The sequence below is a fragment of the Pseudomonas sp. LBUM1645 genome (genome assembly GCF_059716185.1).
Window position 1 is genome coordinate 2938413 of record NZ_CP166811.1, and the last position, 113562, is coordinate 3051974.

General features: G+C 58.5%; 105 protein-coding genes and 3 pseudogenes (2 of these 108 running past the window's edge). 41 read left to right on the forward strand and 67 right to left on the reverse strand.

Annotated features, from left to right (window positions below):
* From ACA079_RS13230 to ACA079_RS13250, 5 genes are all read left to right on the forward strand, one after another.
* Positions 1–857 carry the 3' portion of an NAD(P)/FAD-dependent oxidoreductase gene (locus ACA079_RS13230; protein ID WP_497703837.1) on the forward strand. 427 nt of this gene lie to the left of the window's left edge, so only the last 857 of its 1284 coding nucleotides appear in the window; its start codon lies beyond the left edge, outside the window; its stop codon occupies positions 855–857.
* Between the two features lie 432 nt (positions 858–1289).
* On the forward strand, positions 1290–1838 hold the full coding sequence (locus ACA079_RS13235) for a cupin domain-containing protein (protein ID WP_007895886.1): 549 nt from the start codon (positions 1290–1292) through the stop codon (positions 1836–1838).
* Between the two features lie 135 nt (positions 1839–1973).
* Positions 1974–2348 (forward strand): DUF2513 domain-containing protein, encoded by a 375-nt coding sequence (locus ACA079_RS13240; protein ID WP_497703838.1) that lies wholly within the window; start codon positions 1974–1976, stop codon positions 2346–2348.
* Positions 2349–2956: 608 nt separating this feature from the next.
* Positions 2957–3772: a Hachiman antiphage defense system protein HamA gene (locus tag ACA079_RS13245; RefSeq protein WP_497703839.1), complete on the forward strand. Its 816-nt coding sequence runs from the start codon at positions 2957–2959 to the stop codon at positions 3770–3772.
* Positions 3762–6875, forward strand: coding sequence for a DEAD/DEAH box helicase (locus ACA079_RS13250; RefSeq protein ID WP_497703840.1), 3114 nt, complete (start codon positions 3762–3764; stop codon positions 6873–6875). Before ACA079_RS13245 ends, ACA079_RS13250 begins: the two co-directional genes overlap by 11 nt.
* Before the next feature lie 89 nt (positions 6876–6964).
* On the opposite strand, the gene ACA079_RS13255 is transcribed toward ACA079_RS13250, so the two are convergent.
* The 10 genes from ACA079_RS13255 to ACA079_RS13300 form a co-directional block, all read right to left on the reverse strand.
* Positions 6965–7543, reverse strand: coding sequence for a hypothetical protein (locus ACA079_RS13255; RefSeq protein WP_497703841.1), 579 nt, complete (start codon positions 7541–7543; stop codon positions 6965–6967).
* A gap of 322 nt (positions 7544–7865) precedes the next feature.
* A complete protein-coding gene (locus ACA079_RS13260; RefSeq protein ID WP_497703842.1) occupies positions 7866–8195 on the reverse strand; it encodes a fructose-bisphosphate aldolase in 330 nt (109 codons plus the stop codon).
* Positions 8196–8875: 680 nt separating this feature from the next.
* Entirely contained in the window at positions 8876–9094 is a 219-nt protein-coding gene (locus ACA079_RS13265) for a PLD nuclease N-terminal domain-containing protein (RefSeq protein WP_497703843.1), read from the reverse strand.
* A gap of 204 nt (positions 9095–9298) precedes the next feature.
* Positions 9299–9721: an RNA-binding protein gene (locus tag ACA079_RS13270; protein WP_497703844.1), complete on the reverse strand. Its 423-nt coding sequence runs from the start codon at positions 9719–9721 to the stop codon at positions 9299–9301.
* Between the two features lie 153 nt (positions 9722–9874).
* The gene (locus ACA079_RS13275) at positions 9875–11290 is read right to left on the reverse strand and encodes a purine-cytosine permease family protein (protein ID WP_497703845.1); all 1416 of its coding nucleotides are present in this window, start codon (positions 11288–11290) and stop codon (positions 9875–9877) included.
* Between the two features lie 454 nt (positions 11291–11744).
* Complete coding sequence (gene argE / locus ACA079_RS13280; protein WP_497703846.1) at positions 11745–12896, reverse strand: acetylornithine deacetylase; 1152 nt, start codon at positions 12894–12896, stop codon at positions 11745–11747.
* Positions 12893–13570 (reverse strand): DUF1028 domain-containing protein, encoded by a 678-nt coding sequence (locus ACA079_RS13285; RefSeq protein ID WP_415756679.1) that lies wholly within the window; start codon positions 13568–13570, stop codon positions 12893–12895. The genes argE and ACA079_RS13285 overlap by 4 nt, the downstream gene beginning before the upstream one ends.
* Positions 13571–13718: 148 nt before the next feature.
* The gene (locus ACA079_RS13290) at positions 13719–14135 is read right to left on the reverse strand and encodes a RidA family protein (RefSeq protein WP_008027166.1); all 417 of its coding nucleotides are present in this window, start codon (positions 14133–14135) and stop codon (positions 13719–13721) included.
* A 24-nt stretch (positions 14136–14159) separates the two neighbouring features.
* Complete coding sequence (locus tag ACA079_RS13295) at positions 14160–15470, reverse strand: flavin-containing monooxygenase (protein ID WP_497703847.1); 1311 nt, start codon at positions 15468–15470, stop codon at positions 14160–14162.
* A gap of 160 nt (positions 15471–15630) precedes the next feature.
* Positions 15631–16905 (reverse strand): peptidase MATCAP family protein, encoded by a 1275-nt coding sequence (locus ACA079_RS13300; protein WP_497703848.1) that lies wholly within the window; start codon positions 16903–16905, stop codon positions 15631–15633.
* Between the two features lie 195 nt (positions 16906–17100).
* Between ACA079_RS13300 and ACA079_RS13305 the strand changes: the two genes are divergently transcribed.
* The 4 genes from ACA079_RS13305 to ACA079_RS13320 all read left to right on the forward strand — a co-directional run bounded on the left by ACA079_RS13305 (position 17101) and on the right by ACA079_RS13320 (position 22155).
* Positions 17101–18663 carry an MltF family protein gene (locus ACA079_RS13305; RefSeq protein ID WP_497703849.1) on the forward strand — a complete coding sequence of 521 codons (1563 nt, stop codon included), beginning with the start codon at positions 17101–17103 and terminating at the stop codon, positions 18661–18663.
* 146 nt (positions 18664–18809) lie between these two features.
* Complete coding sequence (locus tag ACA079_RS13310) at positions 18810–19472, forward strand: hypothetical protein (RefSeq protein WP_497703850.1); 663 nt, start codon at positions 18810–18812, stop codon at positions 19470–19472.
* A gap of 42 nt (positions 19473–19514) precedes the next feature.
* On the forward strand, positions 19515–20336 hold the full coding sequence (gene ppk2, locus ACA079_RS13315; protein ID WP_497703851.1) for a polyphosphate kinase 2: 822 nt from the start codon (positions 19515–19517) through the stop codon (positions 20334–20336).
* 49 nt (positions 20337–20385) lie between these two features.
* Positions 20386–22155 (forward strand): SulP family inorganic anion transporter, encoded by a 1770-nt coding sequence (locus ACA079_RS13320; RefSeq protein WP_497703852.1) that lies wholly within the window; start codon positions 20386–20388, stop codon positions 22153–22155.
* 16 nt (positions 22156–22171) lie between these two features.
* Here the strand turns inward: ACA079_RS13320 and ACA079_RS13325 are convergent, their stop codons facing one another.
* The 3 genes from ACA079_RS13325 to ACA079_RS13335 all read right to left on the reverse strand — a co-directional run bounded on the left by ACA079_RS13325 (position 22172) and on the right by ACA079_RS13335 (position 23716).
* A complete protein-coding gene (locus ACA079_RS13325; RefSeq protein WP_497703853.1) occupies positions 22172–22540 on the reverse strand; it encodes a DUF5064 family protein in 369 nt (122 codons plus the stop codon).
* A gap of 194 nt (positions 22541–22734) precedes the next feature.
* Positions 22735–23100, reverse strand: coding sequence for an avidin-fold protein (locus tag ACA079_RS13330; RefSeq protein WP_497703854.1), 366 nt, complete (start codon positions 23098–23100; stop codon positions 22735–22737).
* A gap of 73 nt (positions 23101–23173) precedes the next feature.
* The gene (locus ACA079_RS13335; RefSeq protein WP_497703855.1) at positions 23174–23716 is read right to left on the reverse strand and encodes a DinB family protein; all 543 of its coding nucleotides are present in this window, start codon (positions 23714–23716) and stop codon (positions 23174–23176) included.
* Positions 23717–23866: 150 nt separating this feature from the next.
* Here ACA079_RS13335 and ACA079_RS13340 point away from each other — a divergent pair, with 150 nt between their 5' ends.
* Entirely contained in the window at positions 23867–24346 is a 480-nt protein-coding gene (locus ACA079_RS13340) for a VOC family protein (protein WP_497703856.1), read from the forward strand.
* Positions 24347–24459: 113 nt separating this feature from the next.
* Here the strand turns inward: ACA079_RS13340 and ACA079_RS13345 are convergent, their stop codons facing one another.
* The 9 genes from ACA079_RS13345 to ACA079_RS13385 are packed head-to-tail and all read right to left on the reverse strand — an operon-like array spanning position 24460 to position 34978.
* Positions 24460–26001: an acyl-CoA carboxylase subunit beta gene (locus ACA079_RS13345; RefSeq protein WP_497703857.1), complete on the reverse strand. Its 1542-nt coding sequence runs from the start codon at positions 25999–26001 to the stop codon at positions 24460–24462.
* Entirely contained in the window at positions 25998–27059 is a 1062-nt protein-coding gene (locus ACA079_RS13350) for an alcohol dehydrogenase catalytic domain-containing protein (protein WP_497703858.1), read from the reverse strand. The genes ACA079_RS13345 and ACA079_RS13350 overlap by 4 nt, the downstream gene beginning before the upstream one ends.
* A gap of 2 nt (positions 27060–27061) precedes the next feature.
* Complete coding sequence (locus ACA079_RS13355) at positions 27062–28246, reverse strand: thiolase C-terminal domain-containing protein (protein WP_497703859.1); 1185 nt, start codon at positions 28244–28246, stop codon at positions 27062–27064.
* Positions 28243–29772, reverse strand: a complete 1530-nt coding sequence (locus tag ACA079_RS13360; RefSeq protein WP_497703860.1) for an AMP-binding protein — start codon at positions 29770–29772, stop codon at positions 28243–28245. Before ACA079_RS13360 ends, ACA079_RS13355 begins: the two co-directional genes overlap by 4 nt.
* 8 nt (positions 29773–29780) lie before the next feature.
* Positions 29781–30197 (reverse strand): Zn-ribbon domain-containing OB-fold protein, encoded by a 417-nt coding sequence (locus ACA079_RS13365; protein ID WP_497703861.1) that lies wholly within the window; start codon positions 30195–30197, stop codon positions 29781–29783.
* 7 nt (positions 30198–30204) lie between these two features.
* Positions 30205–31704 (reverse strand): hypothetical protein, encoded by a 1500-nt coding sequence (locus ACA079_RS13370; protein ID WP_497703862.1) that lies wholly within the window; start codon positions 31702–31704, stop codon positions 30205–30207.
* Between the two features lie 3 nt (positions 31705–31707).
* Positions 31708–33105 (reverse strand): acetyl-CoA carboxylase biotin carboxylase subunit family protein, encoded by a 1398-nt coding sequence (locus ACA079_RS13375; RefSeq protein ID WP_497703863.1) that lies wholly within the window; start codon positions 33103–33105, stop codon positions 31708–31710.
* Positions 33102–34511 carry an acetyl-CoA carboxylase biotin carboxylase subunit gene (gene accC, locus ACA079_RS13380; protein WP_497703864.1) on the reverse strand — a complete coding sequence of 470 codons (1410 nt, stop codon included), beginning with the start codon at positions 34509–34511 and terminating at the stop codon, positions 33102–33104. Before accC ends, ACA079_RS13375 begins: the two co-directional genes overlap by 4 nt.
* The gene (locus ACA079_RS13385; protein WP_497703865.1) at positions 34511–34978 is read right to left on the reverse strand and encodes an acetyl-CoA carboxylase biotin carboxyl carrier protein; all 468 of its coding nucleotides are present in this window, start codon (positions 34976–34978) and stop codon (positions 34511–34513) included. Before ACA079_RS13385 ends, accC begins: the two co-directional genes overlap by 1 nt.
* Before the next feature lie 198 nt (positions 34979–35176).
* Here ACA079_RS13385 and ACA079_RS13390 point away from each other — a divergent pair, with 198 nt between their 5' ends.
* The 11 genes from ACA079_RS13390 (at position 35177) to ACA079_RS13440 (ending at position 49495) form a co-directional block, all read left to right on the forward strand.
* Complete coding sequence (locus tag ACA079_RS13390) at positions 35177–35401, forward strand: acyl-CoA carboxylase biotin carboxyl carrier protein subunit (RefSeq protein WP_403096799.1); 225 nt, start codon at positions 35177–35179, stop codon at positions 35399–35401.
* A 5-nt stretch (positions 35402–35406) separates the two neighbouring features.
* The gene (locus tag ACA079_RS13395) at positions 35407–36117 is read left to right on the forward strand and encodes a GntR family transcriptional regulator (RefSeq protein ID WP_497703866.1); all 711 of its coding nucleotides are present in this window, start codon (positions 35407–35409) and stop codon (positions 36115–36117) included.
* A 65-nt stretch (positions 36118–36182) separates the two neighbouring features.
* Positions 36183–37742 (forward strand): class I adenylate-forming enzyme family protein, encoded by a 1560-nt coding sequence (locus ACA079_RS13400; RefSeq protein WP_497703867.1) that lies wholly within the window; start codon positions 36183–36185, stop codon positions 37740–37742.
* The gene (locus ACA079_RS13405) at positions 37739–39319 is read left to right on the forward strand and encodes an acyl-CoA carboxylase subunit beta (protein ID WP_497703868.1); all 1581 of its coding nucleotides are present in this window, start codon (positions 37739–37741) and stop codon (positions 39317–39319) included. Before ACA079_RS13400 ends, ACA079_RS13405 begins: the two co-directional genes overlap by 4 nt.
* Before the next feature lie 61 nt (positions 39320–39380).
* Positions 39381–40655 (forward strand): spinster family MFS transporter, encoded by a 1275-nt coding sequence (locus tag ACA079_RS13410; RefSeq protein ID WP_497703869.1) that lies wholly within the window; start codon positions 39381–39383, stop codon positions 40653–40655.
* 3 nt (positions 40656–40658) lie between these two features.
* On the forward strand, positions 40659–41666 hold the full coding sequence (locus ACA079_RS13415) for a YeiH family protein (RefSeq protein WP_497703870.1): 1008 nt from the start codon (positions 40659–40661) through the stop codon (positions 41664–41666).
* A gap of 187 nt (positions 41667–41853) precedes the next feature.
* Positions 41854–43680, forward strand: a complete 1827-nt coding sequence (locus ACA079_RS13420) for a DUF1302 domain-containing protein (RefSeq protein ID WP_497703871.1) — start codon at positions 41854–41856, stop codon at positions 43678–43680.
* Positions 43681–43717: 37 nt separating this feature from the next.
* Positions 43718–45076, forward strand: a complete 1359-nt coding sequence (locus ACA079_RS13425) for a DUF1329 domain-containing protein (protein ID WP_497703872.1) — start codon at positions 43718–43720, stop codon at positions 45074–45076.
* 69 nt (positions 45077–45145) lie between these two features.
* Complete coding sequence (locus ACA079_RS13430; RefSeq protein ID WP_497703873.1) at positions 45146–46219, forward strand: WD40/YVTN/BNR-like repeat-containing protein; 1074 nt, start codon at positions 45146–45148, stop codon at positions 46217–46219.
* Between the two features lie 31 nt (positions 46220–46250).
* Positions 46251–48797, forward strand: coding sequence for an efflux RND transporter permease subunit (locus ACA079_RS13435; RefSeq protein WP_497703874.1), 2547 nt, complete (start codon positions 46251–46253; stop codon positions 48795–48797).
* 224 nt (positions 48798–49021) lie between these two features.
* Positions 49022–49495, forward strand: a complete 474-nt coding sequence (locus ACA079_RS13440) for a GNAT family N-acetyltransferase (RefSeq protein WP_497703875.1) — start codon at positions 49022–49024, stop codon at positions 49493–49495.
* A 4-nt stretch (positions 49496–49499) separates the two neighbouring features.
* Here ACA079_RS13440 and ACA079_RS13445 read toward each other — a convergent pair whose 3' ends face one another.
* Positions 49500–49925 carry a hypothetical protein gene (locus ACA079_RS13445; protein WP_497703876.1) on the reverse strand — a complete coding sequence of 142 codons (426 nt, stop codon included), beginning with the start codon at positions 49923–49925 and terminating at the stop codon, positions 49500–49502.
* Between the two features lie 199 nt (positions 49926–50124).
* On the opposite strand from ACA079_RS13445, the gene ACA079_RS13450 reads away from it, so the two are divergent.
* The 3 genes from ACA079_RS13450 to ACA079_RS13460 are packed head-to-tail and all read left to right on the forward strand — an operon-like array spanning position 50125 to position 51661.
* Entirely contained in the window at positions 50125–50496 is a 372-nt protein-coding gene (locus tag ACA079_RS13450) for a PH domain-containing protein (protein WP_046049313.1), read from the forward strand.
* Positions 50497–50532: 36 nt separating this feature from the next.
* Entirely contained in the window at positions 50533–51198 is a 666-nt protein-coding gene (locus ACA079_RS13455; RefSeq protein WP_497703877.1) for a DUF2268 domain-containing putative Zn-dependent protease, read from the forward strand.
* A gap of 40 nt (positions 51199–51238) precedes the next feature.
* Positions 51239–51661, forward strand: a complete 423-nt coding sequence (locus ACA079_RS13460; RefSeq protein ID WP_497703878.1) for an HD domain-containing protein — start codon at positions 51239–51241, stop codon at positions 51659–51661.
* 293 nt (positions 51662–51954) lie between these two features.
* Here the strand turns inward: ACA079_RS13460 and ACA079_RS13465 are convergent, their stop codons facing one another.
* The 3 genes from ACA079_RS13465 to ACA079_RS13475 form a co-directional block, all read right to left on the reverse strand.
* Complete coding sequence (locus ACA079_RS13465) at positions 51955–53631, reverse strand: MFS transporter (protein ID WP_497703879.1); 1677 nt, start codon at positions 53629–53631, stop codon at positions 51955–51957.
* Positions 53632–53876: 245 nt separating this feature from the next.
* Positions 53877–56060: an ornithine decarboxylase SpeF gene (gene speF, locus ACA079_RS13470; protein WP_497703880.1), complete on the reverse strand. Its 2184-nt coding sequence runs from the start codon at positions 56058–56060 to the stop codon at positions 53877–53879.
* Between the two features lie 137 nt (positions 56061–56197).
* Entirely contained in the window at positions 56198–57085 is an 888-nt protein-coding gene (locus tag ACA079_RS13475) for a serine hydrolase domain-containing protein (RefSeq protein WP_497703881.1), read from the reverse strand.
* Between the two features lie 297 nt (positions 57086–57382).
* On the opposite strand from ACA079_RS13475, the gene ACA079_RS13480 reads away from it, so the two are divergent.
* Entirely contained in the window at positions 57383–58171 is a 789-nt protein-coding gene (locus ACA079_RS13480; RefSeq protein ID WP_497703882.1) for a DeoR/GlpR family DNA-binding transcription regulator, read from the forward strand.
* 10 nt (positions 58172–58181) lie between these two features.
* Here the strand turns inward: ACA079_RS13480 and ACA079_RS13485 are convergent.
* Positions 58182–58280 (reverse strand): annotated as a pseudogene (locus ACA079_RS13485) (MoaD/ThiS family protein); the annotation flags it as partial.
* Between the two features lie 2 nt (positions 58281–58282).
* On the opposite strand from ACA079_RS13485, the pseudogene ACA079_RS13490 reads away from it, so the two are divergent.
* Positions 58283–58501, forward strand: a pseudogene (locus ACA079_RS13490) (molybdopterin molybdenumtransferase MoeA); the annotation flags it as partial.
* 182 nt (positions 58502–58683) lie between these two features.
* Here the strand turns inward: ACA079_RS13490 and ACA079_RS13495 are convergent.
* Both ACA079_RS13495 and moaA read right to left on the reverse strand, forming a co-directional pair.
* Entirely contained in the window at positions 58684–59583 is a 900-nt protein-coding gene (locus tag ACA079_RS13495; RefSeq protein ID WP_497703883.1) for a bestrophin family protein, read from the reverse strand.
* Between the two features lie 5 nt (positions 59584–59588).
* Positions 59589–60587 (reverse strand): GTP 3',8-cyclase MoaA, encoded by a 999-nt coding sequence (gene moaA / locus ACA079_RS13500; protein WP_497703884.1) that lies wholly within the window; start codon positions 60585–60587, stop codon positions 59589–59591.
* Positions 60588–60978: 391 nt separating this feature from the next.
* Here moaA and ACA079_RS13505 point away from each other — a divergent pair.
* A pseudogene (locus tag ACA079_RS13505) lies at positions 60979–61206 on the forward strand (cytochrome ubiquinol oxidase subunit I); the annotation flags it as partial.
* A gap of 32 nt (positions 61207–61238) precedes the next feature.
* Positions 61239–61394, forward strand: a complete 156-nt coding sequence (locus ACA079_RS13510) for a DUF2474 domain-containing protein (RefSeq protein ID WP_497703885.1) — start codon at positions 61239–61241, stop codon at positions 61392–61394.
* A gap of 71 nt (positions 61395–61465) precedes the next feature.
* Here ACA079_RS13510 and ACA079_RS13515 read toward each other — a convergent pair whose 3' ends face one another.
* On the reverse strand, positions 61466–62317 hold the full coding sequence (locus ACA079_RS13515) for a CAP domain-containing protein (RefSeq protein WP_497703886.1): 852 nt from the start codon (positions 62315–62317) through the stop codon (positions 61466–61468).
* A gap of 175 nt (positions 62318–62492) precedes the next feature.
* On the opposite strand from ACA079_RS13515, the gene ACA079_RS13520 reads away from it, so the two are divergent.
* Positions 62493–63113, forward strand: coding sequence for a cell wall hydrolase (locus ACA079_RS13520; protein WP_497703887.1), 621 nt, complete (start codon positions 62493–62495; stop codon positions 63111–63113).
* Positions 63114–63245: 132 nt separating this feature from the next.
* On the opposite strand, the gene ahr is transcribed toward ACA079_RS13520, so the two are convergent.
* From ahr to ACA079_RS13550, 6 genes are all read right to left on the reverse strand, one after another.
* Positions 63246–64277, reverse strand: a complete 1032-nt coding sequence (gene ahr, locus ACA079_RS13525) for an NADPH-dependent aldehyde reductase Ahr (protein WP_497703888.1) — start codon at positions 64275–64277, stop codon at positions 63246–63248.
* Positions 64278–64425: 148 nt separating this feature from the next.
* Entirely contained in the window at positions 64426–66084 is a 1659-nt protein-coding gene (locus ACA079_RS13530; RefSeq protein WP_497703889.1) for an arylsulfatase, read from the reverse strand.
* 283 nt (positions 66085–66367) lie between these two features.
* Positions 66368–67792: a GGDEF domain-containing protein gene (locus ACA079_RS13535; RefSeq protein ID WP_497703890.1), complete on the reverse strand. Its 1425-nt coding sequence runs from the start codon at positions 67790–67792 to the stop codon at positions 66368–66370.
* 194 nt (positions 67793–67986) lie between these two features.
* Positions 67987–68277 carry a hypothetical protein gene (locus ACA079_RS13540; RefSeq protein ID WP_497703891.1) on the reverse strand — a complete coding sequence of 97 codons (291 nt, stop codon included), beginning with the start codon at positions 68275–68277 and terminating at the stop codon, positions 67987–67989.
* Between the two features lie 205 nt (positions 68278–68482).
* Positions 68483–69364, reverse strand: coding sequence for a phage antirepressor N-terminal domain-containing protein (locus ACA079_RS13545; protein ID WP_497703892.1), 882 nt, complete (start codon positions 69362–69364; stop codon positions 68483–68485).
* A gap of 186 nt (positions 69365–69550) precedes the next feature.
* Positions 69551–70036 carry an adenosine-specific kinase gene (locus ACA079_RS13550; protein ID WP_497703893.1) on the reverse strand — a complete coding sequence of 162 codons (486 nt, stop codon included), beginning with the start codon at positions 70034–70036 and terminating at the stop codon, positions 69551–69553.
* Between the two features lie 174 nt (positions 70037–70210).
* On the opposite strand from ACA079_RS13550, the gene ACA079_RS13555 reads away from it, so the two are divergent.
* Entirely contained in the window at positions 70211–70411 is a 201-nt protein-coding gene (locus ACA079_RS13555) for a YbdD/YjiX family protein (RefSeq protein WP_497703894.1), read from the forward strand.
* Here the strand turns inward: ACA079_RS13555 and ACA079_RS13560 are convergent.
* Positions 70408–73896 carry a hypothetical protein gene (locus ACA079_RS13560; RefSeq protein WP_497703895.1) on the reverse strand — a complete coding sequence of 1163 codons (3489 nt, stop codon included), beginning with the start codon at positions 73894–73896 and terminating at the stop codon, positions 70408–70410. The genes ACA079_RS13555 and ACA079_RS13560 overlap by 4 nt on opposite strands.
* Before the next feature lie 126 nt (positions 73897–74022).
* Here ACA079_RS13560 and ACA079_RS13565 point away from each other — a divergent pair, with 126 nt between their 5' ends.
* Both ACA079_RS13565 and ACA079_RS13570 read left to right on the forward strand, forming a co-directional pair.
* The gene (locus tag ACA079_RS13565) at positions 74023–74955 is read left to right on the forward strand and encodes a GlxA family transcriptional regulator (protein WP_497703896.1); all 933 of its coding nucleotides are present in this window, start codon (positions 74023–74025) and stop codon (positions 74953–74955) included.
* A 104-nt stretch (positions 74956–75059) separates the two neighbouring features.
* Positions 75060–76034, forward strand: a complete 975-nt coding sequence (locus ACA079_RS13570; RefSeq protein ID WP_497703897.1) for a nitrilase-related carbon-nitrogen hydrolase — start codon at positions 75060–75062, stop codon at positions 76032–76034.
* Positions 76035–76141: 107 nt separating this feature from the next.
* On the opposite strand, the gene ACA079_RS13575 is transcribed toward ACA079_RS13570, so the two are convergent.
* The 4 genes from ACA079_RS13575 to ACA079_RS13590 are packed head-to-tail and all read right to left on the reverse strand — an operon-like array spanning position 76142 to position 78328.
* Positions 76142–76840, reverse strand: a complete 699-nt coding sequence (locus ACA079_RS13575; protein WP_497703898.1) for a dienelactone hydrolase family protein — start codon at positions 76838–76840, stop codon at positions 76142–76144.
* A 37-nt stretch (positions 76841–76877) separates the two neighbouring features.
* Complete coding sequence (locus tag ACA079_RS13580) at positions 76878–77501, reverse strand: glutathione S-transferase family protein (protein ID WP_497703899.1); 624 nt, start codon at positions 77499–77501, stop codon at positions 76878–76880.
* 50 nt (positions 77502–77551) lie between these two features.
* A complete protein-coding gene (locus ACA079_RS13585) occupies positions 77552–78067 on the reverse strand; it encodes an HvfX family Cu-binding RiPP maturation protein (protein ID WP_497703900.1) in 516 nt (171 codons plus the stop codon).
* A gap of 57 nt (positions 78068–78124) precedes the next feature.
* Positions 78125–78328: an HvfA family oxazolone/thioamide-modified RiPP metallophore gene (locus tag ACA079_RS13590; RefSeq protein ID WP_059405530.1), complete on the reverse strand. Its 204-nt coding sequence runs from the start codon at positions 78326–78328 to the stop codon at positions 78125–78127.
* Between the two features lie 367 nt (positions 78329–78695).
* On the opposite strand from ACA079_RS13590, the gene glsB reads away from it, so the two are divergent.
* Positions 78696–79604 carry a glutaminase B gene (glsB, locus tag ACA079_RS13595; protein ID WP_497703901.1) on the forward strand — a complete coding sequence of 303 codons (909 nt, stop codon included), beginning with the start codon at positions 78696–78698 and terminating at the stop codon, positions 79602–79604.
* On the opposite strand, the gene ACA079_RS13600 is transcribed toward glsB, so the two are convergent.
* Positions 79605–80396 carry an N-acetylmuramidase domain-containing protein gene (locus ACA079_RS13600; protein ID WP_497703902.1) on the reverse strand — a complete coding sequence of 264 codons (792 nt, stop codon included), beginning with the start codon at positions 80394–80396 and terminating at the stop codon, positions 79605–79607.
* Positions 80397–80562: 166 nt separating this feature from the next.
* Between ACA079_RS13600 and ACA079_RS13605 the strand changes: the two genes are divergently transcribed.
* Together ACA079_RS13605 and ACA079_RS13610 are read left to right on the forward strand one after the other, a co-directional pair.
* Positions 80563–82065, forward strand: a complete 1503-nt coding sequence (locus ACA079_RS13605; protein WP_497703903.1) for an aldehyde dehydrogenase family protein — start codon at positions 80563–80565, stop codon at positions 82063–82065.
* 167 nt (positions 82066–82232) lie between these two features.
* Complete coding sequence (locus tag ACA079_RS13610) at positions 82233–82562, forward strand: BON domain-containing protein (protein ID WP_415768685.1); 330 nt, start codon at positions 82233–82235, stop codon at positions 82560–82562.
* Between the two features lie 73 nt (positions 82563–82635).
* On the opposite strand, the gene ACA079_RS13615 is transcribed toward ACA079_RS13610, so the two are convergent.
* Both ACA079_RS13615 and cynS read right to left on the reverse strand, forming a co-directional pair.
* Positions 82636–83298 carry a carbonic anhydrase gene (locus tag ACA079_RS13615; protein ID WP_497703904.1) on the reverse strand — a complete coding sequence of 221 codons (663 nt, stop codon included), beginning with the start codon at positions 83296–83298 and terminating at the stop codon, positions 82636–82638.
* Positions 83299–83468: 170 nt separating this feature from the next.
* The gene (cynS, locus tag ACA079_RS13620) at positions 83469–83936 is read right to left on the reverse strand and encodes a cyanase (RefSeq protein ID WP_497703905.1); all 468 of its coding nucleotides are present in this window, start codon (positions 83934–83936) and stop codon (positions 83469–83471) included.
* 124 nt (positions 83937–84060) lie between these two features.
* Here cynS and cynR point away from each other — a divergent pair, with 124 nt between their 5' ends.
* The gene (gene cynR / locus ACA079_RS13625) at positions 84061–84966 is read left to right on the forward strand and encodes a transcriptional regulator CynR (RefSeq protein WP_497703906.1); all 906 of its coding nucleotides are present in this window, start codon (positions 84061–84063) and stop codon (positions 84964–84966) included.
* Here the strand turns inward: cynR and ACA079_RS13630 are convergent.
* The 6 genes from ACA079_RS13630 to ACA079_RS13655 all read right to left on the reverse strand — a co-directional run bounded on the left by ACA079_RS13630 (position 84952) and on the right by ACA079_RS13655 (position 91763).
* Positions 84952–85254, reverse strand: coding sequence for a hypothetical protein (locus tag ACA079_RS13630; RefSeq protein WP_497703907.1), 303 nt, complete (start codon positions 85252–85254; stop codon positions 84952–84954). The two genes, cynR and ACA079_RS13630, sit on opposite strands and share 15 nt — an antisense overlap.
* 124 nt (positions 85255–85378) lie before the next feature.
* A complete protein-coding gene (locus ACA079_RS13635) occupies positions 85379–85708 on the reverse strand; it encodes a hypothetical protein (RefSeq protein WP_415756642.1) in 330 nt (109 codons plus the stop codon).
* A gap of 520 nt (positions 85709–86228) precedes the next feature.
* On the reverse strand, positions 86229–86732 hold the full coding sequence (locus ACA079_RS13640) for a GNAT family N-acetyltransferase (protein WP_497703908.1): 504 nt from the start codon (positions 86730–86732) through the stop codon (positions 86229–86231).
* Between the two features lie 23 nt (positions 86733–86755).
* Positions 86756–87385, reverse strand: coding sequence for a glutathione S-transferase family protein (locus tag ACA079_RS13645; protein WP_497703909.1), 630 nt, complete (start codon positions 87383–87385; stop codon positions 86756–86758).
* Positions 87386–87463: 78 nt separating this feature from the next.
* The gene (locus tag ACA079_RS13650) at positions 87464–89413 is read right to left on the reverse strand and encodes a DNA topoisomerase III (RefSeq protein ID WP_497703910.1); all 1950 of its coding nucleotides are present in this window, start codon (positions 89411–89413) and stop codon (positions 87464–87466) included.
* A gap of 118 nt (positions 89414–89531) precedes the next feature.
* Entirely contained in the window at positions 89532–91763 is a 2232-nt protein-coding gene (locus ACA079_RS13655) for a C1 family peptidase (protein WP_497703911.1), read from the reverse strand.
* A 266-nt stretch (positions 91764–92029) separates the two neighbouring features.
* On the opposite strand from ACA079_RS13655, the gene ACA079_RS13660 reads away from it, so the two are divergent.
* Entirely contained in the window at positions 92030–92398 is a 369-nt protein-coding gene (locus tag ACA079_RS13660; protein WP_497703912.1) for a DUF427 domain-containing protein, read from the forward strand.
* A gap of 68 nt (positions 92399–92466) precedes the next feature.
* Here ACA079_RS13660 and lldD read toward each other — a convergent pair whose 3' ends face one another.
* The 3 genes from lldD to ACA079_RS13675 form a co-directional block, all read right to left on the reverse strand.
* Positions 92467–93609: an FMN-dependent L-lactate dehydrogenase LldD gene (gene lldD, locus ACA079_RS13665; protein ID WP_056741692.1), complete on the reverse strand. Its 1143-nt coding sequence runs from the start codon at positions 93607–93609 to the stop codon at positions 92467–92469.
* A 102-nt stretch (positions 93610–93711) separates the two neighbouring features.
* Positions 93712–95334, reverse strand: coding sequence for an MFS transporter (locus ACA079_RS13670; protein ID WP_497703913.1), 1623 nt, complete (start codon positions 95332–95334; stop codon positions 93712–93714).
* A gap of 154 nt (positions 95335–95488) precedes the next feature.
* A complete protein-coding gene (locus ACA079_RS13675; RefSeq protein WP_497703914.1) occupies positions 95489–97138 on the reverse strand; it encodes a GMC family oxidoreductase in 1650 nt (549 codons plus the stop codon).
* Positions 97139–97259: 121 nt separating this feature from the next.
* Between ACA079_RS13675 and ACA079_RS13680 the strand changes: the two genes are divergently transcribed.
* The gene (locus ACA079_RS13680) at positions 97260–98144 is read left to right on the forward strand and encodes a LysR family transcriptional regulator (protein WP_497703915.1); all 885 of its coding nucleotides are present in this window, start codon (positions 97260–97262) and stop codon (positions 98142–98144) included.
* A gap of 123 nt (positions 98145–98267) precedes the next feature.
* Here the strand turns inward: ACA079_RS13680 and ACA079_RS13685 are convergent, their stop codons facing one another.
* Complete coding sequence (locus ACA079_RS13685) at positions 98268–98672, reverse strand: carbohydrate-binding module family 20 domain-containing protein (RefSeq protein WP_497703916.1); 405 nt, start codon at positions 98670–98672, stop codon at positions 98268–98270.
* Between the two features lie 227 nt (positions 98673–98899).
* On the opposite strand from ACA079_RS13685, the gene ACA079_RS13690 reads away from it, so the two are divergent.
* On the forward strand, positions 98900–99115 hold the full coding sequence (locus ACA079_RS13690; protein ID WP_497703917.1) for a DUF4287 domain-containing protein: 216 nt from the start codon (positions 98900–98902) through the stop codon (positions 99113–99115).
* Between the two features lies 1 nt (position 99116).
* Here the strand turns inward: ACA079_RS13690 and ACA079_RS13695 are convergent, their stop codons facing one another.
* The 9 genes from ACA079_RS13695 to ACA079_RS13735 form a co-directional block, all read right to left on the reverse strand.
* Positions 99117–100535 (reverse strand): ATP-binding protein, encoded by a 1419-nt coding sequence (locus ACA079_RS13695; protein ID WP_497703918.1) that lies wholly within the window; start codon positions 100533–100535, stop codon positions 99117–99119.
* Positions 100532–101194, reverse strand: a complete 663-nt coding sequence (locus tag ACA079_RS13700; RefSeq protein WP_497703919.1) for a response regulator — start codon at positions 101192–101194, stop codon at positions 100532–100534. The genes ACA079_RS13695 and ACA079_RS13700 overlap by 4 nt, the downstream gene beginning before the upstream one ends.
* 11 nt (positions 101195–101205) lie before the next feature.
* Positions 101206–101850: a tetratricopeptide repeat protein gene (locus tag ACA079_RS13705; RefSeq protein WP_497703920.1), complete on the reverse strand. Its 645-nt coding sequence runs from the start codon at positions 101848–101850 to the stop codon at positions 101206–101208.
* On the reverse strand, positions 101847–102656 hold the full coding sequence (locus ACA079_RS13710) for an SDR family oxidoreductase (protein WP_497703921.1): 810 nt from the start codon (positions 102654–102656) through the stop codon (positions 101847–101849). Before ACA079_RS13710 ends, ACA079_RS13705 begins: the two co-directional genes overlap by 4 nt.
* Complete coding sequence (locus ACA079_RS13715; RefSeq protein ID WP_497703922.1) at positions 102643–103317, reverse strand: iron-containing redox enzyme family protein; 675 nt, start codon at positions 103315–103317, stop codon at positions 102643–102645. The genes ACA079_RS13710 and ACA079_RS13715 overlap by 14 nt, the downstream gene beginning before the upstream one ends.
* On the reverse strand, positions 103314–104795 hold the full coding sequence (locus ACA079_RS13720) for an AMP-binding protein (RefSeq protein ID WP_497703923.1): 1482 nt from the start codon (positions 104793–104795) through the stop codon (positions 103314–103316). Before ACA079_RS13720 ends, ACA079_RS13715 begins: the two co-directional genes overlap by 4 nt.
* Positions 104785–105462, reverse strand: a complete 678-nt coding sequence (locus ACA079_RS13725; protein ID WP_497703924.1) for a thermostable hemolysin — start codon at positions 105460–105462, stop codon at positions 104785–104787. The genes ACA079_RS13720 and ACA079_RS13725 overlap by 11 nt, the downstream gene beginning before the upstream one ends.
* Positions 105463–105572: 110 nt before the next feature.
* Positions 105573–106682 carry a DNA alkylation repair protein gene (locus ACA079_RS13730; RefSeq protein WP_497703925.1) on the reverse strand — a complete coding sequence of 370 codons (1110 nt, stop codon included), beginning with the start codon at positions 106680–106682 and terminating at the stop codon, positions 105573–105575.
* 61 nt (positions 106683–106743) lie between these two features.
* Complete coding sequence (locus ACA079_RS13735) at positions 106744–108552, reverse strand: monovalent cation:proton antiporter-2 (CPA2) family protein (RefSeq protein WP_497703926.1); 1809 nt, start codon at positions 108550–108552, stop codon at positions 106744–106746.
* A 158-nt stretch (positions 108553–108710) separates the two neighbouring features.
* Between ACA079_RS13735 and ACA079_RS13740 the strand changes: the two genes are divergently transcribed.
* Positions 108711–109616, forward strand: a complete 906-nt coding sequence (locus tag ACA079_RS13740; protein WP_497703927.1) for a LysR family transcriptional regulator — start codon at positions 108711–108713, stop codon at positions 109614–109616.
* On the opposite strand, the gene ACA079_RS13745 is transcribed toward ACA079_RS13740, so the two are convergent.
* Both ACA079_RS13745 and ACA079_RS13750 read right to left on the reverse strand, forming a co-directional pair.
* Complete coding sequence (locus ACA079_RS13745; protein WP_497703928.1) at positions 109606–110382, reverse strand: substrate-binding domain-containing protein; 777 nt, start codon at positions 110380–110382, stop codon at positions 109606–109608. The genes ACA079_RS13740 and ACA079_RS13745 overlap by 11 nt on opposite strands.
* A gap of 21 nt (positions 110383–110403) precedes the next feature.
* On the reverse strand, positions 110404–111708 hold the full coding sequence (locus ACA079_RS13750) for an MFS transporter (RefSeq protein ID WP_497703929.1): 1305 nt from the start codon (positions 111706–111708) through the stop codon (positions 110404–110406).
* A 212-nt stretch (positions 111709–111920) separates the two neighbouring features.
* Between ACA079_RS13750 and ACA079_RS13755 the strand changes: the two genes are divergently transcribed.
* Positions 111921–112229 carry an RcnB family protein gene (locus ACA079_RS13755; protein ID WP_497703930.1) on the forward strand — a complete coding sequence of 103 codons (309 nt, stop codon included), beginning with the start codon at positions 111921–111923 and terminating at the stop codon, positions 112227–112229.
* Positions 112230–112241: 12 nt separating this feature from the next.
* Here ACA079_RS13755 and ACA079_RS13760 read toward each other — a convergent pair whose 3' ends face one another.
* Both ACA079_RS13760 and ACA079_RS13765 read right to left on the reverse strand, forming a co-directional pair.
* The gene (locus tag ACA079_RS13760) at positions 112242–113315 is read right to left on the reverse strand and encodes a diguanylate cyclase domain-containing protein (protein WP_497703931.1); all 1074 of its coding nucleotides are present in this window, start codon (positions 113313–113315) and stop codon (positions 112242–112244) included.
* Between the two features lie 103 nt (positions 113316–113418).
* Positions 113419–113562: the end of a protealysin inhibitor emfourin gene (locus ACA079_RS13765; RefSeq protein WP_497703932.1), read on the reverse strand. 180 nt of this gene lie beyond the right edge of the window; only the last 144 of its 324 coding nucleotides appear in the window; the start codon falls outside the window, past its right edge — the gene reads right to left on this strand; the stop codon is at positions 113419–113421.

The window sequence follows — 113562 nt, forward strand, 5'->3', positions numbered from 1 at the left end:
GCAGCTGGGAACGCTACGGCAACAAAAACCTGAAAATGCTCGACGCGGCGGACATCAAGCGCGAAGTGGGTTGCGACAACTACGTCGGCGGCCTGCTCGACATGCAGGGCGGCCACATCCACCCGCTGAACCTGGCCCTCGGCGAAGCCTCGGCCATCATCGGCCTGGGCGGCAAAATCTACGAACAATCGGCTGCAGTGGAAATCACCTACGGCGAACCGATCACCGTACGCACCGCCAAAGGCGTGGTCCGCGCCAAATACCTGCTGATCGCCGGCAACGCCTACCTGCCGCAAGACCTCGACAACCGCGTCACGCGCAAAAGCATGCCCTGCGGTTCGCAAATCGTCGTCACCGAACCGTTGTCCGAAAAGGTTGCGCGCAGCCTGATCAAAAACAACTACTGCGTCGAAGACTGCAACTACCTGCTCGACTACTACCGCCTCACCGCCGACAACCGCTTGCTGTACGGCGGCGGCGTGGTCTACGGCGCCCGCGAACCGGACGACATCGAGCAACTGATCAAGCCGAAAATCCTCAAGACCTTCCCGCAACTGAAGGACGTGAAGATCGACTACCGCTGGACCGGCAACTTCCTGCTGACCATGTCACGCATGCCGCAATTCGGCCGCATCGAAAAAAACGCCTACTACATGCAAGGCTACAGCGGCCACGGCGTCACCTGCTCGCACCTGGCCGGCAAACTGATCTCGGAAATGATCCGCGGCGACGCCGAACGCTTCGACGCCTTCGCTTCGCTCCCGCACATGCCCATGATCGGCGGCCGCACCTTCCAGGCCCCACTCACCGCCATGGGCGCCGCGTACTACGCACTGCGCGACCGATTCGGCATCTAACCCCACCACAACCCCTGTAGGAGCCGAGCTTGCTCGCGATGACGGCGGCACAGTCAACATTGAAGTTGCCTGACACACCGCCATCGCGAGCAAGCTCACTCCCACAGAGATCCATGGCATACACAAATTTTGTATACAACCAAGACACAAACTGTGGGAGCGAGCTTGCTCGCGATGAGGCCATTCCAGTCACCATCAATTCCACCTGACACCCAGTAACCGCACCCACACTTTTCACGACCAAACCACCCGACTTCAGGCCAAAACAGCCTTTTTACCCAGCCATTTATCGAACCTGCTGAGCAACACCACCAAACGTGATTTAATACCCGCCTTTCAAATTTCCGGGACAGGGAAGCGGTGTTTTTCGCGGCCAAAAGTCGCCCGCCATCCACCCCCATAACCCTTAAGTATTCTTCGCATAAGGCTGTCATGGACACGGGCTCACGACTCAAATTAGTACGCGAAAGCTACAAACTGTCCCAGCGCGAGCTGGCCCGGCGTAGCGGCGTCACCAATGCCACCATCTCCCTGATCGAACAAAATCGCGTCAGTCCCTCCGTCAGCTCCCTCAAAAAACTGCTCGAAGGCATTCCTATGTCCTTGGCGGACTTCTTCACCTTTGATCAGCCACCGCGCGAGCATCAATACGTGTTCCGCGCCAATGAACAGCCGGATCTCGGGCGTCATGGGCTGCGGTTGCTGCTGATTGGCGCTTCGGTGCCGAGTCGGCAGATGCGGCTGTTGCGCGAGCAATACGCGCCTGGGGCGAGTTCGGGGGAAGAGCCGATTGTGCATTCGGAAGGGGAGGAGTGTGGGCTTGTCACTCGTGGCACGGTTGAACTGACTGTGGATGGGCAGATTAGTGTGCTGAATGCTGGGGATGGGTATTACTTTCCGACGACGTTGCCGCATCGGTTTCGGAATATTGGGGCGGATGAAGCGGAGATTATTAGTGCGAATACGCCGGCTAACTTCTGAGGGAAGAAGTCTGCTTTTTGGCCGAACCAGCTTTTACGTGCGCGCGTTGGTTTCGATCGCTAAGGTCTCACCGCAATATTTTTGGAGCCAAGGGCAATTCAGCTATCGGGCTTGCCAATAATGCAAGGTGTTCTGATGAAGCTAGACAAAGACTTGGTGCGCGAGATCCTGTTGGCTGTGGAGTCGTATGATCAGCCGCAGGGATGGATGGAACTGACGCTGGAAGGTCGATCACCTCACGAGGTTTCTTACCACGTGATGCTCCTGGACGAGGCAGGCTTCCTTGCCGGAATTAGCCTGGGCGGGATCAATCACTTTGAATGGCAGCCGAAGCGTCTGACTTATCAAGGTCATGAGTTTCTCGATACGGTACGGGATGTAGAAGTTTGGCGAAGGACTAAGGAAGGGGCTGAAAAGGTTGGTGGCGCGGGCCTTGGCGTACTGCTCGAGTTAGGAAAAGCCTACGGCAAACAACTACTCAAGGAACGTTTGGGGATTGAACTAACCTAACTAAACTAAGAAAAAACTAAGAAAAGGTGACAGATCTATTTAATAAGTAGATCTGCCACCTTTTTATTTGGTAACCAAAGGCACTGACTGCTCGTCTTCATCAAAACGGTTATGGAAATAATTAATAATATTAATGTATATGATTCGTCAATGATATGGCCGGGTTTCGTCAAATTTATATATAATTAAAAATTAAAAATTAAAAATTAAAAATTAAAAATTAAAAATTAAAAAGTCGGATTATCCAAAAACTAATATCTCTCCATGACCTATACACAACACATTAACATGATGTGTTCCTCCATAACCGTCACTGGCAATCTGTGAGGTTATGCGCTCGAAGAGCTAGACGTAATAATCCAAGGTCCCGCCAGAAATTACGCTCGGCCCCTCGTCCCTATCGACGAGCTTTTCGCCTAAAAATAAAGCTGTCCCCTTTGTACGCCTGTCGCTGAACCGTGAAATAGGCAAAACCTTGTCATGGCACCTAGCTATCTCTTATGAATTAGGGATATTGTTAGCAAAAGCACGAGTCCAATCATTTTAGTATTTGGTAGGACGCATTCAATGTGCGGGAGAAAATAAATCGATGGAAAAAGGACGCCAGTATGCCGTGGTCTGATGAACATCTAAAGTGGCTTGTTCATACAAATAAAAAAATTACAACCTCCTGCGGGAAAAAAGTTGATGTATATCAGTTTAACTATAACTTGATGGATGAGCCCACGATGTCAGCGTGGGCTCGACACTTTCGTAATCACTATTGTAGTGATGATGCAATAGATATAATTAAATCGCCGGAGCTTAGTCGGTCGGATTATCTACTAACTCTTAAGTTTCCTAGTGGCAAAAAAAAACCAGGGCCGAGTATTCGGGCTGGTGACTTCGCTGAAATACTTGTTGCCGACTATCTGCACTTTCTCAGAGAGTTCTACATACCTAGGACACGGTATGATAGAAAAATAATAGCCGATGAATCATCAAAGGGGTCCGATGTTGTTGGTTTTAAACAAAAGGCTGGCGTACATGAACGTAATGATGAGCTAATTATTTTTGAAGTGAAGGCTAAGGCAAGTAAAAGTAAGCCAGTCAACCTTTTGCAGGTGGCTATAGATCACTCTATTAAAGATGAAGCCCGGATAGCTGACTCTCTCAATGCAATTAAACAACGGTTAATTGACAGGCGGGATTACGATGGGGCATCTATTATCACCCGATTTCAGCTGGGTATCGATAGACCCTATAAGAGGATATATGGCGCTGGGGCGGTAATAACCACCGCGTCGTATGATCCTGCGCTTATTTCTCTCTCAGACTCTAGCGCGCATCCTGGTAAGAATGAGCTTGAATTACTTGTGATATCCGGGCCAAATCTGATGGAACTTGTGCACGCACTATATAAGAAGGCCGCTTATGAAGCTTGAAAGTAAGTCTAATACACTTTTAGCTATAACAAAATCTAAGGCTAAACTGTATGAGTTTGGAGTGGAGGAGCAGTATCATATTGAGCTTCCCATAAGCCCAAGTAACTTGCTTATCACCACAATAGGGATTGTTGGGGAGTTGTGTGCGGCAGAGGCAAGGCAGGGGGGCGTAGGACCTGATGTAGAGGAGCTAAAAGCACAATTGATTATGGTTGGTCAGTATTTTGATGCTTTAAATCAGTCTAGGACCGCAAGTGAAATTCAGAACTATTTGTTGCTGCTAGGATCTACAGCCTATTATCTCGGAGGCATGCCAGGTAGCTCGCATGTTTTGTCAAAAAGTTTGGGGTATAACATTGTTAATGTTTCCCCCAGCTATATAGAAGGCGTGCTTATATGGCTTCTGAAAGCTGACATAAAGCACAATTGGTTTAGACACGTTGACGCATATCTAGCGGGAGAGCTAGAAATATTTGTACGTAGGTACGTATCTTTTTTTGAACGAACAGGGAGCCTAGAAGACTTCAAGCATGCATGTAAAAAATTGAGAGCAGTTGTTTATCAATCCGGTAGCGATAGAGAACTACTTTTAGTTGATGCCACGATTGCGGTGGCCCTTAATAAAATAAAAAATTCCTGTTTGATTTGTTTGGTAGCATACACTGGGCTTTCTCTAGATGTATGGGCGAAGGCTCTTGAAAAAGAAGGTTTTATCAAAGAGTTTTGGCCCGCTCAGCACTTAATTGGTGAGTCTGGGGTTTTGAGAGGCGTTTCAGCCGTAATTCAAATGCCCACAAGTGCAGGTAAAACGAAGTCGACCGAGCTTGTTATTAGAAGTGCGTTTGTTTCAGGTAGAGCAGATACCGCTTTCATTATTGCACCTTTCAGAGCTCTTTGTAGAGAGATAAGCTCAAATTTCAAAGTTGCGTTTGAAGGTGAGGGTGTTTCTGTTAATGAGTTACAAGATACAACAGAGCTGAATAGTGAGGAGCAGGAGTTTCTCCAATTTTTGTTGGGTGTAAATAATGCTAAGCCTGTAAAGAACATTGTAATTACGACCCCCGAAAAGCTCGTTTACACTCTACGTCACGAGCCATCACTCGCAAAAAAAATTGGATTGTTAGTCTTCGACGAAGGGCATCAGTTTGATGCAGGTAAACGAGGAGTGACATATGAGCTACTGCTTACCCATCTTAAAAAAACTGTTGGCGAAAACACACAAAAAGTTTTGATATCAGCAGTAATGGCGAATGCCGAAACGATAGGTGATTGGTTAAACGGAGGGGAGGGAATACATATTCAGGGTAGTAATTGCCTGCCGACTCTTAAAAGTGTTGCCTTTGTAAGCTGGGTTAATAAGTTGGGTCAGCTGCATTACTTGAATCCTGATAATAAGGGTGATAGTGGTTATTACGTGCCAAGAATGATTGCGGAACTGCCTCTGAAGAACTCTCCAAAAGAAACGAAGATTAGAGTGTTTCCGGAACGTACAAAAATATCCAGTGTTTCTTCATTTCTAGGTTTAAAACTTTGCCATCAAGGGCCTGTTGCGTTATTTTGCGGGACACGGAAAGCAGTAAATGCTATCTGCAAAACATTAATTGAGGCTCATAAACGTGAACTCGAGCTGCCTTTTCCTAATGTTAGTAGCGATGAAGTTGAACTTGGAAAAATAGCGTTTCTCTCCTCGCTTCATTTTGGAAAGGACGCAATTTTTTCGCGCGCAATTAAACTTGGTATTCTGCCGCATAGCTCTAACGTTCCCAATGGAATTCGCGTTTCTGTAGAGTGGGCAATGGAGAAAGGTAGAGCTTGTTTTGTTGTCTGCACCTCAACGTTAGCGCAAGGCGTCAACCTTCCAATTAAGTATCTTGTGGTCTCTAGTCTCAATCAAGGTGTTCAAGATATAACTACAAGGGACTTTCAGAATTTGATCGGACGAGCCGGCCGTTCAGGGCATCACACGGAAGGCAGTATTATCTTCGCGGATTCAAAAATTTATGATAAGAGGTTGAACTTTAAGGAAAGCTGGCGATGGAATAGGGCTATACATCTTCTGAGCTTTACTAATGCTGAAAGCTGCTTGAGTAGTTTAAAGGGATTGGTTTGTAAATTTGACTTTGAATATGCCTCGATTGAAGATACGTTTCAGTTTGTTGAGGCTCCTGTAGAACAACGTGAAGCTTGGATTGCTTGGTCGAAAAAGAATGACATTGGCATTGTATCGTTACTGGATGAGATGGGTAGAAAGCTAGACCTGATAAACTCTATTGAAAGTTTTTTCTTGTCTTACTTGAAAGACAATCCAGATATAGCAGATAAAAAAATGTTAGTTTTACTCATAGAAGATACTCTCGCTTTTCATCTCGCCAGTGACGACGAAAAGGTCTTACTGGTTGAAGCTTTTCGAGTAATATCTGATCGGGTTTTTAGCGTTCCTAAAGAGAAGCACTCGTACTATGGTAAGACATTATTAGGTGTTGGGCAGCTGGTTGTAATTGAGCGATGGATCGATGATAGTTTGTTTGATCTTGAACTTTGCACGTCAAGCCATGATGTTCTGAATGCTTGTTGGCCACTCATTGTTAATCTTTGTGATAAAAAACTTTTTAATAGTTTGACTTCACAAGACCTTCTTCCGTTATTCGCACGGCTCTGGATTGAGGGGAAAAGCTTTTCAGATATTTTCAAAGAAATGAAAAAAGCCGGGCTTAAATACCAAGCTCCAATTCGTAAGATGAATCTAACAATGGATCATGTTGTCGAATTTACAACCGGCATTCTAGCGTATGATGTAATGCTATTTGTGGGCGCAATTGCGGATATCCTCGAGGGACGCCGATTAGGTGAGGGTGCAATTATCTATACTAGAACACTACAGAATCAGCTTAAGCTTGGGCTTACTTCAGAACTTGAAATGTGGTTGCATAGAAAAGGTTATGTTGATAGGGAAGTCTGCAAAAACCTAGCGTTGGTTCTTCAAAAAAAACAAAAATATGAAGCAGTATTTGAGCCGAATATTTTAGATGATAATTTTGATCTTGTTCAGCAATTATTAGGTCAATACCCAACATATTTTTTGGATGCATATCAGCCTAGATGATGCTGTGACGTTGTAAAATGGCCGTTACCCAATCGTAGCGGCCCTTCGGGGCTGATGTCAGCAGCGATTATGCCAGTTAGTTGCCTTCCTCATGAGAAGCTAGCAACAAGTTTCTCTGCAATATTGCGAGGGCAGTTTGGTGCTATATTTAACAAGTCCTCTACAGTTGCGTCACTAAAATGCCCGCAGCGTTCACGAATCTGCTTCGCTTTAAATGTTAAATTTCCTCCGAGCCTAGAGTACAATTGATTCGCTATTTGATATTTTTTAATGTTGGCTTTAATGCCAGAATTACCAAGTGTGCGCGCTACTAGAAGCGAAAAATTAACGGCTATTCCTTCCTCTAGCCAGTTGGCCCCTTTTCCATGAGGTGGGGCGAGCCGAGGATCTAATAGATGCACGGTTTCGTGCGCTAGTTCATATATGGTTGTAGGCCAGTATCCTGCAGCGTTAAGGCTAAGTTCAGCGAAGCCGCCATCAAGGCTAAAGGTGTTGCGGACATATGGTCCATCCTCAACGAACTTAGGCTGATACAGTTTTTTTTGGGGGTTTCTATCGCCAAAAAATCTTTGTGCACACAAATCCAATTTCAACTGCAATTCCCACAGTTTCTCAGGTGACGCGTCCGGTCTTGAGTTGGGAGGCTCAAAAGTAAACCCTACAGTCATTTTATAGTTCCTTAGCCAACATAAGTGCGGGATTCGGCAGCCTAACCAATAAGGTTTCTATATCGCAACAATTTTATGTGTTTTGTTTGATTAATTGTGTTTTTTGCATGCCCTAAAGACTAAACGGTGTGAGTAGGAACTTGGCATTGCACGGCTTTCTCTATTCACTGAACGCTCCCAATCTCTTATCCCAGGGTGACAGAAAAGATATGAGTCAATTTATTTTTAAAAAAATCTATCTGGTGTCGTAAAGCGAAGTTATTGATAAATTCATTATGTAAACGACGTGCATATTTTTAACAAATGCAGAAAAAGGACATCACTACAGAAAACCCGCAGCAAAGCGGGTTTCAAATATTGAAATTTGGTTAGGCGTATCAAACCCACGCTGCTCAATCACCCGAAACACATCGCTCACATCCTGGATCAGGATCCGGGCGATGTTGGTAACGGTGTTGATGTCGTTTTCGGCGTAGTCGGGGAGGCTGGTGCAGGCCATGAGGTTGAGGTACTTGAGGACGGCGCTAAGGCGTTCGCTGACGCAGTTGTGGAGTTCGCGGAGTGGGGCGTCGCTGTCGATGAGGAGGACGGGGTAGTCGGTGGCGAATTGGGACATGGGGGTGAAGCGGCGAGGCGGATTGTTCATTGTCATTGGATAAGATTCTTTATGAAGGGAATGAACTGCCACCTTTTTGCTGCGAAACAAAATGGGTGGCAACTGTGCGCGGGTTCGCAGACCAGGAAAGAATCAAACCCGGCAGACTCGAAAGTCTCCCACGCACAGCCGCCATAAACTGCGACGCAGGCGAAGCTCGCCTGGGTGTCTTATGACGGTGCCGGCTGATTCTATTCTGTAGGGCTGCGAAACCCAATCGCTAACTGCGGTCAGCGACGCGTCGAATATAGGCGTCGATTTTCGTGGCTGCAAACGGGTGTGTAGGACGTAAATTCTGGTTTTGTGGTTAATGGCGGAGCTTGTATTCGGCTGAGAAACAATCGGGAATCAGAAGTTGTTTAGTGTCAGGTGGACCGTGCGTGGCGGGTTTGCGGCTGCTGCGCAGCCGAACGCAGGCTTCGCCAGCTGCTACAGGGGTTGGGTGTTGTTTAACTGATCGGCAGGGTTTGGGTCGGCTTCGCCGCCCAGCGGGAGCAAGCTCCCTCGCCACAAAGGGTGGTTTCCTACAAGATTTTCGGATCGGAAGATCAGAAGATTTTGGCTTTCGCTGGCTTCCACGCTGATCGAATGCCTGGAAACAACAAAGCCCCGAATCTTCGGGGCTTTGTTGTTTGAGTTCGCTCAGTTCTCGAATCCTTACCGCAAACCCTCCGACGTCATTGCCTGGCTTGCGGTGAATGCGGGTTGTGGTCGGTGTGTTTCGGCCCCGCCAATGCCCACGCTACCACCCCAATCAGCGGCACAAACACAATCACCACCATCCACACCAGTTTGTTGCTCGATTTGCCTTCGGCTTTACGCACCCTGTTAATCGCCCACAACTCGACCAGCAAAAGAACTGCCGCGAGTACGATCCAGATTGTTTCGATTTGCATTAGTCACCCTCCAGATAGTCTTTTCGTTAGGTGGGTGGGTGTGGGCAGGGTTCATTAAATTTCGAGGAGGCGTGTGAGGGGCAGGACGGCATCCACGCCGATTGGGGAATGGCTACATAATTTGGTGAGCCAGCCAGAAACGACAAAGCCCCGAATCAACGGAGCTTTGTCCTTAAAAAATGTCGTCGTTTACGGTCGCTCGACTCATGGCTCCTGAAACGAAGCGTCAGAGTTTTTGTTGGCCGCTGCGAGGGCTGTCGTCATGTGAGGTACGGCATAGGCCTTGTACCAATGATTCATCCCTTCAATGGCTTTCTTGGCGGGGGCAGTGTCGTAGGCTCCGACCAACTCTGCGCTCGCCTGAGCCATGGCAACAAGAATCCGGGCGAGTTCGGGGACGTAGGGAAGATCGCTTCCAGCTTCATGGCGCTCACGAATAATCTGGTAGCGAATGTTTTCTGGCAGTGTCCAGGCACTGATTAGAAATTCCTGAACAGAGTAATCGACGCCGTTTATTTCCACCGTGGCGGAGCGGTGTTCCTCACTAAAACCTGCCGCTTCGATCTGCTCACAGCTGTCGATGACCGTGTTCATCATTTCTCGAATTTGCTGCCAGTCAGTTTTCATGCGAATTCCTTTTCAGTTTGGTCTTCAGGATCTATCGAGCGAGCGAAGCATACATCTGCGTCTCGATCTTTTCCTGCCAACCGCATGAAGGACGGTCCACGATTTCTCCGTAAAACGGTTCTTGAAATCGTGGTCCGCCCCGGTGTTTCACGCTTACATGCTGCTAGCGAGTTTCCCACTCGACAACCGACGCTTGTAGGCGCTGTCGCGGTTGGCCAGCCAGAAATACAACGGTGAAGTCACCAACAACCCCACCAGCCAGGACAAGTCAGCCCCATTGATGTGCTCCGAAATCGGCCCGACATACAGCGGCGTATTCATAAACGGAATCTGTACCACGATCCCGATCGCATACGCCAACAACGCCTGCGGGTTGTACCGTCCGTAAATCCCGCCATCGACCTTGAAGATCGAGCCGATGTCGTACTGACCTTTGTGAATGGCGTAGAAGTCGATCAGGTTGATCGCGGTCCACGGCACCAGTACCACGAGCAGAACCAGCACCATGTCGACGAAGTGGCCGATGAAGTTGGCGGAGGCGCCGACGGCGGCGAAGCAGCAGGCGGCGAGGACGATGATTGAGAGGACGGCGCGGCTTTTGGCGGTGGGGATCCAGCGGTAGGCGAAGGTTTGGATCAGGGTGATCAGCGACAGTACGGCGCCGTAGAGGTTGAGGGCGTTGTGGCTGATGACGCTGAGCAGGAACAGCACGAGCATCAGTGGGCCGATGGAGCCGGTGGCGAGTTTGACGGCGTCCATGGTGTCCATGCCGACGGGCGTGGCGAGGACGGCGACGGCGCCGAAGATGAACGAGAGGCTGGAGCCGAGGACGGTGCCAAGGTAAGTGGTCCAGAACGTTGCGGCCACGGGCACGTTGGCCGGCAGGTAGCGCGAGTAGTCGGAGACGTAGGGCGCGAAGGCGATTTGCCAGAGTGCGGCGAGCGAGACGGTGGCGAGCCAGCCGGAGATGTTGAAGCTGCCGCGGGTGAGGAAGTCGGCGGTCTGCACGTGGGTGAAGATGTAGCCGAAGCCCAGCACGATGCCGGCGCCGAGCACCCAGGTACCGATGCGGTTGAGCACGTGAATGAAGCGGTAGCCGATGATGCCGATGATGCCCGAACCGAGAGCGCCGATGACGATGCCGATCGGCACGGGCACGCTGTCGACCACGCCGTGCAGGGATTTGCCGGCGAGGACGATGTTGGAGGCGAAGAAGCCGATGTACATGATGCCGGCGATCAGCACCACCAGCAGTGCGCCGAGCGAGCCGAACTGGGCGCGGCTCTGGATCATCTGCGGAATGCCCATCTGCGGGCCTTGCGCTGAGTGCAGCGCCATCAGCACGCCGCCGACCAGGTGGCCAACGAGGATGGCGACGATGCCCCACACCAGGTTGAGGTGGAACATTTGCACACCGAGGGCGCCGGTGACGATGGGCAACGGCGCGATGTTGCCGCCGAACCAGAGGGTGAACAGGTCGCGGGTTTTGCCGTGGCGATCTTCGGGCGGCACGTAGCCGATGGTGTGTTTTTCGATGAGCGGGGCGGAGGTTGTTGCTGCGGTAACCATGACGGACTCCAAGGCAATTTGAGTACGTGGACGTACTTCGGTGAGCGCCACGCGGGGGCGACGCTTTTCTTGTTGGAGTTGATAATGTGCGGTGGGGAGTGAGAGATAAATTAGTAAGTTTGTGGGTATAGACGCTAAAAAATGTATGTCTGTGGCGTTTGGGAATTCCCCAGCCGAGCGCTGTTTTGTGGCGAGCGAGCTTGCTCGCGCTGGGCTGCGTAGCGGCCCTAAAATTCTGCGGGTTGACTGGCCATTTTTGTGAGTGCTGCGCACTCAAGCGGGAGCAAGCTCCCTCGCCACAGAGTTATCTGCGAATGCGGCATTGTGGGAGCGAGCTTGCTCCGGGCGGCGATCCGACGATGAGGGCCTGACAGTCAAAATTGATTTGGCTGACAGACCGCTATCGCGAGCAAGCTCGCTCCCACAGGGGATTTTGGGGTGTTCAAAATCTTTGTTATTCGCTGATTGATAGCAGCATCCGATGGAGCATGGCGTCGCAACCGTTCAATTGCGCCAGGCTGACGAATTCGTCGGGTTTATGGCCTTGATCCATGCTGCCGGGGCCGCAGACGACGGTGGGAATGCCTGCTGCGTCGAATAGGCCGCCCTCGGTTCCGAACGCTACGGTGCCAAATTCTCGAGAGTCTGAGAACGCAGCAATCAACTCAGCCGCTTCGCTGTGCGCATCAGTCGCCAAACCGGGATACGCCGACAACTCACTAAAACGGATTTCGCTCTGATCGCTCACCGCACGCATGCGCGGCAATACTTGTTGCTCGGCGTAGGCCTTCAGCTCCTGCGCAACCTCACTTGGATCATGCGAGGGCAGGGCGCGGATTTCAAAGTCGAAGCGGCAATCCGCCGGGACGATGTTCAACGCCTTGCCGCCAGAAATCACACCGGTTTGCACCGTACTGAACGGCGGGTCGAAACGCGCGTCGTGATGTTCCGGCGCCTTGAGCCGGTTGCCAATCCGCCCCAGTTCACCGATCAGTTCGGCGGCGTATTCAATCGCATTGACCCCAAGCGGCGCGTACGCCGAATGGCATGCTTCACCGTGAATATCGCAGCGCATTGCCAGTTTGCCCTTATGGCCGAGTACGGGTTTGAGCTCGGTCGGTTCGCCAATGATGCAGAGCATCGGTTTGACTGGACGCTTTTCCAATTCCGACAGCAACGAACGCACACCGAGGCAGCCGACTTCTTCATCGTAGGACAGCGCGATGTGCACCGGCACCCGCAGCGTGGCCTTTACCAGTGACGGGACCAACGCGAGCACGCAAGCGATGTAGCCTTTCATGTCCGCCGTGCCGCGTCCGTACAGTTTGCCATCCCGCTCGGTGAGTTCGAACGGCGCAACAGTCCACGGCTGGCCGTCGACGGGCACCACGTCGGTGTGCCCCGACAACACGATGCCCGGCCGGTCCGCTGGGCCAATGGTCGCGAACAGATTGGCCTTGCTGCGCTGATCGTTGTAGACCAGTTCGCAAGGCACGTCGAAGCGTTCGAGGTAGTCGCGGACGAACTCGATGAGGTGCAGGTTTGATTCGCGGCTCGTGGTGTCGAAGGCCACCAACGTTTTAAGCAAATCGAGGCTGTTACTCATCGGTCGTCTCCGGCGACACCGTAGCCGGGGGATTTGTCGGGGGCGAGGGCGCGGTCGATGTAGTCCTGAACCTGTGGGCGATAGGCGTCCCAGAGTTTCTCCAATTGACCGATTGGGTCGTGATCCGCCCAATCCACTCGCAGGTTGATGATCGGCCAGGTCAACTCGCCGACGACCACCACCGCCGCCGAATGCACCGGCCCGGCTTCGCCGCCCGCCGCGATGGCCGCTTTCATGGCCGCGAGCAAGCGGTCGGTCAGTTGGCCTTCGCCATGTTCGAATGCCTCGACCATGGCCTCGATCACTGATCGGTCCGCCAGCATGTTGCCGGCAGCGACGCATTGATCGCCGGACACGGCGTTGTGGTTGCCCAGGGTCTGCGCGCCGCTGAAATGCGCGGTGCGGCCTAGATGGTCAATCGCGGTGATCTGGCGATATTGGCTGTAGCCGTTGCGGGTCAGGACTTTGTCCAACGCCTCGGCCGGTGTAAGGCCTTGTTCCATGAGGGCGAGGGCTTCGGGGCCGAGGGAGGGCAGGGTGATGTTTTGTGTGGAGACGGCGCCGACACCCGGCAGCAGCCAGGGGCAGCGGGCGCCGACGGCGATGCTTGAGGAACTGATCGCAATGCCGAACTGACCGGTTTCGGGGCAACGGGCGGCGATGGAGAAGGTCATGGTTTTGCTCCTTGGTTTGCCTTGGCTGAGGTGGTGTCTGTGCTGGCCTCATCGCGAGCAAGCTTTGCTCCTACGGGATAGTCGTCGCACTGAAGATCCGCTGTAGGAGCAAAGCTTGCTCGCGATGGCCGCGACTCGGTAAACCTGCTTACTCAGGAATCACCGCAATCACATCAATCTCCATCAACCACTGCGGTTGCCCCAACGCCGACACCACTAGCCCGGTCGAGATCGGGAACACCCCTTTAAGCCATTTCCCCACTTCCTGATACACCGGCTCGCGATACCGCGGATCGATCAGGTAGGTGGTGGTTTTAACGATATGGCTAAGGTCGCTGCCGGCTTCTTCCAGCAGCTGTTTGACGTTGCGCATGGCTTGCTCGGTTTGCGCTCGCGGATCACCGAGGCCTACCAGATTGCCTTCGAAATCAGTCCCGACCTGGCCGCGAACATAAACGGTGTTGCCGGCCCGGACGGCTTGGCACAAATCATTGTCCAGGCTCTGGTTCGGGTAGGTTTCCTTGGTGTTGAACATGCGAATGCGGGTATGGGTTGGCGTGGACATTTGAAGCTCCTAAAGAAAAATGGCTCAAGCGCTGACAGTTGCTTTATGGACGGCCGGGACGGTTTCAGCCTCGCGTTGCGCGGCGTCGTGGTAGTCGAGGTATGAACGCTGGATGGCGATGTGATCAGCCACGTACTTGGCGTCGTGCCAAACGCCCCAGATGAACGAAGACCCGCGACGGGACTGCCACGGCAGGCCGAGGAAATACACGCCAGCTTCGCTCGACACGCCGCGCTGATGCGCCGGTTTGCCGTTGTCGTCGAAGGCGTCAACCTTGAGCCAGCTGTAATCCGTGGCAAAACCGGTGGCCCAGATGATCGAGGTCACGCCGGCCTTGGCCAGGTCGAGCTGAAGAATCGGGTTGGTCACGCACTCCGGATCGGAAAAGGTAATACGGGCTTCAGGCTCTTCCGGCAGGTCCAGGCCATTGCGCTCGATGTAGGCATCGGCGGCATTGAGCAGCGCCAGATAGTTCTCATCGCCGCGCGCCAGGTTCTCGGCAAGGTTCGGTTGAAAAGTCGCTACGCCGCCGCTGAACGATTGGGTCAAACCCACCAGCGTCATGCCGCGATGGGCCAGACCACGAAAGTCCACCGTGCGGCCGCCATGTGCACCGCTGACTGCGATGGTGACGTGTTCCCGGCCGGGTTTCATGGCGGCCTGATCCCATTCGCCCAGCACACCCAGCCACCAGCAGAAATCACGGTTGCGATAGGCGCGAGGAGGACGGTCGTGTGCACCCACCGAGAGGTAAACCTTCTTGCCAGCACGCTGCAGTTCATCGGCGATTTGCACGCCCGACGAACCGGCGCCGACCACCAGAACAGCGCCTTCGGGCAGTTGCGCTGGGTTGCGATAGTCGGCGGAGTGGATCTGCACGAATGGCTGATCTTTCGGTGCGATCGGCGGGATGACAGGGCGCTGGAATGGCCCGGTGGCAGCCACCACGCGGTTGGCCTCGATCACGCCTTCAGAGGTTTCAATGGTGAAACCCGGGCGACCGACATTGCGCTCAACCTTCAGCACGTCCACGCCGGTGCGGATCGGCGCGTTGAATTTCTTGGCGTAGGCTTCGAAGTAGTCGGCGACCCGCTCTTTCGGGGCAAACTCGTCGGGGCTGAGATCGTCGAAATCGAGACCGGGAAAGCGGTCATGCCAGGCCGGACCGTTGGCCACCAACGAATCCCAGCGCCCGGTGCGCCAGCGTTCGGCGATACGGTTGCGCTCCAGCACCAGGTGCGGCACGCCGAGTTTGCTCAAGTGTTCACTCATGGCCACGCCAGCCTGACCGGCGCCAACAATCAGCGTATCTGTTTTTATTTTTTCAGTGGTCATCTCTATACCCTTCGAAGTTGGATTTAGGTCGGTAACGGCCTGCCATTTCTTGGGGTCAAGACTAGGGATCACCCTGGTATCGGTAAAATATTATTAAGCTGGCATTTGAGTATAAATAACTGATGCAGAGCGTTTGGTTCGGTGGCTCTCCCTTTAAACGCTAGGCGCTGGCATCGGCTTCATGCTCATCGGCGAATGCCATGAGCACCTCCAGATCGAGTACATCCAGCTTGATTCGGGAAATAAAAGCGGAGAACGCCAGGTTGGCGGCGAGCAAACGCAGATCGGAGGCCCAGGCCGGGACATGGACCGGTCCCTGGAGCCAGCCGGACTCGAAGAGCGGCGCCAAGCGAACGGTGTCCCCCAGGCTGAGGCGCCCGGCGAACAGATGGCCCACCAGTTCCGGCCGGTTGTCGCGGATCGCGATGCGCAATAGGGTATGCACGCCGAGCAAACCGGTCAGGTAGGCGGCATCCTTGGTGAACGCCGAGCCGCCGCGCAGGTCGGCGCCGCGGAACACCCGCTGGGTCGAGCGGAAGGATTCTTCCTGTGACTGACCAGCGGCGAGAAAACCTTCGAATACCTGGATGAAATCGGCGCCATCCAGCGCCTGCTGGACCGCGAGCACGCGCAGGGCGAGGCGGCGCAGGCGGTTGATGTCCATGCTGCCGGTGAACAACTCGGCCAGGGTGGCGATGCCCTCCTGAGTCTGGGTCGTGCGTGGCGCCCCCAGGCCCAGGCTTTTGAGGTTGGGTTGCAGCGCGCCATTTTGTGCCGTGGCGACATGCACGAAGGCTTCATGCTGCAACAGCTGGTTCTTGTCCAGTTCCGAGAACAGGGCGCTGGCACGCAGGCGGATGCGACTGGACCCGGCGATGGCCTTGGCGGCCAGGGTCGGATCGAGCACGACGGTGATCCGGCCCGGGCCGAAGAAGCGGTCCAGTTCCGGCTGCATCCAGGCGGCGAAGACCTCGGCCGGGATTTCGGCCGGGCTCGGTGGAATCCGCGCACCGCCCAGAAGGGCGTCGGTGGTCTTGAGGAAGAATTGGGCCGCGTCCAGCATGCTCAATTTCTGGCTCGGGTAGTAGAAGTCCGGGCGCCGGTACAGCGCTGACGAATACTGAGTAAAGGCGGGTGTGCCGATGGCACCGAGCATGTGCCCAGCCGTGGCATAGCTGCGCGCCGTCATGGCGAGGTGGCGCCCGGCCGGATGGCCCTCATCGCAGCGGCCGATAAAGGCTTCGAGGGCGGCGATGTCGGCGCTGTGATCGCGCGGGCGCAGCTCGACCTTGGGCAGTTCTGCCTGCCCGGCGCGCCAACGTGTCAGGAATACTTCTTCGACCCCATCCGGCCAGGCCAGGGCATCCAGCACGCGGATCTTGCGGGCCAGACCGGGCAGGGCGGCATCGAGTTCAGAGAGGGACGCGGCGCTCACAGAGATCTCCTTGGGAAACAAGGTTCAATCGCAAAAGTTTAGTCGTTGTCGATACGTCGCGTTGTGACAGGCTAGTCTGAACTAAGCTTTTCTGTGTGCTTGCGGATATAAGGTCTTGGCCATCCTGGCACGGCTGAAGTCAGGGATGTAGCCGCTGGAACACGTCAGACGAAAACAACGTGTGGAGCACTGATCATGTTGGGAATCCGCGATTGGGTCACACACCTTACGGCTCATTCCTCTGCACGCTCAGCGCTGATCATCAACGTCGTTGCGGCGCTCGCATTTGCTCTTTTTACCGGCCCGATCCATGCCGCAACCGAAGCGACGGTATCCCCCGAGGCACCGCAGCGTGATCAACTGACCCTCCCGACCGATAGCGCGATGAAGCCGTGGACTGGCGATCTCGACGGGATGATCGAGCGACAGGTCATCCGAGTCCTGACGGTTTACAGCAAGACTTTTTACTTTGTCGACAGAGGTGTCCAGCGCGGTACGACTTACGACTTTTTTCGCGTATTCGAGGAGGATCTGAACAAGCAACTGGCCAAGGATAAAAAGCTCAAGCACAAGGCGCTGAAAGTACGGGTGATGTTGATTCCCGTCGCTCGGGATGAGTTGCTGCCGGCGCTGGCTGCCGGCAAAGGCGATATTGCGGCGTCTAACCTGACCGTGACGGAGGAACGCAAGCAACTGGTTGATTTCACTTCACCCGTCTATCACAACGTCAGAGAGGTGCTGGTCTCAGGCCCCGGCTCGCCCGCGGTGTCCAGTGTGGACGCGTTGGCGGGACAAGTGGTCTTCGTTCGCAAGTCTTCCAGTTATTACGAGAGTTTGATGGCCCTCAACCAGCGTTTCGCCAGCGAGAACAAACCGGCGGTCGTCCTCAAGGAGGCACCGGAAGCCCTGGAGGACGAGGACCTGATCGAGATGCTGAGCGCCGGCATGATTCCTCTCATCGTCGTGGACAAGCACAAAGCGGACTTCTGGAAAAAGGTCTTCCCGGCTATCACGGTGCATGATGACGTCGCGTTACGCACCGGCGGCGAGATTGCCTGGGCGATTCGCAAGGGCAGCCCGCAGCTGCAGGCCACCGCCAACGATTTCATTGCTCGTCACGGCCAAGGGACCACCCTCGGGAACATGATTCTGACGCGTTATTTTAAAAACGAAAAATATGTAAAAGCGTCTGTCTCCGAGTCCGAACGCAAGAAATTTGTCGCATTGGTTCAGTACTTCCAGCGGTACGGGGACAAGTACGACGTGGACTGGTTACTGATGGCAGCCCAGGGGTACCAGGAATCTCAACTGAATCAGGCAGCCAAGAGCAAGGTGGGCGCCATTGGTGTCATGCAGGTCATGCCTGCCACCGGCAAGGAGCTCGGCGTTGGCAACATTGCTGAAGTCGAGCCAAACATTAACGCCGGGATCAAGTACATGCGCTGGATGATCGACCAGTATTATGGCAAGGAGCCCATGAGCAACCTGGACAAGGCCCTGTTCGCGTTCGCTTCTTACAACGCAGGGGCGGGCAGGATTTCCAAACTTCGCAAAGAAGCCGCCCTCCGTGGGCTGGACCCGAACGTCTGGTTCCACAACGTTGAGTACGTTGCCGCCGAGAAGATCGGTGCGGAGACGGTTACCTACGTCAGTAATATCTACAAGTACTACATTGCCTACCAATTGATCATGCAAGCCAATGCGGCGAAAGCCGAGGCTGCGCAGACGTTGAAAGACCAGAGCAAAGAGGCGCCTTGACTGATCAGTATGGCCACAGGAGCGAAAAGGCCTTTTCAAACTACACTGAATTGGGTTGAAACCTCCCTGGAAAAAAGACCCGTGCTCTGGCCTGTGACTTGATGCAAAGGGCATCACGCTGACGCAGCCGTGGCGAGGATGAGCGTATGCAAAGCACTGGAGAGCAAAAGCGGGCCCGTGTTCTTGATCCGGTCGATCGTGTCACGGAGGTCATCTTCGGCCTGCTGATGGCAATGACCTTCACCGGAACCATCAGCGTGGCCACGTCTGGCCAGGAGGCGGAGCGCACGATGATGATCGCCGCGCTGGGTTGCAACCTCGCCTGGGGACTCGCGGACGCCGTGATGTATTTGCTGCGAACCCTGATCGAGCGCACGCGCAACCGTACACTTCGCACCAGCCTGCGCGATGCGACGGATGCAGCCGCCGGGCAAGCGCTCGTTGCTGAGGCATTACCCCCGCGTCTCGCAGCGGCGGCGGGCCCTGAAGAGTTGGAATCGTTGCGTCGTCGCCTGGTCGATTATTCATCCATGCCGGTACAACCGCGCCTCGGTTGGGATGATTTCAGGGGCGCTGTCGGCGTTTTCCTGTTGGTGGTGTTATCGACATTCCCGCTTGTCGTGCCGTTTCTGTTGCTCGACCAGACGGCGCTCGCCGTGCGCGTGTCTAACCTGGTTGGACTCGGAGTGCTGTTCATCGCTGGTTGGATACTCTCGAAGTACGCCGGCGCAAAACCGTGGCAAGGCGGTCTTGCGATGGCAGTCACCGGCGCTGTACTGATCACTGCGATCATCGCGCTCGGCGGATGAGCAGATTGCAACCCTACGCTGTTTATTGGTGAGGTCTGGATCATGGCAAAGGACAAGAAAAAAGCCCCTAAAAGTAAATCTGCTGAAAGCCCGAAGCTGAAAAGCAAGGATTACCTTGAGCAACTGCGCACCCTGCACGTCGAACTGGTCAAGTTACAGGAGTGGGTAAAAGCCAAGGGCATCAAGCTCTGCATCGTCTTCGAGGGGCGCGATGGCGCTGGCAAGGGCGGAACGATCAAGGCGATTACCGAGCGCGTCAGCCCGCGTGTCTTTCGGGTGGTGGCGCTAACGGCGCCGAGTGATCGAGAGAAAAGCCAAATGTATGTCCAGCGTTACCTGCCGTACCTGCCCGCGGCGGGCGAAGTGGTGATTTTCGATCGCAGTTGGTACAACCGGGCGGGCGTCGAGCGGGTGATGGGGTTCTGCACTAAACAGCAGGTTGCCAGTTTCCTGAAGACAACGCCTCTGGTGGAGCGTGCAATCGTCGACTCGGGCGTGATTCTGCTCAAGTATTGGCTGGAAGTCAGTGAAGATGAGCAGACCCGCCGGCTTCAGGAGCGCATCAAGGATGGGCGCAAAATCTGGAAGCTGACCCCAATGGATCTCAAGTCATACAGCCGCTGGTATGACTATTCACGCGCGCGTGACGACATGTTCAAGGCAACCGACACCGATCATGCCCCATGGCTGGTGGCCAACTCCAACGACAAGCGGCGGGCGCGCCTGAACATCATCACCGATTTGCTCAGCCGCATCCCCTACAAGGATGTACCGCGCGAGAAGGTGATATTGCCCAAACGGCAGAAGCCAGGCGGCTATCGCGACCCGGATTATCCGCACCGGCGGGTTCCCGAAAAATTCTGACGGGAACGTGTAAGCGACTCTGCGCTGTACACCTATAGGCCACAGCTCTATGAGCGATTCGGACTCTTCGCCTCCCGTCCCGGAACCGGGCCGGATTGCACGCCGCAATACCGGCGACGAAACCGGCTGGGGCCGCTGGCTTCCTGGGCTTCGCACGCTGCGCGGATATCAGGTTGCCTGGTTGCGTCACGACATCATGGCCGGGCTGGTGCTCACCACGATGTTGGTACCCGTCGGCATTGCCTACGCCGTGGCATCGGGCGTACCCGGAATCTATGGCCTCTACGCGACCATCGTTCCGCTACTCGCTTACGCATTGTTCGGGCCTAGCCGGATTCTGGTGCTGGGCCCGGATTCCTCATTGGCCGCCGTTATCCTGGCGGTCGTCCTGCCTCTGTCGGGCGGCGACCCGCATCGCGCTGTCGCCCTTGCGGGCATGATGGCGATCGTTTCAGGCGCCGTGTGCATCCTGGCGGGCATCATGCGTTTGGGCTTCATTACGGAGTTGCTGTCCAAGCCGATCCGCTACGGGTACATGAACGGCATCGCGCTGACCGTATTGATCAGCCAACTGCCCAAGTTTTTCGGTTTTTCGATTGAGTCCGATGGTCCGCTGAGAAACATATGGGCTATCGCCACCGCGGTGATGGATGGAAAAACCAACTGGACCGCGTTCATGATCGGCGCAGCCACCTTGGTCGTGATCCTGCTGCTCAAGGGCTTCAAGCGCGTGCCGGGGATCTTGATCGCCGTGGCAGGCGCGACCGTCGCCGTGGGTGTGCTAGACCTTGGCACGCGTGCGGGGGTGTCGGTCCTCGGTGCTCTTCCACAAGGTTTACCTGCGTTCGCCATCCCCTGGATCACCCGCGCCGATATTGTCCCCGTGCTTATCGGCGGTTGCGCCGTGGCCCTGGTGTCGTTCGCCGACACCAGCGTGCTCTCGCGTGTCTATGCGGCACGGACCCGTACCTACGTGGACCCGAACCAGGAGATGGCAGGGCTCGGTTTTGCCAATCTGGCAGCTGGATTTTTCCAGGGCTTTCCAATCAGCAGCAGTTCGTCACGCACCCCCGTGGCCGAAGCCGCAGGCGCCAAAACCCAGTTGACCGGCGTTGTCGGCGCGTTGGCAGTTGCCTTATTACTGATGGTGGCGCCGAACCTGTTGCAGAGCTTGCCCAGCAGTGCACTGGCAGCGGTCGTGATCGCGTCGGCCATCGGCCTGATTGAAATCGCCGACCTGCGACGCATTTATCGCATCCAGCGCTGGGAGTTCTGGTTGTCGATCGTCTGCACCGTCGGTGTGGCCGTGTTCGGTGCGATCGAGGGCATCGGGCTGGCCATCGTGATCGCCGTTATCGAATTTCTGTGGGATGGCTGGCGGCCGTATTCCGCGGTGCTGGGGCAAGCCAAGGGGGTCAAGGGCTACCACGACATCCAGCGTTATCCGGACGCGCGCCTTATCCCCGGCCTGGTGCTGTTTCGCTGGGATGCGCCGCTGTTTTTCGCCAACGCCGAACTGTTCAATGACCGAGTGCTCGCCGCAGTAGCGGCATCGCCTACGCCCGTGCGCTGGTTGGTCGTTGCGGCGGAACCCGTCACCAGTGTGGACGTGACCTCCGCCGACATGCTGGCTGAACTGGACGACACCTTGCACGCGGCGGGCATCAAGTTGTGCGTGGCCGAGATGAAGGACCCGGTCAAGGACAAGCTGAAGCGATTCGGGTTATTCGCACGGTTTGGCGAATCGGCGTTTTTTCCAACCATCGACGATGCCGTCGACAGCTACCTCGTGATCCATCCGGTGGACGCGGCGCGCTGAGTGATATTGGCGTCACTCAACGACGGTCTTTCTCAGCGTTATCCAGATCGACTGGATCGCCTGGCTGGACGCCGAGTTTGTCGCGAATATCCTCGAACATCGCGTCGTATTCCTTGTGCCCGCGCATGATGAGACTGGCATTGGCGGGCACTCCATGCTTGGCCGCAGCCTTTGCCACGCGGCTGGCAAAGTTGAAGGCCGTGTCGCGGTGCATATCGAATTCTTCAGTGAAGCTTTTACCTGATACCGCTCCGTCCATCTTGAAGTGCATCAGCATGCCTTCCTTGGGGTCGCGGCGGACTTCATAGAAGACATCAATGTTGTATTCCGGGACTCCGGGAGTGCCAGGAGCATTAGTACGGTTCAGGTGACCGGGCTTGAACATGAGTGGCTCCTTTTCGGGTGGATGGCTACCTTCTTGGCATCGGCTGGATTCGAGGATTTCAGTCCATGGAAATCGCATTAACAGAGCGTGTTCCATAGCGTGATGCTATCAATCTGCAGCAGCGCAAAATCTCCCTTTAGAGCTTAGGTGATGGCTCGGCGTTGGACGCGCAATTATCAAAAAATCCTTAACCGCTACGCGGCAAGCTCGACGTAGCTAGACTCGCCACCTCCCGTCGCGCCCGACAACCAACCCCATACGAAGGTCAGAGTGGTACGTCCTGCGTGATCAACGCCTACCGTGCCACGCGACCAGCCGGCAAGCATCTCGCCATCCGTAGTCAAGCACTGAAAAAGAAGCTCAATGGTATCGGGGCCTGTCGCGCGCCCGACTTGATGACCCATGCGGATCCGGCCGCCTTGGTAAGTGCCCGAAATGGCATTTTCCTCGACATGGTAATGAAACACTGTGCCTGCACCGGATAGCCCGTGGGCGTTGTTCGCTACCGTAAATCGGCGATTGTTCAAACGCTCGCTGATTTGAGCAAAGAGAGTTTCCATAAATGTCGCGTCCTTTAGTCGAGATGCAGGTCAAAAGTCTGCCCAATGATCGGGTGCCTGGTGACGAGTTTTTTTATACGCAGGATCGGGATGGAATGAGTAAGACTAAATCTGTATCAACTACGTCAATGCCAGCCTGTGAAAGCAGCGTAGTAACCTGGCCACGATGATGGGTTTGATGGTTGAAAAAATGCATGACCAGGCTGTAAAAATCCTTATCGGACACTACACCGTTCATGCTGGCGTAATGGAGAGTGTGGTCTAGATCGGACTCTGTAATAGAGTGAGCCCATTCGACGATTATCTGATCGAGTCTCTCTCGATGCACTGAGAGCTCTGGAATAGTAGAGAACAACAATTGGTCGAGGCTTTCCGGATCGCAAAGTTGCCTCACCGGCTCCAGTGCCGAGTGGTCCGCTGGATGTTTGGCGAATCGCTTTAGCCACACAGTGTCTCCGATTGCCACGTGGTTTAGCGTCCCGAGAATAGACTTGAAGAACGCTTTCCTATCGGCTGAGAGCTCATCATCGGACAAGCACCTGGTTGCCCCATAGATCTTTGCGTTCATCCATTTGTTATAGGTCGCCATCAGGCAGATGTGTTCGGTGCGGCTCATGTGTTCATCCTTTGAGTATGTGTTCGCACACTCCATGCGAGGCCGGGATGTTATCGCCTCCAATGCGGAGCAGCTACTGAAGTTGCCAAAGCCGTGCCGCTGAATGCGCTGCTAAAATGCACGAACCCGTTCCGATTCTGGAGAACCAGGATGAACAGCAAAAACACGATTTGTCTGTGGTACGACGGCACCGCGTTGGACGCAGCGACGTTCTACGCCGAGACGTTTCCCGACAGCGCTGTGGGAGCTGTCCTTCGCGCGCCTGGCGACTATCCGGCAGGCAAGCAGGGCGATGTCCTGACGGTCGAGTTCACGGTGATGGGCATCCCTTGTCTCGGACTGAACGGGGGCTCGGGGGTCAAGCACAACGAGGCTTTTTCGTTCCAGGTGGCGACCGACGACCAAGCCGAAACGGATCGTTTGTGGAACGCGATTGTCGGAAATGGCGGCCGGGAAAATGTATGCGGCTGGTGCCAGGACAAGTGGGGATTGTCATGGCAGATCACTCCACGGGTTCTGAGCGCCGCGATAGCCAATCCTGATCAAGCAGCGGCCAAGCGCGCCTTCGACGCAATGATGGAGATGGGAAAGATCGACATCGCCGGGATTGAAGCGGCTGTTAAGGGGTAACCAGCGCTGCTTGGGGCACCGTCCAGGGCACATGCCAGCCGACGAAAGGATTCAGCACCTCTCGACGGGATTCAGCGTGAAGAGTCCCGTCGTCTGTCAGTGGTGTGCGCAGGTCAAAAGTAAGTCGGCCACGTACGCATTTCATGGCGCCCGATGCCGTTATTGATTCCGCGCCACTGAGCCGCCAGTGCCTCGACGAGAAAGCGCCGGGTTTCTCCCGGTGCAATCACCTCGTGGGTGCCCATCGCACCGGCCAGGGCAAAGGCCGATGTATCTTTTGAGAATTCAGCGTGTAGCTGGGCATAGCGCTCGGGGTCGGATTCGCGGGTCACATCATGCACGACGCTGACCGCAACGCCGGGGTCGACGAAACTGACGTCGGCCATGCACCAGGCGGCCGACTGGTCGCTGTTGCGGCCACCGCCGAAATTCAGATAGGCCTGACCGAAACTCTTGCGCACGATCACCGAGAGCTTCGGCACCGAACAGAGTTGTACCGCGTGAATCATGTTCATGATGTGTGCGGGTGCGGCGCGTTTCTCGCCTTCGATGCCCACCAGGAAACCAGGCGTATCGACCAGAAACACCAGCGGGATGTTGAACGAGTCGCACATGGCGATGAAGCCGGTGGCCTTGCGGCAGGCATCGGCGTCCAGCGCTCCGCCTTTGAATTGCGGGTTGGAAGCGACGATACCAATGCTGGCGCCTTCAAGGCGGGCGAGGGCGGTGACCACCGAGCGACCGAAGCGGTCCTTGAGTGGAAACAGACTGTCGCGATCGACCAGCGTGGCGAGCAGTTTGCGCATGTCGTAGGTCTTGGTGCGCTCGACCGGGACGATGCTTTCAGGTCCCGAGGCATCCGGGCGGTCCTCGGGCCCACAGGGCAGCACGGCCGGCGTCTCATTCGAATGGGAGGGAAGGTAGCTGAGGAAACGCCGGATAGCGGTCAGTGCTTCCTGGTCATTGTTGACGACCATGTCGGCCAGCCCGGTGATCTCGGCGTGCATGCGCCAGCCACCGAGTTCTTCGGTGTCTGAAGACTCACCGATCGCCACTGAGGTGACCTTGGGGCTGGAGACGGCGAGCAATGCACCTTTGCGCATCACCGTGAAGTCGGACAGGCACGAGTACCAACTCGCCGAGCCAAAACAGGCGCCGAGCACCGCGCTGACCCACGGGGTTTCGCGGCGTCGGCAATATTGTTGGGCATCCTGACCGCCACCGGCCATGCTGCCCGCGCCCATCGCGTCCTGCATGCGCTGGCCGGATGATTCGCCGAGGAAGATCAGCGGCATGCCGTTGCGGGTGGCACATTCCTTCATGTAGGCGATCTTGCGCGCATTGATCCACGAGGACGACGCGCCTTTGACCGTCATGTCGTTGGACACGACGGCGACCCGGCGCGAGTCGATGCGGCCAAAACCGGTGATCTTGCCGTCGGCGGGGGTGCTGTCCCGGTCTTCGGGGCGGGAAGAGTGGGCCAACATGCCGATTTCGCTGAACGACTCGGCGTCCAGCAGCTCCGCCAGGCGTTCCCGTGCGTTGAGCACGCCAGCGTCGCGGCGTGCCTGAAGCTTGGCTTCACCGCCCATTTTCAGGGTGCTTGCGCGGCGCGCGTGCAGTTCTTGTTCGGGTGAGGTGTGTTCGCGAGTCATTGGTAAGTCTCATTGGGAACGATGACGGCACGTCCGACGATTTCGCCGCGGCGCATTTTGCGTAGAACGTTTGGCACTTCATCCAGCCGATGGCGGTTCAGATGGATCGGTAGTCGACCGGTGGACGCCAGCGCGATGAGCTCCATCAACTCGGACTTGCTGCCACCGAAGGTGGTGCTGATCATCGCGCCATAGGGCAGTGAGCCATCGCGCAACTCGAACGCACCACGTCCGCGCCCGACCACCACGATGTGACCGAGCGGGCGAATCACACCGGCAGCCAGACGCAGGGTGTCGCCGCTGCCGACAAAATCCAGAACCGCATCGACCCGGCCGATGCGCTTGAGGAACAGCTCAGGTGTTAAACCGGTGGCATCCAGCACCCGATCCACCCCTTGGCTGACGGCCAGCCCCAGGGCCTCGACGCGGGTATCAATGGCGATGACATGGGCCGCCGTAATCGCCCCAAGCGTGGCGATAGCGATATGCCCCAGTCCGCCGACACCAATGACCAATACGGTGCTGCCGGGTTGCAGCAGCGGCGCAACGCGCTTGACCGCGTGGTAGGAACTGAGCCCGGCGTCGGTCAGCGGTGCGGCCTTCCAGGGTTCGAGCGTGCCGATGTCCACCAGGCAGTCCTGATGGACCACGACGTATTCGGCCAGCCCGCCGTCATACCCGCCGCCGTAGATGCGCCGCGAGGCGGAGCAATAGTTATTCCAGCCATCACGGCAAGCACGGCAATGACCGCAGCCGGGTGTACTCACGGCGCATGCCTGACCGACCTTCCAGCAGTCGACGCCCGGACCAAGTGTGTCGATCCAGCCGGCGATCTCATGACCGAGGGTCATCGGTAGTTGCACATCCAGGTGCGGGGGCGAGCAGCACAGATCGTCCAGCGCATGCAGGTCCGACTGGCAGAGGCCATTGCCGCCGACCCGCAGGCGCACTTCACCCGGGCCGGGAACCGGCACCGGCACTTCGCACAGACGGCCGCCGTCGTGCCAGTCGAACATCCGAAAAGCCTGCATGGTGCGTATCGGGATTGGGGTATTCATCGTCATTCACCGGTTTCTTTCGCCAACACCATGGACATGAATGCCGACATCAGCAGCCCGCTGGCCTGGACCAGACAGGTGCTGGCATTGGCGACCTGGCGCTCGCCGCATTCGCCACGCAGCTGGCGCACCGATTCGATCATCAACTGCATGCCGAACTGACCGGAGTGATTGAAGGCCAGCCCACCGCCGGAGGTATTCACCGGTAAGGCGCCGCCGGGCGCGGCAATGCCGCTGCGCAGGAACGAGCCCGCCTGGCCCGGCGGGCAGAAACCCATGGCTTCAAGCGCGACCAGTACGTTGATGGTGAAGGCGTCATAGATCTGCACCATGCTCAACTCGCTGCGCGCGATTCCCGACATGCGCAGGGCTTGTTCGGCGCAGCCGGCGATAACGCTGTGGTCGAGCCAGTCGGTCGGGCTGAGCGGCGTCACGTGGTGCCGATAGGTATCGCCAAAACCGCGGATGAAGACGGGGGGCTTGGCCAGCGTGCGGGCGTGTTCGGCTTTGGTCAGGATCAACGCACCGGCGCCGTCGCTGACCAGACAGATATCGGCTTTGCGCAAAGGGTCCGAGATCAGCGGCGAAGCCAGATACTCCTCCATCGTCAGTGGTTTGCGCAGCGTGGCCTGGGGATTCAATTGCGCCCAGCGCCGGGCGTTGATCGCCACCTCGCCGAGGTCCTCTGCGCTCGCCTGATAGTGATGCAAATACTGCTGCGCGAGCATCGCGTACCAACTGATCGGACTCAGTACACCGTAAGGCGCAACAAATTGCCCCGACGGCGAGCGTGGCTCGGTGATCGCGCCACCACGGTTGCGGCTGTGATCCAGTCGCTGGGTGCTGCCGTAGGTGACCAGCGCCACCGAGCACAGGCCGGCATCGATCGCAGCCATGGCGTGAATCAAGTGGGTGAGCGGCGAGCCGCCGCCCACTACCGTGCTGTCGACATAGCGCGGCGTGATCCCCAGGTACTCGCTCACCAGCAGCGCATTGGCGCGGTCGTCCCAGTGCGCAAAGACGCCATCGACATCGGCGAGCGTGAGCCCGGCATCCAGCAAGGCTTCGCGTGCCGATCGGCATTGCAGCGACAGCGCGGTGTCACCCGGCTGAGCCTTGCCAAGACCGGCCTCGCCCACGCCGACAATGGCATAACGGCCGGCCAGGCGGGAAGCGTCGATCGTCATGGCTGCGGCTCCTGGGCGATGAGCTGCGCACGTACATCTTTCTTCAACACCTTGCCGACCGGGCTGCGCGGCAGGCTGTCCCAGAACAACACGTGTTTGGGTGTCTTCAGGCTGCCGAGTTTTTCGCGGCAGATCGCGATGAACTCTTCGGCGGTGGCACTTGCGCCAGCCTTGAGCTCAATGACGGCGATGACTTTTTCGCCCCAGTCGGGATCGGGTATGCCGACCACGGCGCAATCCATGACCGCCGGATGTGCCCAGATCACTTGCTCGACCTCGCTCGGATAGATGTTGAAGCCGCCGGAGATGATCATGTCCTTGGTTCGATCGACGATGTACAGGTAACCCCCTTCGTCGAATACGCCGATGTCACCGGTGTGGTGCCAGCCGAAGCGGCGTGCCTCGGCATTGGCTTGAGGGTTGTCGTAGTAACCCGGGGCGACCAACTCACCGCGGACGACGATCTCCCCGCGCTCGCCGGACTCGACAATCCGTCCTTCCTCATCCATCAGCACCACTTCGCAGGCGCCGGTGGGGCGGCCGGCGGAACCCAGGTGTTTACCGTCACGCATGTGGTCTTCGCGGGTCAGCACCGTGATTACCCCCGGCACTTCGGATTGGCCATAACACTGCACGAACACCGGTCCCCACAGGGCGATGCCTTCACGCAGTTTGTCCACGGACATTGGCGCGGCCCCGTAGATCACGTATTCAAGCGACGAGCAGTCGCGCGTCCTGGCATCCGGATGCGACAGCAGTCGGTAGATCAGGGTTGGCGGCAGGAACAGGTGGGTGATGCGTTCCCGTTCGATGGTTTCCAGCACGGCGCCCGGATCGGCTGACGGCGCGATCACGTTGCGCGTACCGAAACTCGACAGTGCCATGGCGGTCGCACCTGCAGCATGGGTCAGCGGTGCCACGACCAGATGCGCCGGACTTTTCGCCGGCGGCATGAACTGGTTGCTGATGCGGTAGCAGGCCAGCAGCGCACGATGGCTTTGCATGATTGCTTTCGGCCGACCGGTCGTGCCCCCCGAGGACTTGATCAGGGCGGTGTCGTCGAGGGACTGGCTGACTGTGCAGCGTTGGCCGGCGTGTTCACGGCACCAGTTGGCGATGCTCAGTCCGGCGATGGGTTCATCCAGGCCGATCAGGGTTGTCAGCGTCGGCACACCCACGCGGATGCGCTCGGCATGCTCGGCGTACTGGGAGTGCAGCACCAGCACGGACAGCTTTGTGAAACTCATGAACCAGATCAGGCTGTCGATCGAGTCACGAGCATTCAGGGGAATGAACGTAGCCCCTGCGCGCAAGGCGCCCAGCATGGCGACGAAGCTCAGCGGGTGATTAGGCGCCAGTACGCCGACATGGGCCGAACTCAGGTTCAGCAGCGACAGGGCATGGCCGATGGCATGGGAGTCGGCCTGAACCTCGGCGTAGGTGAGGCTGAAACCTGTGCCTTGCAGGCAGACATTATCCGGGTGGCGATTGGCGCCGGCATCGAAGTGGTCGGTAATCATTTCCATGGTGACGGCTAATCCAAAAGAGTGAACTGGGGCAGCGTGCAGGATTCGCTGACGGACTCGAAACAGACGTTGACGCGGGCGCCGATGGCGACGCGCTCAAGGTCGGCGTCCAGGATGTTGGCCAGCATGCGCACGCCTTCATCGAGGTCGATCAAGGCAACGACATAGGGCAGCCGAGCCTCGAAGGCCGGCGAGGGCGCGATCCGGCAGACCGTGTAGCTGTAGATGCGCCCCTGACCGCTGGCATTGATCCATTCGATGCTGTCGGACAGGCAGCTGATGCAGAACGCCCGCGGGTAAAACTGGCACTTGCCGCAGCTTTCGCAGCGCTGGATCACCAGTCGGTGTTCCTGCGCGGCCGCCCAATAGGCGGCCGTTTCGGCGGTGGGTTGCGGCAGTGACCGTGCAGAGAGAGGAGTCGACATGGCAGCCTCAGCGAGTACGCAATTCGAATCCGGCCATGGCGATATGCACGTGGCGTTGTTCCGGAAGTTTGGCCAGACCGGCAATCAGTTCGTGCAGCGGACGACGCACACTGAAGGTGTCGTCGATCACGATCGGCACCAGCCCGGTGATTTTTTCGTCGCCGTACATGGCGCGCAGCAGCAGTTCATCATCCGACAGGCCGGGGTAACGGCGACGCAGTTCGGGAACTCGTGGCGCCAGCACCGGCGGGGTGATGGCAATCTCACGGGAGCCGTTGGCGAGCACGCGGTCTTTGATGTCGGGGTCTACTGGCAGCGGCAGAGCGCCGAAATAGCCGCACACGTACTTTTTCACTTCGTCCGGCACCACCTTGTAACGCTCGCCGCTCAATACATTCATCACCGCCTGTGCGGCGATCATGGCGGGGAAAGGCGTAGCCATCACTGGCGAGCCCAGTTCCACGCGAATGCGGCCGATCTCCTCGAGTACGACCGGCAGCTTGTCGGCGATTCCCGCCAGCTGAAGCTGCGATTGCAGATTGGACATGGCGCCCCCGGCGTACTGGGTAACGAAGTGCGCCGGGTCGTATTCCGCCGGGACTCCCACGGGGAAGCCGTTCTCTTCGGCAACCCCGGCAAGGTACTCACCGATTTCGTCTGCCGCGCGGTCATCGAAACTGACCTCGAAGCCGATCTCGCGCAGGTTGCGAGCCAGCATCTGCGCCGACGGTCCGGCATTGCCGTTGGCCAGCGGATCGATCGAACACAGCAAACGGTCGGCGCCGTGCACCGCGGCTTCGATGGCAACCAGCGAACCGGTCGCGTTCAGGCAATGGGTGATGATTTCCAGCGGTCGATCACCGATCACGGCCTTGATCGCCGGCACAATGCTGCGCACCTGCTCCACGGTCATGCTGCCGCCAGCGTCGCCGAAGGTAAAGGCGTCGATATCGAAGCGCTCGATGGCCTCGCGCGCCTTGGCGGCGTAGAACGGCGCGTCGTAGCCCGGCGCCAGGTTGTAAATCATGGCGAGGGTCGTTGTCGCGCCGAGTCGCTTGGCGGTGGTGATCGCAGGCACCAGGTTATCCCAGCAGTGCAGGGAGTCGAGAAAGCCGATATCGCGCGCACCATTGGCGACCAGACGTTCGACGTACAGCTCACTCAAATCGTCCGGCTCGGGGTAGAAGCTACGCAACATGTTGCTGCGCACGACACCGCGCAGCGGCGTGTGGCGGATGCGTTCGGACAACAGGCGTAGCCGTTCCAGTGGACTCTGGTTGAGGAACAGCACGCTGGCGTCGAACTGCACCAACGCAACGCCTTCAATCGCATCAAAACCCAAGGCATCCAGGCGCTCGGCCATCGGCAGCATGTGCTCGGTGCGCATGCGAGTGGCCCACAAACACTGGTGTGCATCGCGCAGGGTGGCATCGACCAGCTGGATACGCCGATGTTTGCCGGTACGGGCGAATTCCGCAGCTACTTTTTCGCGTAGTTGATTCAGCACATGTCACCCCTTGCTGTGTTCGAGATGGATGGACAGACCGGGGCCTGTGACACTCAATACGGTGTAGTTGGGCCAGCGTTGCAGCAGTCCTTGCGTCAGGGCTTGCTCAGGCGAGCGAACTTCATAGTGAAGTTTGTGCAGCGGCGGCAGCGCAGGGCAGCCGCAGACCAGCGCCGCCAGCGCCTCTTCAGTGTCGGGCAGGTTGATCGGACGGCAGGGGTTCGCGATGGCGCCGATGCGTTTTTGCAGGCGGGTCAGCGATGTGTCGATCGGGCCGTAGCAACCTTGCAGCCAGCGGCGCAAGGTTGGCTGCAACGTGGCATAGCGTGGGCTGGCATCGAGATGTTCGAGTGCCTGTCGCGCAATCGCCTGTGCGAAAGGTTGCAGCATCGGCGGATGGCCGAGCTCCTGGCGAATGCGCGTGCATTCATGGGAGAACTCGAACAGATCGGCCAGGCGTCCGCGCTCGCGCAATGCCTGCATGGCTTCTGCGGCAATTTCCCCTGGCAACTGGTGTTCGTAGGGCGCCAGGTCGAAGGCCCAGGGCAGGCTTTCGGCAAATCCTTCCTGATCCCCCACGGCAGCAAGCTGAGCCTGGGCTTCTTTTATACGATCCCGATCCGTTGATTGCAGTGGCAGTTCGAGCAACGCCGCAGAGCGGATCAACAGTGCCAGCGACGGCGCCGATGCGCCGTTGGCGACAGCGGGCAACGCAGCGTCGAGGCGGTCGATGCCGAGTCGAATCGCTTCCAGCGCGACCTGCGGGCCGAGACCCGTGTGGCAGCGTGTGTGCAGATCCAGAGGTTTGCCATCAACGCCGCTGCGCAGGGCCGAGAGCAACCCGGGCAGGCGATCGACATGCAGCAGGCCGGCTTCGTCGCGCAGCATGATGCGCTGTGCACCGGTCAGGACCAGCCTTGCCGCACAAGCCGAATAGTACGCATCGCAATGCTCGGGATCGTCCACGTAGGGCAGGGCGACGATGGCCGTCAGGCCGTTGGTCTGCGCCTTCTGCACGGCGCTGCCCAAACGCGAAAGGTCCAGCAGCGGATCAATCAGCACGACCTCACTGATGCCGGACTTGGCCAGCAATCGCAGCCAGGTGCCCAGCGCTTCGCCAGCGAGCACATCGATGTGTCCATGGGCGGGCAGCAGGTTCACGGTGGCGCGCAGCGGTGTGCCATTGGCGCGTTCGCGAAATGCGGCGACCCGTTGCAGCGGGTTCTCGTCACGGCTTATACATTGTGCGATCACGGCCGGGCTCAAGACTTCGATGGCGGCAAGTCGGGCGTGGCCAAGTGAGTTCATCGTGCCCAGCAGCATTGCGGTGCCGGCAGCACCGCCCCAAGCGGCGGTCTGACCGTCGCTGAGGCTGACATCGACCAGTGTTGTCATGCTCATGCGCGCTCCTTGGCTTGTTTCAACGCCTGTTTGCGAGCGGGTACGAAGACGTCTTCAACCCAGCGTGTGGTGACGAGGCCGGCGACGAAGTCCGGGTGGTCGAGCACGGCGTGATGGAAGCTGGCGGTGGTCGACAGGCCCACGACTTTCATGTCTTCCAGTGCTTTGCGCATCAGCACGATCGCCTCACTACGGGTCGGCGCATGCACGATCAGCTTGGCGAGCAGGGAGTCATAAAAAGGAGGAACGGTGGCGCCGCTGTAGCAATGGGTATCGACACGCACGCCTTTGCCTTTGGGTGGCAGCCATTCGCTGACCTGGCCCGGGCTCGGCAGGAAATTGCGGTCTGGGTCTTCCGCGTTGATCCGGCACTCGATCGCATGGCCGACCAGCATTACGTCGGCCTGATTGAAAGACAGCGGCAGGCCGGCGGCGATGCGAATTTGCTCGGCAACCAGGTCGTAGCCGGTGATCATCTCTGTCACCGGATGCTCGACCTGGATGCGGGTATTCATTTCAAGAAAATAGAATTTTCCGTCACGGTCATCGACCACGAATTCGATCGTACCCGCGCCGAAGTAGCCGACATTTTTCGCCAGACGGACGGCGCATTCACCCATTTGCTCGCGGGTTTGCGGTGCGAGGCTGGGAGAGGGCGCTTCCTCGATCAACTTCTGGTGACGGCGTTGCGTCGAGCACTCCCGCTCGCCCAGATGCACCACGTTGCCATGTTTGTCGCCCATGATCTGGATTTCGATATGGCGCGCCAATTCGATGAACTTCTCGACATACAACGTCGGATCGCCAAAGGCTGCTTGCGCTTCCGAGGAGGCCGAGCGGAAAGCTGCCTCGGCTTCTTCATCACTGCGCACGATTCGCATGCCGCGCCCGCCGCCTCCGGCTGTCGCTTTGAACAGTACGGGGTAGCCAATTTCGCTGGCGATGGTGCGTGCGGTGTCGGCATCAGCCACGGCGTCCGAGCCCGGTACGCGCGGCACTTCGGCTTTTTCCGCCAGACCGACGGCGGTGATTTTGTCGCCCATCGAGTCAATGATTTCGGCAGAAGGGCCGATGAACGCCAGTCCTGCGTCTTCACAGGCTTGAGCGAAATGTGAGCGCTCGGACAGGAAGCCATAACCCGGATGGATGGCGTCGCAGCGGTGTTCCAGAGCGGTGCGCACCAGCAGATCGGCGCACAGGTAGCTTTGCGCCGCCGGCGCTGGACCGATGACCACGTATTGGTCGGCGAGGCGGGCGGCCAGGCTGTCCTGGTCGGCTTCGGAGACGGCCGCAACCGATTCGATGCCCAGGGTTTTGCAGGCACGCACGATGCGCACAGCGATTTCGCCACGGTTGGCGATCAATACCCGGCGAATGTCACGGGTTGCTACGGGAATGCCGCTCATCAGCTTACCTCCGGTTCAATAATCATCAATAACTGGTCCCGCTGAACCATCTGCAGGTCCTGGGCGACGATGCGCACGACTCGACCTCTCACCGGGGAGGCGAGGGTGTTGAAAAGCTTCATGGCTTCGACCAGGCACAGGGGCGCGCCGGTCTCCACCGTGGCGTTCTCTTCAACAAACGACGGTTGGTCGGGGCTGGGTTTGCGATAGAAGGTGCCCATCATGGTCGCGCGCACAGCGACCTGACCGGCGGCAACTTCGGGTTCGCTTGTGGCCGCCACGGCAGGCGCCGGCTGTGCCGTTTTTGCCGGCGCGGCGCCTTGCACAGGTTCCAGCGAACGCTGAATCGTGCCGGACTTGCTGGCCGTCAGCGTGGTGTCGCCGATGCGGACTTCAAGGAAGTCCAAATGCCTGGTCTGATCCAGTATCTCCAGGATTCTTCGTGCTTCTTTATGTGTGAGCGACATGCCTCAGGGCCTCTTGTTGTTCGAATTGCCTTGACCGATAAAAACATCCAAACGTAGGATTGTCAACAATCAGACAATCACGTAATGTACTGACCATCACCCAGGGCGCTTGCGCTGCACTTGATAGAAAAAGCGTAGCGTGCGGCAGCCAAGGCCCCGGCGATTTCAGAAAACAGTTGTGTTTTGGAGGGGGCGAGAATGAGTACAATCGCGGTTAAATCGGATGTCGCTGGGACGGTATGGCAGATCCATGTCCGCGAAGGCGATGTCGTTGAAGAGGATCAGACGCTGGTCATCATGGAGTCCATGAAAATGGAAATTCCCTTGATGGCCGCGGAATCGGGTCGAGTGGTCAGCGTTCTCGTGGCCGAGGGCGAAGTGGTAAAAGATGGCCAGGATGTTTTGCTTATGGAGTGCGATTGAAGTCTATGTCAATGAATGCAGGTTCGGCGTCGGCCGCCAAAGGCGGTAGTGCAATAGGTATCATGCGGGCTGGTCGCCAGCGCGTGTTGACGATGCCGGAGCAGATTGCCGAGAGCATTACGCTTGCGATTCTTCGCGGTGAATACGGACCGGGAGACTCGGTGCGTGAGCAGGAACTGGCCGACCACTTCCAGGTCAGCCGCGGTCCGATTCGCGAGGCCCTGCGCATTCTCGAGAAGGTCGGCGTTGTGACCATCGTGCCGCAACGTGGCGCGCATGTAACGTCATTGAGCCGGCAGGAGATCGACAACCTGTTCGAGATCCGCGCCGTATTGGCCGGGTTGTTGGCCAAGTACCTGGTGGATCTTGATGCATCTGTAGTGAATCAAATGGATGCCATCGTCACCCGGCTTGAGCTGATCGCTGCGCAATCGGATGCGCTGGATGAGTATGCACAGGGCAGTTACCGCCTGAGCACGCTGTTGTTCCAGTCGTGCGGTAACAAGCAGCTGGCAGAACTCATGGGTGCGCTGGGTATCCAGACCGCTCGCTACACACGGTTGGGGTTGCGTTCGCCAGAGCGCCGGCAGGCTTCCGTCATTCATTGGCGTCAGCTGGTCGAGGCACTCAGACAAAACAGCAGCACGGTTGCCGCAAATATGATGGTTGAGTTGATCAACGCTTCCCATCAAGCAGCATCGAATCAATTGGAATAACTCACACGGGGGCACAACACTCCCAAGTGCTGTGTCAAATTGTCGACAATAAGACAAAAAAGATTATGACAAAAAAACGTACCGCAGGACTCATGCTCAGTTGGGCTGCCCGGCAACACCGGGGCCGCACCGCTCTGATCTTCGGCGACAACTGCCTGACTTATGACGAGGTCGAGACGGGCAGTAACCGTCTGGCCCATGCCCTGGTTTCCCTTGGGTTGCAGGTTGGGGAGCGCGTCGCTGTTTTACTGAACAACTCGCCCGAGGCTATCGAGAGCGTGTTCGCAGTCGAGAAAGCGGGGCTGGTTTATGTCGCGCTGAATGCCCGGCATACGCTGGCCGAGCAGATCGCAATCCTGGACGACGCCGGGGCAAGTCTGTTGGTGGTGGGGCCGGAGTTCCGTGAGATCGGTTTGGGTGTTCTGGGTAGTGTCGAGAGTTTGCATCATGTGATGGCGCTCGATTGGCAGGCGCAGCAGGTACTGGATTACCGGCAAATACTCGCTTCCATGCCGGCACATGCTCCCAATATTCAAGTTTCCGCGGATGCGCTGCTGCGTATCGCTTATACCTCGGGCACTACCGGAAAACCCAAGGGCGTGACCTACACGGTCAAGCGCTGGTACGAACGCTTGAGCAACCACTTCTACGCCATGGAATACAGCCTTGGCGTGCAGGATGCGATGTTGCACGTCGGTCCCTTGACCCATGCTGCAGGCGTCCATTTGCTGCCGTGCTACTTGCGGGGTGCGCGCAATGTGATTCTCGAGAAGTTCGAGCCGCTGGAAACACTGCGGCAAATCGAGCGCCATCGCATCACGCAAATGATGTGCGTGCCGACCATGCTCACGCGCTTGCTGGACACACTCGACAGCGGCGTCGAAGCGGATCTGTCGTCGCTCAAGTGCATTCATTACGGCACGGCGCCGACCTCCGTGGACCTGATTCGCCGGGCGATTGCGCGGTTCGGTCCGGTGATGCGTCAGCAGTACGGAATGACCGAGGCGGTCCAGCCGCTGGCGGTGCTGTACCCGCACGAACACGCGGAAGACGGCGTGTTGCGTTCGTGCGGCAAACCGACTGCGAACGTGCAGATCACCGTGCGTGATGTTCACGGCCAGGAGCTGGCAGCGGGAGAAATCGGTGAGATCGCCATCGCCACCGACGGCATCGGCGAAGTGGCCTTCTGGCGGCGTCCCGATCTGGAAGCCGAAGCCATTCGTGATGGCTGGTACTACTCAGGCGATCTGGGCTACCTCGACGAGCAGGGCTTCCTTTATATCGTCGGGCGCAACAAGGACATGATTATTTCCGGTGGCTTCAACGTCTACGCACGGGAAGTCGAGGATGCGTTGGAAAGCCATCCACAAGTGGTCGAAGTGGCGGTTATTGGATTGCCCGACCCGGAGTGGGGCGAGCGGATCGCTGCATTTGTCGTCAAGCGCGAAGGCGCCACGGTCGACAGCGAGGCCCTTGGCAGTCATTGCGTTGCACTAATCGCCGGCTACAAGAAGCCACGTCTCATTGAGTTCGTTGACGCTTTGCCGCGCAATAACGCCGGCAAAGTCGTGAAAAACATTTTGCGCGATGACTATCTCGCGCGTCAGGAGAGGACATCATCATGAGCACGCCTGTTGCCCCTGAATGGTCGCTGGAACTCGCCGACATCCGCGCGCGTCGAGAAGTCGCCTATGCATTGGGTGGCCCGGAAGCGGTGGAAAAGCATCATGCCCAGGGCAAACTCACGGCGCGTGAGCGCATAGGCCACCTGCTGGACAGCGAAAGCTTCGAGGAATTCGGCATCCTGGCCGGCGCCGTGAAGTACACGGCGGAAGGCAAAATTGCCTCCGCTACGCCAAGCACAGCAGTCGTCGGCGTAGGCACGATCGAACAGCGGCGTACCGTGGTGGCGGGCGACGATTTCACCATTCGCGGCGGTTCGTCGGAAGCGGCGGTCGCTGAAAAGTGGATCTATGCCGATCGTTACGCATGGGAATACAAACTGCCGATCATTCGCATGATCGACAGCGCCGGCGGCAGTGTGAAGCTGCTCGATAAGCTCGGTCATACCAAGATTCCCGGTTATGCCTTGTTGCCGATTACCAATCTGTTGGGTGCGGTGCCGGTTGTCGGCATTGCCCATGGCGCCTGTGCGGGTCTTGGTGCGTTGCGGGTTGCCGCCTCACACCTTGCGATCATGGTGCGTGGCCAGAGCCAGGTATTTGCGGCCGGCCCACCCGTGGTCAAGCAGGCGTTCGGTATCGATATCGACAAGAATGACCTCGGTGGTTACGACCAGGTGCATCGTCATAGCGGCATGATCAATCTGGCCGCCAATACCGACGCCGAGGCTTTGGAGTTGGCCAAGCGCTTCCTGTCCTATCTGCCGGGCAATGTCTGGGAACAGCCGCCGAGGGTGACATCGACGGACTCGCCCGGTCGCCGCGACGCGTGGCTCAACGATGCCATTCCCCATGATCGGCGCAAGATCTTCAATCCGCACAAGATCCTCAAGTCGCTGGTCGACAAAGACAGTCTGTTCGAGATGTCCCCGGATTTCGGCGCGTCGACTATCACCGCGTTTGCCCGTCTCAACGGCTACTCGGTGGGGATCATCTGCAACAACCCGCGAGTCGGTGGCGGCGCGCTGACCCGTGCTGCGGCGCTCAAGCAGACCCGCTTCATCGACCTGTGCGACACCTTCCATTTGCCGCTGATCTTCCTGGTGGATCAGCCGGGTGTCATGACCGGGCAAGAGGCGGAAATGCAGGGAACGTTAAGTGCGGCGATGCAGGCCGTACATGCAATCGAGCAGGCCAGTGTGCCCGTCATCACCATCGTGTTGCGCCGCTGTGTCGGACTCGCCGGGGCCATGGTCAGCCCTTGGCACGGCCCGACGGGCACGGCACTGCCGCACCGGTTTGCCTGGCCTTCGGCACAGTGGGGTTCGATCCCGATCGAGGGTGGGGTCGCAGCCGCCTACAAGCAGGAAATCGCCACAGCCGATGATCCACTGGCACGGCGCAAAGAACTGGAGGCCCATTACCAGGCCCTGGCTTCGCCGCTGCGCACAGCCGAGCGCTTTGGCGTCATTGACATCATCGAGCCAGACAGCACCCGTCCGCTGCTGTGCAATTGGGTGGGTGACGCGTATCGCATCACTGCACTTTCCCTTGGGCCGAAGCGGCGGACCATGCGCTAGTCCTGGCAGGACGAGCGGCATCCGGCCTTACCTTCATAAAAACAACTCAAAGGTACAGACGATGTTCTGGAAAAAGAGTCCTTGCGCCGTGTTGGCAACGCTGATGGTGATTCACCTGTTGGCTCAGGTGGACCGAAATATTCTGCTGGGCTTTGCACCGCAAATCACCGGCGAGCTCGCGATCAATAACGCGCAGTACGGCTTTCTGGTCGGTGCGGTCTGGGTGCTGAGTTATGGCGTGATGGCGGTGTTTCTCGGTGCGCTGGCCGATCGGCACAGTCGGCCACGGGTGATCGGTGCAGGCATGCTCGTGTGGAGCGCCTGCACGGTAGCCTCCGGATTCGTGCAGAACTTCGAGCAAATGGTGGCGGCGCGTTTTCTGGTGGCCACCGGTGAAGCAGCGTTGGTTCCCGCCGCCACCGCGCTGTTGATGGAGCTGTTCTCGGAGAAACGCCGGGGCACGGCGATGGGGCTGTTCTACCTTGGCATTCCGCTGGGCATTGGCTGCAGCTTTCTGTTGGCGGGCACCCTCGGCGCCGCCCATGGCTGGCGCACCACGTTCTATGTTCTGGGAGTTTGCGGGGTGGTCATCGGCCTGCCTTTGATGCTGATGAGCGACAAACGCAGCAACAACACCGTGCAAGAGCGTGGTGCTCCGCTCAAGACTCAGATGGCAGCTGTGCTCGGTGAACTGAATAGCAACCGTGTCGTTCGCTACACCGTGGCCGGTTTTGTGCTGGCGCATCTGGTCTATCCGGGCATTTCGTTCGCGCAACTCTGGATTGCCCGCGAGCGGGGAATGGACCCCGCCACGATCGCCACGACGATGGGCGTCATGCAGATTGTCTTTGGCTCGTTGGGCGCCTTGGCAGGTGGCGTTTTGAGCGATCGCCTGGCGCCTCGTTTCAAGGGCGGCCACGCCAGTGTGCTGGTGCTGCTGATGATGGTGTGCGCGCCGTTCATGATCGCTTATCGGCTGGTGCCGACTGATTCGCCGCTGTTCTACGTGGGGATGGCGGTGGGCATCTTCATGCTGATGTCGCTTTACGGTTCCGCGACCACCGCGATTCAGGGCGCCGTTCCCGTGCGCATGCGTTCGACGGTCATGGGCTGCTCAATGCTCCTGTTGAACCTGTTTTCGGTGGCACTGGGCACCTTTGTCGTGGGCTGGATCAGCGATGCGCTGACGACGGCCGGCGTGGAGTCGCCGCTGACCCACGTGTTGCTGGTCAGCGACATTCTCGCGTTGGTGTTGGGCGGGTTCTTCTTTTATGTGGCGGCGCGGATCAAGCGTGAAAGCACGCGTTCGGTGCCGGCCATGGGAATCAAGGTTTAGCTTATGTCCAGGTCTGCCGTCATTCAGTTTCAGTCGGTTGTCAGCCAGCACTTGCCGGGTGTTCTGGCCAGCATCGTGGTCGCTATTGCGGCGCGATTCCTGGCCGACCAATACCAGGCACCGGTGATGCTGCTGGCACTCTTGCTCGGCATGGCCATGAATTTTCTGGCGGCAGGGCCGAGTAAAACCGGTATCGATTTCAGCTCCCGTGAAGTGCTGCGTGTCGGCGTTGCCTTGCTGGGAATGCGTATCTCGCTGGAGCAGATTGCGGCGCTCGGTTGGCATCCGGTGTTGATCGTTGTGGTGTCGGTGGTGGTCACCATTCTGGTGTCCATGCTGGCGGCGCGCGCCCTGGGCTTCAACGTGTTGTTCGGTCTGTTGTCCGGTGGCGCGACTGCAATCTGCGGTGCCTCTGCGGCGCTGGCATTGGCGGCGGCGTTGCCTGCCCATCATGCCAAGGAGCGCGCAACGTTGTTCACGGTCATTGGCGTGTCCGCCCTGTCGACCCTGGCGATGATTCTGTATCCGGTGATTGCCCGGGCGCTCGGCCTGGACCCGCTGCAGGCCGGGGTGTTTCTCGGCGCCACCATCCATGACGTCGCTCAGGTGGTTGGCGCCGGGTACAGCATGTCCCATGACATCGGCGATACCGCCACGGTGGTGAAACTGATGCGGATCGCCATGCTGCTGCCGGTCATCGTCTGTGCTGTTTTGATCACCCGTTCTCAGGGGGGGCAGGGGACAGGTGAGAGGCCGCCATTGTTGCCCTGGTTTGCCGTGGCTTTCATCGCCTTGGCCGCCGTAACCAGTTTCGGTTGGTTGCCTTCAGCGGTGCAGACTTTGGGCAACCAGTTGTCGAGCTGGTGCCTGGTCGTGGCCATCAGTGCGCTGGGGATGAAAATCCAGTTGAAGGAACTGGCGACGGTGGGGCTCAAACCCATCCTGTTGATGGTCGGTGAAACCGTGTTCTTGCTGGGGCTGGTGTTGCTGTTGATACGACTCGGTAGTTGAGTCGGGTCGTTCAATGCCGTGGGGTGTGCTGACTCCGGCGGTATTGATTGGGTCACTTTGAATGAATCGAACGCTCCCCTGATGGGGATAAGAGTGGTGAGCACTGTCACGCCCGAATTGGGCGGCCAGATGTTTTTTTCATAAACATGAACATAAAAACAAAAACAAAAAAAATCGGAGCCAACGTATGCGAATCAACAAAATTACTGGTGTGAGTGTGTGGGAGCCAACCCTGCTGGCCTCGGCGCTGTTCGTCGCTGCGTTGCCGGCGGCTCATGCCTTCGAAGTCAATACCGGCAATGAAGACTGGGCGGTGCGTTTCGACAACACGTTCAAGTTCAACTATGCCCAGCGGGTCGAAAGTCCTAACAGCAAGTTGGCCAATTCATGGAACAACAATGACGGTAACCGCAACTTCTCTTCCGGCAGTGCGGTGTCCCAACGCCTGGATGTGCTTTCTGAACTGGATGTGACTTACAAGGAGAAGGCCGGTTTTCGCGTCAGCACCAACACGTGGTACGACCACGCCTATGACAATGTCGGCAGCGACAACGCGGCAACCAACCAGCTCAACCACGGTGTACCGGACTCCCGCCACATAAGCGGCTACGCCGATCGCTACTACAACGGACCGTCGGCCGAGATTCTCGATGCCTTCGTTTTCGGCAGTACGGAAATCGGCGAGGAGTCGATCCTCAGCGCCAAGCTCGGCAAGCACACCCAATACTGGGGTGAAAGCATCCTGGCCTTTGCCCACGGCAACAGCTACGGCCAGTCCGGTCTGGACATTTCCAAGGCGCTGGCGGTGCCCGGCACCGAAGCCAAGGAGTTGTTCATTCCGCGCAACCAGCTGTCCACCAGCTTCACGGTCAGCCCGGAACTGACCCTCGCTGCGCAGTACTTCCTCGACTGGGATGCATCGCGCCTGCCGGAGTCCGGCACGTACCTGGGCTTCAACGATGGTATCCAGAATGGCGGGCATAACCTGTCGCTGATCGGCGCGCAGAATCCGTTTTTTGGTGCCCCGGGTGCCATCGGAGCCAATCAATTTCTGCGCCTGAGCAACGGCCATACCTTCACTCCGGACAAGCATGGCGACTTCGGCCTGATGGCCAAGTGGAGCCCGGAATGGCTCGACGGCACGCTCGGTTTCTACTACCGCAACACCTCCGACATCCTGCCCAACCTGGTCCTGCAGCCAACCGCTGTCGGCCCGGCACAGCTGATCTCCGGCAACATTGGCAGCTACAACCAGTTCTACGTTGATGACATCGATATTTATGGCATCAGCCTGTCGAAAAGCATCGGCGACGTCAGCGTCGGCTTCGACTTGAACTACCGCGAAAACATGCCGCTGGCCAGCGTGGCCGGCACCGTCAATCCGGCGGCGGCCAATGCGGGTTTGCCCGGTTTCATCGGCAGCTTTAATGGCGACGACGGCGTGGCCCGCGGCAACACCGTACACGCTGTGCTCAACGGCCTGACCACCTTTGGCGACACGCCACTGTGGGACAGCTCCTCGTTGCTGGTCGAGCTCGGCTACAGCCGCTGGCTGAAAGTGACCGACAACAAGCAATTGTTCAAGGGTGAGGACTGGTACCACGGCACCGACAAGGTCACCAAAGACAACTACATCATTGGTGTCAACTTCAACCCGACCTGGTTCCAGGTCTTCCCGGGCATCGATATGTATATGCCGATGACCTACAACGTCGGCCTCAACGGCAACTCCGCCGTGCAGTTGGGCGGTAACGAGGATTCCGGCAGCTACTCGATCGGTATCGGCATGGATGTGCGCAACCAGTACCGCTTCGACCTGAAATACGTGGACAACTTCGGTCCATTCGACACTTGCAGTTCGCCAGGTAGCGCTGGCAGTCAGGGAGACGGCGCTGCACCAGGTGCCAACGGCCAGTACAACTGCGTACCCGGTCAAACCACCGCCTTCGGCGGGACCCCGGCCCAGCTCAAGGATCGCGGCATGGTCACGGCCACCTTCAAGACAACTTTCTGATTTTCGATTGCTTAAAAACAAGCAGGAGAACGACACAATGAAATGCATGCACACTCTGTTGACTGCCTCCCTGGCGCTGACCTTCGCCGGTCTCGCGCAGGCCGCCGTACCTGCCGCGGATGCCGCTAAATTGGGGAGCAACCTGACCTCGGTCGGCGCTGAAAAAGCCGGCAATGCCGATGGCTCCATTCCGGCCTACACCGGTGGGCTGACCAGCCTGCCGGCAGGCTTCAAGGCCGGTGATACCTTTCGCCCGGATCCTTACGCCAACGAGAAGCCGCTGTTGGTGATCGATGGCAAAAACGTCGCTCAGTACAAGGATCAACTGACTGCCGTCACCGTTGAATTGGCCAAACGTTTTCCAAGTTTTCGCGTGGAGGTCTATCCGACCCACCGCAGCGTCGCACTGCCTAAAAGTGTGTTGGACAACACCTTGAAGAACGCCACTGGCGCCAAGTCGCTGGAAGGTGGTAACGCCATCGAGAACGTGCTGCCTGGCGTGCCATTCCCGATTCCTCAGTCAGGTGCCGAGGCCATGTGGAATCACTTGTTGCGTTATCAAGGGGTCGCCTATTCAACCAAATACGATTCCTGGAACGTGGATTCCTCAGGCTCGCAAAACCTGGCCACCAGCGGCGAAATCGTCAACTCGTTCCCGATTTTCGAAGACCCGACCAAGGTCATCGATGGCAAGGACACTTACTTCCAGACCCGCTTGTTCTACACCGGCCCTGCGCGCCGTGCGGGCGAGGCGATCATGCTCAAGGACGCTGCCAACCCGCTGGTGCAGGCACGTCGCGCCTGGCAGTACTTGCCTGGGCAGCGCCGCGTGAAACTCGCCCCGACCCTGGCCTACGACACGCCAAACCCGGGCACCGCAGGTTCCGGCACCTATGACGACGTGTACGTCTTCAACGGTGCACTGGATCGCTATGACTGGAAACTGGTTGGCAAGCAGGAAATGATCGTGCCGTACAACACCTACACGCTGAGCTATATCAAGGATCCGAAAGCCTTGACCACACCGAACCACCTGGCGCCGCAATTCGTGCGTTGGGAGAAGCATCGGGTGTGGGTCGTGGAAGGCACGCTCAAGTCGGGTGCCCGTCACGTCTATGCCAAGCGTCGCTTCTATCTGGATGAGGACAGCTGGGTCGCTCTGGCATCCGATCAGTACGATGCCCGCGGCCAGCTGTATCGCGGTTCCTTCAGCTTCCTTTCGCAAAGCTACGACGCGACGACCCCCAACACCACGCCGCACGTGATCTATGACCTGATCGGCGGGACCTACAACATCAACGGTTTGTCGGGCGCGTACGGCGGCATCAAATACATCGACCCGCTCGCCAAGTCGCAGTGGTCGCCTGATGCGCTGGCCGGTAATGGCGTTCGCTAAGTAACGCACCACAAAAGTCTGGGCCGGTCGCGGTAGAGCGCCGGCTTCAGCTTTGGAGGAGGACGCAGTATGTGTTCATTCAAAACGCTTGCGTCGCTGATGTTGGCGATGCTGTTGGCGCTGTGGCAGACGATTGCACACGCCTCCGGGTACGTGGATGTGCTGGACCTGCCCGCCAAGCCCAGTGCATTGGCCGTACGCAGTGCCTTGCTCGACGTCGCGAATGCCGGGCAGCGCCTGATCGCGGTCGGGCAGCGTGGTCACATTCTTTATTCCGACGATGCCGGCCAGCAATGGCAACAGGCCAACGTGCCGGTCAGCAGCGACCTCAATGCCGTGTACTTTCCTTCCCCTGAACAAGGCTGGGCGGTCGGCAACGATGGCGTGATTCTGCACAGCAGCGACGCCGGCAAGACCTGGAAAAAACAACTGGACGGTCGAGAGATCGGGGCATTGCTGGTCAAGCATTATGCTGCGCTGGCGAATGCCGAGCCGACCAACGAACAATGGCCGCTGCTCGTCGCTGATGGTCAGCGACTGGTCGAGGAGGGCGCCGACAAACCCTTGCTCGACGTCTGGTTCGCCGACGACAAGGTCGGTTACGTGGTCGGTGTGTTCAATCTGATTTTGCGCACCAAGGACGGCGGCCAGAGCTGGACACCTTTTCAGGACCGTACCGACAACCCGCAGAATTTTCACTTGAACGCCATCACGTCGACCGGCGATGCGCTGTACATCGTCGGTGAGCAAGGCCTGGTGCTGAAATGGGACGACTCGCACCAGCGTTTCGCCACCCTGAACACACCGTATCAAGGCAGTTTTTTCGGTGTGGTCGGCAAGCCTGGCGAAGTCGTTGTCTTCGGTCTGCGCGGCAATGTGTTGCGCAGCACCGATGGTGGGATGAGCTGGAAACCGTTCGATACCGGCCTGCAAGTCAGTGTCACCGCCGCCACCGTTGATGCCCAAGGTCACTATCGGCTGTTCACCCAGGCGGGACACATGCTGGTCGATCAGGCCAACACCGCCCGGTTGCAATTGATGCCGCAACAAAACCCGTCACCGGTGGCCGGTGCCGCCCTGGCCCGCGATGGTTCGCTGATCGTGGTGGGTAGCCGTGGCGCCCGTGCGCTTCTCAAAGAATAAGAGCCAGAACAATAAGAGCGAGTACTCAGACATGGCCATTACCAAGCAAGACAACATGCCGGTGATCCGCGATCTGCATGGCTTTGATCGGCGCTCCGGCAACCTGCTGGAACGGCTGGTGTTCAACTACCGCCCGCTGTTCATTGTGCTCATGACGCTGGCTACCCTGGTGTTGGGTTACATGGCGGCGACCCGTCTGGAATTGCGCCCAAGCTTCGAAAAAATGATTCCGCAGAGTCAGCCGTACATTCAGAATTTCCTGGAAAACCGCGCGTCGCTGCGCGGTCTGGGCAACTCGGTACGGGTGGTGGTGGAAAACACCCAAGGCGACATTTTTGACCCCGACTATCTGAATGTGCTCAAGCAAGTCAACGACGAACTGTTCCTCACCGAAGGGATTGATCGCGCCTGGATGAAGTCGCTGTGGACGCCGGCCGTGCGCTGGACCGAAGTCACCGAAGAGGGCTTTCAGGGCGGCCCGGTAATGCCCGACAGTTACCAGGGCTCACCCTCCGACATCGAACAGTTGCGGCAGAACATCACCCGCGCCGGCATCGTCGGCAGCCTGGTCGCCAGCGATTTCAAGTCGAGCATGCTGATCGTGCCGCTGCTGGACAAAGCCTCGGCCACTGGCCAGAGCATTAATTACCATCAATTTTCGCGGATGCTCGAAGAGCAGTTGCGCGACAAGATCGAATTCGCCGGTGACAGCGCGGCACGTAAGGCCGGGGAGGAGGGCAAGGGCCACTACAAGGTTCGGGTGATCGGCTTTGCCAAGCTGATCGGCGACCTGATCGATGGCTTGATTCAGGTGATGATGTTCTTCGGCCTGGCCGTGGTCACTTCGCTGGTCATCATTTATGCCTACACCCGTTGTGTGCGCAGCACGTTGCTGGTGGTCGGCTGTTCGCTGATTGCGGTGGTCTGGCAACTGGGTATCGTCGCCTGGCTGGGTTATGCCATCGACCCTTACTCAGTCCTGGTGCCGTTCCTGATCTTTGCCATTGGCGTGTCCCACGCGGCGCAGAAGATGAACGGCATCATGCAGGACATCGCCCGTGGCACCCATAAACAGGTGGCCGCACGCTACACCTTCCGCCGCCTGTTTATCGCCGGGGTTACCGCACTGCTGGCCGATGCGGTGGGCTTTGCCGTGTTGATGCTGATCGACATTCCGGTGATCCAGGACCTGGCGATCACCGCCAGTATCGGTGTGGCGGTGCTGATCTTCACGTCGTTGCTGCTCATGCCGGTGGCGCTGTCCTACATCGGCGTCGGTGCCAAGGCTGCCGAACGTGCGCTGAAAATCGACACGCGGGCGAGTGCGCATAAAGGCTTCGGCAAACTGTGGGACAGGCTGGATCGCTTCACCACACCGAAGTGGGCCACCGGCGCCGTAGTGGTCGCAGCGTTGCTGGGGATCGGTGGTTTTGCGGTCAGCCTGCATCTGAAAATCGGCGACCTCGACAGCGGTGCCCCGGAGTTGCGTGCGGACTCGCGCTACAACCGTGACAACGCTTACATCACCCAGCATTACGCGCTGTCCAGCGACCTGTTCGCCGTGATGATCAAGACGCCAGCGGAAGGCTGTCTGAACTACCAGACACTGATCCTTGCCGACCGCCTGGCCTGGGAGCTACAGCAATATCCCGGGGTTCAGGCCACGGCATCGTTGGTCAATGCGGTACGGCAGATCACCGCGGGGTCTTACGAGGGCAATCCCAAGCTCAACAGCATCCAGCGCAACCAGAACGTACTGAACTACGCCGCGCAACAAGCCTCGGTCAATTCCCCGGAATTGTTCAACACTGATTGTTCGCTGATGCCGGTGATTGCTTTCCTCAAGGATCACAAAGCCGAGACCCTCGACGCCGTGGTGGCCATCGCCGACAAGTTCGCCCGGGAAAACAGCACCGATGATCGCCAGTTTCTGCTGGCCGCCGGTACCGCCGGCATCGAGGCGGCGACCAACATTGTGGTGCGCGAGGCCAATCGCACCATGCTGCTTTACGTCTATGCGGCGGTGACACTGTTTTGCCTGATCACCTTCCGCAGCTGGCGCGCCACTTTGGTGGCCCTGCTGCCGCTGATACTGACCTCCATCCTTTGCGAGGCCTTGATGGTGGTCATGGGGATCGGCGTGAAGGTGGCAACGCTGCCAGTGATTGCTTTGGGCGTCGGTATCGGCGTGGATTACGCGTTGTACTTGCTCAGCGTTCAATTGCAGTACCAGCGTCAGGGCCAGTCCTTGATGCAAGCCTATCGCAATGCCGTGTCGTTCACCGGGAGAGTGGTCGGCCTGGTGGGTATTACCCTCGCGGCCGGCGTGGTGTGCTGGGTCTGGTCGCCGATCAAGTTCCAGGCGGACATGGGCATTCTGCTGACCTTCATGTTCCTGTGGAACATGTTGGGCGCGTTGATACTGATTCCGGCGCTGTCGCATTTTCTGTTGCGCACTCATCACGTCCTCGGCAAGAAAGCCGAAGAGATGGAGCTTGATGTTTGTGGCGCAGAGGAAATGCAAGGTGTTGAGCCATGCGCTTCTGGACGGCGTGGCAAGGGCAGGGTGCCAGTTTAGTGATGCAGGCGTCATTGCGCTTGAAGATTGACAAGCCAATCCTCCAACAACACTATCTGCCCATGACCTACACACCTCGCACGTACATGATGTACTCCTCCATGACCGCTTCCGGCGGGCCATGAGGTCATGCGTGCTTAGAACCTGACGTATTCACCAAGGCCCCGCCAGAAATGGACGGGGCTTTTTAGTTCTCCGTCCACCGATGGCTAACGGAGATTGCAATGTTAGAGATCAAACGAGCCCATCACGGCGATTGCCGGACGGCATTCGACATTCGCCGTCAAGCGATACGGCATCAGTGCATCGGCGCCTATACCCGGCAGCAAATGGACGTCTGGACGGCAGGGGCCGCCGAGGACGGATATTGTGACCTGATGGAAAAACACTTTTATCTGGGGTGTATTCAGGGAGAGCCTGTGGCGACAGGCATGCTTGATCTGGAGAGGCGTGAAATCGGCGCGATCTTTGTCTTGCCTGGCTTTATGCAGCGGGGCATTGGCCAGCGCATTCTGGATTACCTTGAGTGCCTGGCGCGGGATCTGGGGCTGGAGGAAGTTAATCTGGACGCTACGTTGAACGCCGTTCACTTCTACCGGCGATGCGGTTTCGTCGGTGAGCAGACGGCTATTTACCATTCGCCTTCCGGTCTGCAACTCGCTTGCATTCCGATGGTGAAGGCGCTTTTGCGTTCTTGAGTGGCTACTGCGCTTTCCAGTGACCTCCACCCGACTCGCAATCAATTTTCGCCTGACTCAAATGCTCAGCGCCGTAGTAATACGTAGTGACCTTCGCATTGTTCGGAATATTCAGCGATGTGCTGCTCTTGTCCTTACTGGTGGAGTGAGGATTGGCCAGCGATTCTTGCGTCAACGTGGCGATGCAAGTGGCCTGAGAATGATCGGCGCACTGTTCGACTTTTTTCTTGGTGCTGGTCAGCATGTCTTTGCTCTCGTTGCTGCATGACCAATCAATGGAGCTCACTGGCATGCCTTCGTACTCATAGCAGCTATGCGTTTCGATCACCGGCACGGAAGGGCTTTGGGAGCGGGTCAGCACGTCACAGCCTTCAGCCATGACCAGGGTGGGACTCAGGCTGGCAAGCAGAAACAGCAGTCTACTGTTCATCGGGATTTCCTCTCCAATGGCGCCTTGTTTGATCAAAGATCAGCGCTGATAGGGTTTCGAAAACGCGATGAGGCGTGGGGTTCCATTGGTTTTTCAGATCCGCTATGGGAGGGGGCGCAAAAAGCGCAGGCCCGATGGTATGCTCGCCGCGCCACGCGCTGGCAATCCAGGGAACACTCTTTAAGGAAGGGGATGGCGGATGATCGATTTCAACAACAAAGGCTTTTTCAAACTCAAGCAAAACAACGAGTACGCGGAGCGAGTCACCGCGTTGCTGCTGGACGGCGAGCAGGTCATTGATGCCTATAAATCCATGCGCGACGGCGTGGTGTTTACCAACAAACGAATCATCGCGGTGAACGTGCAAGGCATCACCGGCAGCAAAAAAGACTTCACTTCGTTGCCTTACAAAAACATCGTCGCTTACTCCGTGGAAACCTCGGGCACCTTCGACCTGGATTCTGAGCTGGAAATCTACTTCTCGGCGCTGGGCAGAGTGAAGTTTGAATTCACCGGGAGGACGTCGATGGTCGAGATTTCCAAACTCATCTCACAGCATCTGTTGGGCTGAGTTTTTAGGTTTCGTGACAGTTTTTCAGAGGTAACAATGGACGCATGGACGCTGCATTGGCTGGAAGCCTCGGGGAGCCTTGCCGACCTTCGCTCCGATTTGACCGGCGAATTTGACGCTGCTTACAAGACGATCTCCCGTTTGATTCCGCCTCCGCGACTTGATGTGTTGATTCAGCGGCTCCCTGGCGAGACCATTCCTGAAATGGGCCTCGTGGGGCGAGCTTATCGAAGCACAATGTTCACGATGACCATCGACCCGGACAACCCGAATTTGTTGCCAAGCCTGCGCACGGGCACGCTGCATCGACAAATCGTCCATGAGGTCCATCATTGCTTGCGCATGGCGGGGCCTGGCTACGGCTGGACGTTAGGTGAAGCCTTGGTCAGCGAGGGACTTGCCGGACAGTTTGTCCGGCATTTGCTCGGCAACGACCCAGAGCCTTGGGAGTGTGCCGTTACCGGCGCCGATCTGCTTCGCTCACCGGTCGACCTGAAGACCCTTGAGTCCAAGCACTACAATCACAGCGAGTGGTTTTTCGGTTTTGGTGCTCACCCGAAATGGCTTGGCTATACGCTCGGTTATCAGATGGTGGGGCGCTGGCTTGCGTCAGTGGGCGAAATCGATGCTGCAACCTGGATCAACGTGCCTGCACAAGATATTGTCGCCTCAGCGCTTGAGGAAGGCATTGTGTCGGCCTAGCCCAACGATCGCTAAGGCATTCAAGCCTGGGAGCTTCGAGATGACTCAAACACTGGAACGCGCCATTGCCATCGCCGCCACCGCGCACGAGGGGCAGGTCGACAAGGGCGGTAGCCCTTACATCCTGCATCCGTTGAAAGTCATGTTGCGGGTCACGACGCTGGAAGAGCGCATCGTTGCGGTGCTGCATGACGTGGTCGAAGATTGCGGCATCAGCCTTGATGACCTGCGCAAGGAAGGCTTCAGTGAAGCCGTTCTGACGGCCATCGAGTCGGTGACCAAAGTGCCGGGTGAGTCCTATGAAGCCTTCGTCGAACGCGCGGCGCAGAACCCGATAGGCCGGGTGGTGAAACTGGCGGATCTGGAAGAGAACAGCGACTTGTCGCGGATCGCGCAGCCGTCGTGGGAAGACCTGGAGCGCGTTGAAAAGTATCGGCGTGCGATTGGCGTGTTGCGTTCCTGACAAGCCATTTCCATTGCGCCTAGCACTGTGTAGCAGCTGGCGAAGCCTGCGTTCGGCTGCGAAGCAGTCGTAAAACCTAAGTGCGAGGTTTGTCTGAAACACCGCATCGTCTGATTTCACGACTGCTACGCAGCCGAACGCAGGCTTCGCCAGCTGCTACACAGTACGAGTTGCGTTACTGCGCAATAACATCAGTGCGCGGGGAAGAAACCCCGACGCAATGTGGATGAGCGTCGGCCGTTTGATCGTCTCTGGATTGCCCTCTCCCTCGCAGGAGAGGGCAGGTGCCAGCCTTAGGTGTGATGAATTTCCCGATCCTTGGTTTCCGGCAGGAAGAACGTGCCAAGAATGGCTGTCATCACGGCGATGACAATCGGGTACCAGAGCCCGTAGTAGATATCACCCGTGGCCGCGACCATGGCAAACGCCACCGTGGGCAGAAAGCCGCCGAACCAGCCGTTGCCGATGTGGTAGGGCAGCGACATCGAGGTGTAGCGGATGCGCGCCGGGAACAGCTCCACCAGCCAGGCGGCGATCGGGCCGTAGACCATGGTCACGTAGATCACCAGGATGGTCAGGAGCAGCAGCACCATCGGGTAGTTGGTCTTGGCCGGGTCGGCCTTCTCGGGGTAGCCGGCGTCCTTGAGCGCGGTGCCGAGGGTGACGACGAAGGCGTCGTTCTTGGCCTTGAAGTCGGCAGCCGGCATGCCGGTGCCCTCGAAGCTCTGGATCACCTTGTCGCCGATGCGTACTTGCGCAACGGTGCCCGGCTCGGCCTTCACGTTTTTATAGGGGATGGCCCGCTTTGCCAGCACGGTCTTGGCGAGGTCGCAGGAGCTGTTGAATTTGGCCTTGCCCACCGGGTCGAACTGGAACGAGCACTGGTCGGGATCGGCGACCACCGTGACCGGGTTCTTCTCCTGCGCGATGAACACGTCGGGGTTACCGTATTGGGTCAACGCATGGAAGATCGGGAAGTAGGTCACTGCCGCCAGGATACAGCCGGCCATGATGATCCCTTTGCGGCCGATACGGTCGGACAGGCTGCCGAATATGACGAAGAACGGCGTGCCGATCAGCAGAGAGCCGGCAATCAGCAAGTTGGCGGTCTGTGCTTCGATCTTCAGCGTCTGCAGCAGGAAGAACAGTGCATAGAACTGTCCGGTGTACCAGACGACGGCCTGGCCGGCAGTACCGCCGAGCAGGGCCATGATCACGATTTTGAGGTTGTCCCAGCGGGCGAAGGATTCGGTCAGCGGCGCCTTGGAGGACTTGCCTTCGGCTTTCATCTTCAAGAACACCGGCGACTCGCTGAGTTGCAAGCGGATGTACACCGAGACGATCAGCAGCAGGATCGACAGCAGGAACGGAATCCGCCAGCCCCACGCCTCGAAAGCTTCGGTGCCGAGGACCGTGCGGCAGGCGAGGATCACCAGCAGAGAGAGGAACAGGCCGAGGGTCGCAGTGGTCTGGATCCAGGAAGTGAAGTAGCCACGTTTGCCTTTCGGTGCATGCTCGGCGACGTAGGTCGCCGCGCCGCCGTACTCACCGCCCAGGGCCAGGCCTTGCAGCAGGCGCAGGCTGATCAGGATGATCGGTGCGGCCACGCCGATGGTCGCGTAGCCGGGCAAAAAGCCCACCACGGCGGTGGAGACACCCATGATCACAATGGTGATGAGAAAGGTGTGCTTGCGCCCGATCATGTCACCCAGTCGGCCGAACACGATGGCGCCGAAGGGGCGTACCGCGAAACCCGCGGCGAACGCGAGCAGCGCGAAGATGAAGGACGTTGTCTCATTGACGCCGGCGAAGAAGTGCTTGGCAATGATCGCAGCGAGAGACCCATAAAGGTAGAAGTCGTACCACTCGAACACGGTGCCCAGGGACGAGGCGAAAATGACCTTGCGCTCCTCCTTGGTGATCCCGTGGTGGGGCGCGCTGCCCGTGGAAGTGTTGTCGATTGCGGCCATGAGTCTTCTCCGTCGTTCTTGTTGTAGGCCGGAGTACCTCACTACCTTTTTTGCCGCACCCAGGCCCTGGGGCTGATGTCGTCGGATTACGGATTGCGCGAAGCATGCACACAGGCTGACGGCCTCGCATCGCTGCAAGGTTTCCTGAAGCATAATCGGCTTCGCGCAGATATCCACTCGCCATCACGCTCAACCCCGGGCTGACACGCTGTTTAATGGTAATCAGCGCTGAGCGGTGTGAAGACTCACGTCTTGATCACGTACCCATAGGCTCGAATGCGACCCCCTTCCTGTTTCAAATACACGCCTTGGAGTTCCGGGGTGAAGCCAGGCAGTGAGTTGATACCTTCCTCCAGCGCCAGGAAGTATTTGAGCACCGCCCCACCCCATATTTCCCCGGGCACCACGCAGAGCACGCCGGGCGGATAGGGAAGGGCCCCTTCGGCAGCGATGCGACCCTCCGCGTCCGCCAGCGCCACCAGTTCGACGTTGCCGCGGATGAATTCGAACTGCGCTGCTTGCGGGTTCATGGCCTTTTTCGGGAAGTGTTCCTTGCGGAACATTGCCTTCTGCAATTGCTGGACGTTGTGGGTGCGGTAGAGGTCGTGCATCTCCTGGCAGAGTTGGCGAATGGTGTAGTTGCGATAGCGCTCCTGGTGCTGCGCATAGATGGCCGGCAACACCCGGCTCATTGGCGCGTCATCACTGATGAAGCGTTCAAAGCGCGCGATCTGTGCGGCGAGATGAGTCATCTTCGCCCAGTCTTCGGCAGGGGTGAGCAGGAACAGAATCGAGTTCAGGTCGCACTTTTCCGGAACGATGCCATTCTCGCGCAGGAAGTTGGCGAGGATGCCGGCATGGATACCGAAGTCGGTGTAACTGCCATCGACCGGGTCGATGCCGGGCGTGGTGAATAGCAACTTGCAGGGATCAATGAAGTATTGCTTGTCGGCGTAACCGCTGAAGGCATGCCAGCGATCTTTCGGATGGAATTCGAAAAACCGGATGTCGTTGGCAATGTCCTCAGTCGGATGGTCCTGCCAGGGGCGACCGTCAATGGTGTCCGGCACGAAGGGGCGGACCATGGTGCACGCTTCCAGAATCAACTTGCGCGCGTCGATGCCGAACTTCACACAGTCTTCCCACAGGCGCAGGCCACTGCGGCCGGCATGGATGCGCGCGTTCACATCCAGTGAGGCGAACAGCGGGTAAAACGGGCTGGTAGAGGCTTGGGCCATGAAGGCGTTATTCAGCCGTGCATGGTTGCAATAACGGGCCTGGCCTTTGATATGGCGATCTTTCTTGTGGATCTGCGACGCCTGGGAAAACCCCGCCTGCTGTTTGTGCACCGATTGAGTGACAAAGATCCCAGGGTCGTTCTCATGCAGATCAAGCAGCAAAGGCGAACAGTCCTTCATCATCGGGATGAACTGTTCGTAGCCCACCCACGCCGAGTCAAACAGGATGTAGTCGCACAGTTTGCCGATGCGATCGACGACTTGTCTGGCGTTGTAGATGGTGCCGTCATAGGTGCCCAGTTGAATGATCGCCAGGCGAAACGGCCGCGGCAGTTGGGCCTTGTCCGGTGCGACTTCGCTGATGAGTTCGCGCAGGTAATCTTCTTCGAAACAATGGGCGTCAATCCCGCCGATGAACCCATAAGGGTTGCGCGCGGTTTCCAGATAAACCGGGGTCGCGCCCGCCTGGATCAACGCACCTTGGTGATTGGACTTGTGGTTGTTGCGGTCGAACAGCACCAGGTCGCCAGGCGTGAGCAGCGCATTGGTGACTACCTTGTTGGAGGCCGATGTGCCATTGAGTACGAAGTAGGTCTTGTCGGCGTTGAACACCTGCGCCGCGTGTTTTTGCGCCAGAAGTGCCGGGCCTTCGTGGATCAGCAAATCGCCGAGCTTGACGTCGGCGTTGCACATGTCGGCGCGAAACAGGGTCTCGCCGAAGAAGTCGAAGAACTGCCGGCCAGCCGGGTGTTTGCGGAAAAACTGGCCGCCCTGGTGGCCAGGGCAGGCGAACGTAGCGTTGGCCGATTCGGTGTAGTGCTTGAGCGCGTCGAAGAACGGCGGCAGGAGACTTTCTTCATAGGCTTTTGCCGCGGTCTCCAATTGGTTGCCATGGTATTCGGCGTTGTTGCGCGAGGGGTCAAAAATGCCATTCACCTGTAGCAGTACGTCCTGCAGGTGCTTGTAGACGTCCCGGGCGCGGTTGCCGGAACCGGGAGAGGCGACGAGGAAAATGGGGATGTCGAAACCGGTACGTTGCAGGGCGTCCAGGGCGCCCGCCATCACATCCTCCACAGAGAACACCGCAACCGCGACATCGGTGTAGTCGGTTTGATTGAGCGGAATCACTTCTCGGGAGGTCTGGAAACAATCGAACGCGGAATCACTGGCGGCTATTTTCAGGGCTTTCATGCGGGGAATCTCCTAGCGGACAGTCACTTGTCGGCTTTTTTTCAAGAGATCAATTTAGCGAGGGAGCCTTCAAGGTTCCCTGATCCAAATCATGTCGCCACTGGTTATAGACCATGTTGGGAAGGGTTACGGCTTTTCTACCGGATTTTGCCAAGGACTGCCGACAGGCGTTCGACCACTTCCGCTTCGGCAAACCCTTCGTTGGCGCCTTCATGAAAGACCGCGCAACTCGCCGCGTTTTCGCCATCAACGCAGCGATAGACCGCGACTACGCTGCCTGGGCCGGCGCCGCTGTGCCCGCTCAACGTCAGATCGCCCATGATCAAACCCTGCATCAGTCCTAGGCCGTAGCCCGGCGAAATCCACGGGCGACCGGGAATCGGGCCGCCGAGGACACGTGCTGTTTGCATCGCTTGCTGCAGTGCGTTTGGCAGAAGGTTGCCGGCCAGCAGACCGTCCAGACAAAGGGCGGCTTCTTCAAGTGGGCCAACCAGCAAGCCGTGATAGACCCAGCCGGGGTCGTAGGATGGCGCGCTTCCCATGTTCACGCCCTGTAGATCGGCTCGCGTTTTGGCGAGGCGTACGCGGGTTAAACCGAGGGGGGTGAACACGCGCTCGGCCAGCGCCTCTTCAAGCGTGCGCCCGGTCACGCGTTCAATCAGTCGCACGACATACAGATAGCCGACGTTTGAATAGCGCCAACCGCCCCCGGGTGCGTAGCGCAACCGGCTGGCATCAAGGCGTTGCAGCATGTCATCAGCCGACCAGGGCGTCTCATGGCGGGCTACGGCGTTGTGGTAGTCGGCGAGCTCGCCATAATCCGCCAGCCCGGCCTCGTGTCGCAGCAGTTGGCGCAGCGTGAAGGGGCCCTCAGCAACGGTGTCGTCCAGGTTGATCAACCCGTCACGCACCAGTGACAGCGCGGCAGCAGCGAGCACGGTTTTGGTAAAGCTCCACCAGGGCACCGTTGTATCCAGCCTTTCAGGCGTGACGAGAGCGCCGTTCGATACAAGGGAACACAGCATGAGTTGACTCTGGATGGAGGAGGGAGCGAATGGCCCTTGGTTTCTGCTGATCAGGCGTGACCCAACGCAATCGCGAACGAGACCACGATCATGCAGGCAAAGGCAAAGTTTAGATTCATGAAGTTTTCATCCAAAACATTTGTGATGGCGCCATCTTGAACAAGTCACAAACAAATAAAAAATTCGGCTTCATGATTTGAATCATCGAAACAATTGATAGCCGGCTGGTTTGTGTTTATCCCGCGATGTGGCTAGTCTCGCATAAACACGCAATTACACGCAAAAGCGGGCAAAAACATGCACGACTCACACTCGGCCGCCGAACTCCCTCATCTGCGCCGGCAAAAAATCCTGTTGATTCTCGAGCGTGACGGCAAGGTCATGGCTAGTGAGCTGAGTCAGCATTTCGCGGTGTCCGAAGACACCATTCGCCGTGATCTGGCGGAACTGGCCACCGCCGGGCTGGTGCAGCGGGTGCACGGCGGGGCACTGCCGCGTCCCAAGGACACCGGCAAGGATTATTTCACCCGCGTCAGCGAAACCGATGAGGTGAAAACACACCTGGCGCAACTCGCCGCACGCCAGGTGCACAACGGCCAGATTGTGATTTTCGATTCGGGGAGCACGACGCTGCAAATCGCCCGATCGCTACCTTCGGACATTTCCATTACGGCCGTCACCGCCTCGCCGATGATCGCGATCACCCTGGCTGAATACAAAGGCATCACAGTGATTCTGGCCGGCGGGCAACTCAATCCGGCGACCATGTCGGCCAGCGGACATGAAACCCTGCGACTGATCGAGGGCATCAAGGCTGATCTGCTGTTCACCGGCGTCTGTGCGATTCACCCGGAGGTCGGCATCAGCTCCCTGCATTTCGACGAGGTGCCGGTCAAACAGGCGATGCTCGCCAGCGCCTCCCATGTCGTTGCCGTCACCACCGCCGACAAGCTGGGAGCGGTGGAACCGTTCGTGGTCGCGCCGTGTCAGCGCATTCATACCCTGATCACCGAGCGTCATGTGGCGTCGGGCAATGTCGAGGACTATCAAAAACTCGGGATCGAAGTGGTGCAGGTGGAGGCGTGACCATCATGCTTCAGCCCCCGGTCACCGGCGGGAAAAAGGCGATCTCGTCAAAGTCCTCGATCGCCTGATCCGGATGGCACAGCTCCTGGTTCAGGGCACACATCAAGTTGCTTCCCGATCAGCGTCGGTTTTGCCTGGCCCAAATCGGGCAGCCGCCGGGAGTACCTCAGGGCCCAGTTAGAGGCGGGGCGGGCGGTGCTTTATCCGAACCAGAGTTCCGGCGTGTTGCTGGGCGCCTCATGGGCGGATGGACTGGTAGAGATTCCAGAGGGCTGCACGCTGGAAGTCGGCAATACGGCGCGGTTCATTCCCTTCAGCGAACTGCTCTAAACCAAACCGTAACGCAGTCTCGTAGCAGCTGGCGAAGCCTGCGCTCGGCTGCGCAGCAGTCGTGAAACCTGAGCATGAGGTAGCCCTGAAGGACCGCATTGCCTGATTTCACGACTGCTGCGCAGCCGAACGCAGGCTTCGCCAGCTGCTACAGGGGTGTGTTGCCGCTGAAATGACTTCTATCAGCTCAGCACATAATCCACTGGTTCCAGCTGCGGTGGCAGTTGCGTTACGCCCAGTGCTGCCAGCACATCCCGTTCGACGCTGCGCACCAGTGCATCAGTGGGCAGGTCGTTTTCATCGCGACCGAACGGGTCTTCCAACTCATCGCCAATCGCATCCAGACCGAAAAAGGTATAGCTGACAATCGCCGTGAAAATCGGTGTCAGCCAGCCCAGTGGCTCGGCCATCGCGAAGGGCAGCAAAATGCAGAACAGGTAGATGGTTCTGTGCAGCAACAAGGTGTAGGGGAAGGGCAGCGGCGTGTGTTTGATCCGTTCACAGATCGCTTGCACCTGGGTCAGGCGGGTCAAATGGTTGGCCATGAGCGTATAGCGCCATTCATTGATCGTGCCTGACTCGGCGAGCGCCGAACACTGTTGACCGATCTGCAGCAGAATCCCCCCGCTGATATCCGCCGCGTTGTCCTTGGGTATCGGGTTCAGCCATTCACCACTGGCCGCCAGTTCGTTTTCTTTGCGCAGTTTTGCATTGAGCGCATGGGCGAAGCCGCAGAGGTTGCTGAGGATATTGTGTCGCTCGTTCGCGTCCTTGATGACCTGGGTTTCGCGCACCATCGAGCGAATGTCCACCAACATGTCGCCCCAGGCTTTACGCGCTTCATACCAGCGGTCGTAGCAGGCGTTGTTGCGAAAGCTCATGAAGATCGACAACGACAAACCCAGCAGGGTGAAGGGCGTTGCACTGACCTTGGAAAAATAGCTCGGGTGCAAGGTTTCGATGAGCACGATGGCCGAAGCGAGCAGCGTTACCAGAAGGCTGCGCCAGGCAATTCGTTTGGCGATCGAGCCCTTGAGTGAAGTCAGGACGCCGATCAGATTGGGTTTGGGTCTAACGATCATGGGGTTCAGCCGCCTGTCATGTTCATGAAGCGAACCACCTGGACATCGTCGTTCACTTCGAAATTGTGCCGATAGGGTTTGAGCTTCATCGCCTCGATGATGGCTTTTTCCAGGCGCTCGGGATGGCCGGGATGGCTGCGCAACACGGCCTTGAGGTCGACGGAGTGCTCATTGCCCAGGCACAGCAGCAGACGACCTTCCACCGTCAACCGAACCCGATTGCAGGTGCCACAAAAGTTGTGGCTGTGGGGGGAAATGAACCCCAGACGAATCTGCGGTGCCTCGGCCAGGCGCCAGTAGCGCGAAGGGCCTTGGGTCGACTCGGCGGACTCGATCAAAGTGTAGCGTTCAGCGATCCGTTCACGTACCTGGCTGCTTGCGTAAAACGACTCCGCGCGGCTGTGTTCATGGATGGTGCCCAGCGGCATTTCTTCGATGAAAGAAATGTCGAGGTTTCGGTCGATGGCAAAACTCACCAGATCGTTGATCTCATGGTCGTTACGACCCTTCATCACCACGCAGTTGAGTTTGGTATTGCGAAATCCTGCGGCGTTGGCCGCGTCGATGCCTTTGATGACTTGCGCCAGATCACCGGTGCGCGTCAGTTCACGAAAGCGTTGCGGGTCCAGGCTGTCGAGGCTGATGTTGAGCCGTTTGACCCCGGCCTCGAACAAGGGATCGGCGAGCTTGCCCAGCTGCGAGCCATTGGTGGTCATGCACAGTTCGCGCAGGCCGGGCAGGGCGGCGATCTTTTCGCACAGTTGCACCACGCCCGGACGGATCAGCGGTTCGCCGCCCGTGAGGCGGATCTTGCGGGTGCCCAACACCACGAAACTCTCGGCCAGTTGATAGATTTCTTCCAGGGTCAGTACCCGTTGGCGTGGCAGAAACTGCATGTCTTCAGCCATGCAATACACGCAACGGAAGTCGCAACGGTCGGTGACAGACATCCGCAGATAGTCCACACGTCTGGAGAACCCATCGATCAAGACTCGCTCTGACATGACATCCTCGCCTGCATCCGTGAAATGAGTATTCCGCTATTAACGGAGTTGTTGAGTGCAGACTAAGAGCAACATTAGAGGGCGTCCAATCACTATTAATGACCGGGTGATCGACAGGGTCGATGAAGGATTTATTTAAATGATAAAAGTTGTTTTGTGTATGCATAACTAGCGGATATATAAAGAAAAAAGCTCATGATAGATGTCTTCGATAATGCAGTCATAAATAGCGATTAGAAAATAATTTAACCCCGTTAATATTCTTTCTCCGTCAATCGGACAAAGACCTGAATCAGGTCAAAGCCTGTGTGCATTGTCACGGAGAATTACCATGTCTCAAGTCGACCGTTACAAACCCTACAAAGGCGCCGCCGCCGGTTGGGGCGCGCTGAAACAAGTGCGCAAGATGCTGTGGATGGCGTTGTGGATGGCGTTGATCGTCTGCCCGATTCAGACGGTGGTGGGTGGCGCTCTCGGGTTGAATACCCTGGAGCATCAACCGGCGAAAATCGCGGCCATTGAAGGGTATTGGGAAAACAACAATGACGAACCGACGCCGCTGGTGCTGTTCGGTATCCCCGACATGCAGGCCGAGAAAACCCGTTACGCCCTGGAGCTACTACGTGTTCCGCGGCAAAGTGAGGATCGGTGATGGCTACCATTAAATCGCGTCAACCTGAACCCGCGCGCTGGTACCGGCGCCTCGGGTGGCTTGTGGTGATCTGGCTGGGCAGTGTGCTGGCGTTGGGTGTTGTGGCGGGGGCATTGCGATTGTTGATGCATGCGGCCGGGATGAGTACCCACTGACGATCGCTGAAAAAAAGAAACCCGGAGCCCCATGACAGGGCTCCGGGTTTTTTCTATGGGGCGTCCCGAACTTACTGAGCCCCGAACATCGCCGTCCAGTAAATCCCCGGATCACTCTTCGGATCAACCGCATAGGCGGCGCCCAACTCCCGGTAATTCGGGTTCATCAGGTTCGCGCAGTGACCAGCGCTGGACACCCAGCCATCGACCACCTTGCGCACGGTGTCTTGGCCGGCAGCGATGGTCTCGCCGACCTGCCCGCCGCTGTAGCCTGCCAGCTCTGCCCGATCACCCGGCATGCGGCCATCGCGGTCCTTGTGATCGAAGTAATTGTTGTTGGCCATCGACCGGGCGTGCTCCTCGGCCGCCGTCGCGAGTGCGGCGTTCCAGGCCAGTGGCGTGGCGGCGGCAAAGGATTGCGTGCCGCACTGGCGCGGCTGACTGCGTGCGATGTTGAGTTCGGCCAGCAGTTTCTGACCTTCGGCCTGCCAGTCGCCCAGGCGAGCGCTCAACAGTGGACGTGCCAGCACGATGCGCCACTCACGGTCCTGGCGGCTGACGCCAACATCGACGAATTGCGGGTCCAGAACGATCTGGCAAAAACTCTCCTGAATGGCTTTCATCGCCGATGGCGCATCACGCGGCCCGGACAGGCTGATCGCCTGTACATTCTTCATCGGATAACCCGCGCTGGCCATTGCCTGCTGCAGATTGCCGACGCTGTTGGCGTTCAACGCCAGCCGTGGGTCGCCGGCCAGCGGTGGCAGTTCCTGCGAGACCTGACCCGCGCAGCGCTGCACCTGGCTGCGGTAGAGGTTGATCGAATCAATCAGTTGTTTCTCGTCGACCGCCAACGCGTTCACGGCGAACAACATCCCCAGTGACAACGTGGCAAGACGCATAGCAGATGATTTGAAGCGCATGGAAATCCCCTTGAGCTGACTGCGCCCATGATGCGCGATTTCACCCCCGCGAGCGCAATGACTTTTCACGCCCGAAGACAGTTTTTTTGTCCGTCTGCTGGAATGAATTTTGGCAACTACAATCAAGCAAAGTCGCCAGTGCGGCGTGCTCCCGGTTCCGTCCGAAGGGTCGATCATGCGAGTTATCTGGATAGCCATCTGCTTCGCAATAACCCTTCTCGCCGGCCAGGCCATCGCGTCTGAACAGGAGCAAAAAAAGGAAGTGGCTGAGGACAAGGCCGAGGTCCTTGAGCAGAAAGCCGCGGAGAAGGGCACCGATGTGCCGGTGCCCAGGTCCGAAACCATCACGACATCCGAGGCTCAGGCGGTCGATCCGGCCGGTCAGTCGCCCATGGACGATGCAATCACCTGTCTGGCCCGCTCCATCTATTGGGAATCCAAAGGAAAATCGTCCGCCGACATGGAAGCCGTCGCCAGCGTCGTCATGAACCGCCTGGGCCATGAGGGCTTTCCGGACACGGTATGCGCCGTGGTCAAGCAGGGTTCTGAAACCAAGAATTGTCAGTTTTCGTGGTGGTGTGACGGCCGCTCGGATCAGGTCCAGGAAGAAACCCAATACGCGATTGCCAAGGAAATCGCGCGCAAGGCGCTCAACAAGCAACTGAAAGACCGAACCCACGGCGCGATGTATTTCCACGACCGGAATGTGAAACCCGTTTGGGCCAGGAAATACATCAAGACCACCGAGACTTCGATGTTTCTGTTTTATAAACCGCGTGGTGGGTCGGCGAAGTAGGGGGGCGTTTTTTGCCAGCGCCGTTCAAGTAGCAAAGGCTGCAACCTTGTTCCCAACCTCGAGCCGGTGAAGGGGGCTGCTGTAATAGCGGCAAATGAAGGCGCGTGCGGCGTTACCCGACGCGCCGGTCGGTCATTTGCTGGCGTCCAGCACGACGCGGTAACGCGCCTTGCCACTGCGTAGATGGTCGATGGCTTCGTTGACCCGGCTCATGGGAAAGTGCTCGACCTGCGGCAGGATCTGATGCCGTGCGCAGAATTCCAGCATGGTCGCCGTGGTACCGGGCGAGCCGACCGGCGAGGCAGACAAGCTCTTTTGTTGGGGGATCAGGTCGAACACGTGCACTGGAATTGCGGTGGGCACTACGCCAACAAAATGCAGACGCCCCTTGCCGCGCAGGGTTCCAAGCATGGCCGGCCAGTCAAGGTCGGCGTTGGCGGTGACCAAGAGAAAATCCAGTGTGCCGGCAATGGATTTCAGCGCATCGCTGTCGGTCGAGGCGACTACGTTGTGCGCACCCAGGCGTCTGGCTTCGTCCTGTTTGCTCAACGACGAGGTAAAGGCCGTGACTTCGCAGCCCCAGGCGTTAAGGAAGCGCAGTGCCAGATGACCGAGGCCGCCGATGCCCACCACACCGACCCGGTCAGTGGGCTTGACGTCGAATTCCATCAGCGGGTTGAACACCGTCGAGCCGGCGCAGAACAGTGGCCCGGCCATGGCCGGGTCAAGTCCGCCCGGTATTGGAAGGGCCCAGGCCCAGTGCGAACGCAGGCGGTCGGCGAAGCCGCCGTTGCTGCCGATGATGGTGGGCTGGACTGTGCCGCATAGATGGTGGGCGCCGCCGATACACGAGGAGCAATGCATGCAACTGCCCTTGTACCAACCAATGCCCACCCGTTGTCCCACTACGAGGCCGCGTACCTGCGCGCCCACTCGCACAATATTGCCGACCACCTCGTGGCCGGGGATAAAGGGGTATTGGCTAATGCCCCAATCGTTATCGATCAGCGACTGGTCGGAGTGGCAGACGCCGCAATATTCCACGGCGATTTCCACTTCCTCGTCCCCCAATGGACCGGGATCGTAGCTATAGCGCTCCAGTGGAGCGCCGGCCGCCGTTGCGGCCCAGCCGGTGAAGGTCGTGAGTTCGGTGCTATCGCTCATTGGGTACCTCCAGATCAGGAGACAGGTATTGGCAACTCAGGTGTCGCAGCGGAGCCAGGAAAATGTAGCGTATCGCTTGCCGTCGTCTCGGATACCGAAATCCTGGGGGCAACACATACAGCGATGTGCGCAAGTCACTGCAAAAGTACTAATTACCGGCGGGCATCGGCAGGTGAATCCCCTCCTTCTGCAATTCTTCTCGAATCGACTGGAATTTCTGGTATTTGGACAGTTCGATCGGCCCGTCATAGGTCATGCTTTGCATCTTGCGTGGAGGGTATTTGATATAGGTCTGCATGAGCTTGTTGATTGCCTGACTGATGGGAACCATCGTCCAGGTGCGCTCGGTGACGTTGCTCATGAAGATGTCGTAACGCTCCTGAGGATCTTGTAGCAAATCGAAGACCTGCGGCACCGTTGCCACGTATTTTGTGGCACCTTTCCAGCCCAGGTTGGTGTCCACGGCCAAGCCACCAGTTTGGGCACCATCGTCGCCGCGCAGGTTGAAGACGGCTTTGAAGTTGCCAACACGGGCAGCGCCGGGCGACAGCTCGTTCTCGGTAAAGTAGAACCACTCTTTACGCGGATCAGGGCCGGTTCCGAGTATTACGGGGGTCATGTCGTAACTGTCGAAATAAATGGGCTGACCCTCGCGATCTTTCTCAGGCAGCTTTATTCCGGCAACCGAGGCGAATGTGGCCATCAGATCGAGGCCGCCGAGGATGTCGTGGTTTTTCGCATTGGGTTTGATTTTGCCTGGCCAGGCCATGATCGCCGGAACCCGGTTACCACCTTCACGTACTGTGCCTTTGGTGCCACGGAATGGCGTGTAACCGGCATCCGGGTACACGTCCTGCCAGGCGCCGTTGTCCGTGGTGTAAACCACCAAGGTGTTTTTATCCATCCCCAGTGCCTTGAGCCTGGCCATGATGCGGCCAATGCGGGCATCGAGTTCAACCACCGAGTCGGCGTACTTGGACTTGGAGATCGACTTATGGACGAACTCCGGTGCCGGCATGTTCGGCTGGTGCACTTTCATGAAATTGATATTAATAAAGAATGGCTTGTCCGATTTGGAGGCCGTGTCGAGGAATTCGAGTGCAGCTTTCTCGACATAACTGTCAAAGAAAGGAATCCCGACCACGCCTGGCTTGCCATCGACCACCGGCGTATCAACATACTGACCATTGATCTTGAACTCTTCGACAGGCTTTTCGCCGGCCTTACCCGAAAGCGCGCCTTTGGTTACCTGGGCGAACATTGCACGGGTGTCCGGATCCATGTCGGGGAACCACTCCGGATCGGCGTAGGTGTAGGCATTGAGGTGATAGAGGCCGACGTATTTCATGACGTCGTAACCTTGGGCATTGGGCATTGCATAGTCGGCTTCGCCCAAGTGCCACTTGCCGGTGAAATAGGTTTCATAACCACCGGTCTTGAGCATCGAGGCCAGCGTCCATTCCGCCGCTGGCAAACCGCCGCCTTGGCCCTGGAAAGCCACGGTTGTCATGCCGCTGCGGTTGGGGATGCGCCCGGTTTGCATGGCAGCCCGGCCCGGTGTGCAGCTGGGTTGGGCATAGAATGAGTAAAAGGTTGTACCTTCTGCGGCCAGTTCATCAATGCTGGGTGTCGGCATGCCTCGACCGACACCTCCACCGTAAGGCCCCAGGTCACCGTAGCCAGTGTCATCGGAGACGATAAACAGGATGTTGGGCTTTTCTGTTTGTGCGGCTTGGGCAAGACTATTGAGCGCTATCAGTAATGAGCAAGCAATGTAAAACCTGGTGCGATGCGGGAGCCGTTTCATGGTGGCGTTCCTTATCGAGAGACGATCCTTGTTGCTGCTACTCAAACATCAAGTACGCAACGACCAGGATCCCGGTGAGTACCACCCCCCAGACCATGCCAATGGACAGTTCAAGGGGGTCAACTAACCCAGCGATAGGACTGTTACTACTCAAGGCGCCTGCAAAAGCCTAGTACGGTTATTTTCATTGCGCGCGTTTCTGGGGAGGAATTTATAATCGATCAACACCCCTTGCCTTACGCCCAATGCTGTGGCGCAAAGCCGGGCATCGGTGCCGACGCTTTCACAGCGATTGGAGGCTGGTTTTGATGGTCGTGACCACACGGTTACGGCCTTCGTGTTTAGCGTGATACAGGCGTTGATCGGCTGTACGCAGAATGGCCTCGATAGTGTCGCCGTCGCGGCCGGATTGCGATACGCCGATGCTCACGGTGACCACGGTTAACCGCTGCAGGCCATGAAAGGAATTATTGGCAACGGTGCTTCGCAGACGCTCGGCGATTACGTGTGCGCCTTCAAGTGAAGTCTGAGGTAGCAGAATCATGAATTCTTCCCCTCCCACTCGGGCTACGCCGTCATACGGCCGGATCGAATCGAGGCATTTCTCCACGAAATCCTTCAGGATGTCGTCGCCAACCTGATGCCCGAAGCGATCGTTGATGGACTTGAAATTATCCAGATCGAGTGCCAACACGGAGAACGGCTCACCACCGCGCTTGGTCCGGCCCATTTCGACTTCGAGCCGCTCCATGAACCGACGCCGATTATCAGCGCCAGTCAGTGGATCGGTCGCCGCAAGGTGCCCGAGTTCTTGATTGGTGCGCTGGAGTTCCTGCAAGGCGCTCTCGGTATACGCCATCGCTTCGGCAAGCCGCACCATCAGCTCCTCCTGGCTGTAAATCTTCGAGAACGACCGCGTGGTGAGGAACGCTTGCACGACCCCGTAGCTCAACATGAAGAATCCACCGGCGAAGATCGCATGAGCGAGCCACCACATGTGGTTCCACGGACGTGCAAGGATGAAGGCAAGCGATGACAGCGCGAACGCGGTGACCGAGATGACAAAAATCATCATCAGCGGCGAACGGATACGGCGCAGCAGGAGTATTACCACGGTCAATGTAGAAAGAATGAGGGCACCACCTTCCATCGAGAGGCGCACCGCGATATTGCCGGCGATCGGTGAATTCGCGACGTACGCCACTGCCACGTCAACCAGCAGGAACAGTCCTATCCAGGTCAACCACGGGCGGGCCTTCATTCGTTGGTCCGCGGCATCAGGTGGGCGGTGGTACGACAGCATTCCGACTAACAGCAGAATCGACATGACCAGTCGAGAGGCCGGTCCATAAAGCAGGAAGAGCCAGATATTGTGGTGCGCTTGCCCGGTGAACGCACCATGCAGCGCGTAGATCAGTACAAAACCGAGGAAACCAAGCGTCATCCATCGCAGCAGCGGATCTCCCGATGACTGATAGCAGCGCCACGTTACGTAAGTAACAAACAGGCCCGCCAAGGTAGCTGCCGTGATCGCAATTATATGGAACAGGTGGTGTTCGAAAATAAGAGTGGGGTCTTGAAAGACGTATAAGTAGCCAATCAGATAGGCCGGAACAAATGCAAATCCTGCGAGCAGCAAGTAAGCGTAAACCTTGACCATGAGGCGGACGGCTTCAGGTGGCTCGCCGCTGGCGATGAGATTGCTCATGGTTCCCTCCAAGTTGAAATCTATTTAGCCAACACCGGTCCGGTGTTGGCTCCAAAGCCGCCTGGTTGCCAACGGTCCCACGCATCATTACGCAGATAGGGGATGGACCAACCTATGGCATTTCAATATTAGACTCCTTCGCGATTTCTGCTGCACAAGCAGGTAAAAATGTTCACGCGTATGCAAGGGGCGCGCTAATTGATCTGCACAATGACCGGACCTTCCGTGACGACCGGCGGGTTCGCGTGGATGTGCGAGGCGTTTTTCTGGATCCAGTCGCGAGCGACTTTCATGCTCTCATCGGTGCCTGCCTTGTCCGTGCAAACAGTCACCGACATACCACCATCAGCGAGAGGTAGCAGTGTGTAGCTTGCGAGGCCAGTCACTTTCCGGAGGGCAGCTTCGACGTCAGCCTTTTGCTTTTCCAAGACATCGAAAAGCTGCTTTGCACCCGGACCTGAGTAGGTTCTTATGACCGCATACATAGTCGTCTCCTTAGTGATTTACCGTCTTGATACCCATCCGGATCCGCTGATGGCCGCTGCTGTGTTCAGCTTAGTCAAACGCCGATGACAAGCGAAATGCAACGACCACCGGCAGCTCCTGGCTGTGGATTCAACCGGTCGATGCAACAGATTGGCTAAATCGTTCAGCGGGCGTTTCTGGGTCGTTCGGCTGATGTACATTTAGTCAGGCTGTATTTTGCCTGACTGGATGTTTCTGGCGGGCCTCAAAAACCTCTCGCTCACGGCGAATGGGCCCCTCAAATACCCAGCATTTCAATGAAATATGTTCCATTACGCTGTGTTGAGTAGTGTTGCTCACATAACGAGGCTGCTTGGATTCTTTCATCGCTTGACGTAGTTCGCGTGTGAACTTGACCTGAATGTTGTGTTTTTTGAATAGCTGTGCGAGGTGGGGAAGCTGCAAGTAGATAAAACCCTTCGATGGGGTGCAGTGGTTGTAGCGCACACCCTTGCTGTCCAGGAGCTCTAGCGCACTCCAAAACTCGATCAAAATATCGGCGGGTGCCGGTGTCCGAGTCCCGATGCTGGTCAGGTCGGGGACTGACAATCCTAACTGGTGGGAAGCGAGTGCAAGTTGCTCATGGATCGCAGTGCGGATGGCGTTGTCGCAGGTACGACTCAATTCTTTGAGCAGTGCAACCCGATGGCGTGAGAGGGCTATAAGTTGAGCAACATTGGGCGATTCAGAGCGAGAAGTGCTGCCCTTGGTCCAGTAGTCCCACAACACGTCGTCGCATTCTTCCTGGTAACGAATGATCTTGGCGCGAAATTCGGGTTTTACGTTGTTCGGGCTGATTGAGAAGAGCCAGGCCGGAAGCTTGCGAAGGGGGAGACAGGTCATTCTGTATTGCTTGCCATCACCGCCAGTTGTGGTCATTTCAACCATGGCTGAGTTAAATTTCTCCCCCAGTTTTCGGAACTGCGTATTCCAGTCCAGTCCCATATTTGTGACGATCGGCTTCATAGCTACAAACGGATCAGCCCCCTGACCAACCAGAACTACCGTGTCTTCGTAGAACGAGACAGGCATCAGGCGCTCCTGCATGGCGGTGCTCCTTTTTTGTGGCCCCATGCCCGAATATTCGCCGAGCCAAAGCCTGTAAGAACCCGAATTAGAAAATGCCACCATCATGGCTTCGAATTGTAGACGAAGATTTGTGAAGGTCCGCTCCTGGCCGTGAGTTGACGTCAGCCAACCCTGCTCATTCAGCGCCTGGTTAACGGATCGAGCTCAAAGCTTGTAGCCGATCTGCCGCAACAGGTTCTTGCGCCACAGGATGTCTTCCTCGCCTTCAATGCCGCGGGCACAGAAGCCATCCACGACGCCCAGAATCGCTCGTCCTTGGTCCGTCTCGGCGAGAATCACTTCAGTCGGATTAGCCGTTGCACAAAAAATGCGGCACACCTCTGGAACCATTTTGACGGCGTTCAACACGTTTACGGGATAGAAGCCATCGTCGAGGAAAATGATGAAGCTATGGCCTGCGCCGATGGCTTGGGCATTGCTCCGGGCCAGTTCGATCATGGCGGTATCGGTGCCAGACCAGCGCACCAGGCAGTTACCGGAGGCTTCGCAAAAGGCCACGCCAAAGCGGATACCTGGCACGGCATTGACCAACGCTTCGTGGATGTCCTCGACGGACTTGATGAAGTGGGTCTGACCGAAAATGAAGTTTGTTGCTTCCGGCTTGTCGATTTTCAACGTGATGAGTTGCATCTCAAACGCCTCCTTTCACGATGTCGTTACTCTTCAGCCTAGCGTGAGAACGAGCCGGGTGTTGAGCATCGATGCGCTTGATACTTGAACATACAAAGCGCCCCGGTGCTGACACATTGCAGATACATCAGTGCGCTTTCATGGGCCAATCCCACACGCATAGAGAGATTTGCCATGTACCGCAAACTGCAGCATGTCGCGAAGTTCCTCAGCCAGAGCGCGCGTTTAATGGTCGGCGTGCCCGATTACGATAACTACGTTGCGCAAATGGCGCTCAATCATCCCGGCGAGCCGGTCATGACCTATTCGGCGTTTTTCCGTGAGCGTCAGGAGGCCCGCTTCGGCCGTGGAAAATGTAATACGCGTTGCTGCTAGAACTTCGCATAGTTCAGCGCATCGACAATGGCCGAGCCGCCGATACCGGTCAGCGACAGCAGCAGCGCCCTGATCAACGGGTCGTCGGCGTAGCGTGAGAACGAGCCGGTATTGAACGTCGCAACCCGCTCGCGGATCATCTTGAACTTGGTGTAGCAAGGCGTCGTTTCGGGCGTTTGCAGCAGGTAGGCGTCGAGTCGTTGCAATGCAACCGTACGAGCTTTTTCCGCTGCACGCCGCAGCGACAGCGCGGAGACGAGCAGCACCAGCGCTGTCAGCAGGTACGAAATCATCAGGCCGGGCGGTGTCGGCCAGTTATCGAACAGACTGCTGCGCGATGCCAACAGGATCAACATGACCACCGTCGGTGCATAGATCAGACGGTTGACGGCCGAAGTGCGCTTGGCGATCAACTGCAAATCCACCCACTCGTCGATACACGGATGCTTGAGCATGCCAAAGGTTTTCTTGTGCTCCATCTGCAAGGTGCCAGGCCAGATCGCATGATGCTCGCTGAGATGGCGGATGAATCGCGACAGCAGCAGGTTGGCATCCACGACCCAGAACACCAGCACCTGGAACGTCAGGGTGGGGATCAGCCAGCTCATCATCCACCACATCGATGTGCCGCGAACGGGCATGCCTTCCATGGGCCAGATGACAAACAGCACGCTGGTGACCACGACGTAAACCCACGTGGCGAGCATGGCCCGCAGCATTCGGGCGCCGAAGGAGCCGCAGACGCAGTGCTCACCCCAGAAGCGTGCAATGACGATCATCTTGCGACCGTCCGTGCAAGCGGCCTGTGCCGGTGCGCAGGACTTTGACCATTCTTCGCTGGCGGTCATTAACGGGAAGAAAATCTTCAGCAGGCAATGCCCCAGCTCGTTGCACCAACGACGCAATGTCCAGCCTTTGCCCCGGCGAATCAAGCGCCGGACCTGTCCCCACAACGTCATCTCGTATTTGCGCATGTGCAGGCGCAAATGGTACGTGGCTTCGATCTCGGTCCGATTGATGCGCAGGTTGCGCCAGCCCCATGCCAGTGCCGAGAGGGAGATCAACACGGCCAGCAATCGCAGTGCCACGGTGGGCCAGGCACTGATGCCTTCAAACAGGAACATCGGCTCACCCAGTCCGTTGTCCGTCAGTGTGCTGCGCATCTGGTACGCCAGCATCAGCGCGAGGATGAACATGACAAGAGGGACCACGATGTACCACGCCCGGGAGTCGTATAAGCCAGTGTCCATGCTGGCTGTCGAGTCCTTGGCCATCGCCAGTTGCCTTGCGGTGCGCCGGGTCAGGTTCGACGAGATGATACCCAGCAATATCAGCACGAACGTGAACCAGAGAAACTCCGCATGCCAGAACCGTGTGGCGATGAATGCGCAGGCCGCCGCCACCATAAACAGTGTCATCGGCACGCCGCGAACCCAGGCCAGCCGTGCGTCATGGTCATCTTTCGGGCCCTCTATGCGCCACCAGACGATGAACCCGGCGAGTATCAGCAGGGTGATCGTCAGTGGCCCAGCCCAGAAAAATGATTGGGCTTGCTTGAAGCGCTCGCGAATTGATTTGGAGGGTTCAGGGTAGGGCGGCGGTGAGGGGTCCTGAAGGCAGCGCAGCGCCATCAGGTCGTGCGGACGTACGCCTCGATCGGACTGCGATTGTGTCGGTGCTTCGCAATTAGCGGGGCGTGACGCGGTCAGCCGGCTCGCCAGAGGAATGAAGCCGCTGATCCCCACTTCATAGATGCCCGGCGAGAGCAGCTCCGATTTGGAATAGTCGAACTTCGCGCGCTTGGCGTCGTAGGATTGCGGCGCCAGCGCGGCCAGCACCGAGATGAACACCGCGCTTTGCAGGCTGTCGCGAAACGGCGGCACGTCTTGCTGCAGGGCGCGGGTCAGCGTGAGTCCGTAGGGGGCGGCAAGAATCAGATTGCGCGTGGTTTGCGCCTGGCCCCGTTGCAACATGCGGGCATCGAGGTCGGTGGAAAAGTACAGTTTGTACGGCATCCGACTCTTCAGCGCTTGCAGCACCAGGAGCTTGTCGTAGGCATCGACGCCCAGTACGCCGATGGCACCGATGCCGCTTTCGCCGTTGCGTCGATAGGCCGCGTCCTCATTAGCGATATGGTCGGCGAGGCGCCGCAGGTAGTCGAGCTGGGAGTTGCCGTCGGATTTCTCCAGTGGACTCAGATCAAGTTGGGTCGGGGCTTTATTTTTACCGGGATCGGTACTGGCGGTTTTATCGTTGCTCGCGGATTCTTCCGGAAGTCGCCCGTCCAGGCCGCGTAGATAGCTGAAGCGCAAAATCCACTGATCGACCACATCCCTATGGTTTTTTTCGTCGCTGCCCAGGCGGGCATCCCTGGCAACCTGTGACTTGAAGCTTTCGATCAGGGCGCGGCTGTAGAAACTGTCCCACTCGGAAATCAACGCGATGCGATTGCCGCTGCGACGCAGATCGCGGGTGCATGGTGAGCCGATCCGTCGCAGCTTGCCTTCGCTGCAACGCACACCCGCGGCCGGGTCCACACGGCGCAACTTCAGCTCCTCCAGCATCAGTTGCGTCATGGTGCCGTCGTCGCTGACGGTGCGCAGCAACTTCATGGATTGTCTGTTCGCCAGCGGCGGCGACAGCTTCTGGTAACCGCGATCCAGCGTCTCGTTATCGGCAGTGGCCAGCGGTGAGTAGATTTCGACCTTCGGCGTGGCCTGGCCGATGTCCTGGTCCTGGAACATGTCGCGCAGGACGGTTGAGGTAGAAGGGCCGATGACCTTCAGGACAGCCGTGTCGGGTGGCTCGGAACACGGTTTCGGAGCGCATGCCGCAGCAATTTTATTTTTCAGGGTGTCGCGTAACGTTTCGAGCAACTGCAGCGGCGTTGAGCCGAGCGCATCCTGTTTGAACCAGAACACGATCGTTCGATCAGGCGGTGGTGGCGACCCTTCAAGTGCCGTCGGCGGATCGAAGGGGCTGGAGACGAATATTTCATAGGGCGCGTCGACGAAAGCGGTTTTCTGCGGGGTATCCAGCGACAGGTTGGCTACGAGTCTCAAACAATGGATGTACTGCTCTTGATCCGGCACTCGGTGGGAATTCTTGAACCCTGCCAGCAGCGCATAACGAATGCGCCGGCGCCGTTCGACTTCGTCGGCGTAAGGGCCGCCTTCGACCAGCGCCACCATGATGTCGGGCGCCGGTTTGTCTCCGGACAGGGGAGAAAGATCCGGGCTGCAAACATGCTCCGCATCCGGGTTCTTGCTGTCCGTGAGCTTCTTGCGATAACGCTCGACTGCATCGAAAGGGTCTTGCCATAACCGGGCTTCGATGGGCAGTTGTGCCTGGAACTGCGCGCCGATCGGCCGCGGTTCAAGGAACGGTTCGCGGTTGAGGGCGAACATCGATACCACCAGACTCAGGATGACCGCACTGCCTGGCAGCCAGAAGGCCAGATTAGTGCCTGAATCCTTATTGTCCATGGCCTGTGCCTCTTGTTTTCGGCCAACTGATTACAGTTATTTATAGACCCAATAAGAGGGTTTAGCGCAAAGTCAGTGGCGGTAAAATCAGTCATGCCACCTTTAAGGTCAAAAGAAGCAGTCGCCATGCACACAATCGGACTCATCGTTTACCCCGGGTTTCAGGTGTTGGGCCTGGCCATGTGCGCCACGTTCGAGTTGGCCAACATGGCCACCGACGAACCGGCGTACAACATTGCCTTGCTGTCCGAGCGCGGCGGTACGGTGCAGACCTCCGCCGGGTTTGGCGTGGAAACCTCGGCGTTCGACCAGCGCTCGTTCGACACGTTGCTGGTGCTGGGCGACAACCTGATCCGTCCGGTATCACCGGGCATGGTGGCGTTTTTACGCAACGCCAGCCGGACCACCCGGCGTCTGGGCTCGATCTGCACCGGCGCCATTGCGCTGGCCGAGGCCGGTTTGCTCGATGGCCGCCGCGCGACCACTCACTGGTGCCATGCCCCGGCGCTGCAGAAGGCGTACCCGAAGGTGAAGGTCGAGGAAGACCGGATCTTCATCAACGACGGCAACATCTGGACGGCTGCGGGCATGAGTGCTTGTGTCGATCTGGCACTGGCCCTGGTTGAAAGCGACCTGGGCGCGGAAGTGGCGCGGCGGGTGGCTCGGCAATTGGTGGTGTACCACCGACGCGCGGGAGGGCAGTCGCAGTTTTCGGTGATGCTCGAACTGGAGCCCAAGACCGATCGCATCCAGGCCGCGTTGGCCTATGCCAAGCAGAACCTGAAGTCCGCGCTGTCGGTCGAGGAACTGGCCAGTGCCGCCAACCTCAGCCCTCGGCAGTTCAGCCGCGTGTTCCATGCCGAAACCGGGCAGTCACCGGCTAAAGCCATCGAAAACCTGCGGGTGGAAGCGGCGCGACTGATGATGGAAACCGGTCGGCACCCCATCGACGTGGTGGCAACCGATACCGGTTTTGGCGATCGCGAGCGCATGCGTCGGGCGTTTATCCGTGCTTTTGGCCAACCACCGCAGGTCATCCAACGCGCCAATCGCGGGTGATGCTCAACGCGTCCTAAAAGGTGGTGTATTCGACATTTCGGTCTAAATATTATTGGCGTAATTTTGATCTCGTTGAAGTCCACTCCCTCAATGAGATCACCGCCATGACCCTCGTAAAAGCCGCCGCCGTACAAATCAGCCCCGTTCTTTACAGCCGTGAAGGCACCGTCGACAAAGTGGTGCAGAAGATTCTCGAGCTCGGCGAGCAGGGCGTGCAGTTCGCCGTGTTCCCGGAAACCATCGTGCCTTACTACCCGTACTTCTCGTTCGTTCAGTCGCCTTTCGAAATGGCGGCTGAACACCTCAAACTGCTGGATCAGGCCGTCACTGTCCCTTCGGCGGCCACCGAGGCCATCGGCGCCGCCGCCAGACAGGCGGGAATGGTGGTCTCCATCGGCGTCAATGAACGCGACGGCGGAACGCTGTACAACACGCAGTTGTTGTTCGATGCCGACGGCACCCTGATTCAGCATCGCCGCAAGATTTCCCCGACCTATCACGAACGCATGATCTGGGGCATGGGCGACGGCTCCGGCCTGCGCGCCACCGACAGCGCGGTAGGGCGCATCGGCCAATTGGCGTGCTGGGAACATTACAACCCGCTGGCCCGTTATGCCTTGATGGCCGATGGCGAACAGATCCATGCGTCGATGTACCCGGGGTCGTTTGCCGGGCCGCTGTTCACCTCGCAAATGGAAGTCAGCATCCGCCAGCATGCGCTGGAGGCGGCGTGCTTCGTGGTCAACTCCACAGCCTGGCTGAACCCTGAACAACAGGCGCAAATCATGGCCGACACCAGTTGCCCCATCGGGCCGATTTCCGGTGGTTGCTTCACCGCCATCATTAGCCCGGACGGTTCGGTGCTGGGCTCGCTGACTGAAGGCGAAGGTGAGGTGATCGTCGACCTCGACATGGGCCTGATCGACAAACGCAAACGCATGATGGATTCGCGCGGTCACTACAGCCGTCCGGAACTGTTGAGCTTGCTGATCGACCGTACACCGACAGCCCATGTGCATGAGCGCAGTGTTCATCCGAAGTTGATGGTGAACGAGGTGGTGGAGGAAACCAGTCGTTAAGCGGCTGAGACCGTGTCGACCCCATCGCGGGCAAGCCACGCTCCCACAGGGGAAATGCATTCCAATGTGGGAGCGTGGCTTGCCCGCGATGAGGCCATTACAGGCCCTTACAGTTCCTGCCCTAAAAAGATCAACGTATTGCCATGGGCCTCAGCCGCTGCGCGTTGGTTGTAGCTGTCGCGATGCGAGCAGTTGAAGCCATGTTCGGCCTCCGGGTACACGACAATTTCGACGTTATCGTTGTTCTCGAAACGTTCGGCGATTTTCTCCACGGCTTCCAGTGGGATGTGGCTGTCCTGTTCACCGAAGTGCATCAGCAGCGGCACTTCGATTTCATCGGCCCGGTCCAGCTGATTCTGGATTCCGCCGCCGTAATAGGCGATGGCCACGTCCACCAGCCCATTGGCGGCGGTGTGGTACGAGAGCAAACCACCGAAGCAGTAACCAATCGAGGCGATCCCGCCGTCCAGGCCCCGCTGGGCTTTCAAGGCGTCAATGGCCAGTTCGATGTCGGTCTGTGCCTTGCCGACGTCGGTGGCGTTCATCAACTCGACGGCGCGTTTCCAGCCGGCCTCGTCGTAGGTCAGTTCAATGCGGTGGCCGCTGCGCCAGAACAGGTCCGGTGCAATCACCAGGTAACCGTCGGCAGCGTATTGGTCGGCGACCGAGCGGATGTGTTCATTCACGCCGAAAATTTCCTGGATCAGCACGATCCCCGGGCCTTTGCGGGTGTGCGGAATCGCCAGGTAAGCGCCAAATTTACCGTCGGCGCTGTCGATCTCGATCCATTGGGTGGTCACGCTCATGGTGGCTCCTGTCTACACAAGTGAGTTGGGTTGAAGCTTATTTCGGCTGCGTGGCCTTGAAGCTTGGCAGAGACTGCATACGTTTCCACCATCCGTCGAAACCGTCCACGGAAAACACCTGCGGTGCATCCGGGGTCATGGCGATGTAGGCGCAGCCCGGCGCCAGGTAAAAGTCGCCGATGCTGGGTTCAAGACCTGCGATATAGGGATCGGTGCCTTTTATTTTCATCAGCTCGCGCAGCACCCGCTTCGAGTTCTCGATGCCTTTGCGGCGCGAATCTTCATTCTGTCCTCCAATGAAGTCAGGAAAAAGATGGTAGCCGAACACTTGCACAAGGTTGCCATAGCCATAGGAATCGTAAATGCCCTGGGCCATGTGGGTGCGAGCGCGGTCGTGGGCGTTATCAGGGGTGATGGACGGGCCTGGCAGGACTTCGTCCAGGTAGGCCACGATCGCGCCGGTTTCGATCACCCGGAACCCGTCATGGTCGATGACGGGCACCTTGCCGAAAGGGTGACGCACCAAGTGCTCTGGCAGGTGCGGCTCGCCTTTGATCACGTTGATCTGCACCTGGTCGAAGTCCGCGTCTTTTTCCACCAGCAGCATCTTCACGGTGCGCACATAAGTACTGCCGTCAAAACCATAGAGGGTGAGGCTCATGACGTTTGCTCCACTATTGAACCGAGGGACGTTATCGAGTCCCTGGCGTTTTAGCGGTTATCGCGACGCCAGAAGACCCGAGCCAACAGCGCATCGAGGCTGAGCTTGCCGGCACCCGAGAGCAACAGCGGCATAAACGCCGCGAGGTAGATCAGTGGCAGTTTGAAATTGCCATGACCCTTGTTGCTGATGGCGTAACCCTGGGCAAGCTCACTCAATGTAGACCAATCAGCCGGCCAGTGAACGGCAGCGGTCGCGACGACCGTGACCACGATCAAAATGATTGCCGAGACCCGCGTTCCCAGGCCGACCAGAATGGCCAGGGCGCAGATCAGTTCGGCCCACATCGACAGTTCCCAGTTCAGCGTGGCCGGCACGTGGTTGAAGGGGAACGGGAAGCTGTCCTGAATATCGGCGAACCAGTTTTCGCCATTGAATTTTTCCAGGCCTGATTCGAAGAACTCCCAGGCGAGGAACACCCGCAGGGTCAGCGGCGCGATCCAGCTACCGGCACGGTCGAGGTTCAGGTGCAGGCCTTTCACGGCCGATGAGAGTGAGGTGGTCATGGGCTTGATCTCCGTTCAGTCAGGGGAGTGGGGCAGCGGCTTGCCCCACGCAAAGGGTTACTCGCCGGCGCCGCACTTGCCTTCGCCACATTTACCTTCCGCCGGTTTTTCTGCCGTGTCGGCCTGGACCTGGCTGTAGCCGTGGGCCAGTTGTTTCATGCTGAATGCTTCGGATTCGGAGGCTGAAGCCACGTTGGACAGGGCCAGGCCGCCAGCGATGATCAGGCCGAGGGTCAAGGAAGAAGTCGAGAGCTTGAACATGGTGATACTCCGTAGCATTGAGTGAGTTGAGCGCTTTGATCGGCTTGGCCAATCGACAGTCACAGTTCATCAAGCGGGTGTATCTGCGATGTGTCTTTGGCGTGAGGTTTTAGGGGCGGGGTGTGTCGGGAAGGGCGCTGTACACACTCCGATACACAGCCAACACAAAACCAATTGTGGGAGCGAGCTTGCTCGCGATAGCGGTGTGTCAGACACATCTATGTCGACTGTTGGTCCGCTATCGCGAGCAAGCTCGCTCCCACAGGGTGCTGTGGTGTATCGGTATAAAACTGTGATCCGGCCCCGCCCCGTGGCGTCTAGCGTCTGTGTCCCCGCAATCCCATGGGGCGTGACTTCGGAACCCGGCATGCAAGCGCTGTTGAACGAGATCCTTGACGCAGTACGTCCCCTGATCGGCCAGGGCAAGGTGGCTGACTACATTCCTGCCCTCGGTACGGTGCCGGCCGATCAACTGGGCATCGCGGTGTACGGCAATGACGGCGAACTGTATTGCGCCGGCGATGCCCATACGTTGTTCTCGGTGCAGAGTATTTCCAAGGTGTTCAGCCTGGTGCAGGCCATCGGACACTCCGGTGAAGAAATTTGGAAGCGCCTGGGTCACGAGCCTTCCGGTCAGCCGTTCAATTCGCTGGTGCAACTGGAGTTCGAGCGCGGACGCCCGCGTAATCCCTTCATCAACGCCGGTGCGCTGGTGATCTGCGACATCAACCAGTCACGCTTTGCCGCGCCGGCCCTGTCCATGCGCGATTTTGTCCGTCGGCTGTCCGGCAACCCGCAAGTCATGGTGGACGGCAAGGTCGCCGAGTCCGAATACCAGCATCGCGCGCGCAACGCTGCGATGGCCTATCTGATGCAGTCTTTCGGCAATTTCCACAACGACGTCGAAGCGGTACTGCGCAGTTACTTCAGCCATTGCGCGCTGCGCATGAGCTGTGTGGATCTGGCGCGGGCGTTCTGTTTTCTGGCCAACGACGGTTTCTGCAAACACAGCGGCGAACAGATCCTCACCGCCCGCCAGACCCAGCAAGTCAACTCGATCATGGCCACCAGCGGCCTCTACGATGAAGCCGGCAACTTTGCCTATCGCGTCGGTTTACCCGGCAAGAGCGGCGTGGGCGGGGGGATTGTTGCGGTGGTGCCGGGGCAGTTCACGGTGTGCGTCTGGTCACCGGAGTTGAACACCGCCGGCAACTCCCTCGCGGGCATGGCCGCGCTGGAGTTCCTGAGTCAGCGGATTGGCTGGTCGGTGTTCTAGTCAGCGCGGCAATGCTTCGACCCGGTTGCGCAAACACGCCAGCGTTTCATCGTCCAGCACCGTGGTGATATCCAGCTGCTCTCTTGCCTGAAAGAGATTCATCGCATCCCGGGTCTGTTTGCCGACGATGCCGTCGACAGGGCCGGGATGCCAGCCCAGGTACGTCAAGTAGGTTTGCGCCATACGGATTCTCAGGTCCGGCGTGCCACCATAGGAGAACTTCTGATACGCCGCGCTGAGCCTCACGTCGTAGTTATTGATTGCGTAGTTGGGGCCGTTGTAGCGGCGTGCAAAGTTGGCCCAGTCCTTGGCCCGTAATGCCGCGACTGACCCGCCTTCGATCAGCGTGCCAACGGTGCACAGCAGTTGTTGGTTTTCGGACTCGACCATTCGCCTGATCATCGTCTCGACATCCGCCGAACGGGTCTGCGCAAAATTGAATCCCATGATCTGCCCCAGCCCCCACGATGTACTTTGCAAGGCAGCGTTCCTGTTCAGGCCGACGGCCAGGTTCAGACGGTCATATTGATGCGCCCCCGTTGCACCATAGTTGCCGGGGGTTTTGCTGCTGATATCCGGGTGTTGCGCGTCAAACTTCTGGTGGGTCAGCCGACTGAATACGTGGCGCTCGTAAAGGATTTTCGGACGGCGATCGGGATAGAACCCGTTGCCGGAGGTTTCTACTGCCAAAACAGCCCAGAGTTGCGCGGCACTGACTTTGGCAAGGTCCAGCGCCTGCGCCAGACCTTCATCGTCAAGGGCCGCTCCATGGCTTGTGAATTCATCGCTCATGACGGCCTCCTTGGAAAACAGGAAACGCTGATGTACCTCTTTCAGCGTAGGAGGGCCGGGTGCAGGGCTGCCGGGTTTTCGATCACCGGTCAGGCGTGCGGTTAATGACGCCCCAGGGATTTTCCTATACATTTTCCGGCCGCCCATTGCATGGTGAAACCGCTTCATGTCTCTTGCGCTCGAACGTCTAGTCGCTGGCACGCCTATCCCTTTCGCCGGGAATCGTGTCTCTGTGGTCAGCCCCGAATTGGCCGCGCGTTTTCAGCCCGGGGACCATTTGCTGGTGGAGCAGGTCAGCGGCGAATTGTTGCTGATTCCGGTGGCTGACCAGCAAGCGGCGACCATCGCAATCGAGCGTGCCGAAGCGGCGTTCAGCGCAATGTCCGCGGTCTCCGATCAAGCCATCAGCGAGTTCTTTGATCGCTTCGCCCAACGCCTGGAAAACCCTGACTGCTGGGCCTTGATCGAAGCCGCCAACCTGGCCGACATCGAGCGGGCCAAGGCCCGTGGGCGTTCCACCACGCGGCTTCTGGCGGATGAACGCATGCGCCGCGACATGATCGCCGGCCTCAGGGCCTGGCGTGATGCGTCGGCCACGCGCGGCAAAGTGGTCAGTTGCATCGAGCATGACGGCTGGAAAGTCGAGCAAGTGGTCTCGCCGCTGGGCATCGTCGCGTTCGTCTTCGAAGGCCGGCCGAATGTCTTCGCCGACGCCGCCGGTGTGTTGCGCACGGGTAACACGGCGGTGCTGCGCATTGGCAGCGATGCGTTGGGCACGGCGCAAGCCATCGTCACCCACGCGTTGAATCCGGCACTGAGCGACGCCGGGTTGCCGACCGGCGCGGTGTCGCTGGTGGAAAGCGTCAATCACGCCGCCGGTTGGGCGATGTTCGCCGACCGGCGCCTGTCGCTGGCGGTGGCCCGTGGTTCAGGTCGTGCGGTCAGTCAACTGGGCAGCATCGCCCAACAGGCCGGCACCGCCGTCAGCCTGCATGGCACCGGTGGTGCCTGGCTGATCGCCGACAAGGACGCCGATGCCCAGCGCTTTGCCGCGGTAGTGCGCAATTCGCTGGATCGCAAAGTCTGCAACACGATGAACGTCTGCCTGATTCACCGTGAGCGTGTCGCAGAACTGCTGCCGCTGTTCCTCGACGCGCTGCAACAAGCCGGCACCGCACGCGGGCAGGGCTGCAAATTGCACATCGTCGAAGGCAGCGAGCCGTACCTGCCGACCGATTGGCAGACCGCCAGCGTTGAGGTGTACCGCGCCGAAGGCTATCAAACCGAAGCCCTGGCCGAACCGCTGCCCGAGGACCAGTTGGGCCGCGAGTGGGAATGGGAAGAAACCCCGGAAGTCAGCCTGAAGATCGTCGATGACCTGGACAGCGCCATCGCGTTGTTCAATCGCTATAGCCCGCAGTTCACCGTGTCGTTGATCAGTGAAGATGCCGAGGCTCAGGAACGCTTCTACAACGCGGTAAACGCACCCTTTGTCGGTAACGGGATTACCCGTTGGGTCGACGGACAGTACGCGCTGAACAAGCCGGAACTGGGGCTTTCGAACTGGGAGAGCGGTCGCCTGTTTGCTCGCAGCGCGATTCTCTCGGGAGATGGGGTGTTCACGATCCGCAGTCGCATGACCCAGACGGATCTGTCGGTCAAACGCTGATCCAGCACCACGACCCCAATCAACGGCCGCACTATACTTAATGTGCGTCCGTATGGGCGTGGCGAGCACTCCAAAACGAATCAGATGTCCATAACGCTCGCCTGAGCGTCAAGGCTGCACAGCCAATGGACGGGCAGTGCATCTGATGACGGAGAGAGGGTCACACCATGAAACTTCATTCCTTCCAACAATACTCTCATGATCTGGAAAGGGGCGTTCACGACACGTGGATTACCGCGAGGGTGAAGTCAGCCCTCGCGATGGCCGAACCCAGTCTTGGCCTGCAAATCCATGTCAAAACCCACGGGGGCACGGTGGCATTGAGCGGCCGCGTCAACACCCATAAACAGTGTGAGCAGGCTGTTGCTCTGACTCGTTCGGTTCAGGGGGTCGTCGATGTCGATGCCAGAGACTTGCTGACTCACGTGTTCACCCCAGGCAGTATTCCAGAACCACCCAACGCTGAAGAGAGCCCTGAGAATCGGGACGATAAATAACCTTGTCGATCGTGTTAGTGCGGCGCTCCCGTGAGCCGGGAGCGCTGCATCGATCGTCTCGCGGCGAGTCGATTCAGGCTGCTGCTTCTAGGGATCTCGCTTGAAGGGCACAGGTGTCCGGGTACTCGGCGAGCGCCACGAAACGGTGGCTGTTGGCATCCAGTGCGTCGACCGAACCGGTCTCGATGTCGTAAACCCAACCATGCAAATTCAACAGGCCTTTCTCCTGAGCCAGGCGCACGCTCGGGTGTGTCTGAATATTGGCCAATTGCGCGATGACATTCTCCCGAACCATTGAACTCACCTTCGCCGCTTCATTGGCGTGAGGGCGGGACTCGTTGATGACTTTCGCTGACTCGGCGTGTTGCAACCAGCCGCTGACGGCGGGCAGGTGGTCCATGCAGGTGCACTTGGCGACGGCGGTCATGGCGCCGCAGTCCGAGTGCCCGCAGATCACAATATCGGTGACGCCGAGCACTGCGACCGCATATTCGACCGTGGCCGACACACCGCCGGGATGGGGGCTGTAGGAGGGCACGATGTTGCCGGCATTGCGGATCACAAACAGTTCACCGGGTTCTTGTTGGGTGAGCAATTCTGGCACTACACGGCTGTCGGAGCAGGTGATGAACAGCGTGCCTGGATGCTGGGTGGTGGCCAGGTGTTTGAACAGGTCGGTCCGTTGCGGAAAGGCGTCTTTCTGAAACTTCAAAAAACCTTCGATGAGCGCTTTCATGGCGACTTCCTCATGGGTGTATCGGATGTTCTGAGTAGCAGCTGCCGAGCCCGCGAGGCTGCGTTCGGCTGCGCAGCAGTCGCCTGGGTCGGCGAGGACTTCGTCCTCGAACGCAGCCTCGCAGGCTCGGCAGCTGCTACGGATTTAGCGTGGCGCGGGCCGGCATCCGCTTAGAAAGGACGCAGTGGCAGGAACTTGCCATCGAGCGTGATCACCGCGCGGGAGCCGCCTTCCGGGTCTTCGACTTTCTTCATGTCGAGCTTGAAGTTGATCGCACTGATGATGCCGTCGCCGAATTGTTCATGAACCAGGGCTTTCAAGGTGGTGCCGTAAATCTGGATCATTTCGTAGAAGCGGTAGATGGTCGGGTCGGTCGGGACACCCGAGAGGCTGCCGCGCAACGGGATGATCTGCAGGCGGGCCACGGTGTCGGCGTCCAGGTCCAGTTTCTCGCCAATCACTTTGGCGGCGCTTTCCGGCAGCGGATGCTGACCGAGCAGGGCGGCAGTGACGTAAGCCAGACCGAGGCCGGTGCCGTCGGTCAGGTCCTGCCAGGACAGGTTTTTGCGCGCTTTTACGTCGAGGATCGACGTGGTCAGGGCCAGGCTTGGGTCGTTGTAAGCGTGGGACTGTTGCATGGTGTTTCTCCTGTCGGGAGTGATGTTGCTTGGGTGTGGAGCAATCTTCTGCCGATCGATCCATAGCGTCCAAGACCGATATACAATGCAGCGCATAAGCACAGCCTATAGATGGTGATTCCCCATGCTGCTCCGACATTTGCGCTATTTGCTGGCGGTCGCCGACCACGGCGGTTTCACCCGCGCCGCCGAGGCGCTTCACGTCTCGCAGCCGACCCTGTCCCAACAGATCCGGCAACTGGAAGAAACCCTGGGTGTCAGCCTGTTCGACCGAACCTCGCGCACGGTCAAACCCACCGATGCGGGCGAGGCCTACATCGAATGTGCTCGTCGGGTGCTGGTGGAACTGGAGGCGGGCAAACGTGCGCTGCATGACGTGAAGGACTTGTCCCGCGGCACCTTGCGGCTGGCCATGACCCCAACGTTCATGGCGTACCTGGTGGGGCCGCTGGTGCGTGATTACGTGGCGCGGTATCCGAACATCCGTCTGCAGATTTTCGAGCTGTCGATGGATGACATCGAGGCCGGGCTGGTGGATGACTCACTGGACATCGCCATCGCGTTTACCCAGGTCAGAAATGCCGACATCGAGTCGATCCCGGCGTTTACCGAGACCTTGGGTGTCATGGTGGGACGCGATCACCCGTTATACGAAAGCCAGGTCGGGTTGTCCGCGCAAGAGGTCGCGCAGCTGGAGTTTGCGCTGCTGGCCCCGGACTTCGTTACCCGCACCCGTATCGATGAGTACTTTGCCCAGGAGCAAATCACGCCGAAGGTGGTAATCGAGGTCAACTCGGTGAGCACCTTGCTGGAAGTCATTCGGCACACGGCCGTCGCCACCATCCTTCCGGAGCCCATTGCCACCGAGGACCGCGCGTTGCGCAAAATCCCGTTGTTGGGGGAGTCGCCCAAACGAGGGGCCGCGCTGCTTCGACGCAAAAACAACTATCACAGTGCCGCGTCGGTGGCTTTTATGGAGCTGGTGTTGGGTGCGGCTGCAGGTGAGTCGACGGCATCAGTCTTCTATTAATTGGCACACACCATTGGGCGCCTTGCCCGTGGAGGACACCGTGACCGAGTCGTCATCGGAGAGGAGGATCGAGATGACGACGCCCGAACCCTTGGCTTCGAATCGGCGATCGTCAATGGCTTTGGTCTCGGCTTCCTTGCTGTTGATCAACACCGGTCCGTCCTGATCCGCGTGGACGATGATTTTGCCGGGGCAGTCCGCATCGAACAACGGAACGCCGATGATGCTGTTTGCATGGGCAGCACTGGCCATTACGAGCAACAGCAAGCCTGTCAGTTGTATGTTCATCACAAACCTCCAATGATCCAGTGCACACGATTAACCATAGCGTTGTTTGGTGCGCACGAGACAAACAAAAAGGCCCCGCTCGATATGACGAGCGGGGCCTTTTTATGGATGGTGTGTGGAGGTATCAGTAGAACCGGTCAATCACCCGAACTTCGTTCTGGTTCTGCATCGAGGCCCATGCCTGTTTCAGCGTTTGCAGAACATTACCGATGAAGTCCTTGTCAGCCGCGGCTTTCTTGCCGACATAGCCTTGGCCGCGACGGTACATCTTCAGTCGGGCGAGCAGGTTCTGGTTGTTCTTGTCGAACTCCGCTTCATCTGCGTGCGTCGACAGGCAGTCGATATGCACCTGGCCCGACTTGCTGATCCAAAGAATATGGCTGTCATGGCTGTCTTTTTGTGCAGCGAACAGATGAGCCAGTTCATCGATAGTGGGTTGATTGTTCAGATTCATAGTAAGCCCCTTGACCATTTGGTGATCTTTCAAAGTTGATTCGCTAATACAGGTAGCCCATCGGTTAGTTGATCCCTGGCACCGAAACCAGGACGTCAGCGGTCGGCCGCCAAAATGACGGGGTCCCGCGTCTGTTGCATGTAGTCGTGTTGAATAACTGCTACGCAATAGCGTCACAACGAGGAGAAGCAGCGAAAACCTTCTGGCTACTGCCGACATTTTCAGGGTCGGCCACAAGCTTCATGAGGATTGATCGCCAGCGCTTCTCGTCTTTGTACTGGACGTTCAGGCCAGGTCAGCTTCTTCAATCTGCCTTGTGGGCAGCGTGTATCCGGGAAAAACAGCTCGGCGGTCAGACGAGCTTGCTCAAACGTGTTGCCTGTTCTCCCGATCGGGGAGACGTCTGCATCATGCAAGGGCAAATCGGAGGCGTCAACGGTTTTGTAGTGATTATTTTTGGTCACTACATATTGTCGGACAAAGTCGTTTGGAATTAAAAATCGAAATGGGAAAGCGCCAGTCAGGACGATGGCAGCGATGTCTGGAATCGGTAAACGGTGCAGGGATAACCGTCTACGGGCAGCTGATGCAGGGTGAACTCGCCATGAGTGAGATCAGCCAAGACCCGGGCCCAGAACCGCCGCGCAGGCTGATTCACGTCGAGGTGGAAAATTTGCCATTGACCGGGGAACCGGCTCAAGAGGGTGGAAACGACAAACTTCGCGACGCCTTGGCCACGAAAGCGTCGACTGACAAAGAAGTAGCCGATGTTGTACTCGGCGCCGTGAGTATGGGTTTCATCATCCACAGTCACGAAGCCGGCCAATTCTCCATCGACCTTGATCAGAAACGGCCTGGTTGCGGGTTTTCGCCAGTAACCCGGTTTGGGCTGGGCGTTGAAGAAGCCATGCTCACCGAACTTCAGCGGCAGCCACTCGCTGAAGTCATACATGTAGAACTGCATCAGGTTTTCAATCGTTTCCAGTTCGTCGCGCTGGGCGGCGTGCAGTTCTATCAAGGGCATGCTCGTAGGCTCCTGAGGCGCACTCAGTGGGGGGCGAAATCGTATTTTCCACCTTTTTTCAGTGCGGCTTGATAGGCCGGGCGAGCCTGAAAGCGTTCAATCCAGGCCGCTATATGAGGATAGTCACCGAGCTTGCCTTGGGCTCTGGCGATCTCACCGATAAAACTCATCTGGATGTCGGCGGCGCTGAACTCATCGCCCAGCAGGTAATCGGACTGGCTCAGAGCCGTGTCGAGGTAGCTCAGGTAGTTGGCCACCTCCGAATTGATCCGCGGATGCAACGGCGCGCCGGCTTCACCGAGACGCCCCACGTACAGGTTCAACATCAACGGCAACATTGCCGAGCCTTCGGCGAAATGCAGCCACTGCACGTATTCGTCATAGGCGGGGGTGGACGGATCGGGTTGCAGGCGACCGTCGCCATGGCGGCGAATCAGGTAGTCGATGATCGCCGAGGACTCGATCAGCTTCTGCGCGCCGTCTTCGATGACCGGTGATTTACCCAGGGCATTGATCGCTTTCAATTCCGGCGGTGCCAGGTTGGTCTTCGGGTCGCGCTGATAGCATTTCAGCTCGTAAGGGATGGTCAGTTCTTCCAGCAACCAGAGAATCCGCTGGGAACGGGAGTTGTTCAGGTGATGCACGATAATCATGGTCGATGCCTTCTCAGAAAATGGGGCTGTCGCTGGGCTTGAAGAACACTAGACCCTTTTGGCTCGCTCGAAGTGCCCTCAAGCCTTGCTCGCCGGTTTTGCCGCGCGTTTAGTGCCGGTCGAGGGCTTGCGTTTGGCGGGCTTGCGCTTGTTTTTCCAGGGTGTGGCGCCGCGCCCGGCGGGGCTTGCCGGTCCGCTGATGGTCAGGCTCAGGCCGGCGCAACGGGCGACCTGTTTGCTCATCCACGCGGCTTGCTTGGTGACGAATTCTTCGAGGCTCATCTCGCCGCTCTGCACCATGTCCAGCGCCTGCTCCCAGATCGCCGTGGTCCCGGGGTCGGCGATGGCACGCGGCACCGCATCGATCAGGCTGAACGCGGCCGGGGTGGCGGCCAGGGCCTTGCCGTTCTTGATCAGATAACCACGGTCGAGCAGGCCCTGGATGATCGAGGCGCGGGTCGCTTCAGTGCCGATGCCGGTGGTGTCTTTGAGTTTCTGCTTGAGTAGCGGATCTTCCACCAGTTTGGCGACGTTCTTCATCGCCTTGATCAGATCGCCTTCGGTGAACGGTTTGGGCGGTTGGGTCCAGAGGTCCTTGAGCTTGACGTCGGCCACCGCGCAGTCACGTCCTTCGGCCAATGCCGGCAGCGTTTGCGGCGCCGGTGCTTCGCGGCCCTTGGCCGGGGCAAGGGCCTCGGGCAGGGCGCGCTTCCAGCCGGGTTCGACGATCTGCTTGCCGACGGCACGCAAGGCTTCACCGGCGCAGTCGAAGTCGGCCTGGGTCCGGTCGTATTCATGGTTGGGCAGAAACTGCGCCAGATAACGCGCGCGGATCAGGGTGTAGACCGCCCGCTGCTTGCCCACCAGCCGATCGAGGTTTTTCGCCGCGGCCGTGGGGATGATGCCGTGGTGAGCGCTGACCTTGGCGTCGTTCCAGGCCCGTGAGCGGCGCTGAGGCTCCAGGAAATCGTTCAAGGCGTTCAGTGCCGGATCAGCCTGCCTCAGCGCGGCCAGAATGCCCGGTGCTTCGCTGTGCTGACTCACGGGCAGGTAACCGCAGTCGCTGCGCGGATAGGTGATGACCTTGTGGGTTTCGTACAGGGCCTGGGCGATGTCGAGGGTTTCCTGGGCGCCGAGCCCGAGCTTCTTCGAGCAGACTTCCTGCAAGGTGCCCAGATCGAAGGGCAGGGGTGCGACTTCGCGCATCCGCTCGGTGCGCAGTTTGATCACCCGGGCACTCGCCGCACTGCCAATGGCTGCCGCTGCATTTTGCGCCAACGCCTGATTCAGGCAGCGATCCTGATCGTCGCAAACCTCGGAGGCCGCACGCCACTGGGCGGTGAACGTGGTGCCGTCGTGCAGCAGATGCACATCGATGGCCCAATAGGCGACCGGCACGAAATCGGCGATGCTGCGGTCGCGATCCACCACCAGGCGCAGGGTTGGCGTTTGCACCCGACCGACCGGCAATACGCCCTGATAACCGGACTGACGCCCCAGCAGTGTGAACAGCCGACTCATGTTCATCCCGATCAACCAGTCGGCCCGCGAGCGCCCGAGTGCCGAATGGTAAAGGCTAAAGGTCTCGGCCCCTGGCTTCAGGGCCGCCAACGCCTTGCGGATCGACGCATCGTCCAGCGCCGACAGCCATAGCCGCTGGATCGGCCCGCGATAACGGCAATGCTCCACCAGTTCCCGGGCGATCATCTCGCCTTCACGGTCGGCATCGGTGGCGATCACCAATTCATCGGCCTCGCCAAGCAGCCGCTTGACCGCTTTGTACTGGCTGGCCGTTCGCGGTTTGACGGTCATCTTCCACTTCTCTGGAATGATCGGCAGATCCGCCAGCACCCAACGCTTGTAACGCGCGTCATAGGCGTCGGGCGGCGCGGTTTCCAGCAGATGGCCGATGCACCAGGTCACCGTGACGTCCGTTCCCAGCCAGCAGCCGTCGCCACGACGCCTGGCGCCGAGGACGGCCGCAATGTCTTTGGCCTGGGAAGGTTTTTCACAGAGGTACAGCCGCATAACCACCATCGCTCATCAACTGTCGAGAGGTGGACAGAATGGCGGCTGATGAGCGATGGAGCAATCTTTATCTGTATGGATGTACAGTCGGTGCGTTGCGATTCATTGCACAGGCTCCTCAGTAGTTCAGGTTGACCACCGGCTGGTCCAGCTTCGCGCCGGGCTCTCGCCTGAGAATGGTCAGCAACGCTGCGGTAATCACGTTCACATCGTTATCGAAGCCTCCGTGGGAAGTGTCCTTTTTCTTGCCCGCGCCATAGTTCATTTTCGGATCGTTGAAGATATGCAGGGTTTGCGCGAACGCTTCGGGAAGCCCGCGACCCGTTGCGGCAAACCCGGTCGGAATGGTTTTCCCAAAGTAAAACTGGTTCCACTGTTCGGTCATGTTTTTGGCGGCGATGTTCCACTCCGCCAGATCGGGATTGCTGAAGTCCTGGCACTGCTTGTCCAGACTTTTGGCCATGCCCAGCAGCGGCATGCGTTGCAGTTCTTCATAGGCTCGGGAAACGAGGTACAGCAGGGATTTGTGGTACACGCCGATGACGTTGTCATCCTGTTCACGACTGTCGGACATGAGGTGAATGTGGAAGTCCTTGCGCTTCAGGCCTCCACCTTCGATGACTTTGCGGTAGGTCTGGTTGGCGAAATCGAGGGTGCAGGCCGGTGCCATCAGCGTCGACGTTTCGGTGGGCAAACCCCTGGCCCACAGCAGTTGAATCAAGTGGCCATTGATCAGGGAGCCCGCGGAGTGGCCGATCAGGTGCAGCTCGACGTTTTTCTTGCCCATGTCGGCGACCAGGTTTTTCAGGTTCTCCGCCATTTCCACCAGCCCGCGCGGGGTAAAGCCGGCCACTGAGGCGGCTTCGGCGTTCTGTTTCATCTGGCTCCACTGGTCGCCGCCGGGTTTTTTGGTCGCCAGTTCCAGCGTGCGATCGAAGCCTTCCACGGCTTTGTCCTTGATGGCCTTCAAGGCATCGCTGATGCTGCCGGCTTCGGGAAACAGCCCGGGCAGGGTGTCCTGGACGATATCCGCCAGCGTCTCGAGCGCTCCGGTGCGCCAGGTGACAAACAGCGGATAGATGCCGTTTTCAAGGAAGTAGGGCGCCATCGCACAAATGCGATTGATCGAATCCTGCTCGGAATTGAGCCCGCCGTGGGCGATGACGGCGATGCGCAGCACAGGGGGTTTGTTTGCGGCCGGCAGCTTGTCGTACCAGGCGCGAGGCGCCTCGAAGACGATGCGCTTGACGCCCGCCCGGACGTTTTCCACGTCGGTAAGGCGAGGGCCGATGCTGCCATTGTTTTCCATCACGATGGTCAGGCCGTAAGCCTGATCCTTGGTCAACAGCGGCGGCCCTTTGCGATCGGGCTCGCAGGCACTGGCCGTGAACAGGGAAAACCCTTCGCGCTTGGCGCTGGAACTGGACAGCGCGCTACGAAACGGTGATTGAGCGCCAGTCCTGGCGCCTGAAGGGCGTGCGTTTTGCGATAACGCGCCGCGTTCGATCGGCACCCCGAGGGCCATGGTCCAGGCGTCGGTGCCATTGGCCAGCCAGTCCTCGAACGTCAGGATGGCGAAGCCGGAAAATCCCCAGTCGGTTGACCAGGAGTTCTGCACGATGAACCCCTGACTGGTGTACCCGATCAAGGCAAAGGCGTGACCGCCCTCACTGGCTGCCGGCCATTTGATGACGGGCAGCGCAGACATGCTCTGGAATTCCACCGCCGGCTGTTTTTTGCCTTTGGGCCGCATCAGTGCCCAGCCTTGATGCACATTGGCAGAGACGAAAAGCGCGCCGGCCTCGTACAGCGCCGCCATCATGGCGGTGACATCGTCCTTCTCGACACGGTAGTAAACCCCCAGCGGCCGCGTCATGGCATCCATCGCCCAATTCTCCGCCGGTGCTTCAAAGGCCGGAACCGATCCGTCCGGCTTGACGGTATAGGGCCACAGTTCCTGCGCGCAGACGCCGTGTTTGTGCCAACCCTTCAACGCGCCGCGACAACTGGAACCCACATAATCCTCGCCTGGCCATTCATCATAGAGTTTGGCCAGATGATAAAGCTGGCGCGGACTCGTTTTGGTGGAAGCCCTGTCTCGCCGCCACAACAGAAAATTGACCACCGCTGCCAGTCCGAACCCGGTGCACGCGCCTTCGCTGCCCTGGTAGAGCACCATGTTTTTGTCCAGGTAACCCGAGAGTTCGGAGGCAATGTCCTTGTCGGCGGGCCAGGAGGGCGGCAGTGACTGGACACGAGGGGTAAAAATGCGATCGCGCAGGTCGAGGCGATCCGGACGGGCGTCGAGGGTGATGATTTTCTGGTCGAGGGAAAACTGTGTGGCGGGCATGAGGGGACCCTCAAGTGTCTGAGACTCAAATCCCCACGCCATGCCACGACTGCCTGTCTGAGCAGCAGGGACGTCAACGATCCTATTGATCGTAGACGATGTTTCACCGGGCTTTGAACGTTTGCCCGCTTATATCGTCGAGAGAAGCTCTCTCCCGTTCGGCTGCGAAGCCGTCGTGAGTGCAAAATCTGGGTTATACCTGAAAGTCGTGGTCTCAGGTTTTGGGGCTGCAGCGCAGCCCATCAGCATCATGAGGAACGTATTTCATGAAAAGCACTGGTCCTAGTCCTGTCATCACCATCGCAGAGCAGCCGGGCTGCCTGCTTGTAAAGTTTCACGGTATTCAGGTGGCCGCGTCCGCACGGGCGCTGGTGTTGCTCGAGGCCAACTATCCTCCGGTGTATTACGTACCGCGGGAGGATATCGATGAAAAGTACTTTGCCCGCACCGATCACACGAGTTATTGCCCCTACAAGGGCGATGCCAGCTATTTCAGTCTGCAAATCCCGGGACATGAGGGCGCTAACGCGGTGTGGAGCTATGAAGACCCCAAAGTGTCGGTAGAGCAGATTCGCGGCTACATGGCGTTTTATCCCGATCAAGTGACCTTTGAAGTTCTCAAAGACGTTGAGTGAGGGGCGCTTTCCAGGCATCAACGAAAACGCCGCGCATGGGCGCGGCGTTTTAAGGTCAGGTGTTCAGCTCATCGAACAGCATCCACCAGCGTGGATTCATCAATCTGACTAATCGAAGTCACCCCGGTCAAGGTCATGGCGACGCGCATTTCCTTGGCGAAGATATCCAGCATATTTTCCACCCCACGTTGACCGTCGGCCGCCAGTGCATAAGCCATGGAGCGCCCCAGCAATACGCCTTTTGCGCCCAGCGCCAACATCCGTACGACATCAAGTCCCGAGCGGATTCCCGAGTCGACCAGCACCGTCAGATCATTACCGATGGCTTGCATGATGGGTGGCAATGCCTTGGTGGTGGAGAGCACGCCGTCCAGCTGTCTCCCGCCGTGGTTCGACACGACAATGCCATCCGCGCCAAAGCTGACCGCGTCTCTGGCGTCCTGAGGATCAAGAATGCCTTTGATGATCATCGGGCCTTTCCAGAACTCACGAATCCACTCCAGGTCACTCCAGCTGATTGAAGGGTCGAAGTTGTTGGCCAACCAGCCCATGTAGTCTTCGAGGGTGACGGCTTTGCCAAGGTACTTCGAGATATTGCCCAGGTCGTGTGGACGTCCCATGACACCGACGTTGAATGCCCAGTCGGGTTTGGTCATGGCCTGAAGCATTCGCCGCGATGATGCAAAAGGACCTGACATGCCTGAGTGTGCGTCCCTGTATCGGGCGCCCGGCGTGGGCATGTCCACGGTAAACACCAGGTTTTTCACACCGGCGGCCTTCGCCCGCTCCAGTGCATTTTTCATGAAGCCTCTGTCCTTCAACACATACAGCTGAAACCAGATGGACTGTTGGCTTTGTGCCGAGACCTCTTCGATCGAGCACACCGATACCGTCGACAGGCACAGTGGAATGCCTTTGTTTTCCGCCGCTTTTACCGCCTGCACTTCACCACGACGGGCGAACATGCCCGTCAGGCCGACCGGGGCCAATATGATCGGCATGGAAAGTGGTTGATCGAAGAGGGTAGTTTCAAGGCTCAGGGTTTCGACGTTTTTCAGAATGCGCTGACGCAGGCTGATGCCCGTCAGATCAGCGCTATTGGCCCTCAGCGTGTGCTCTGCGTAGGCCCCGCCATCAATGTAATCAAACAAAAAACGCGGGAGTTTGCGACGTGCTGCCTCGCGATAGTCAGATGCGGATGAAATGATCATGGTGCCTCGGTCTGGTGAGTGGCGGGGCGATGGTTGCGTCGAGCGTAGAGTCAGATTAACGAAAACGCCCCGCATTGCGGGGCGTTTTTTTTGCTCGTGCTGTCAGTTGGTATCCAGGTCTACGTTCTTGGTCTCACGCAAACAGATCATGCCCACCACCAGGCTCACCCCGGTAATCAGCACCGGGTACCACAGCCCGTAGAAGATGTCCCCGGTGTACACCACCAAGGCAAACGACACTGTTGGCAGGAAACCACCGAACCAGCCATTACCGATGTGGTACGGCAGGGACATCGAGGTGTAGCGGATGCGGGTCGGGAACAGTTCGACCATCAGCGCTGCCAGCGGGCCGTAGCACATGGCGGAGATGATGATCAGCGCCACCATCAGCGCCACGATCATGGACTTGTTGACCTGTTGCGTATCGGCTTGTGACGGATACCCCGCCAGGGTCACGGCGCCACGCAGGGCTGCTTCATCGTAGCCATCGAGTTTCACTTCACCAACGCTGACCTGCACGGCGCTGCCGGCAGGTAGAGCTTCGCTGTTGTAGGGAAGGCCCTGTTTCACCAGGAAGGTTTTGACCTTGTCGCAAGGGCTATCAAATTTCGCCTTGCCCACCGGGTCGAACTGGAAGGTGCAGGTGGCCGGGTCCGCCAGCACGGTGATCGGTGCCTGACGGCTGGCCTGGTCGATGGCCGGGTTGGCGTAGTGGGCGATGGACTTGAAGATCGGGAAGTACAGTGCAGTCGCCAGCAGCAAGCCGATCATCAGTACCGGTTTGCGCCCGACTTTATCCGACAGCCATCCGAAGAAAATGAAGAACGGTGCGCCGATGATCACGCTGACGATCAACAGACTGTTGGCGAGCGCCGGGTCCATTTTCAGGAACTGGGTGAGGAAGAACAGCACGTAGAACTGCGCCGCGTAGAAGGTCACGGCTTGCCCGGCATTGATGCTGAACAGGGCGATCAGTACGACTTTCAGGTTTTCCCATTTGCCGAAGGAATCGCGCAGCGGCGATTTGCTGAGTTTGCCTTCCTCTTTCATTTTCACGAACGCAGGCGACTCGTGCAGGCTCATGCGAATCCAGGTCGAGATGCCCAGCAGAATGATCGAAAACAGGAACGGAATCCGCCAGCCCCAGACTTCGAACTGGTCACCGGTGAAGTAGCGGCAACCGAGCACCACCAGCAGCGACAGCAGCAAACCGAGGGTCGCAGTGGACTGAATCCAGCTGGTGTGGAAACCGCGTTTACCCATCGGTGCGTGTTCGGCCACGTAAGTGGCAGCGCCGCCGTATTCACCGCCCAGGGCCAGGCCCTGAAGCATGCGCAGCACCACGAGGATGATCGGCGCGGCAATGCCGATGCTCGAGTAGGTCGGCAGCAGCCCGACGCAGAAGGTCGCCAGGCCCATGAGGATGATGGTCGCAAGGAACGTGTATTTACGCCCGATCATGTCCCCCAACCGGCCGAACACCAAGGCGCCGAACGGCCGCACGATGAAGCCGGCAGCGAAGGCCATCAGCGCAAAGATGAACGCCGTGGTGTCGTTGACCCCGGCGAAGAACTGTTTGCTGATCACCGCCGCGAGGGCGCCATAGAGGAAAAAGTCATACCACTCGAAGACCGTCCCGAGTGACGAGGCGAAGATGACTTTTTGGGTTTCCTTGCTGGTGCCCGCGCTGCGCACGGCTTCCAGAGGCTGAACATGTTCTGACATATCGGTATCCCTCACAGTGATTGTTTTTTTTGTTCCACTGGTGTTGCGTAGTCCTTAAAGGGGGTAATGCCCAACGTCCGCGAATCAAGTGCAACCCCTGTGGGAGCGAGCTTGCTCGCGATAGCGGTGTATCAGTCAACATTAATGCTGGAAGTCATACCGTCATCGCGAGCAAGCTCGCTCCCACAGGGGGACTGTCGGCAGTAGCGGCAAGCATCAGTTGCGCGGCTTTTTCGGCAATCATCAGCGTAGGCGAACAGGTGTTGCCCGAGGTGATGCGCGGCATGATCGAGGCGTCGGCGATGCGCAGGCCTGGGATGCCGTGAACGCGCAGTTCTGCATCGACCACCGCATCCGCGTCGTTGCCCATGCGGCAGGTGCCGACCGGATGGAAAATTGTTGTTCCGATACGCGCGGCGGCTTCGTGCAATTGTTCGTCGCTCTGCAAACTATCTCCGGGCAAGTACTCCACCGGTTTGAACGCTTGCAGGGCCGGTGCGGCGACGATGCGTCGGGTCAGGCGAATGGCATCCGCTGCCACCCGCAAGTCTTCCGGATGGCTCAAGTAATTGGGCTGAATCAGCGGTGCTTCCTGCGGATCGGTGGAACGGATCTCGATGCGACCACGGCTTTGCGGGCGCAGATCGCACACCGACGCCGTGAAGGCGGGGAAGGCATGCAACGGCTCACCGAAACGCTCCAGCGACAGTGGCTGAACGTGGTACTCGAGATTCGCCGATGTTTGCTCCGGTCCCGAACGGGCGAAGGCCCCGAGTTGGCTCGGCGCCATGGACAGCGGGCCACTGCGGTCATACAGGTAGCGCAGGCCCATGCCCATCTTGCCCCACAGGCTGCCGGCAATTTGATTCAGCGTACGGGCGTTTTCCAGTTTGTAGATCAGGCGCAGTTGCAGGTGATCCTGCAGATTGCCACCCACACCGGGCAGTTCATGGGCAACGCCGATCCCCAATCGTTGCAGCAGCGGGCGAGGGCCGATCCCGGAACGTTGCAGGATGCTCGGTGAGCCGACGGAACCGGCGCACAGCACGATTTCCTTGCGCGCCTTGAAGGTTTTCGCCTGACCCTGCCAACGCGCGCTGACCGCTGACGCACGGCCGTTTTCCAGCAGCACGCGATCCACTTCGACGTCGGTCAGCACGGGGAGATTGGGCCGGTTGCGGATCGGTTTGAGAAACGCCTTGGCCGCGTTCCAGCGAATACCGGCTTTCTGGTTGACCTGGAAGTAGCTGCAGCCTTCATTGTCGCCCTGGTTGAAGTCATCAATGCTGGCGATGCCGCTTTGCTCGGCGGCGCTGCGGAAGGCATCGAGAATCGGCCAAGACAGCCGCTGACGTTCGATCCGCCATTCCCCGGCGGCGCCGTGAAACTCCGAGTCGCCGGCAAAATGGTTTTCGCTCTTTTTGAACAACGGCAGCACGTCGTTCCAGCTCCAGCCGGGATTGCCCTGCGCCGCCCAGCCGTCATAGTCGCCGGCCTGGCCGCGCATGTAGATCATGCCGTTGATCGAGGAACAGCCGCCGAGCACTTTGCCACGCGGGTAACTCAGGGCGCGACCTTGCAGGCCGGGTTGCGCTTCGGTCTTGAAGCACCAGTCGGTGCGCGGGTTGCCGATGCAGAACAGGTAACCCACGGGGATGTGAATCCACGCATAGTTATCGCGGCCGCCGGCCTCGAGCAGCAATACGCGATTCTGCGGGTCGGCCGACAACCGATTGGCCAGCAAACAGCCGGCCGGGCCAGCCCCGACCACGATGTAGTCGTATTCATCCAGGGAAGTCTGCATCCGTGACCTCATGTTGTTGTTCTTGTTGTCGGTCATCCTAGTTGTTAGCTTTCGTCAAAAGAATGTTAGTTTTTGCGCAGCCGCTGTGCGTTTTTAAACAGCCCCACCTCAAGGACGGTTCATGTTCGACTGGAATGACCTGCGGTTTTTTCTCGAGTTGCAGCGTAGCGGGCGTTTGCTCACCGCTGCCCGCCGTTTGAACACCACTCACGCCACCGTGGCCCGGCACATTGAGGCCATCGAAAAGAGCCTCGGCACCGCGCTGTTTGTTCAGCATGCCCAGGGTTATGAGCTGACCCCGGCGGGCGAAGCGCTGCTCAAACACGCCGAAGCGATGGAAAACGTCGCGTTGCTGGCGCAGGAAGAAATCACCCAGTCCACGGCACCGCTGGGCAAGATCCGCGTCGGCGTGACCGAAGGGTTGGGCATCATGTTCCTCGCCAGTCGCATGAACGGCCTGTTCGAACGTTATCCGGGGCTGGAAGTGGAACTGGTGGCGGTGCCGCGGTTCGTCAGCATCCTCAATCGCGAGGCTGAAATCAGCATCCACCTCGAACGCCCGGCCGCCGACATGCTGGTCACGCGAAAACTGACTGACTATCGATTGGCGCTGTATGCCAGCCAGGAGTATCTGAATCGTTCGCCACCGCTGCGCAGCCGCGAAGACCTCGGTCGTCACGCGTGGATTGGCTATGTCGATGACTTGCTGTTCAGCCAGGAACTGATGTTTCTCAACAGCTTCTGCCGCAATCCGCAGGTGGTGTTTCACAGCACCAGCGTCATCGCCCAGCAACAGGCCGCGCGTTCCGGGTTGGGGATCGCCGTGCTGCCGTGTTACATGGCCAGCGCCGATCCCGGCCTGGTGCCGTTGCTGCCGGATGAGAGCATTCAGCGCAGCTACTGGATCAGCACGCGGCGTGAGTTGCACAAATCCGTGCGGTTGCGGGTGTTGTGGGATTACGTGGTGGAGTTGTGTGAGGCGGAGCAGGGGTTGTTGCTGGGATAACAAAGATCAAAAGATCGCAGCCTTCGGCAGCTCCTACAGGGATAGGTGTAGGAGCTGCCGAAGGCTGCGATCTTTTGATCTTGGGAGAGTGTCAGACTCATTTCCCAAATGCTCACTCATGCCTCAGAACGTGCCGATACTCTTTGTGGTGAAAGCCAACTTCACCGTGTTGTTGGAACCGGTCTGCCACTTTACGTCGGTCGGGTCGTTCTCTTTGCGCACGATACATTTCCATTCCACATCTTTGCCGTCGTCCGTGCCTGGGAAAAGTACCTTGCCGGTCCATGTAGAGTTGTTAGGGGCGGGTTTAGGGTCGAGCTTTACGGCCTTGGCCGGATCCCAATTCCCTAACTCCGGATGGTTGCCGACAACATACGCGCTGTAACCCGGCACGGTGTTGCCGTTATTGCATTGAAATTCCACTTGGTCTTTTAAGGGCACCCACGTGACACCTAGGGCATCGCGGAACACGGGCAGCATCACCAACAAGCAAACGCCCAGCGGTAATAGGTAACGATTGCGAGACATGATGAACACCTCAATTCATTCCAATGGGCGCAGCTTAGCCCCGGCCAAACTGAAAGTGACCTGTTAGAAATGACAGTTCTTTAGAGCGCTTCGCGATAGCGTCAATCGTTGCTTATTAACTGCGAGCTTGTTTGCGCTGGACTGTGCAGCCGTCCTGGTCTTCAATTCGTGGGATGAAGACAAGGAGAGTCCACCGACACTCCGTCGTGATAAAGGGAGCTTGTAGCATGACCGAAGATACAAAAGTGAAAGGCCCAGCGTCGTACTTCCCGTCAATCGAGAAAAAGTATGGGCAGCCAATCAGTCACTGGCTGGACCTGCTGGGAACAGTGGGTGCCAAGAAGCACATGGAAATGGTGGCTTGGCTGAAGACTGAGCATGGTATGGGGCATGGCCATGCGAATGCTTTGGTTGCGTATTATTTGGCGAGTTCACCCACCTGACTCATCCCTTGGGCGGCAGCTCGCGGGTAGTTCGCTGCAATGGACTGAGCCTTTGGCCGTCCGGTATCGACAGCGTTGCCCGCAGCCCGCCCTCCGGTCGGTTGACCAAGGTGATGCGTCCACCCAGCCGAGTCGCAATGGTGTTGACGATTGTCAGCCCCAACCCCGCCCCCTGGACGTTACCGCGACTGTAAAAACGTTCGAACAACCGGCCGCGTTCGGCTTCGTCGATGCCGGGCCCCTGATCTTCGACACTCAGAGAATAGAACCCGTCAGCCTGATCCAGCTGCACGGTGATGATGCCGTGCTCGGGGGAAAAATTTGCCGCGTTGCTGATCAGATTATTCAGGGCGATGTCGATGGCGGAGGCGTCAGCGACTACGTTCAGGGGCCGGTCGGTGGCGTCGAAGGTCAGCTCAAGGTTCTTGCTCAGTAACCAGGGCGTGAGCTGAACCAGGCTGTCGCGGACGGTTTCAGTCAGGTCGATGGTGTGCAGCACCGGCGTTATGGCTGTGGGCTCAAGACGAGCCATGGTCAGCAATTGGTTGACCAAACGGCTGGTTCGGTCCACGCCCGAAATCAGAAACGCCAGGGATTCCCGGCGCTCCTGTTCGGTGCCGGCCTCCAGCAGGTTTTGCGCATGTACCCGCAGCACCGCCAGGGGCGTGCGCATTTCATGGGCGGCATCGGCGATAAAGCGCCGCTCGCGGCCGAGCACTTCCTGGATCTGCGCGAGCATGCGATTGAGCGCCGCTTGCATCGGTTCGAGCTCGCTGGGCAGCGGGGTCAGTTGCAGCGGTTCCAGAGAACCGCTGTGCCGTGCCCGCAGCGTCGCCGCCATATCGGCCAGGGGCTTGAGGCCCCAGCCAATGGCCAACCACACCATCGCCACCAGAATCAGGCTGCCCAGCACATTGGGCCACAGGGTATGGCGCAGAATCCGGTCCACCAGGTCCGAACGCACATCGTCGCGTTCGCCCACCCATATCCGCAGATCCGTTTGTTTGTCTTCCAGCATGAACGCGCGCCAGTGCTCGTTGTTCAGATCCACCACATCGCTGAAGCCGGGTTTCGACGGGGGCTCGGTGAAGGAGGGCGCGCTGGCGGTGTGCACCAGCACTTCGCCCTGACGATTCCAGACCTGAAAGGCAATCTTGCTTTCATAGGGATGGCCATCGACCCTGGGCACCGCTTCGCCCAGGGCCTTGTTGAACGCCTGATACAGCTCGGCGTGTTCCTTGCTGGCCAGCGGCATGCGCATCACACCCTGCAGCAGCCGGGCGTTCTGTGCGAGTTGGGCGTCATAGACTTCGGCAATTTCGTGGTTGCTGTCGTGCCAGTTGAACACGCTGATCACCGCCAGACCGGCAAGCATCAGGCCGATGATCAGCGTCAGGGTGCGGTGCCGAATGGACGTCATCGACGCTCCTCCACCAGGTAACCGACACCGCGAATGGTACGGATCAGATCGGTGGAGAACTTCTTGCGCAGGTGATGAATGTGCACTTCCAGGGTGTTGCTTTCGGCTTCTTCGTTCCAGCCGTACAGCAACTGCATCAAGTGATCACGGGTCATGACCCGGCCCGGTGGCGAGAGTAGTTCGTGAAGCAGCTGATATTCCTTGGGCGTCAGCGCGACCGGTTCGCCCAGATAGCTGACTTGCTGGGTGCCGGGGTTGAGGCTGATGCCGGCGTGTTCGATCAGCATCTGCGCACGGCCGGCACTGCGCCGCAGCAAGGCCCGCAGACGCGCCTTGAGTTCGGCCAGATCAAAAGGCTTGATCAGATAATCGTCGGCCCCCGCATCCAGCCCGGCGATACGGTCTTCGGTGGCGTCCCGCGCGGTGAGGATCAGCACCGGCAGGTTGGAGCCGCTGTCACGCAGGCGGCGCAGCACTTCCAGCCCGTCCATGCGCGGCAGGCCGAGGTCGAGCACTGCCAGGTCAAAGGACTCACTGAGTAGCGAATGCAAGGCGCTGCTGCCGTCCTGCAACCAGTCGACGGTATAACCTTCGCGGCCCAGAGCCTGATGGATGCCTTCGCCCAGGGCCACGTCATCCTCGATCAGTAATAAGCGCACACAGACTCCTGTCAGTCGAGTTTCTTGTTCACGTCCACCAGCAATGCTTCGATCTCTTTACGCCGCCCGGCGTCAGCGGTTTCCCGGCCGGGCCTTGGGTCTGCCTGCAGGGCTTTTTGCAGCGCCCCGCGGGCTTCGCTGTAGCGTTTTTGACGGTAGAGGTGATCACCCCAGAAGTACAGACTATCGATGCCGTTCGGGTTCAGTTGCAAGGCCTGCTTGAGTAACTGTTCGGCCTTGTCGGCGTCGCCGAAACCGATGGGCCAACCCGGTACGCGGTCGTACAGTGCGCCGAGGCTGGTGTAGGCCGAGCCTTGCAGGGCTTTGGGGTCCAGGGCCAGGGCTTTCTCCAGGTCGACTTTTGCATCCTTGACCTTGCTAAGTGCACCGAGCCCGCCCTGGGCACCGGCCCAACTGCTGGTGACGATACCGGACCAGATCCAGGCTTCGGCCACTGACTGGCGTTCGTGAGTGAACGCCGACGCCTGGAGGGCGAGTTTTTCAAACGCCACAGTGCGTTGATCCGCGGGTACTTCGTATTGAATGTGCGCCCAGCTTTGCTGGATGCCATTGAGACGTTGTTGATCGGCGGCGTCCAGCGCCCAGGCGCTTGGGCTCAAGGCACCCAACAGCAAACACGCGCAGAGTTTTTTCATGGCTTTTGGTTCTCGTTATCAGGCTTCTGACTCAGGCGACGGATCAGTGGCAACTGCTTGCGCAGGCCGCGATCCACCAGGTTTGGCAACAGACTGTTCAGGCGTACGAAAAAGCGTTCCGGCCAACCCAGGTACAAGTCGCGGTGGTCACCGGCAATGGCGTGCATCACCGCCGAGGCGACTTTTTGCGGGTCGTCGACACTGGATTTGAGTGCGTCATTCAAGGCCTGCGCCGCCGGGCTGTTCATGCTGGTGCGGGTGGCACGTGGCGCAACGTACAAAACGCCGACGCGGGTGTCGGCCAGTTCCCGGCGCAGGGCTTCGGAAAAACCCCGCAGGGCAAACTTGGTGGCGCAATAGCTGGCGTAGCCGGGGTAGCCGATGGAGCCGTAGGTCGAACCGACGTTCACCACCATCGCACTCTCCGCTTGCTTGAGCAGCGGCAGCAATAGCTTGGTCAGGCAGATCGGTGCGCTGATGTTCACCGCCAGCATGGCGTTGATGTCGCTGTCATCGAGCTGCTCGAGCATGGCGAAGTGATTGATCCCGGCGGCGTTGATCAGCAGGTTGATACCGCCGATGGCTTCGGCGGCGGCCAGGACTTTGCGGCGGTCGGCGAGGAACGTCAGGTCGGCGCCGATCCAGCACAACTGTTGTGGATAGCGTTCGAGTAACGGCGCCAACGGTTCCCGATGCCGAGCCACTGCCAATACCCGGGCACCACTGGCGCACAGGGCGGTGGCGATTGCCAGCCCGATGCCGCCACTGGCACCGGTCAACACCACGCGGGCCTCAGACAGGTGCATGCAGGTTCTCCCCGTTGCGCGGCAAGCCGCGGAACATATCGGTGTAAAGCGTGTACACCACTTTGGAGGCATGAATCACGGCGGCCTGGTCGGCCGGATCATCGAGGGTGTTCATCAGTCGGCGATAGGTCTGCATGTGCTCGATATCCAGCGAGCCATGCGAACTGAGGTAACTGAAAGCGCTTTCCGGCAGGTCCAGGCGTTCGCGAATGCTGTCGGCGGCGTGGGTGGCCAGGGCAATGCTGGTGCCTTCAAGCACGTTGACCATGCCGAACAGGCCGACCGGGTTGTCCCGGGCTATCAGGTCGTAGAGGAAGCTGACCATCAATTCGATCGGCAAGGACGGACGACCGTCGCGCACCGCGTCCTTGTCGCCGCCGCAGGCTTCGATGTCGTCGAGGACCCATTGTTCGTGGCCGTATTCGTCCTCGATGTACTCGCACACCGCTTTACGCAGCCATTCCAGGCGCGACGGCAAACGGGCACCGCACGCCATCATCAGCGGCACGGTGTGGCGCACGTGGTAATAGGCTTGCGCCAGGAAGGCCCGGTAACTTTCCAGGCTGACCTTGCCCTCGAGAGCATCGCGGATGATCGGCAGATTGAACAGTTCATGACGTTGTTGGTGGGTGGCTTCTTGCAGTGTGTCGAAAAAGCTCATGACGCAGGTTCCTCTGAAAAGTCAGCTTCAGTCAGTTGCTCGCGGTAACGCTCGACGATGGCGTCCCGGCGTGGGCGGCCATTGGCGGTCAGCAGGCCATTGGCGGGGGTGAACGCTTGATCCAGACGGGTCCAGTGATGGACTTGGGCGTAATCGGGCAAGGCCTCGTTGGCGTGGGTCACGGCGGCGGCCAGTTCTTCGTCGGTGCAATCCGGGCGATGGGGCCAGAGCAACGCGTGGTTGCTCGGCATCGCTTCGCCGTAGACAAAGGCCTGGGCGATATGGCGGCGTTGGGTCAATTCAGCCTCGACCCATTCCGGGTTCACATTGCGGCCGTAGCTGGTGACGAATTGATGTTTCTTGCGCCCCTTGAGGTAGAGAAAACCCTCAGGGTCGAACTCGCCAAGATCGCCGCTTGGCCACCATTCTTCGGTGTGCGGCGCTTCACCCAAATAGCCGAGCAAGGTCGATCCCTTGATCAGCACTTCGCCGTCGTCGGCCAGACGGATTTCCATGTGGGGCAGGGGCCGGCCGACACTGCCGGGGCGTTGCGCGTCTGGCCGATTGAGGCACACCACCGACGCGCACTCCGACAGTCCGTAGCCTTCGTAAACCGGTAGACCGATCCGTTGCGCACGGTGCAGTAATTCTTCGCTGACCCGTGCGCCACCCACCGCGGCAAAACGCAACGCGTGGGGGTTGAAGGCTTTTTGCTCGGCGGCGCTGACCAGTATCAACAACAACTGCGGCACCAGGATCAAACTCTCGGGGGCTCGGGTGGCCAGGCATCCGAGCAGTCGCGGCACATCCACACCGCTGGCACCCTGAATACCCAGGGTTTTCTGGCTGGGCAGGCTCAACGTCGCACCGGCATACAGCGCCGCATAGCAACCCAGGTTTTCCAGCAGGATCGCCAGCGGCAGAAGCGCGAGGTGATGTTGCGGATCGGTGGGTTTGCTGGCCTGATCCAGTTCGCGGGCAACCCGCAGAATGCTCTCGGCGCTCAGGCATACGCCTTTGGGTGTGCCGGTGGTGCCCGAGGTGAAGGTCAGTTTGGCGGTGCCTTCAAGCATCCGACTTGGGCCGCTGAAGGAGCGGCGCCAGAACTCGCCGGCTTTCTCATAGCCGGCCGTTTGCAGTTCGGCTTCCAATTCTGGCTCGGCAATCACCAGGGCGGCCTGGCTTTGCTTCAGGCAATGTTTGCGTTGAGCCGGGCTGAAAAAAGGTGGCAACGTCAGGCAGGTCAGGCCTTCAAACAGCACGGCCAGGTCCCAGAGCATGGCTTCGACGCCATTGTCCAGAGCCAGGGCAACCACCTTGACGTTTTCATCGCGCAGGCGCTGCTGGCGATACATCACTTCGGCGTACAACGTGGCGTAGTCCAGTTTCAGGTGATCGCCCCACAGGGCGATGGCATTGCTCTTGCGTTCGGCATGGCTGCGCAGGGTTTGTTTGAAGCGCTCCATTTCAGGCGACATGGCTGGATTCCTCGATGGACGATGGCAACCCCAGGCGATTGAACATCCCGATATTGCGCAAATGGATGAAGCCGGCGCGGATGTTGCCAACGTGCACCCAGGGCTTGCTCTCGTAGTAACTGCCCCAGCTGTGGCGGTCGTCGCCCAGCCGCGCAGGATCGGCGGCGCACAGGGTCACGGGTTTCAAACCCAGACGGTGAAAGCTGTTCACCAGGCCGATGTTGCCGGTGAATGCCACCCATTCCAGGCCGCCCATGGCCAGCAGGTAAGTGATGGCGATGATGCTCATTCGCGCACTGCCGGTGTCGGTGGCGGCCAGGTTGCCCACCTCGACGATGCCCCCGCGGTCTACTGCACAATCGGCTGCGGCACTGATCAGCGGATCGACCGGTTCGTCCAGGTAACGTTCCAGAAATAACGGTTCACGACTTGCCAGACGCACGCCGGCCACTGCACACAGTTCACCTGACGCGTTGTTCATGCCGAACAGCTCCGGCATGAAATGACGGATGTCGGCCCCGTGGGCCTTGCGGAAGCGTTGCTGGATAAAGGCTTCGAAGACGGGGCGCAGGGGCTCGTCAGGCAGGGCTCTGGCCAAACTCATCTGCGGGGTTTCGGCTTGGCCGAAATGCAGGGGCAGAGGGATGTTCCAGTCGAAATCGGGCATCGGAATACGCCTCCCCAGGTAAGTGTGGGAGGAGTATCGGAGGCATTTCTTAACGGAGTCTGAAGGTGGCCAAAAGATCGGTCAGGCCTGTCTTCAGACCGGCAATACGGTCAATCAGAGTCAGCGATAATCTCGAACCCGGTGCTGGCCAAGCGCTCGCCGTTCACCAGAATGTGCACGGCGTGCTGACCGGCGTAATGCCGGCGGGTGGTGAGTTCCTTGATCTGCTGGCTACGGGCGATGGATTCGGTCGCCTTGCCGGGAAGCGTCAGCGCCTTGAGCTTGAACACTTTCGGCGACGTGCTGCCATTGGCTTTTACGTAATCGATGGCGTAGTCGATCACCAGTCGCTGACTGTCCTGGACCGTGGATTTCACGGCGAAGGACAGGGTGATTTTTTCACCCAGACGAATCACCGCCGGTTCCACCTTCACATCGATGATCTCGACCTCAGGCTTGCCGCCCGCGCCAATGATCGCAAGCGCTCGTTGATTGCCCTGTTTGATCAGGCTGCGCAGGGCGTGTTTGGCGATCCATGCGGTGTGTTTGTTGTCCAGCGACCAGCCTTCGATCAGGTCCAGCACCCATTCGGGATGATCCTTGGTGATGTCGTTGAGGTGGTTGGCCACGGACTTGCGCACGTAAAGGCTGTCGTCGGCCTTGAGGTTGTCGAGGATTGCGGCCGCCAATGCTGGGTCAGCCTGAATCTGTTCCAGTCGAAACGACCACGGCAGGCGCGGTCGGCTGCCTTCGCTGGCCAGGCGGCGGACGTGCTCGTTTTCGTCCAGTGACCAATCGTGCATGACCGCCAGTGAGCGTTCGATGTCACTGCGCAGGAAATGGCGGATCGCGAACTCCGAGGAGCCGAACGCAGTGAAGTACTTGAGGGCGTCCATGGATTGTTCGAAGGCATGTCCGCCGTACGTCGCGACGTAATGCGGCAGTGAGATGCTGACGAAACCGCTGTTCAGCCGCGGAGCGAGGGCGCGCAGCACTTCAAGCGTCTCTTCATAGCTCAACGGCAGGACCGCGTGCAGGCACTCGCTGACCCGGGCCATTCGCTGCATGATTGATAAATCGGTTAGCCCGTCGTTGGCCAGTTTCAGGAAGGCCTTGGCGTTGAACGCGGGGTAGACGGCGGTCATCTCGGTGGCGATGTGTTTGAAGCGTTCGGCGTTGAAGATTTCTTTCAGGGCGGGGGCGGGTTGGTCATCAGCCATTGTGGATTCCTTTGAATTTGTCATTTATCCAGTGCACCGCGATGAGGCCCTGACAGTCGCCTCAACGCTTGCCCGCTTCCTCTTCCAACTGATCCGCCTCAAACAACCTCGCCAGTTCCGCCCGGGCTTCCTGCGCCGTCTGCAATACTTTCGCCGCATCGTCATAAATCGCATGCTGGGCTTCCAGCACCTGCTCGTCGTGATGCTTGAAGCGCTTGATTCGCGCATCGGCCTGGGCCTGGGTCAGCCCCAGTCCGACCAGGGTGCGCCGGCTCATTTCCAGACTCGAATAATAGGTTTCACGAATGGCCTCGGCGCCAAGGTCCACCAGCCGATGCACATGCTGACGGTTACGCGCCCGGGCGATGATTTTGATGTGCGGATAGAGTTTGTGCACCAACTCGGCGGTTTTGATGTTGGTGTCCGGGTCGTCGGTGGCGATGACAAAGTATTCCGCCTGCTCGACCTTGGCCGCACTGAGGATCTCCGGGCGCATCGGGTCGCCGTAGAACACCGGCACACCGCCGAAGCTGCGCGACAGTTCGATGGTTTCCACCGAAGTGTCGAGGGCGACGAACTTGATGTTCTGCGCGCGCAAAATCCGCGCAACGATCTGCCCCATACGGCCCATGCCGGCGATCACCACGCGCGGCGTGTCGGTATGGATCTCGCGGAATTTCTCCGGCACTACCACCGGTTGAACCTTGGGGCTGACCAGTCGCGCGCACAACAGCAACAGCAGCGGCGTCACTGCCATGGACAAGGTGATGGTCAGCACCAGCAAGTCGTACAGGCGCGGCTCGAACAGTCCCTGGTCGCGGCCGATCTTGAACACCACAAACGCAAATTCACCTCCGGCCGCGAGCACGATACCGAGGCGAATCGCACTGACCTTGCCCAAGCCACCGGCCAACCGACCGACAACAAACAGCAGCGGCAATTTGATTGCGATCAGCAACAAGGTCAGGCCCAGCACCGTGATTGGCGCGCTCAGAAGCAGACTCAGATTGGCGCCCATGCCGACACTGATGAAAAACAGCCCCAGCAGCAATCCCTTGAACGGCTCGATTTGCGCTTCCAGTTCGTGGCGGTATTCGGAGTCCGCCAATAGCAACCCGGCGAGGAACGCCCCTAGCGCCATGGACACGCCGACCAGGTCCATCAGCCACGCCGTGCCAATCACCACCAGCAACGCGGTGGCGGTGGAGACTTCCGGCAAACCGGTCTTGGCCACCACCCGGAACACCGGGCGCAGCAGATACCGCCCACCGATCACCACCACCGCGATGCTGCCCAGCACGCGCAAGCCGTGATTGAGGCCCTCGCCAGCGCTGCTGGTGTGATCGCCACCCGCCAGCAACGGCACCATGGCGATCAACGGGATGGCGGCGATGTCCTGGAACAGCAGAATCGCAAATGCCAACCGTCCGTGTGGGCTGGTCAGTTCCTTGCGCTCGGCCAGGCTTTGCAAACCGAACGCGGTGGATGACAGCGCCAGGCCCAAGCCCAACACGATCGCGCTGTTCAACGGTTGACCGAACACGAACAACGCCAGCACACCAATCACCGTGCCCGTCAGCAGCACTTGCGCCAGGCCGACGCCGAACACTGATTTGCGCATCACCCACAAACGTCGCGGCGACAGCTCAAGACCAATGATGAACAGCAACAGCACCACCCCGAGTTCGGAAATGTGGCTGACGCTTTGCGGATTGCCGATCAAGCCCAGCACCGACGGGCCGATAATTACGCCGGCAAACAGATAACCCAGCACCGCCCCCAGTTGCAGGCGCTTGGCCAGGGGAACGGTGAGCACCGCCGCGAACAGAAACACGACAGCGGCTTGCAACAGGTTGCCTTCATGGGGCATGACAAAAACTCCATTCACACGGTACGGCGGGGGTGACAAGGATAAAGGGTGGCGCTTGATGCGTCAGCCACGAACGTTCAGCAAGGGGTTACATTTTGCATCAATTGGTTACATTCATAGGATAAGCTGATCAATCTGTCTGCTCCCGAGTGCGCACCATGGCCATCAACTTCGACCTTAATGACTTGCAAGCCTTTCGCGCCGTGGTGGAGCAGGGCAGCTTTCGCAAGGCGGCCGACGCGGTGCGCATTTCGCAACCGGCGTTGAGCCGGCGCATTGAAAAGCTCGAAGACGCCCTCGGTGTGAGGTTGTTCGAGCGCACCACACGCAAGGTCAGCCTGACCCAGGCCGGACGCGGTTTTATGCCGAGCGTCGAGCGTCTGCTGGACGACCTGGACGTGGCGCTATTGGGCATCAGCGAAGTCGCCTCGACCCGCCTCGGCCACGTCACCGTCGCCTGCGTGCCTTCAGCGGCTTACTACTTCATGCCGCGAGTGATCGCCCACTACCACCGGCAGTTTCCACGGATCAAGGTCAAGGTCCTCGATTCCAGCGCCCACGAAGTGCTGAGTGCGGTGGTCAACGGCGAGGCGGATTTCGGCCTGAGTTTCATGGGCACCCTGGAGGCGGAAGTGGAGTTCGAGCCGCTGGTACAGGAAGGTTATGTGGTGGCGTGTCGGCGCGATCATCCGTTGGCCAGGCGCAGTAGCGTGACGTGGGATGAGTTTTATCAGCAGGACTACATCTCGCTGGACAAGACGTCCGGCAATCGCTTTCTGCTGGATCAGGCGCTCACGGGCATCGTGCCGCAGCGGCCGAGCATCTGCGAAACCCGGCATGTGACGACGATGATCGGTTTGGTTGAAGCAGGGTTGGGCGTGGCAGCGGTGCCGTTGATGGCGATGCCGGCGGCGGATCACCCGATCCTGACACGGGTGCCGCTGACCGATCCGCACGTGATGCGCAGTGTCGGTTTGATCAAGCGCCGGGGTCGCACATTAACCCCGGCGGCACTGGAACTGGAACGGCTGGTGGTGGAAATGAAAGTCCAGATCAGCGACTGACCGAGTCCAGCCCGGTGGCTTTGACATCCGGTTGAGCGGCGGTGGAGGCCAGGTAATCCAGCAATGCCTTGGCTTGCGCCGGATGTTGCGCACCGACCGGAATGCCTGCGGCGAAACGCGTGACCGACTGCACCGACTCTGGAATCTTCGCCACAAAACTCACGCCTGGCACCGGCAGCAACTCGCTGACCTGCTGGAAGCCCAGTTGATAGTCACCGGTGGCAACCACCGAGCCCACCGGGATTTTCGGGATCATCGTTGATTTGGGTTTGAGCTGGTCTTCGATGCCCAGCCGTTTGAACAATTGTTCCTCGATGTACACCCCACTGGCGCTGTCGGAATAGGCCACGGACTTCGCGTCGAGCAAGGTCTTTTTCAGGCCGTCGACAGAGCTGATGTCCGGCTTCGGCGCGCCTTTACGTACCACCAGACCGATCCGCGAGTCCGCCAGCTCGACCCGTGAGGCGGGATCGACTTTGCCTTGCTTGATCAGGTCATCGAGGGCGTAGCCGACCATGATCACCACGTCGGCTTTTTCACCGCGAGCCAGACGATTGGGAATCGCTTCCGGCGCCTTGCCCATCGAAGGGCCGAGGGCGGTGTCCAGTGTGTTGCCGGTGGAGGCGGCGAATTTCGGGCCGAGGATTTTATAGGCGGCGGTGAAACCGCCGGAGGTCATCACGCGGATCTCTTCGGCCTGGGCGACGGTGCTCAGACCGAGGCTGGCCAGCAAAGTCAGGGCCGCAAAATTGAATAGCTTCTTCATGGTCATGTGCTCTCAAAGGGTTCAGGACATCGCCGGTTGCAAGCGACCGGTCGAACGGCGATAGAGATACAGCGTCGCGCACAACGCACAGAACGCGGCAAAACTCATCCAGTAGCCGGGCGCAGCCTTGTCGCCGGTGTACTGGATCAGGAAGGTCGATATCGCCGGTGTGAAACCACCGAACACCGCCGTGGCCAGGCTGTAAGCCAGGGAGAACCCGGCGACCCGCACTTCGACCGGCATGATTTCCGTCAGCGCGGCGATCATCGCGCCGTTGTACAAACCGTAAATGAACGACAACCACAGCAGCACCAACAGCATGTTGATGAAGCTCGGTGCCTGCACCAGATACGTCAGCGCCGGATACGCCGTGGCCAATGTCAGCAGGGCCATGGCGATCAGCACCGGACGACGACCGATGCGGTCTGACAGTGCACCGCCAATCGGCAGCCAGAAGAAGTTTGAAACGCCCACCAGCAAAGTCACCAGCAGCGCATCAGATGTACTCAAGTGCAGCACGGTCTTGCCGAAGGTCGGTGCGTAAACGGTGATCAGGTAAAACGCTGTGGTGGTCAGGGCAACCATCATCATCCCGGCGAACACGATCACCCAGTTCTGTGCCAACGTGCGGAACACATCGCCCATGCTCGGGCGGTGTTTGCGGGCGGCAAACTCTTCGGTTTCCTCAAGGTTGCGGCGCAGGAAAAAAATGAACGGCACGATCATGCAGCCAACGAAAAACGGAATCCGCCAGCCCCAGTCGGCAATCATCGCTGGCGCCATCCATTGGTTCAGGCCATAGCCCAACGCCGCCGCGACAATGATCGCCACTTGCTGGCTGGCCGACTGCCAACTGGTGAAGAAGCCTTTGTTGCCGGGCGTGGCGATTTCCGAGAGATACACCGAGACGCCACCCATTTCTGCGCCGGCCGAGAAGCCTTGCAGCAAGCGGCCGATCAAGACGATGGCCGGGGCGAACAGCCCGATGGTTTCGTAACCGGGCACCAGCACAATCAAAATCGTGCCGCTGGCCATGATCGACAGGGTGACGATCAACCCTTTGCGCCGGCCCACATCATCGATGTAGGCGCCCAGCACCACGGCGCCCAACGGCCGCATCAGGAAGCCAGCGCCGAATACCGCGAAGGTCATCATCAACGAGGCGAACTCGCTGCTGGCCGGGAAGAACACGGCAGCAATCTGCGTGGCGTAAAAGCCGAAAAGGAAGAAGTCGAATTGTTCGAGGAAGTTGCCCGAGGTGACCCGGAAAATCGCACTGGCCCGGGAGCGACCGGAAGTCGCGGGCCGTTGGGTTGATGCTGTCATAGACGTGTACTCCACCGCTTTTATGACGTGCACTGCCTGGACGCAATGCACGGTTCTTATTGGGGCGGATAGTGGAGCAGGGTGATCGATATGTTAATTGCATTGTTGGCATGCATTGATGTTTGAAACGGATCAATGTAATCCGTAAGGAATGATTCGCTGCATGCGCAGTCGGAGTTCTGGTACCGCGACATCACAGGAGGATCACCCCCATGAACAGCAAATCCCTTATCGCCGCCTTGGCCATTGCCGCCGGCATTGCCGGTATCAGTCCCATTGTTCAAGCGGCTGACCCGCCGCAAAAAACCGTTCAGCCCGGGGTCGACAACAACCGTCAACTGGTGAAGGGGGATCGTGCCCCCGACGTTTACCAGCGCAGCGAAAAAGCCCTGACCAACTGGAAGCAGAGAGGCCTGAAAGCCCCGAAAAGTCAGGCGCAGTGGGTGCAGATCAACGACAAGTACATGATGGTGATGATTACCAACGGGACGATTGTGGATATCACGCCGGTGGAGCGTTAGGCCGTCGAAGGGCTATTCGCTGTGAGCGCGTACGGGGCTTTCAGTGCCCAACCGATACTGATTATTCCCACTGCGCTTCGCCTCATACATCGCCAGATCCGCAATATGAATCAACCGGTCCATGCTCGGCGCATGGTCCGGGAACACCGCGACGCCCAGGCTGGTGCCGATGTGGCGTTGATCATTGCCGATGGTCACCGGTGGCGACAGTTCGACGAAGATTTTCTGGCAGATGCTGCGGGCTTCGTCTTGCAGGCTGTTGCCCTGGGGCAGGCCTTGAAGGATGACCACAAATTCGTCGCCACCGATCCGGGCGACGGTATCGGTTGAACGCAGGATTTTCTTCAGTCGGGTGGCGGTGGTGATCAGGACCCGGTCGCCGGCGGCATGGCCGTAATGGTCGTTGATTGCCTTGAAACCATTGAGGTCGACAAACACCAGCGCAACCCTCGTAGCGCTGATGCGCGCCTGTTCCAGCGCTTCGGACAGACGCTCTTCGAGTACCAGACGATTGGGCAGACCGGTCAGCGGGTCGAAGTGAGCCAGGTGTTGCAGGTAGCTGGCGGAGGCTTTTTCTTCGGTGATATCGCGTACCACGCCCATCATTTTGATCGTTGCATCGTGGTCGTTCTTGACCACATTGCCGGTTTCCCGAAGCCAGCGGATCGTGCCGTCGGGCCAGACGACCCGGTATTCCTCGTCATGGTTGTCGCCGGTTTCCAGGCAGCGCAATTCCCCGGCCCGGACCTTGGCCCGGTCGTCCGGGTGAACACATGAGCAAAACAGGGCGTAGGAGGGCGTTACTTCGTCGATCTTGAAGCCGAACATGCCGTAGATCGCGTCCGACCAGTAGAGCTTGTCGGTGTCGACATCCCAGTCCCACGTGCCGATGCGGGCGAAGTACTGGCTGCGCTTGAAGCGTTCGGCGTCACCGTCCCGACGGATGTTTTGTCCGTCAGTCAGGCTGGTGATCAGCACGCGATACTCGGCCAGCTGCTTTTGCAGCGAGCGCTCGCGACAGATCAACGCGACGATCAGGGCTAGCATCACTGAGCCGATGGCGGCGCTGGTCCAGTCCACAGTCATTCAGGTTTCGCCATCGTGGCGTATCAGCCGTATCGGGAGAGATGCGCCTATGTTAGTTCACACGGCCTTCGATCATCAGCCTCTATTACGAGGGGCGCCAAACTTATAGCAGTTCACCTTTGTCCCACAGATGCACCAATTCTCCAGGCGCCTGATCTTCAGGCACCTTCATCACCATTCGGTCGTCCTGTTCGCCGCTGCGGTAGCGCACTTCGATTTGATAGAAGCGCTGATCGCCCCGACCAGC

Excerpts from the sequence above, each read along its gene's own strand:
- ACA079_RS13655 (WP_497703911.1), bottom strand. The coding sequence starts at position 91,763 with ATGCCCGCCACACAGTTTTCCCTCGACCAGAAAATCATCACCCTCGAC.
- ACA079_RS13600 (WP_497703902.1), bottom strand. The coding sequence starts at position 80,396 with ATGAGCGATGAATTCACAAGCCATGGAGCGGCCCTTGACGATGAAGGT.
- ACA079_RS13320 (WP_497703852.1), top strand. The coding sequence starts at position 20,386 with ATGAGCGATTCGGACTCTTCGCCTCCCGTCCCGGAACCGGGCCGGATT.
- ACA079_RS13305 (WP_497703849.1), top strand. The coding sequence starts at position 17,101 with ATGTTGGGAATCCGCGATTGGGTCACACACCTTACGGCTCATTCCTCT.
- ACA079_RS13435 (WP_497703874.1), top strand. The coding sequence starts at position 46,251 with ATGGCCATTACCAAGCAAGACAACATGCCGGTGATCCGCGATCTGCAT.
- ACA079_RS13560 (WP_497703895.1), bottom strand. The coding sequence starts at position 73,896 with ATGGACAATAAGGATTCAGGCACTAATCTGGCCTTCTGGCTGCCAGGC.
- cynS (WP_497703905.1), bottom strand. The coding sequence starts at position 83,936 with ATGCAACAGTCCCACGCTTACAACGACCCAAGCCTGGCCCTGACCACG.
- ACA079_RS13295 (WP_497703847.1), bottom strand. The coding sequence starts at position 15,470 with ATGACCACTGAAAAAATAAAAACAGATACGCTGATTGTTGGCGCCGGT.
- ACA079_RS13400 (WP_497703867.1), top strand. The coding sequence starts at position 36,183 with ATGACAAAAAAACGTACCGCAGGACTCATGCTCAGTTGGGCTGCCCGG.
- ACA079_RS13425 (WP_497703872.1), top strand. The coding sequence starts at position 43,718 with ATGAAATGCATGCACACTCTGTTGACTGCCTCCCTGGCGCTGACCTTC.
- ACA079_RS13450 (WP_046049313.1), top strand. The coding sequence starts at position 50,125 with ATGATCGATTTCAACAACAAAGGCTTTTTCAAACTCAAGCAAAACAAC.
- ACA079_RS13235 (WP_007895886.1), top strand. The coding sequence starts at position 1,290 with ATGGACACGGGCTCACGACTCAAATTAGTACGCGAAAGCTACAAACTG.
- ACA079_RS13415 (WP_497703870.1), top strand. The coding sequence starts at position 40,659 with ATGTCCAGGTCTGCCGTCATTCAGTTTCAGTCGGTTGTCAGCCAGCAC.
- ACA079_RS13725 (WP_497703924.1), bottom strand. The coding sequence starts at position 105,462 with ATGCCCGATTTCGACTGGAACATCCCTCTGCCCCTGCATTTCGGCCAA.
- ACA079_RS13460 (WP_497703878.1), top strand. The coding sequence starts at position 51,239 with ATGACTCAAACACTGGAACGCGCCATTGCCATCGCCGCCACCGCGCAC.
- ACA079_RS13570 (WP_497703897.1), top strand. The coding sequence starts at position 75,060 with ATGACCCTCGTAAAAGCCGCCGCCGTACAAATCAGCCCCGTTCTTTAC.
- ACA079_RS13290 (WP_008027166.1), bottom strand. The coding sequence starts at position 14,135 with ATGTCCACGCCAACCCATACCCGCATTCGCATGTTCAACACCAAGGAA.
- ACA079_RS13350 (WP_497703858.1), bottom strand. The coding sequence starts at position 27,059 with ATGAATACCCCAATCCCGATACGCACCATGCAGGCTTTTCGGATGTTC.
- ACA079_RS13340 (WP_497703856.1), top strand. The coding sequence starts at position 23,867 with ATGAACAGCAAAAACACGATTTGTCTGTGGTACGACGGCACCGCGTTG.
- ACA079_RS13610 (WP_415768685.1), top strand. The coding sequence starts at position 82,233 with ATGAAACTTCATTCCTTCCAACAATACTCTCATGATCTGGAAAGGGGC.
- ACA079_RS13495 (WP_497703883.1), bottom strand. The coding sequence starts at position 59,583 with ATGATCGTTAGACCCAAACCCAATCTGATCGGCGTCCTGACTTCACTC.
- ACA079_RS13440 (WP_497703875.1), top strand. The coding sequence starts at position 49,022 with ATGTTAGAGATCAAACGAGCCCATCACGGCGATTGCCGGACGGCATTC.
- lldD (WP_056741692.1), bottom strand. The coding sequence starts at position 93,609 with ATGATCATTTCATCCGCATCTGACTATCGCGAGGCAGCACGTCGCAAA.
- argE (WP_497703846.1), bottom strand. The coding sequence starts at position 12,896 with ATGAGTAACAGCCTCGATTTGCTTAAAACGTTGGTGGCCTTCGACACC.
- ACA079_RS13535 (WP_497703890.1), bottom strand. The coding sequence starts at position 67,792 with ATGAGCAATCTCATCGCCAGCGGCGAGCCACCTGAAGCCGTCCGCCTC.
- ACA079_RS13445 (WP_497703876.1), bottom strand. The coding sequence starts at position 49,925 with ATGAACAGTAGACTGCTGTTTCTGCTTGCCAGCCTGAGTCCCACCCTG.
- glsB (WP_497703901.1), top strand. The coding sequence starts at position 78,696 with ATGCAAGCGCTGTTGAACGAGATCCTTGACGCAGTACGTCCCCTGATC.
- ACA079_RS13275 (WP_497703845.1), bottom strand. The coding sequence starts at position 11,290 with ATGGTTACCGCAGCAACAACCTCCGCCCCGCTCATCGAAAAACACACC.
- ACA079_RS13670 (WP_497703913.1), bottom strand. The coding sequence starts at position 95,334 with ATGTCAGAACATGTTCAGCCTCTGGAAGCCGTGCGCAGCGCGGGCACC.
- ACA079_RS13565 (WP_497703896.1), top strand. The coding sequence starts at position 74,023 with ATGCACACAATCGGACTCATCGTTTACCCCGGGTTTCAGGTGTTGGGC.
- ACA079_RS13355 (WP_497703859.1), bottom strand. The coding sequence starts at position 28,246 with ATGACGATCGACGCTTCCCGCCTGGCCGGCCGTTATGCCATTGTCGGC.
- ACA079_RS13650 (WP_497703910.1), bottom strand. The coding sequence starts at position 89,413 with ATGCGGCTGTACCTCTGTGAAAAACCTTCCCAGGCCAAAGACATTGCG.
- accC (WP_497703864.1), bottom strand. The coding sequence starts at position 34,511 with ATGAGCGGCATTCCCGTAGCAACCCGTGACATTCGCCGGGTATTGATC.
- ACA079_RS13240 (WP_497703838.1), top strand. The coding sequence starts at position 1,974 with ATGAAGCTAGACAAAGACTTGGTGCGCGAGATCCTGTTGGCTGTGGAG.
- ACA079_RS13365 (WP_497703861.1), bottom strand. The coding sequence starts at position 30,197 with ATGTCGACTCCTCTCTCTGCACGGTCACTGCCGCAACCCACCGCCGAA.
- ACA079_RS13715 (WP_497703922.1), bottom strand. The coding sequence starts at position 103,317 with ATGAGCTTTTTCGACACACTGCAAGAAGCCACCCACCAACAACGTCAT.
- ACA079_RS13310 (WP_497703850.1), top strand. The coding sequence starts at position 18,810 with ATGCAAAGCACTGGAGAGCAAAAGCGGGCCCGTGTTCTTGATCCGGTC.
- ACA079_RS13480 (WP_497703882.1), top strand. The coding sequence starts at position 57,383 with ATGCACGACTCACACTCGGCCGCCGAACTCCCTCATCTGCGCCGGCAA.
- speF (WP_497703880.1), bottom strand. The coding sequence starts at position 56,060 with ATGAAAGCCCTGAAAATAGCCGCCAGTGATTCCGCGTTCGATTGTTTC.
- ACA079_RS13245 (WP_497703839.1), top strand. The coding sequence starts at position 2,957 with ATGCCGTGGTCTGATGAACATCTAAAGTGGCTTGTTCATACAAATAAA.
- ACA079_RS13285 (WP_415756679.1), bottom strand. The coding sequence starts at position 13,570 with ATGACCTTCTCCATCGCCGCCCGTTGCCCCGAAACCGGTCAGTTCGGC.
- ACA079_RS13735 (WP_497703926.1), bottom strand. The coding sequence starts at position 108,552 with ATGCCCCATGAAGGCAACCTGTTGCAAGCCGCTGTCGTGTTTCTGTTC.
- ACA079_RS13575 (WP_497703898.1), bottom strand. The coding sequence starts at position 76,840 with ATGAGCGTGACCACCCAATGGATCGAGATCGACAGCGCCGACGGTAAA.
- ACA079_RS13740 (WP_497703927.1), top strand. The coding sequence starts at position 108,711 with ATGGCCATCAACTTCGACCTTAATGACTTGCAAGCCTTTCGCGCCGTG.
- ppk2 (WP_497703851.1), top strand. The coding sequence starts at position 19,515 with ATGGCAAAGGACAAGAAAAAAGCCCCTAAAAGTAAATCTGCTGAAAGC.
- cynR (WP_497703906.1), top strand. The coding sequence starts at position 84,061 with ATGCTGCTCCGACATTTGCGCTATTTGCTGGCGGTCGCCGACCACGGC.
- ACA079_RS13550 (WP_497703893.1), bottom strand. The coding sequence starts at position 70,036 with ATGCAACTCATCACGTTGAAAATCGACAAGCCGGAAGCAACAAACTTC.
- ACA079_RS13255 (WP_497703841.1), bottom strand. The coding sequence starts at position 7,543 with ATGACTGTAGGGTTTACTTTTGAGCCTCCCAACTCAAGACCGGACGCG.
- ACA079_RS13590 (WP_059405530.1), bottom strand. The coding sequence starts at position 78,328 with ATGTTCAAGCTCTCGACTTCTTCCTTGACCCTCGGCCTGATCATCGCT.
- ahr (WP_497703888.1), bottom strand. The coding sequence starts at position 64,277 with ATGAGCGATAGCACCGAACTCACGACCTTCACCGGCTGGGCCGCAACG.
- ACA079_RS13630 (WP_497703907.1), bottom strand. The coding sequence starts at position 85,254 with ATGAACATACAACTGACAGGCTTGCTGTTGCTCGTAATGGCCAGTGCT.
- ACA079_RS13360 (WP_497703860.1), bottom strand. The coding sequence starts at position 29,772 with ATGGAAATGATTACCGACCACTTCGATGCCGGCGCCAATCGCCACCCG.
- ACA079_RS13410 (WP_497703869.1), top strand. The coding sequence starts at position 39,381 with ATGTTCTGGAAAAAGAGTCCTTGCGCCGTGTTGGCAACGCTGATGGTG.
- ACA079_RS13520 (WP_497703887.1), top strand. The coding sequence starts at position 62,493 with ATGCGAGTTATCTGGATAGCCATCTGCTTCGCAATAACCCTTCTCGCC.
- ACA079_RS13705 (WP_497703920.1), bottom strand. The coding sequence starts at position 101,850 with ATGAAAAAACTCTGCGCGTGTTTGCTGTTGGGTGCCTTGAGCCCAAGC.
- ACA079_RS13385 (WP_497703865.1), bottom strand. The coding sequence starts at position 34,978 with ATGTCGCTCACACATAAAGAAGCACGAAGAATCCTGGAGATACTGGAT.
- ACA079_RS13455 (WP_497703877.1), top strand. The coding sequence starts at position 50,533 with ATGGACGCATGGACGCTGCATTGGCTGGAAGCCTCGGGGAGCCTTGCC.
- ACA079_RS13405 (WP_497703868.1), top strand. The coding sequence starts at position 37,739 with ATGAGCACGCCTGTTGCCCCTGAATGGTCGCTGGAACTCGCCGACATC.
- ACA079_RS13695 (WP_497703918.1), bottom strand. The coding sequence starts at position 100,535 with ATGACGTCCATTCGGCACCGCACCCTGACGCTGATCATCGGCCTGATG.
- ACA079_RS13585 (WP_497703900.1), bottom strand. The coding sequence starts at position 78,067 with ATGACCACCTCACTCTCATCGGCCGTGAAAGGCCTGCACCTGAACCTC.
- ACA079_RS13685 (WP_497703916.1), bottom strand. The coding sequence starts at position 98,672 with ATGTCTCGCAATCGTTACCTATTACCGCTGGGCGTTTGCTTGTTGGTG.
- ACA079_RS13345 (WP_497703857.1), bottom strand. The coding sequence starts at position 26,001 with ATGACTCGCGAACACACCTCACCCGAACAAGAACTGCACGCGCGCCGC.
- ACA079_RS13555 (WP_497703894.1), top strand. The coding sequence starts at position 70,211 with ATGTACCGCAAACTGCAGCATGTCGCGAAGTTCCTCAGCCAGAGCGCG.
- ACA079_RS13730 (WP_497703925.1), bottom strand. The coding sequence starts at position 106,682 with ATGGCTGATGACCAACCCGCCCCCGCCCTGAAAGAAATCTTCAACGCC.
- ACA079_RS13375 (WP_497703863.1), bottom strand. The coding sequence starts at position 33,105 with ATGAGCATGACAACACTGGTCGATGTCAGCCTCAGCGACGGTCAGACC.
- ACA079_RS13260 (WP_497703842.1), bottom strand. The coding sequence starts at position 8,195 with ATGACAATGAACAATCCGCCTCGCCGCTTCACCCCCATGTCCCAATTC.
- ACA079_RS13690 (WP_497703917.1), top strand. The coding sequence starts at position 98,900 with ATGACCGAAGATACAAAAGTGAAAGGCCCAGCGTCGTACTTCCCGTCA.
- ACA079_RS13515 (WP_497703886.1), bottom strand. The coding sequence starts at position 62,317 with ATGCGCTTCAAATCATCTGCTATGCGTCTTGCCACGTTGTCACTGGGG.
- ACA079_RS13615 (WP_497703904.1), bottom strand. The coding sequence starts at position 83,298 with ATGAAAGCGCTCATCGAAGGTTTTTTGAAGTTTCAGAAAGACGCCTTT.
- ACA079_RS13540 (WP_497703891.1), bottom strand. The coding sequence starts at position 68,277 with ATGTATGCGGTCATAAGAACCTACTCAGGTCCGGGTGCAAAGCAGCTT.
- ACA079_RS13605 (WP_497703903.1), top strand. The coding sequence starts at position 80,563 with ATGTCTCTTGCGCTCGAACGTCTAGTCGCTGGCACGCCTATCCCTTTC.
- ACA079_RS13660 (WP_497703912.1), top strand. The coding sequence starts at position 92,030 with ATGAAAAGCACTGGTCCTAGTCCTGTCATCACCATCGCAGAGCAGCCG.
- ACA079_RS13680 (WP_497703915.1), top strand. The coding sequence starts at position 97,260 with ATGTTCGACTGGAATGACCTGCGGTTTTTTCTCGAGTTGCAGCGTAGC.
- moaA (WP_497703884.1), bottom strand. The coding sequence starts at position 60,587 with ATGTCAGAGCGAGTCTTGATCGATGGGTTCTCCAGACGTGTGGACTAT.
- ACA079_RS13465 (WP_497703879.1), bottom strand. The coding sequence starts at position 53,631 with ATGGCCGCAATCGACAACACTTCCACGGGCAGCGCGCCCCACCACGGG.
- ACA079_RS13710 (WP_497703921.1), bottom strand. The coding sequence starts at position 102,656 with ATGCACCTGTCTGAGGCCCGCGTGGTGTTGACCGGTGCCAGTGGCGGC.
- ACA079_RS13270 (WP_497703844.1), bottom strand. The coding sequence starts at position 9,721 with ATGAAAACTGACTGGCAGCAAATTCGAGAAATGATGAACACGGTCATC.
- ACA079_RS13420 (WP_497703871.1), top strand. The coding sequence starts at position 41,854 with ATGCGAATCAACAAAATTACTGGTGTGAGTGTGTGGGAGCCAACCCTG.
- ACA079_RS13750 (WP_497703929.1), bottom strand. The coding sequence starts at position 111,708 with ATGACAGCATCAACCCAACGGCCCGCGACTTCCGGTCGCTCCCGGGCC.
- ACA079_RS13530 (WP_497703889.1), bottom strand. The coding sequence starts at position 66,084 with ATGAAACGGCTCCCGCATCGCACCAGGTTTTACATTGCTTGCTCATTA.
- ACA079_RS13390 (WP_403096799.1), top strand. The coding sequence starts at position 35,177 with ATGAGTACAATCGCGGTTAAATCGGATGTCGCTGGGACGGTATGGCAG.
- ACA079_RS13645 (WP_497703909.1), bottom strand. The coding sequence starts at position 87,385 with ATGATTATCGTGCATCACCTGAACAACTCCCGTTCCCAGCGGATTCTC.
- ACA079_RS13640 (WP_497703908.1), bottom strand. The coding sequence starts at position 86,732 with ATGCCCTTGATAGAACTGCACGCCGCCCAGCGCGACGAACTGGAAACG.
- ACA079_RS13510 (WP_497703885.1), top strand. The coding sequence starts at position 61,239 with ATGGCTACCATTAAATCGCGTCAACCTGAACCCGCGCGCTGGTACCGG.
- ACA079_RS13250 (WP_497703840.1), top strand. The coding sequence starts at position 3,762 with ATGAAGCTTGAAAGTAAGTCTAATACACTTTTAGCTATAACAAAATCT.
- ACA079_RS13330 (WP_497703854.1), bottom strand. The coding sequence starts at position 23,100 with ATGGAAACTCTCTTTGCTCAAATCAGCGAGCGTTTGAACAATCGCCGA.
- ACA079_RS13755 (WP_497703930.1), top strand. The coding sequence starts at position 111,921 with ATGAACAGCAAATCCCTTATCGCCGCCTTGGCCATTGCCGCCGGCATT.
- ACA079_RS13475 (WP_497703881.1), bottom strand. The coding sequence starts at position 57,085 with ATGCTGTGTTCCCTTGTATCGAACGGCGCTCTCGTCACGCCTGAAAGG.
- ACA079_RS13580 (WP_497703899.1), bottom strand. The coding sequence starts at position 77,501 with ATGAGCCTCACCCTCTATGGTTTTGACGGCAGTACTTATGTGCGCACC.
- ACA079_RS13720 (WP_497703923.1), bottom strand. The coding sequence starts at position 104,795 with ATGTCGCCTGAAATGGAGCGCTTCAAACAAACCCTGCGCAGCCATGCC.
- ACA079_RS13265 (WP_497703843.1), bottom strand. The coding sequence starts at position 9,094 with ATGCAAATCGAAACAATCTGGATCGTACTCGCGGCAGTTCTTTTGCTG.
- ACA079_RS13675 (WP_497703914.1), bottom strand. The coding sequence starts at position 97,138 with ATGCAGACTTCCCTGGATGAATACGACTACATCGTGGTCGGGGCTGGC.
- ACA079_RS13760 (WP_497703931.1), bottom strand. The coding sequence starts at position 113,315 with ATGACTGTGGACTGGACCAGCGCCGCCATCGGCTCAGTGATGCTAGCC.
- ACA079_RS13395 (WP_497703866.1), top strand. The coding sequence starts at position 35,407 with ATGTCAATGAATGCAGGTTCGGCGTCGGCCGCCAAAGGCGGTAGTGCA.
- ACA079_RS13545 (WP_497703892.1), bottom strand. The coding sequence starts at position 69,364 with ATGCAGGAGCGCCTGATGCCTGTCTCGTTCTACGAAGACACGGTAGTT.
- ACA079_RS13635 (WP_415756642.1), bottom strand. The coding sequence starts at position 85,708 with ATGAATCTGAACAATCAACCCACTATCGATGAACTGGCTCATCTGTTC.
- ACA079_RS13335 (WP_497703855.1), bottom strand. The coding sequence starts at position 23,716 with ATGAGCCGCACCGAACACATCTGCCTGATGGCGACCTATAACAAATGG.
- ACA079_RS13430 (WP_497703873.1), top strand. The coding sequence starts at position 45,146 with ATGTGTTCATTCAAAACGCTTGCGTCGCTGATGTTGGCGATGCTGTTG.
- ACA079_RS13745 (WP_497703928.1), bottom strand. The coding sequence starts at position 110,382 with ATGAAGAAGCTATTCAATTTTGCGGCCCTGACTTTGCTGGCCAGCCTC.
- ACA079_RS13325 (WP_497703853.1), bottom strand. The coding sequence starts at position 22,540 with ATGTTCAAGCCCGGTCACCTGAACCGTACTAATGCTCCTGGCACTCCC.